Source organism: Pseudoalteromonas sp. SG45-1, from assembly GCF_014164135.1.
Taxonomy (GTDB): domain Bacteria; phylum Pseudomonadota; class Gammaproteobacteria; order Enterobacterales; family Alteromonadaceae; genus Pseudoalteromonas; species Pseudoalteromonas distincta.
In genome coordinates, this window is sequence record NZ_JACJEP010000009.1 from 57,672 (window position 1) to 147,362 (window position 89,691).

The window sequence follows — 89,691 nt, forward strand, 5'->3', positions numbered from 1 at the left end:
CATGCGCATATACCTAGGGGAATGCTAATTCTGGTGGTATTATGCGCACAATTAAAACCAAGCAATATTTCTTTGCATTTATAAGTGCATTTAATTTAATTGCTCTTACATTCCTTGCTAAGTACTAATTTACAATAAACTACTATATTTATTTTTCAATAAAGTTTTAATTTCGCCTATAGTAAGTGGATGTGTGTTGCGACAAGGCATAGAAAAAAGTTATAAACTTTATTTTTCGTTAAGTATTGATTAACAAAGGCTCAGTTAGTCTATATAAAACTGATTGAGCTAGTATCGATTAGCTACAATTTAAAATTGTTCAAATGGGAAGAAAACAATGAAATTAAAATCACTTACAATTGCAATCGCGTTGGCTGCAACTAGCGCATCTACATTCGCTGCTGATAAAGAAGAAGGTTTCTACATTGGCGCATTTGGCGACTACTATGACGCATCTTGGAAAAACATGCGTGACCAAGCCGGTCTTGACGTAAACGAATCAACTGGCTGGGGTGTTGAAGCTGGTTACCGTTTCAGTGATTACTGGAGCGCACGTCTTGAATATGCAGACATGGATTTTAATGCTTTTGATAAAGTTGCTGGCAACCGTAACAATATTGATGGCGAGCGTTACGGTATTGATGCTCTTTACCATTTAGACGGCGGTCCTTTCTATGGTCTTTTCGGTATTAAAGAAATTGACGTAGTTGATGACAACACATTCTTAAATGCAGGTGTTGGTTACCAACATTTCATTACAGATGGCTTATTTGTAAATGCCGAAACAGCTGTATACCAAGGTCTTGACCGTGGTTACACAGATGTTGGTGCTAAAATTGGTATTAACTACTTATTTGGCCAAAACTCTGCTCCTGTAGAGCCAGTAAAACCAGCTCCAGAGCCTAAAGTAGTTGAAGTAGCTGTAGCTCCTGTAGACAGCGATAACGATAACATTCCTGATGCAGATGATAAGTGTGCTAACACACCTATGACTGATGCTGTAGATGGTACTGGTTGTACTTTATATGAAGATAAAGAAGTAACAGTAAGCTTATTAGTGACTTTCCCTAACAATGCTTCAGCAGTATCTACTCAATACTTAAATGATATTGAAAAAGTATCTGCATTCTTAAAAGAGTACCCAGATACAACAGTACTATTAGAAGGTCACACTTCTGCTGTAGGTAAAGCAACTTACAACAAATGGTTATCTAAAAAACGTGCTGATGCTGTAGCTAAGCAACTTGTTGCTGATGGTATTGCTGAAGACCGTATTACTACAGTTGGTTTAGGTGAAGAGCGTCTTAAAAATGATGCAAACACTAAAGCTGCAAACGCAGAAAACCGTCGTGTAGAAGCGCATATCAAAACTATCAAAAACGTTAAAGTTTTACGTTAATTAAGTAGTTTGTAATAAAAACCCAGCCAAGTGCTGGGTTTTTTTATGCCTGTAATAAATTAATATTAGTTAATGGTAATGATTCTTACTTAATAAGTATTCATGAAAATAGTTTTTACCACAACCACTATTCATAGTATTTATAATCGGTATAATCAGTTGCGCAACTGGATGGATTTTCATCTATCCATAAAAGCTTTATAATTACGCGTTAGAATACTATAAGTATTGGGTAACTTATTTGCGCCCAAAGCGCTACCGGATACTTTCACGTCACCAAGAGGGCAATATTGTGCTACAAGAATATCGTAAACACGTAGAAGAACGTGCCGCGTTAGGTATCGTACCAGCGCCATTAGATGCTCAGCAAACTGCTGATCTTATTGAATTAATAAAAAACCCACCTGCAGGTGAAGAAGAATTCATTTTAGATTTGTTCATTCAGCGTATACCAGCTGGTGTTGATGATGCTGCTTATATTAAAGCGGGATTTTTAGCAGCTGTAGCTAAAGGTGAAGCTAATTCTCCACTTGTTTCTAAAGAAAAAGCGGCAGAATTATTAGGTACAATGCTGGGCGGTTACAATATCGCGCCAATGATTGACCTACTTGATGACGAAACACTTGCACCAATCGTAGTTAAAGGCCTTTCAAATACATTACTTATGTTTGATGCGTTCTACGATGTTGAAGAAAAAGCAAAAGCGGGTAATACATTCGCTAAGCAAATTATTGAGTCTTGGGCAAATGCAGAATGGTTTACTAATAAGCCAGCTGTTGCTGAAAAGATCTCAGTTACTGTATTTAAAGTAACTGGCGAGACAAATACTGATGACTTATCACCAGCACCAGATGCATGGTCTCGTCCAGATATCCCACTTCATGCTTTAGCAATGCTAAAAATTGAACGTGATGGAATTACACCAGACAAGCCAGGCGAAGTAGGTCCAATCTCTCAGCTTGAAGAATTAAAAACTAAAGGCTTACCACTTGCATATGTAGGTGATGTTGTTGGTACTGGTTCTTCTCGTAAGTCTGCAACTAACTCTGTACTTTGGTTCATGGGCGATGATATCCCATTCGTACCAAATAAGCGTGTTGGCGGTGTATGTCTAGGTAATAAAATTGCTCCAATCTTCTTCAATACAATGGAAGATTCAGGTGCATTACCAATCGAATTAAATGTTGATGAGCTTAACATGGGTGAGCAAATCGATATTTACCCGTACGAAGGTGTTGTTAAGAGCCACGGTACTGACAAAGTAATCTCAACTTTTGAACTTAAATCTGATGTAATTTTAGATGAAGTTCGTGCTGGTGGTCGTATACCACTTATCATTGGTCGTGGTTTAACTGATAAAGCACGTACATCACTTGGCCTAGGTCCAACTGATGTATTTAAAGTACCAACAGTGACAGAAGTGTCTGAAAAAGGCTTCACACTAGCGCAAAAAATGGTTGGTAAAGCGTGTAACGTTCCAGGTATTCGCCCAGGCCAATACTGTGAACCTAAAATGACAACTGTTGGCTCGCAAGATACAACAGGTCCTATGACACGTGACGAACTTAAAGACTTAGCATGTTTAGGTTTTTCTGCAGATTTAACAATGCAGTCTTTCTGTCATACGTCGGCTTACCCTAAACCAATCGATGTAAACACTCACCATACGCTTCCTGATTTCATCATGAACCGTGGCGGTGTGTCACTTCGCCCAGGTGATGGTGTAATTCACTCATGGTTAAACCGTATGTTATTACCAGATACTGTAGGTACTGGTGGTGATTCACATACACGTTTCCCATTAGGTATTTCATTCCCAGCAGGTTCGGGTGCAGTAGCATTCGCAGCAGCTACAGGTGTTATGCCTCTTGATATGCCTGAGTCAATTTTGGTTCGCTTTAAAGGTGAAATGCAACCAGGTATCACTTTACGTGACCTTGTACATGCAATCCCTTACTTCGGTATTAAAGAAGGTTTATTAACAGTTGAGAAAAAAGGTAAAATTAACGAATTCTCTGGTCGTGTACTAGAAATTGAAGGCGTTGAACACCTAACTGTTGAGCAAGCGTTCGAACTATCAGATGCATCTGCAGAGCGTTCTGCAGCAGGTTGTGCGGTTAAACTTTCTAAAGAGTCTATCGCAGAATACCTAGAATCAAACATTGTTATGCTTAAATGGATGATCTCTGAAGGTTACGGCGATGTACGTACTATTGAGCGTCGTATTACTGCAATGCAAGATTGGTTAGCTAACCCAGAACTAATGGAAGCTGACGCTGATGCAGAGTACAAACATGTACTTGAAATCGATTTAGCAGATATTAAAGAGCCAATCCTTTGTGCTCCAAATGACCCAGATGATGCACGTTTATTATCTGATGTTACTGGCGAGAAAATCGACGAAGTATTCATCGGTTCTTGTATGACTAACATCGGTCACTTCCGCGCAGCAGGTAAGTTACTAGATGGCTTTAAAGGTCGTATCCCAACTCAGCTTTGGGTTGCCCCGCCAACTAAGATGGATAAAGATCAGCTTACAGACGAAGGTTACTACGGTATCTTTGGTCGTGTAGGTGCACGTATCGAAACTCCAGGTTGTTCACTATGTATGGGTAACCAAGCACGTGTTGCAGACAAAGCAACGGTTGTGTCTACCTCTACACGTAACTTCCCTAACCGTTTAGGTAATGGCGCGAACGTATTCTTAGCTTCAGCAGAACTTGCTGCAGTAGCGGCTATTTTAGGTAAACTACCTACTCCAGCTGAGTACCAAGAATACGCAGCGAAGATTAATGCAACGGCTGCAGATACTTACCGTTACTTAAACTTCCACCGTATGCCTGCTTACACTAAAAAAGCAGACAATGTGATTATTCAACAAGCTGTATAACTTTTAGAGTTTGTTTAAAAACCCGCTTCGGCGGGTTTTTTATTGGCTAAAACAAATATTAGATAGTTCATGCTTCTTTTTTTGTATTATTGTATTAACTCTAGTCTTAAATTGCTTTTAAAGTAATTAATCGCGCAAAAATTCCTATCAAAATGCATTAAAATCCTTATCAATATTCTCATTATTTTAGGCGAGATTTTATGACAGCATTAAACAACCAGAATTTATTGCAACTACGTTTTGTTAACCAAGCAAATATTGATTTGGTTAAACCTTCTTTTGATAACCTTCCTGCAAACCTTTATGCAGATGGTGCCTTTCGTAAACGTCGTTATTCAGTAGTAAAAATGCAAAATGGTGAAATAAAGCTACAGCAAGCCAAAGCATTTGTTCAAGATGATTCAATTAATACTTTTCAAGGCAATGTAGAGCGTACTTACGAAAATTTAGAGCAAAGTTTACTTGAGTCAGAGGGCATGAAAAGCATTGTAAATGAGTTTCGCCAACTTACCGGTATTGATGAGCAGCGTGATATTGAAATTCATCAGTTCCGCATGCTTGCCATTGATAGCGATACACCTGCAGCGCCAGAAGGCGTGCATCAAGATGGTTTTGACCATGTATGTATATGCGGTGTTTCTCACGAGAACTTAGAAGGTGGCGAACTGCTTGTATACGAAAACAAGCAAGCTGAGCCTTGTTTTAAAATGGAAATAAAAGACGGCATGTTTGCATTAATAAACGACCGTCAAGTGTGGCATAACGCAACACCTATGAACAAAATTGATGCTAGCAAACCAGGTTACCTGGATTGTTTTGTATTAACGTCTTAAGGAAGTTAGGCATGAACATAACGCAATTACGTGAGCAGTTTCCAGCATTAATGCAGAACGTTGATGGTAAATCGCCAATATTTTTAGACGGACCAGGTGGCTCGCAGGTACCAACATCGGTGCTTACTGCGATGACAGCTTATTTAGGTCATTATAATTCGAACTTAGGTGGCGCGTTTTTTTCAAGTGATAAAACGGTTGAGTTGATGGCGAATGCGCGCCAAGCCGCCGCTGACTTACTTAATGCACCTAGCTCACAACAAATTGTGTTTGGTCCAAACATGACCAGCCTTACGTTTAGTTTTAGCCGTGCAATTTCACGCGACTGGCAGGCTGGCGATGAAATAGTTGTAACCAATGCCGATCACTTCTCGAATGTATCGTCGTGGCAACAAGCTGCAGAAGATAAAGACGTTAAAGTTAATACGGCTTTAATTAACGAAGCTGATTGCAGCTTAGATATGGCGCAATTTGAAAGCTTATTAAACAGCAACACTAAGCTTGTAGCGGTCACTTACGCTTCAAATACCACAGGTTCAATTAATAATATTAAACGTATTGTTGAGCTTGCTCACGCTGTAGGTGCACTTGTTTATGTTGATGCCGTACATTATGCACCGCACGAACTTGTTGACGTGCAAGCACTTGATTGCGACTTCTTAGCGTGCTCTGCGTATAAGTTTTTTGGCCCGCATTTAGGTATGGTTTACGGTAAAAAAGAACATTTAGACGGGTTTACGCCTTACAAGGTTGAGCCAGCTAAAGACGTAGCACCAGGTCGCTGGGAAACCGGCACGCAAAGCTTTGAAGCAATGGCTGGTTTTATCGCAGCTGTTGATTACATTGCGGCGATTAGCGAACTTGACGATAGCCATTCACGCCGCGAAAAGTTAAGCGTTGCTTTTGCTAAAACTAAGCAGCACGAAATGGCGCTTAGCGAACACTTTTTAACGCGCTTAGTTAATTATCCACGTATTAAGTTATTTGGTATTGATGATTTTGATCGCCTTAATGAGCGTACACCTACTTTTGCTTTAATTTTTGAAGGGCTTGAGCCACGCGCCGTTTCAGAATTTCTAGGTAAGCAGCATATTTGTGTGTGGGATGGTAATTTTTACGCGCAAGGGTTGTGCAAGCAATTAGATGTGCTTGATAAAGGCGGCGTAGTGCGCATTGGTTGTATGCACTACAACACCATTGAAGAGCTAGATCAGTTGTTTAATTTATTTGATGAACTGCTCGGTTAAATAATACTGATTTTGGTGCGCTAACTCTTAGGCGCACCATATATTTGTTCTGCACGGTTAAACAATACCCACGAGGTTAAAATATACTTATCGTTTGATACTGGCTTATTGCCTCTATGAGTATGTGTAAAGTAGCCAGGTGCTATTACCATAGTGCCTTTTTGAGGGGCGATTTTACGGTTTTGATAATAAAACTCTGTTTCACCACCTTCTTCTACATCGTTTAAGTAAAACATAAATAACAACACGCGATGCAAAGCTTCATTGTGCTGTAGCTGCGGATAAACTTCACTGTGCCAGTAAGGGTAGCCACCTTTGTTTACTTCGTATTTTTGCGCTTGAATGTTACCGAGTCTAAAAATTTGCTGAACTAAAACGGGTAATTGCGGTTTACCCACTTCTTCAAAATTCTCTTGGGTTAAATCGACTACTTCGCCTGTTTTTGGATGATAAACCTTTAAGCCAAATGCCCCAATCATCATAAAAATATGCTCTTCAACATACTTAAAAACATGCTGTGCAGTCGTTTGTTGTATATGTTTTAATTGTTGTGCATATTCGGGGTGATTATTTAAGTGCAGGTCGTGGCTGTCTTTTTTCTTTAAGTCGACACCGCCCGATGTTACCCCTTGTCTTACATGCGGGCTTTGCGCGAATGTGGAAATAAATTCATCGCAAAACTCATCGCTTAATGCGTTATTAATAACGCGTATAAAGTCCGTCATGGTTTACCTTTATATAATTATTATTGGATTTTTATGTTTATTGAAAAAGTGATGCCGCGCTTTAGCGAAACAGATGCACTCGGACACATCAACAATACCGTACTCCCTGTATGGTTTGAAGTCGCGCGTGGACCTATTTTTAAGTTTTTTACACCGGACTTAAATCCACATGATTGGAAATTGATTATCGCCAAAGTTGAAGTGTCGTTTGTGGGCGAATTATTTTATGGCCACGAAGTGACCGTAAAAACCTCTGTAGAGCATATAGGCACTAGCTCTTTTACACTTAGGCAAGAAGCATGGCAACACGATAAATGCTGCGCAATAGGAAAAGCTGTGATGGTGAGGTACGATTTTATTGCTAAATCAAAGCAAGCGCTTAGCATTGACGAAAAAGCGGCGCTTAACGAGCATATTTACCAAGGGAGTTAACCTTACAAAGCTTATATTTTATATAAGCTCATGCTGAGCTGGATTAGTGTAAATAAATAATGGCAGCTGTAATACCTATCCTCAATAATACTTAATCAATTTGAGGGATTAAATCTGACGATAACTGCGTTAAAAATTTCTGATATAGAACAACTAAATAACGAAATTTTTGCCTTGTTATCAACACGATTTTCTTTCCTCAAAATAGATCACTTAATTAAGTGAAGAGGTATAAATTTTTGTCGAGAAATTTTAACGCATTTAGATTGAGTTGCAGGCTTCAATTATATACTATTTATATTATATATTGTTGCGCCGTTATAACAGGAAATGTTAATTCGGTAATTTGATTGGAGTATGCGTGTGACATCTATTGCCAGTAACCAGCCTTTACAAGTTATTCAGCTCAGTGATGGTGAGAATTTAACAGCTGAAATTTTACCGTTTGGCGCAATAATAAAAAGCATTAAATTTAAAAAACAAGAAATGACGCTTAGCGTCGATGACCCTAAATACTATCTTGAAAACCCATTTTACTTAGGCGCTACAGTAGGTCGATACGCTAATCGTATTGCAAAGGGGCGTTTTAGCTTATCTGGTACGCAGTATCAATTAGAGGCAAATAACGGTCCTAATAGCCTACATGGCGGTGTTAAAGGTTTTAATAAAGTACTTTGGCAAGTAACCAAACAAACTGAAAGTGAAGTTGAGCTTTATTATTGCTCGCCCGACGGCGAACAAGGTTTCCCCGGTGAGTTGCAGGTTTGGCAAACTATTAGCGCTAAAAACGGCGAGCTTACTCTGCACTTTAAAGCGCTAACCAATAAAGAAACGCTCGTTAACTTTACTAACCATTGCTACTTTAATCTTGATGGCAGCTCATCAATTAATGAGCATCTTGTTCAAATTAATACCGATCGTTACCTTCCTATTGATACAACTAGTATTCCACTTAATGAAGCCGCTTTAGTTTGCGGTACCTGCTTTGACTTTACTAAGCCAGCTCAAGTTGGTGAGGCCTTAAGCGCCGTTCATCCTCAGCTAGAAGCTGGAAATGGCTTTGATCACTGCTATATTTTTAATGATGACAGCAGTTTAAAGACGATGGCTACATTAACTTCGCCACACACGAACGTTAGTTTAACCCTTAAAAGTACGCAGCCAGGCATGCAGCTTTATACCGCAAACTTTGTTGGTTCGCCTTTTAAAGCACGGCAAGCTTTGTGTTTTGAAGCGCAAAATTGGCCAGATGCGCCAAATCGTGAAAATTTTCCAAAGGCTAATTTATTGCCAGCAGAGAAATACGAACAGGTTATTATTTACGCTTTTTCTGAGTGAATACAGTTCTTTAATGTTAATTAAAAGAAAAGCAAAAGAAAATATACGGTAATTGAATGCTATCCATAATTAAGGAAAAGGTTGCACTTTTTGCCGGTTTAAAGTATTTATAATATAAATAGTATTTGAAACTATACGCACTACCACAACGACACAACGACTACACACAATCAGGAGTTTTTAAAAAATGGTAATTAACAATAAGTTATCGTTCAACAAGAAAACCGCGCTCAGTATTGCTATCACTGGTATATTGGCAAGCGGAAGCGTTGCAGCTCAAGGCGCTGAAGGCAATACGCCTACAGTAGTAAATGAAGATGTTGAAGTTATCGCAGTAACGGGTATCCGCAGCAGCTTACGTTCATCAATGTTAGATAAAAAAGCATCTAATGTTGTTACAGACGGGATTAAAGCAGAAGATCTTGGTAAATTTCCTGATTTAAACGTAGCAGAGTCTCTGCAACGTATTACAGGTGTAGCAATTGACCGCAGTGGTGGTGAAGGCCAAGCGGTAACTATTCGTGGTTTTGGTCCACAATTTAATACTGTACTTGTTAATGGTCGTCAAATTGCGACAGACAGTGCAGGTCGTGAATTTAATTTTGATGTATTAGCAGCAGATCAAATCACCGGTGCTGATATTTATAAAAGTAATACTGCAACGCTTCAAGAAGGCGGCATTGGTGGTACGGTTAACGTAACTACAGCACGCCCTTTTGATTTTGGTGGTTTACATATTTTAGGTTCAGTTAAAGGTATGTACGAAAGCCTTTCTGAAGAAGTATCTCCATCAACATCATTTTTAATAAGTAATACGTTTAACGATGACAAGCTAGGTGTGCTTTTTGCCATCACTAATCAGCAACGTAAACTTCAAAACAACCAAATTTTAACGGCAGGTTGGCGCGGTGGCCAAACAATATCTAACCCAACTGATGGTGTATTGTTTGAAAATGCCTACATTCCACGTAACTGGGACCAAGTAGTTGATGAGCAAGACCGTGAACGTACAAACGCAAGTTTAGTACTTCAATATGCACCATCTGACGATGTTACGATTACGGTTGATGGGATGATTTCAAAATTTGAAGTTGATTCGTCAGTGCGTGATTTAGCATCTTGGTTCGAACCAGATCGTGTAGGCAGCGCAACAATTGATGCTGAAACGGGTACGCTTTTAACTTTCTCTCAAGAAGTTGGCTTAGGCGCGCCAAGTGGCGACCCTGCAAGTGACTTTGTATCGCATACACGTAACTCACGTGATGTAACTAATAAAGCATTTGGTATTAATGTTGACTGGCAAGTAAACGAGTCACTAAAAGCAAAATTTGATGTATCTCGCTCAACAGCTGAAAACGACCGTGCAGGTAATGATCGTTTTAACGTAGTGGGTATTATTAACAGCTATACTTTTGACGGTACAGGCAGCATTCCTACCGTACAGCATGATGGCTTTGAAAATGGTTCATTGCCAGATCCAAGCCTAGCGCGTCTTCACTACAACGAAATTGGTAACCAATTTACTGATGAAGATGAAATCACTGAAGTAAAAGCCGATTTTGAATACGTGCCAGATAAAGGCCCAGTAGAGCGTATTAACTTTGGTGCTTATCGCCAAGAGCGTGAAAAATCTAGCTTCCAAATTTTTGGTAGCCAATGTCAATTTTGTGGTTACGGTACACAAGCACCGCTTGATGAAATTGATTTTGAAGCATACACAGCGAGTAATTACTTCCCTGGTTTAATCGATACATTTTATAGCTACGATGGCGATAAAATGCTTGATTACTTAGCCGATCAAGGTTTTCCAGTAGAGCCAACGCTACAAAATAACCGTTACACAATTAACGAAGACATCACTAGTTTATACATGGACTTTACGCTTGGTTTTGACCTAGCTGATATGCCGGTAACCGTTAATATGGGTGCTCGTTACTCTGAAACCGATATTGAAGTTGCGGCAATACAAAGCTTTATTAGCGATGTAGTTCCAACTTCAGATGCGACATTGTTTGCTAACGTATTTGGCCCTGCGACTAATATTGAACAAGGTACTAGCTACTCAAACTTACTGCCGTCTTTCAACGTTAAGCTTGAGCTACAAGATAATATGATTTTACGTTTTGCCGCGTACGATAGTATTACTCGTCCAACTATGTCTCAGTTATCTCCTGCGACAAACTTTAACGAACCACGTCGTCAAAACTTAACGGCAAGTGGTGGCAATCCAGCACTTAAACCATTCCAATCAGAAAACTGGGATATCTCTTACGAGTGGTACTACAACGATGCTAACTTATTTAGCTTTGCAGTATTTAGTAAAGAAGTTGACGACTTTATTGTTACGTTAACGGGTGCAGAAACATACGAAATGTCTGACCGTTCAGGTCCTGATTTTGCGTGTACTACATGTACAGACCAAACAGATGACGAACTTATTGGTAGCTCAGAAGTTTACACTGTAAGCCGTCCTCAAAATGGTGAGTCTGCAACTGTAACCGGCTTCGAAGTGGGTGTTACTCACATGTTTGAAAATGGCTTTGGTTTTATCGCTAATGCGACTGTTGTGAATAGCGACATTAGTGTAGGTGATGATACAACTCAAACATTTGCACTTGAAGGTTTGGGCGATTCACAAAACTTAGTATTGTTTTATGAGCAAGACAACTGGCAAGCACGTGTTGCATTTAACAACCGTGAAGGCTTTTTACGCTTAGTTGATAACGGCTTCAATGGTGAACCAGTGAACGTAGAAACGTACGGCCAGTGGGATATTAGTGCAAGCTACGATATTAACGAAAACTTCACTATTTTTGCAGAAGGCATCAATATCACTGAAGAAGAGTTAGTACAAACAGGTCGTTTTGCTAACCAAATTTATTCAGTGGAAGATAATGGCTCACGTTACGCGTTTGGTATTCGCGGATCGTTTTAATTAATGTTTGAGGCGAACTTCTCGCCTCTTGTTTCATTGCAGCACATTAGTGCTAATACCAATTAGGTTAATTTAACAGTAATGTATATTAGTTAACCTAATTGGCTAAAATGAAGCCACATTAAATCCAAATGCCCTACCGGGCATTTGTTGTATAAAACGTTATCAAAGATACTCAAAGAGTAGTCCATTATGAATAAAACAATAAAAACAATCGCAGTAATTGGTGGCGGCACAGCAGGATGGTTGAGCGCTGCAATTATAGCTTCGTATCACCAAGGTAAAAATGGTGATGGCTTAAAAGTGATGTTGGTTGAATCGTCAGATATTCCAACAATTGGTGTAGGTGAAGGTACCTGGCCCACGATGAAAAACACACTTCAGCAAATAGGTTTGCGTGAAGTTGATGTATTTAAAGCCTGTAACGCTACCTTTAAGCAAGGTGGTAAATTTGTAAATTGGACGCACGGCAACAACGACTTTTACTACCATCCATTTACTGTACCGCTAGGCTACGGCCGCATAGATTTAGCCCCTTATTTAGATAATGTTGAAGACTTTGCACAGCAAACTAATTTTCAACATGATATTTGCGAAGCAAGCTTAGCCCCAAGAGGTATAGCGCAAGGTGAATATCAAGGTAACTGTAATTATGCTTATCACTTAGATGCCGGCGCTTTTGCAGAAATGCTTAAACAACATTGTAAAAGTAAGCTTGGTGTAGAGCATATTATTGGTACTGTTGATCAGGTAAAACTTGATGACGATGGTGCAATAAATGAGCTTACTCTAAAAGATCAAACCCGCATTATAAGCGCCGATTTATTTATAGACTGTACTGGTTTTTCATCATTGTTATTAGGCCAAGCGCTCAACGTACCGTTTAAAAAAATGGACCACGTGCTATTTAACGACAGCGCACTGGCGATGCAAGTCCCTTACGATGAAAACGATGACTCCTTAGCCAGCCATACCATAGCAACAGCGCAAAACGCTGGATGGATTTGGGATATAGGTTTAACGCATCGCCGTGGTGTAGGGCATGTATATTCAAGCAAATTTTTATCAGACGATGAAGCAGAGCAAAACTTACGAAACTATTTAGGCGATGCAGCAAACGGTTTAACTGCCCGTAAAATTAGCTTTGAGTCGGGCTACCGTGAGAAGTTTTGGCATAAAAACTGTGTTGCAGTGGGTATGTCAGCAGGGTTTGTAGAGCCGCTTGAAGCAACCGCTATTATGCTTGTTGAAATTTCAGCACGCTTTGTAGCAGAGCACATGCCAGCAGATACACAAGTAATGCCTATAGTAGCTAAACGCTTTAACGAGCAGATGGATTACCGCTGGCAGCGTATTATCGACTTTTTAAAGCTGCATTACATGCTAACCAAGCGCCCAGAACCTTACTGGCAAGCACATGTACAGCCCAATACTATTCCACAAACCCTGCAAGAAGATTTACTGCTTTGGGGAAGCCGTGGCCCGCTTATTCAAGATTTTCATGGCGCATTAGAGTTATTCCCAGCCGCCAGCTACCAGTACGTTTTATATGGTATGGGCTTCAAACCAGACTTTACTAAACAGGCTTATTTGTATTCACAAGACGCGCAAGCCAAACAAATAATTGAACGTAACAGCCAGCTTACACAGCAGATGTTGCAAACTTTGCCGCCACACCGCGCTTATATTGAGCAGTGGTTAGCGGCTAACCCAGTTTAAGGATGTGTAACTATGGCTATTAGTGAACTAGTAAACACCAAACACCAAACATTAAAAATTAACCCTAATGCAGGTATTGAATATGCAAAAACGCAGCATTTAGTTAATTTAAGAGCTAACGAAGTGGCAAAAGCTGCATGCGACTTGCCTATATTTTTAGCACGAAATGCGCAAAACGGCAGTTATACTGTATCGGGTTTAACAAGCTTTAGTGCTGGGCAAAGTTTATTGGTTAATAACCACCAGTGGCAGGCGCTTTACACACCGGTATGTATACAAACTCACCCTCTTTATTTAATGACCCGTGAAGCAAATAGCAGCGACTACTTTATTGCGATTGATGATCAAAGCTCAGCCGTAAATACGCAGCAAGGCGAGGCACTATTTGATGCTAAAGGTAAGCCAAGCTTATTTTTAAATTCACAGCAAAAGCTACTTGAGAGCGATTTAAAAAATGATTATCAAACGTATCAATTTACCCAAGAAGTAGCGCGCTTAGGGCTTATTAAAAACATAGATATTGTATTGCAGTTTGAACAAGGCGAAACCCAAACTATTCAAGGTTTGAGCACCGTTTATGAAGACAAACTGCAAACTTTAGATAGCGATACCGTTGCAAACTTACACAAGCAAGGTTACCTAAGTGTGCTTAACAGTATGCTTATTTCACTGTTTCAGTTAAATGCATTGGTAAAGCTGCACAACCAACGTCCCGAACTTATGCCTTTAAAGCAAATTAAGTTAGAACTAAGTCGAGATGCGCACGCGCTGTAGCGTGCACTTTTTTATTACACAGACATTGCGCGTAACGCGTAGGAGACACACACATGTCAGATAACATTTTACAGCTGGTGGTTTTTGTTTTTGTCACCGCTTTAATTGGTGGCCTTACTTATTGGAAATGCCGAGGTCAAAATCGTAATAACGGACAAAGCCAAACCAAAGAGTATTTTTTAGCGGGCGGTGGCCTTACTTGGATGTTTGTTGCAGGTTCAATAACACTTACTAACTTAAGTACCGACCAACTAGTGGGTATGAATGGTAACCAAATGGCTTTGCTTGTTTGGTGGGAGCTTGCGGCGATTATTGGCTTAATTATTTTAGCCAAAGTGTTTATTCCTGTTTATTATAAATACAACTGTACAACGACCACAGAGCTTTTAGAAAAGCGCTATAACAACAAACATATTCGCGCTGTTATTGGGGGATTATTCTTTTTAGGTAATGCACTTATTTACATGCCAGCGGTAATTTACTCAGGTGCGCTGTTTATGCAAACCATGTTTAAGGTTGATATTCCGCTAATGTATATTGCCACCGCATTTGCCATTGTAGGTGCTATTTATGCGTTTTTTGGTGGTCTACGTGCAGTTGCAGTGTCTGATACTTATAACGGCTTACTGGTACTGGGTATGGCTGTTTTAGTGGTGTTTTTAGCACTAAATGCGATTGATTATGACTTTACGGGTATTCCTGAGGAGCGCTTAACACTCATCGGCGATGCTGATTCACCTATTCCATGGCCAACACTTTTAACCGGTATGATCTTTATTCAAATGTATTACTGGGGTACTAACCAAACAATTACGCAACGAGCCATGGCTGCTCCTAATGTTAAAGAAGCGCAAAAAGGTATATTTGCCGCAGCGGGAATTCGTTTTTTAATCGTCCCTGCCATTGTGGTATTACCGGGTATCATTTCGTTTAAACTTTACGGCGATATTGGCGACGCTGCTTATGGTCGAATTGTAGGTGATGTAATGCCAGCATGGTTAACCGGTGTGTTTGCAGCGGCAATGGCGGCGGCAGTGCTGTCTACTTACAACAGCTTATTAAATTCAGCTACAGCACTATACGTGTGTGACATTCACGAAGCTTACTTTAATAAAGAGCCAAGTGTTGTAAAGCTAAGCGGTTACGTAACATTGCTACTAACAAGCTTAACACTGGTACTTGTACCAATTTACCAGCAAGCAGACAGTATTATTAACTTGCTACAGCAATTAAACGGCTTATTAAGTATGCCTATATTCTCAATTTTTGTAGTGGGCTTATTATTTAAAAATGTTGATGCACGTGCAGGTATTGCAGCAGTAATTTTAGGTGTTGTAATGTATGGCATGCTTACGTTTGCAAACTCACCACTACATACTGACATTCATTACATTCATTTAATGCCAATTACACTGATTGTATGTGTAGCTTTTGCATTGATAGTAAATAAAGTGGTATTTGGTTTGAATGCGCAGTGGGCAGGTAAAACACCGGCACTTGATGACGCAGGACAAGTACAAGTACAAAAATAGATTGTAAATAGTTTAAGCTGACAAAATCGGTCATGGGGCAACTCTGGCCGATTTTTTATATATATTAAAAGCAATAACAGAATTTTAAAGTAAAGGTTAGTTTAATAACTTTTATTACAGTGGTACTTCCAGTGAGTTTATCTGACTATTTGCGATGTAAAGACTATCAAAACCTAATTTGTATGATATATACTATTATTATTGAGTGTCAGCATCTGATAGATTGTGGCTCAAGCAAAGAGATACATTTAGTAAATAGTGTAGCTTACTAATTTTCGTTATATTTATAACTCACACAATGAACAAGAGGATAGGAAAATCATGGCCGACACTAAATCATTTTATCGATTAGACAGTGTAAACAGCACCGTTATTTTCGACTGCCAGAGCAAAACACCGGCGTTACTGTACTTTGGTAAACGCCTATCTGAGCAAACAACAGAAACAATGCTTACTCAGCTTGCTACCCGTCAAGAGGTAAAATGTGCCGTGGTTGAAGAAGCGCCTATTTCTCTATCTCCTTTATTAGGCGAAGGCTTTACTGGCGCGCCAGGGCTTGAGCTAGTAAATGATTCAATCGCATGGTCAGTTGGGCCAGAGCTTCAAGAAGTGCGTCAGCCTTCAAGTGCGACTGTTGAGTTTGTAAGTGTAGATAAGCTTCGTGGTATTGAAGTCGTGCACAGCATTACGCTTGACAACAACAGTGACGTACTAAGTGCACATACTGTATTAACTAATTTAGGTGACTCACCACTGAGCGTTAATTTTTGCGCCGCGCCAACATTTCAATTGCCAGATAGCGTAAGCAAAATAGTGAGCTTTGAAGGTCGTTGGTCAAACGAATTCCAGCGTCAATCTGTTGATTTAGTGCTTGGGAGTTTTGTACGCGAAAACCGTAAAGGCAAAACATCACACGATGTGTTTCCTGGTTTATTAGTGCATAACGAAAATGCAGGCGAGCAACACGGCGAATGTTACGGCTTTCATTTAGGTTGGAGCGGCAACAATAAACTACGTGCAGAGCTTTTAGCTGAAGGTCGTCGTTATGTACAAATGGGTGAGCTATTACTTCCTGGTGAGCTTACGCTTGCTAAAGGTCAAACGTATCAAAGCCCGAGCATTTATGGCTCGTTTTCAAGTGAAGGTTTTAGTGCGCTTTCTCGTAATTTCCATCGTTTTGTTAAAGCTAATTTACTTAGCCAAGCACAGCGTGAAAAAGCGCGCCCTGTGCATTACAACACGTGGGAAGGTATTTACTTTGATCACGACGTAGACACGCTTAAGCAACTAGCCGACAAAGTAGCGCCGTTAGGTATTGAGCGTTTTGTACTTGATGATGGCTGGTTTAAAGGCCGCCGTGGCGACAATGCAGGCTTAGGTGATTGGACAGTAGATTACAAAATTTACCCTGATGGTTTATCGCCAGTCATTGATCATGTTAATAGCTTAGGTATGGAGTTTGGTATTTGGTTTGAACCAGAAATGGTTAACCCAGATAGTGATTTATACCGCGCGCATCCTGATTGGGTTTTAGGCTCAGAAAATAACGAGCAGTTAAGCTTTAGAAATCAGCTAGTACTTGATTTAACGCGCTCTGAGGTTGTTGAGTACCTATACAAAGCGATTGACGATATTTTAGTTGAATACCCAACTATTAAGTACATTAAATGGGATATGAACCGCGATATTAACCATGCGGGTAATTTTGATGGCAAGCCTGCTGTGCATCAGCAAACATTGGCACTTTATCGTTTAATTGACCGTATTAAAGCGGCGCACCCTGGTCTTGAAATAGAAAGCTGTTCGTCAGGTGGTGCACGTGTAGATTACGGCGTACTTGCACACACAGATCGTGTATGGACGTCAGATTCAAACGATGCGCTAGATCGCCTTGAAATACAGCGTGGATGTTCTTTCTTTTTCCCATCGTCGGTTATGGGGGCACACGTAGGCCCACGCGATTGTCATATCACAGGGCGTAATGTAAGTATTGAAATGCGTGCTGCGGTATCAATGTTTGGCCACATGGGAATCGAAATGGACCCACGTGAACTGACCGATCACGAATACAATGCACTTAAAGCGGCAATAGCACTACACAAAGAGCATCGTGAGTTTATTCATGCTGCCGATTTATACCGCCTAGATAGCGACGATTTATCAATTAACTTTGGTTTAATTGATGCGCAAAAAACAAAAGCGTTATTTGCCTATAACAGCGTTCGCGAAACACCGCGTACAGCGCCTAATAAGCTTCGTTTTGTTGGCCTAGATGCCGATGCGCAGTACACACTTAATTTAGTGTGGCCGGTAAAATTTGAAGAGTATCGCCCATCTTCTATTGCTGCGGTAAATGGTCAAACATTTACAGGTGAAGCGCTAATGCAGTTTGGTTTACAAATGCCAATTTCATTCCCGCAAACATCGCTTATATTTGAGCTTAATAAAGCTTAAATTTAACTAAGAGCAGTAAAGGGCGAAAATCGCTTTTATGCTGCTCTATTGAGATATCAGAAGTCAGCTCTATATTGTTTAGAGCTGACTTTTTTATATCCTTAGTAAGCTAATTTAGTAAATTAACTTAGTAAACTCAAAAATATAGAAAATAGAGTGGTTACGCTTGCGCGTAATTTTGCTTATTACCCAACCAACGTTGAATTAGCGGGTCAACAACCTCTGGGTGTTGCTTAAGCATTTGCTGTGCAATCGGTCTAACTTGGTTGAGGATGTGCTTATCGCGGGTAAGATCGGCAATTTTAAACTCGGCTAACCCTGTTTGTTTTGTACCGAGTACTTCACCAGGGCCACGAATTTCTAAATCGCGCTCTGCTATCACAAAGCCATCGTTACTATCGCGTAGTACACCTAATCGCTTTTGAGCGGTATGAGACAGTGGTGCGTGGTATAAAAGCACGCAATGCGATGCAGTAGCGCCACGGCCAACTCGCCCACGTAACTGATGCAGCTGTGCTAAGCCTAAGCGCTCAGGGTTTTCTATAATGATTAAGCTCGCATTAGGGACATCTACACCAACTTCAATAACCGTCGTGGCAACTAAAACATGTATATTACCTGCCTTAAACTCGCTCATAATGGCTTGTTTTTCAGCTGATTTCATTCGCCCATGTACTAAGCCTACGTTTAGCTCTGGTAATGCTTCTTTTAACTGTAGTGCACTGTCTTCGGCGGCTTGGCATTGCAGTACTTCAGATTCATCAATAAGTGTACACACCCAATAAACTTGGCGGCCTTGCTCGTTACACGCTAATTTAACGCGGGCAATAATATCGTCTCTGCGAGTATCAGGAAGTGCCACTGTTGTGATTGGCGTACGCCCAGGTGGCAGCTCGTCAATCACAGAGGTTTCTAAGTCGGCATAGGCGGTCATGGCGAGTGTACGTGGAATGGGTGTTGCGGTCATGACTAGTTGATGAGGGTAACAATCACCAAACTTACCTTTTTCACGCAGTGATAAACGCTGGTGGACACCAAAGCGGTGTTGTTCATCAATAACGATAAGCACTAAGTTATTAAACTTAACTTCATCTTGAAATAAAGCGTGAGTACCTACAATCATTTGCGCTTCACCAGAGGCTATTTTTTCAAGTGTTGCTACGCGCTCTTTGCCTTTTGTTTTACCGCCAAGCCAAGCAACTGTTATACCTAGTTGATTAAACCACGTTGTAAAATTAACACCATGTTGCTCTGATAAAATTTCAGTAGGAGCCATTAAAGCGACTTGAAAGCCCTGCGCAATGGCTGTTAGTGCACTAAGTGCTGCTACTAGGGTTTTACCAGAGCCTACATCGCCTTGTACTAAACGCATCATGGGATACGCGTGTTGCATGTCACCTTTAATCTCAGCAACTACGCGGCTTTGCGCATTTGTGGGTGCAAAAGGAAGTTGCTCTAAAAATTGGCTTTCTAATATGTTTACCGGATTTAATGCCACGGCTTTAACTTGTTGCCCTTGCTCTCGCACTTTTAATAAGCTGAGGTTTTGAGCAAGTAACTCCTCAAATACAAGGCGCTGTTGAGCAGGGTGAGTACCTTGCTCTAATGCAGCTACATCAACATTATTTGGTGGGCGGTGCAGTAATAATAAGGCGTCACTTAGCGGCATATTTGATGGCTGCCACTGTGAAGGCAGTAGTTCTTCTACTGAGTATTTATTTAGTAAATCAATAGCCTGTTCGCTTAAAGCTCTAATCGATAGTTGCTTTAAGCCTTCGGTTGTTGAATAAACGGGCGTTAATGTTGTCGCTACCGGCTGCTCGTTAGAGGTATCGCTGATGCTGTATTCAGGATGGCTCATTTCAAAGCCAACACGGCCACGGCGCACTTCACCAAAACAACGTATTATTTTACCAGCGCTAAATGCGTTTTTTTGTGCAGCGGTAAAATTAAAAAATCGTAGTGTTAGCCTGCCAGTACCATCATTGATTTGGCAAACAAGCATGCGCCTTTTTCCAAACGTGATTTGGCTTGTTTCAATTGTTGCTTCAACACTCACGTGGCTATGTAGTGACAACTCATTAATCGCGTATAAGCGAGTGCGATCTTCATAGCGAAGTGGCAAATGAAAAAGCATATCTTGCACAGTTAAAATACCTAGCTTTAACAAACGCTCAGCCATTTTTGGGCCGACCCCTTTGAGCTCTGTAATTGGGTATTGATTTAAGCTAGGTTTAGACAAATTATATCAATCTTATTATTTGTGAATAAGTTAAGTGTACTTACAGAGCTTTAGTCCATCAAGTATGTTTTAAAGCTTGCCAAAATTGCTCGTCAGCGACTATTTCGCCGTTTTCATCAAGTGCAGGATAAGGTAATTTTTTTTGTTTACACTGCCTTGCGATAATAGGGTGGCAGCCTTCAAAGTAAAGTGGATGTTTAACTTCGGCGCTCAACATATCTCTATTATATAAACCAGCCAGCTCGCGTTGGCGCTGTGCTTCAAACAATATTAGCGCAGCAGCAACTGAAACATTTAGTGATTGCACCATGCCTTGCATTGGAATAATAATATTTTGATCGGCATATTCTAGGGCTTTTTCTGATATCCCTGTTTTTTCTTGTCCAACAATAATAGCCGTTGGCTTGGTGTAATCTACTTCTCTAAAATCAACGGCATCTTCTGATAAGTGAGTCGCTAATATTTGTATTTCTGGATTGCGTTCACGCATTGCAGTAACTGCATCATCAATATTTCTATGTAAGTGCGTCTCTAGCCAGTTTTTACTGCCACCTGAGGTATTATTTGTTAGCCATTTTTGCTTTTCAGGCCATACAGCATGTACGTGATGACAACCAACCGCATCAGCACTTCGTACTATTGCAGATAAGTTATGGTGTTTGTGCACGTCTTCTAAGCACACGGTTAAGTCTGTTTGACGGCGCGAAAGTACGTCTTCGATTCTTTGATAGCGAGTTTGCTGCATGGTTATCCTCTTTTTTCGGCAATTATACGAGATTTTTGCAGTTAAGGCATTACCGTACGGCTAATTGGATTTTGTAGAGAAATAAGAGTTTCTGTTGACTGAATAGCTTCTATTGCCTGTATTTTATTAATCAGCACATCTTGTAAGTGATCAATGGACTTTGTCATTACCTTTATAAATATACTGTAGTTACCTGTTGTGTAATAAGCCTCTACCACTTCCTCCAATGCTTCTAGCTTTATAAGTGTTTGTGGGTAATCACGTGCGTTATTTAAATTAATACCTATAAAGCAACACACATCGTAGCCTAGCTGTTTAGTATTAATCGTTAATTGGGTGCCTGTAATGATCCCTGCTTGCTTCATTTTTTCAATTCTTACGTGAATTGTCCCAGCGCTTACATTAAATCTTTTTGCTAATTCGGCGTACGCAGTACGGGCATTTTCCATTAATGCATGAAGTATCTGTTTATCGAGATTATCGATTAAATAATTTTCCATTATATTTTTCTCATAAAATTATCGAATATATGATTTTTATACCACTTAATTGATGGTTTTAATATGTTAAAGCTATTTTTATTATGGGATATTGAATTAATTCATCAAATCGTTACATTAACCTCATTAAAGGCGCTCATTAGGGCGCTTTTTATCAATTAAGCAAGTAACAATAACTGGGAATGAGGCCAATTATTATGAGTTCACACTATGTGCAGCAACAGCAGCAAATAAGTAAAGTTAAGCAATTTTTTTCACAGCAACTAGAAACCCAACTTGGGCTGGTTGAGGTTCAAGCCCCTATTTTGGCTAAAGTAGGTGACGGCACGCAAGATAACTTAAGCGGCCATGAAAACGCAGTTGCTGTAAATGTAAAAGCGATTACAGATAGCCGCTACGAAGTGGTGCATTCATTGGCTAAGTGGAAACGTAAAACACTCGCAACTTATGGCTTTGGTGTTGGTGAGGGTATTTACACTCAAATGAAAGCTTTGCGCCCAGATGAAGATTCATTAAGTCCTATTCATTCTGTATATGTAGATCAATGGGATTGGGAAAAAGTAATTAACGAAACCACAGAGCGTTCGCTGGCAACACTAAAGCAAACTGTTCAATCTATTTATAAAGGGATAAAAGAGACGGAAGCTTTTGTAAGAGAGTCTTATGGTTTGACGCCTTTTTTACCGGACGACATTAAGTTTGTGCACAGTGAAGAGTTACGTAAAATGTACCCTGACTTTAGCGCTAAACAACGCGAAAAAGCCATTGCACAAGAATATGGTGCTGTATTTTTAATTGGTATTGGTGGCGCGCTTGGTGATGGCAAAATCCATGATGTAAGAGCCCCAGATTACGATGATTGGTCTACGCCGACATGCGAGCAATACATGGGTTTAAATGGTGATATTTTAGTATGGAACCCAGTACTTGAAGACGCTTTTGAAATTTCATCAATGGGTATACGCGTAAGTCCTGAGGTTTTAAAAGCGCAGTTAAGTACAACTGGAGATGAAGACCGCTTAGAGTTTGATTGGCATAAAGCGCTACTACAAAGTAAATTTCCGCAAACAATTGGCGGTGGAATAGGGCAGTCGCGCTTAGCGATGCTCTTGCTACAAAAGCAGCATATTGGTCAAGTACAAGTGGGTGTATGGCCGCAGCAAACACATGCTGAGGTAAGCGGTTTACTTTAAATGTGAATAAATTTGAGTGCTCAATAGAGCACTCAGTTATTAGCTTGTTTTGAACTCTATTTCAATTTTGTTATTCAAAAGTTTAACGTTGCACGGAGGGTAATTGCGGATTGTTTTGAGTACTTTATCAAAAATATGAATCTCTACACCTGAATGCAAAACAGAATTTACCGCTAAATTAGCGTCGTTAAGTAAATCGTGTAAGTCGTGATCTAAGTTTGAAAGACGTTTTTCTAATTGCTCTGCCTGTTCACAATAATGCTTTTGAGTAGCACCAATTTTAGTAATTAATAGTTTTTTCTTTTCGGCATCCTTCACTAAATCAGTTTTTTCTAGTGCTGCTTGCAACGTGTCTAGCTGTGCATCTGTTTTAGCTAAGTCTTTAAAGCAATTATCAGTATCAGCGGTTATTTCGGCGCCAGAAGCCGCTAGGTTAATAATCATTTTAGCGCCTGATTCATTCCCTATTTCGCCAGCAATGAGGGTCGTTGCATCGAGTATTTCGCCACCAAATATTTTACCCTTAGGTAAGTCGGATTGACCAACTTGCAGTAAGCGTTTAGCTTTCATTACACAGTGGCTTGTTTGGCGATCAATAAAAATATTATTTGCTTCTAGGTAGCAATACTGTGAATGAGAGACGTGAATATCACCTTGCGCAATAAGCTTACAAGACAGTGATTGTTCGTCGGCTTTTTGATGGCCAATAATGCCTTGTTTAACGGTGATGTTTCCGCCTGCGGTAAGCTCTCCTGATTCAACAGTGCCAAATATAGTAATATCGCCTTTGGCTGTTACTTTCATTCCAGGGTCTATATTGCGGGTAACAATAACACTGCCTTGGAAGTCAATGTGGCCGCTTTTTACGTTTACATCTGAAATGGTAAAAATATCGTCGACACGCATACCATTATTAATTTCAACCGGAACACCTGCAATAGTAGAGACTAGTTCAAGCGGATTTAGCTTTGATATTTCGGTGCCTTCGCCTGCTACTAATTGTTTATTTTCTCCGGGTTTTGCGGGCAGTATGTCACCTATTACGGTGAAGCCTTCTTTACCAGGGGTTGCTGGTTGTTGGCGAATAAGCACAGAGCCTGGCTCTACGCTTGCAAGCTTGCCAAAGTCGCGCATATCCACGCTGCCATCTTCTTTGAGCTTGGGGGTTTTTAAACGGTCTTTTAAAGTCTCTACGGTTGTTATTAGTTTAGTGGCCAAACCATCACTTGGTAGCCTACCTTTAGCTAATACTCCCTTAACGACAGAACCCGCTGTATGCTCAAACTGTTTTTGCAGTAGCAACTCTAAAAATGCTTGCTTATAGCCACGCACAATTCCTGCTTTAACGAGTTGTTTTTTTGCATCTTCTAAACTTAATAATTTTCCGCCTTGGGCAAGGGTTAGCTCGCCAATGGCCAGCATTTTATCGTCGCTAATTGTTACATTTAAAGTGGCATTGTGTTTTGTTGCTACAACCAGAGTGTGTTGTGTGTTTTCGTTTTTAAAAAAATCATTAATAGCGTCATGATCTATTTTGCAGTCGCAAAAAGCTGACTTTTCGAGAGCCTCTAAAATAAATGCAGCGCTGGGAGGAATATGTTCTTTTACATCAAGTAAAACATTTCCATTGTTGGCAAGCTTAAACACGAGTTAATCCTTTTTTACTACTTAAGTTAAGTTTGTTTTTTAAAACACAACTACAGATTGCTAGAAATTTACATTTGAGTCAAGAAGTCACAGAGAACGAAGTGCTAAGAGAGAAAGAAAGGCTATAGAGAGGCTCTATAGCCTGTAATACTTAATTGGTAGAAGGAAGTTCCATTATTCCATCTATTTCAATTTGTGCACCTTTTGGAAGTGCACGAACACCTAATGCAGCTCTCGCTGGGTAAGGTTGCTTAAAGTATTGGCTCATAACTTCATTTACAGTCGCGAAGTTAGATAAATCAGTTAGATAAATATTTATTTTCACTAAATCTTGAATTTGCCCGCCAGCTTCTTCACATACCGCAGTGATATTTTTAAATACCTGATGCGTTTGCTCACTAAAGTCTTCTGAAATCATTTCCATCGTTTCTGGCACTAATGGAATTTGACCAGATAAATAAACAGCGGTGCCTACTTTAACTGCTTGGCTGTAAGTGCCAATGGCAGCAGGTGCTTTGTCGGTAGAGATAAATGCTTTATTCATGTGTTTCCTATTTTACTTTTTACGATAGACTTTTTGTACATCAGGCATAACGCGAATGCGGCGCATAATGTTAGCAACGTGGATACGGTTTTTAACGGTAACCCCTAAATCTATCACGTATAAATTACTTTCTTTTTCATCGGTGGTAATTTCTACAATATTGGCTTGAGTTGTAGTAACAACATTGGTTAATTTAGCCAGAGCCCCCTGATGATTAATAATTTCAACTCTCAGAGCTGCAATATATTCTTTCTCTGGGTTATCGTCCCATTTTACAACTAAGTATTTAGAGCGCTCATTTTCCCAGCCACGGATGTTTTTACATTCTTGGCGGTGAACGGTCAGGCCCTTACCTTGGCTTACATGAGCTGTAATAGCATCGCCAGGTACAGGTCGGCAACACTTGGAGTAATTAACTAGCATGCCCTCAGTACCAATAATGGTCGCTTTGGCTTGGCTGGTAATATCAGTTAAGTCGTCACTGTCATTTTGTAATAGGCGTTTGGCAATTAACATGCTCATTAGGTTACCAGAGCCAATTTCTACAAGTAATTCAAGAAGCGTTGTTAGTTCGTGCTCCTCAAGTACTCTCGCTATATTTTCATCAGCAATGCTATCTAGTTTGTTTTCACCTAATGCTGAATCAAGTAAGCGGCGCCCTAAAAGCATAGCTTCTTCATGATGCTGGCTTCTAAGGTAGTTACGAACGCCCAAACGCGCTTTACCAGTAACAATAAAGTTTAGCCATGTTGCATTAGGGTGAGCGCCTGAGCTTGTTATTATTTCTATAGTTTGCCCTGTATCTAAGGGCCTACTTAAAGGGTGCGGCTTGCGATTAACGCGAGCGCCTACGCAGGTGTTGCCTACATCTGTATGCACGGCATAAGCAAAATCGACTGCGGTAGCACCCATTGGTAGCTCAACAATACGCCCATCTGGTGTAAATACGTAAATTTCTTCTGGGAATAGCTCAGTTTTTACATTTTCAATAAATTCAAATGATGAACCCGCACTTTGCTGAAGCTCTAATAAGCTCTGCATCCACTGGCGAGCACGTTGCTGCGAAGTATTACCTGCGCCATCACCTGCTTTTTTATACATCCAATGTGCCGCTACACCTTTGTCGGCCATATGATCCATATCATGAGTACGAATTTGAATTTCAACAGGTATACCGTGAGGACCAACTAATGAAGTATGAAGCGATTGGTAACCATTTGTTTTTGGTACTGCAATATAATCTTTAAAGCGTGTTTCAATAGGTTTATAAAGACTATGAGCTACACCTAATACACGATAACACGTATCCATAGAGTCAACTGCAATTCTAAACGCGTAAATATCCATAACTTCGTTAAATAGCAGTTCTTTATTAAGCATTTTTTTATAAATACTATATAAATGTTTTTCACGGCCTGACACAGTTGCTTTAATGCCTGATTCTTCAAGACGTGCTTCTATTTCATGTTGGATATTAGTAATAACTTCTTTGCGATTACCGCGTGCTTTAGCAACTTCCGATTTAAGTGCGCGATGACGCATAGGATATAAAGCTTGAAAACCTAAGTCTTCAAGTTCATTTTTAATATCGTGAATACCTAAGCGGTTTGCAATTGGTGCGTAAATTTCTAGTGTTTCACGCGCTATTCTGCGGCGCTTATCTGGGCGCAATGCGCCTAAAGTACGCATATTGTGTGTTCTATCAGCAAGCTTGATTAAAATGACTCGAATATCCTGAGTCATTGCCATAATCATTTTGCGGTAGTTTTCAGCTTGGAATTCTTTTTTATCTTTAAAGCTAAGCTTATCGAGCTTACTCACACCTTCAACTAGCTCTGCAACAGTTTCGCCAAATATCTCGGCTAAATCTTGTTGACTAAAATCAGTATCTTCAATTACATCATGCATTAGCGCGGCCATGAGTGTTTCATGGTCAAGATGCATGCCTGCAAGAATTTGGGTTACTTCTACTGGGTGCGTTATGTAAGGTTCGCCACTCGAGCGAGTTTGTCCTTCATGGGCCTCTCGGGCTACCACGTAAGATTTTTGAACCAGCTCTACATCAGCAGCGGGCAAGTATTCTGAGATTTTCTTTTTAAGACCTTCAAAAAGATACATTCACACTCCAATGTTCTAGGGCCTGTTGACCTTTCAGGATTAAAATTTGTTCAATCTAGGGGCGATTTAATTGTGGCGCGAGGTTTTTAGCCTAGCGGGCTAAGTAAAAATCGAGCAACAAAGAGTAAAGTGCCCCTAGGCAGAACCCTTTAGGCAGCGCATGTTTTGCATTTATGCTGCGTTATCGCCTATTTATGGGGAATAACCACACTACATAGGCTCTGCCTTGCCTAAATACCAAACATACTACTGCAAATTTAACCTCGAAAGATAAACAGCCCTAGTGAAGCAAATTAGGTAAGCTACGAATATACGATGAAAAGAGAGGATTGCCAACGGCTATAGTAGAAATACTGCGCCGTTGGCTAAATCAGACCGGGAGGTCGATTATTGGTTGCCACCAACAATAGCAGCAACAGCAGCTAATTCAGCTGCTTCTTGGTGTTGTTGTTCTTCACGGTCAATTAAGTCCATTGAAGAGCTATCAACTAAACCTAGTTCAATTTCACGTAAAGCAACTACCGTTGGCTTATCGTTTTCAGGGTCTACTAGTGGAGTTTTACCACCAACAGCAATTTGGCGGGCACGACGAGCCGCAACTAAAATTAAGTCAAAACGATTACCAACTGCATCTACTGCATCTTCAACTGTTACGCGGGCCATCACAGCACTCCAAAAATAATTTAAATCAAAGACGTAGTTTACTGCAAGCAGCCACTTTCGCCAATAGCCAGTGTTCAATTTTTATCAGTTTTACTTGTCTAAGCCTGATTTAAATAGACTTAAATTATTTAAGCAGGCTATTTAGTAAAACTTGATGGCGTTCTTCTTGCGCTTTTAGGGTTAAGCGCTGAGCCATTACAATCATTTCTATGTCGCCAAGCGCGCTCTCAAAGTCATCATTAACAATTACATAGTCGTATTCGTTATAATGTGATGTTTCAGATTGTGCTTTTGCCATACGAGAGGCAATAACCTCAGCCGAATCTTGGCCACGATTATTTAAGCGTTGCTCTAACTCTTCTTTTGAAGGAGGTAGTATAAAAATAGTTTTCACGCTTGGCATTATTTCGCGCACTTGTTGCGCGCCTTGCCAATCAATATCTAAAAACACATCAATACCCGCATCAAGTTGCGACTCAATAGCTTGCTTTGATGTGCCGTAGTAATTATCGAATACTTGAGCCCATTCAAAAAAGTCATCTTTGGCAATAAGCGCTTTAAATTCGTCTGTAGATACAAAGTGATAATGCACGCCATTTTCTTCACCTGGGCGAGGGGCGCGAGTTGTATGTGATACAGATACTTTCATGTCAGCGTGTTTTTTTAATAACGCATTGATTAAGCTTGATTTACCAGCACCTGAAGGGGCTGATAAAATAAATAAGTTACCGCGAGTTTGTGCCATGCTTTTCTCTACCTAAAAATAAACAGGCTTGGATTACAAGTAAACCAAGCCTTTAATTAACTGCATTATACTTTAATTAGCTCACCTTGCTCAAGTTAGGCGTGCTCAAGTGAGCTATGCCCAAGTTGAAGCGGGAGTGTTAGACTTTAAATAAAATTGCAGTTTAAATTTATCAACAGAACTAGCCGCTAGATATAAGTATTTGATAAGGTGAAGTATCACCTAGTAAAGGAGCCTTTATGCTTAATAAAACCTTATTTACCGCACAACAAGTAAGAGACAATGAAGCTTTAGCAGCTAAAAACAGTCATTGTGATTTATTTACACTAATGCAGCGTGCAGGAGAGGCTGTATATAAGCAATGGCAGTTATTTGATGCGCAGCATACATTAGTCATTGTTGGCCATGGTAACAACGCTGGAGACGGTTACGTTGTAGCTAGGCTTATTATGCAATCAGGTAAAAAGGTAACAGTATGCGCTGCTGAACCCGAAAAAACATTAAAAGGTGATGCTGCAAAAGCGCAGCAGCTATGGATAGAAGCGGGTGGGGTGGTTTCTCATTTTACAAAAGATGCTCTTAATGAGTGCGATATCGTTATTGATGCGCTCCTTGGTACTGGGCTTAATAGCGCCGTGCGCGATAATTTTGCGAATATAATTAACGCTGTAAATAACAGTGGTAAGCCCGTAATAAGCATTGATATTCCATCAGGCATTGAAGCAAATACAGGACAGCCTTTAGGGTGCGCAGTACAAGCTACTTCAACCGTTACTTTTGTAGGTATAAAGCAAGGGCTCACAACGACGGCAGGTAAACAATATAGCGGTAAGTTAGTTTTTGATGATTTAGCAATTGGCGATGCGTTTACTTGTATAGCTCAATCATCAGGAACCTTGATAAATATTAATAGCTTTAAAGGAATTGCCACGCGGGCAATTAATAGTCACAAAGGAAGCCATGGCAAGCTTTTATGTGTTGGTGGCAATCAAGGTACTGCAGGTGCAATTAGGTTAAGTAGTGAAGCAGCTCTTAGAACGGGTGCTGGCATGGTAAGGGTGTATACACACGAAAGCTCAATAACGCCTATTAGTATTGGCAGACCAGAGCTTATGGTAAGCAGTAATAACTTACATCAAGCGCTAGAGTGGGCAAGCTGCGTTGTTATTGGCCCAGGGCTTGGGCAAGACGAGTGGGCACAACAAACATTCGATGAAGTAATGCAATATTGCCAAAACAATAAAATGCCATTGGTTATAGATGCAGACGCCCTTAATTTACTCGCTAAGCAAGCCTCATCGTATGTGTTAGAGCAATGCGTACTTACGCCACATCCAGGCGAAGCTTCGCGACTGCTAAGTGTTAGTACCAGCGATATAGAATCAGACCGCTTTAATTATGTCCGCCTTTGCGCCAAGCGCTATAACGCGACTTGTGTATTAAAAGGCGCTGGAACATTAATAGATAATGCCCAGCACACGTGGGTGTGTGAAGATGGCAACCCAGCACTGGCAGTTGGCGGCAGTGGCGACGTACTCACTGGTATTATTGGGGCATTACTTGCTCAAGGTTTAACTATTGATGAAGCAGCACGCTATGGTGTAACACTGCACGCTAAAGCCGGTGATATCGCAAGTGAGCGAGATGGGCAAAGGGGAATGCTACCCAGTGATTTATTCCCAGTTGTAAGAGAGTTAGTTAATAAAGTGACGTGAGTTTAAGCGTCACTTTATCTCACTGATTATTAAGCTGTAATAAATCCCATTTTGTACCATATAGGTCTTCAAAAACCACTACGGTGCCATAGGGTTCTACTCGAGGTTCTTCGTTAAATGTAACGCCTTTAGAAAGCATTAAATTATAATCTCGCCAGAAATCATTAGTATGCAAAAATAAAAACACGCGACCACCCGTTTGATTACCAATAGCGCTAATTTGTTCGGGCGTTGTGGCTTTAGCAAGCAGTAGATTAGTTCTGCTCGAATTAGCTCCGTTTGAATTTGGAGGTGAAATTAATACCCAACGTTTACTATCACCTAAATCAGTATCCTCTACTAACTCAAAGTTGAGCTTTTGAGTATAAAACTCAATGGCATCGTCGTAGTCCTTAACAACTAATGCAATGCTGCCTATATGCTGTTGAACGTTAGTCATGTTTGGCTTACTCCGTACTATTAAATAAATGTGCTTTTTATCATATTAGTAAACGATTACGCAGGTATTTGCCTGTAGAGTGTAACTTTAACTAACTTGTAAGTTCGTCCTCATCATCATCGAGTGGATCGCCTGAGTCTCCTTTACGTTTACGCTGTTCTTGTTTTGCTTTTTGTACATTTTCGTATGTAGGTGGTGGGATAGGAATAATAGAAATAAGCGGAAAGAATGCTAAAAATAAATAAGCCCCCTTAGACATACTTTTACCCCACGTGACCATTTTGAGCATAGCCCAAACTACGAATGAAAATAACCCAGTCACAAGAGCAACAAAAACAAAGAAGATGAATATTTCGTTATTATTTAATAAATCCATTTAATATAAATCTTAGTTATACGCAACTTAGGTGTGGGTATAAATTAAACAATATCAATGATTTTTATTCTAAAAAGCAAAAAACCAGCCGAAGCTGGTTTTTTATATAAGCGAGGTGCTTAAACGGGGATGTTTATCACATCATTCCGCCCATACCACCCATTCCGCCCATGCCACCCATATCAGGTGCACCAGCAGATTCGTCTTTAGGGATTTCAGCTACCATTGCTTCAGTAGTGATCATTAGACCCGCAATAGACCCTGCAAACTGTAGCGCAGAGCGTGTTACTTTAGTTGGATCTAGGATACCCATTTCAATCATGTCGTTGTATTCGCCAGTTGCTGCGTTGTAACCGTAGTTACCATCGCCGCCTTTAACTGCGTTAATTACAACTGATGCTTCGTCGCCTGCGTTAGTTACGATTTGACGAAGTGGTGCTTCCATCGCACGAAGTGCAACTTTAATACCGTGGTTTTGATCTTCGTTGTCGCCAACTAAATCAACTAGCTTGCTAGCAGCACGTACAAGTGCAACACCGCCGCCAGGTACTACGCCTTCTTCAACCGCTGCACGAGTTGCATTTAATGCATCTTCAACGCGGTCTTTTTTCTCTTTCATTTCGATTTCAGTAGCAGCACCTACTTTGATAACTGCAACACCGCCAGCTAGTTTAGCCATGCGCTCTTGAAGTTTCTCTTTATCGTAGTCTGATGTTGCTTCTTCAATTTGTGCTTTAATTTGAGAAACACGACCAGTAATACCCGCTTCTTCGCCAGCACCATCAATGATAGTTGTATCATCTTTAGTGATAATTACGCGTTTAGCTGTACCTAGGTCTTCAACTGTTGCTTTTTCAAGCTCTAAGCCGATTTCTTCAGAAATAACAGTACCGCCAGTTAATACAGCAATATCTTGTAGCATTGCTTTACGACGATCGCCAAAGCCAGGTGCTTTAACAGCTGATACTTTAACAATACCGCGCATGTTATTAACTACTAATGTAGCTAGTGCTTCGCCTTCAAGGTCTTCTGCAATGATTAGTAGTGGTTTACTTGCTTTAGCAACCGCTTCTAATGTTGGTAATAATTCACGGATGTTAGATATTTTTTTATCTACAAGTAGAATAAATGGGTTATCTAGTTCAACAGTGCCTTTTTCTGGGCTGTTGATAAAGTAAGGAGATAAGTAACCACGGTCAAACTGCATGCCTTCAACAACATCTAGTTCGTTTTCAAGTGATTGACCTTCTTCTACAGTAATAACACCACTGTTGCGGCCTACTTTTTCCATTGCTTGAGCAATGATATTACCAATCTCTTGATCAGAGTTAGCTGAAATAGTACCTACTTGTGCAATTGCTTTAGTATCAGAACAAGGAACAGATAACGCTTTAAGCTCTGCAACAGCAGCAATAACTGCTTTGTCGATGCCGCGCTTAAGATCCATTGGATTCATGCCTGCTGCAACAGCTTTAAGGCCTTCATTAACAATAGACTGTGCAAGTACTGTAGCGGTAGTTGTACCATCGCCGGCTGCATCATTTGCTTTAGATGCAACTTCTTTAACCATTTGTGCGCCCATGTTTTCAAACTTGTCTTCAAGTTCGATTTCTTTTGCTACAGATACACCATCTTTAGTGATAACTGGAGAGCCAAATGATTTGTCTAGTACAACGTTACGGCCTTTAGGACCTAATGTAACTTTTACTGCGTTTGCCAGGATGTTTACGCCAGTTAGCATTTTAGCGCGTGCGTCACCTGCAAAAAGTACTTCTTTTGCTGCCATGTTTTAAATTCCTCTAAATTCTTAAATGTTTATAAACGAAAAGTAGGTTTAGCCTACAATGCCTAAAATATTATCTTCACGCATGATCAGGTACTCTTGACCTTCGATCTTTTCAACTTTTTCAACATATGAGCCAAATAACACAGTGTCACCGGCTTTAACTTCTAACGCTCTCACGTCACCGTTATCTAAAACGCGACCATTACCTACGGCTACAACTTCTCCGCGAGTTGATTTTTCAGCTGCAGAGCCAGTTAATACAATACCGCCAGCAGATTTTGTTTCTTCTTCTAGACGTTTAACGATTACGCGATCTTGTAAAGGACGAATGTTCATGTTTTTTAGTTCTCCTAACAGTTTCTGAACAGTACAGAAAAAAGCTTTTCTAATTTGCATTCATTAATGGGGGTAGAGTGTAAAATTCCAAGAGAAAAAATGATAAATTTTTAATCTTTTCGCTCATATTCGCCATCAATAGTCGTTGGTCGTTCCATTTGCCCTTGCTCTCGTTCAGCATGTTGCTGCCCAGCAAACGGCGATGGCCCTTGTTGCCTACCTGCGCTCATTCTAACAGTTGCTTGGCTAGCAAGACCTGCGGCCAGTTTGTTACGAATTGCAGGCGTTAATAATAGTAACCCAAACACGTCGGTCATAATGCCAGGGGTAAGTAATAATACCCCTGCAATTACAACGCATATTCCGGTAAATAATTCTTTGGCTGGCATTTGCCCTTGCGCCATTTGCGCTTGTACGTTTTGCAGCGCACCCATACCTTGTGTTTTAACCATTTTGGCACCTAAAATCGCGGTAATAACAACAAGTGCAATTGTTGCAAATCCGCCAATCACATCGCTTACTTGAATCAGCAAAGCGATTTCGATAATAGGGATGATGATAAACAACACAAATAAAAATCTAAACATAGCGCTCTCTAAATAATGACACTCAAAAGAGTTGATGAAATATAAATGAGGGTGACTAGGTCTCTTTTCAAGGTTAGGGCATAGGTATAGTCATTTTACTGATATTTAAGCGTCTACACATTGTATCGGCTATCAGATACTATGAAGCTAGACACTGTCCAATAAGAATAGGTTCATAATGACTACGCATTTTAAAATGATTTTTACGACTTGCAAAGACGAAGCAGAAGCACGCAGCCTAGCAAGGGCGTTGGTAGAAAAAAAGCTAGCAGCTTGTGTAAATATTTTACCTAACATGGGCTCTATTTATATGTGGGAGGGCGAAGTAGCAGAAGCAACTGAAGCCAAGCTACTTATAAAAACAAAAGCAGATAAAATGAACGATGTGTTTTTAACAATAAAAGAGCTACATAGCTACGAAGTGCCGGAGATTCAGGTTGTAGAAGTTTCAACCGGTAATTTGGCGTATTTTAATTGGATGGACGAGGTACTGAATTAATGCGTTTTTTCTTTTTATTGTTGGTTACATTATTAACCGTACCCGTAAAGGCTGCGACTAATAATGTGCTTGGTGATCTACTTGGGCCTCCGCAACAGACTTTTTTACCTGTAGACCAAGCGTTTGTTTTTGATTTTGACCAGCAAGGCAGTACCTTGTTTGTAGGTTGGGATATAGCGCCAGACTATTATTTATATAAAAAGAAAATAGAAATTATCGCCAAAGGTGCAAACATTCAAGTAGGCGACTCTGGCCGTGGCGAAATTATTGAAGATGAATTTTTTGGTAAAACAGAGGTTTTTTTTAATTCCGCGAGTGTTATTAGTAAGCTAAGTAATATAACCGAAGGCGCCGTGGTTAAAGTTCGTTACCAAGGCTGTGCAAAAGCAGGGCTTTGCTATCCACCAGAAGTAATTAGCATCCCACTTAGTGTTATTAGTGGCGCACAGGTTAAAAATGTAGATCAAAATAACACTACAGATGAAGCAGCAACTGCGCAAAGTACATTTGCAGCACTCAACGAGCCAACTACTGAACCTACAACAAATTCGGATGATACCGAAAAAGAGCTCACTTTTACTGAGCAATTAGCAAGTCAGGGCTTAATAACTAATTTACTCATATTTTTTGTTGTTGGTGTAGGCCTTGCTTTTACGCCCTGCGTATTCCCTATGTTTCCTATTTTGTCGAGCTTAATTGCGGGTCAGCAAAACCTTTCAACTAAAAAAGCGTTTGCGTTGTCGTTTGTATATATACAAGGCATGGCAGTTACCTATGCAGCGCTTGGTTTAGTTGTTGCGGCGCTTGGTGGGCAAGTTCAGGGGTATTTACAGCATCCATTTGTACTAGTTAGCTTTAGTTTACTATTTGTATTATTGGCTATGTCGATGTTTGGTTGGTACGAAATAAAACTGCCAAGCAGTATGATGAGCAAGCTAACTCAAGTAAGTAACAATCAAAAAGGCGGCAACTACGTTGGCGTATTTTTCATGGGCGTACTGTCGGGGCTAATTGCATCACCGTGTACTACAGCACCACTGTCGGCGGCGCTCTTATTTGTTGCGCAAAGTGGTGATTACTTAGTAGGTGGTTTAACACTATACGTGCTTAGTTTAGGTATGGGGTTACCACTTTTATTACTTGGTACATCTGGCGGTAAATTGCTGCCTAAAGCAGGTGGTTGGATGGAGCAAGTTAAAACCTTGTTTGGTTTTGTGATGCTCGTTGTGCCGCTTATATTACTTGAGCGACTAGTAAGCGCCGACATTATATTATTAATGGCAGGTGTGCTTGCATTAACAACGGCACTTTACCTACATCACTGGCAAAGTAGCCAAACACAAAGCAAGTTAAAAACTGCATTATGGTTTGCTGCAACGCTATTAGCTATGACAGGGTTTACGTTAACTAAAAACTACTTTTGGCCAGTACAAGCTGTGCAAGTAAGCTCACAAAGTAATGAGTTTAAAAAGGTGGCGGATTTAGCTGAGCTAAAAGAGGCCGTAGCGCAAGCGAGTAATGAAGGTCGAATGGTTATGGTCGACTTATATGCTGACTGGTGTGTGGCGTGTAAAGAGTTTGAGCATTACACGTTTCCAGATGCCAAAGTGCAAAGTGAATTTAGCCATTATCAGCTAATTCAAGTTGATTTAACTAACAGTGACAATAAAACAATTGAGTTAATGGAAGAGTACACCGTGTTTGGTTTACCTAGTATTTTGTTTTTTAACACCCAAGGTAAAGAGCTAACTACACAACGTGTAACCGGCTTTTTAAACGCAGAAGATTTTGCTAAACACCTTGCTACAGTGCGCGCCAGCGCACAATAATAGTGCAATAGAGCCACTTGGATATACCAAGTGGCTTACGACTCCCTCCTAGTTCTTCGTTCCCAAAATAGAGATTGGACCAGTATTTTGCTGCTATTTACATCGAAATCACTATAATAGTTGGTTAACGTGAGAATTTGTTGCTACATTACTTTTTTCTGCTTACTTAAAAGCGAAAAACTACTTAGCAACCGCTTAACTCATTACTTATAGGATATATCGCGTATTATGGCTGCAAAATTTAACCTTTTAGTTATAAATGGTCCAAATTTGAACATGCTTGGCAAGCGTGAACCGGATAAATACGGTTTTCAAACGCTAAGTGAAATTATGAGCGAACTAACCAGTGCCGCTGATAGTCTAGATGTTGAGTTAGCACATTTTCAAAGTAATAGTGAGCAAGCCCTCATTGAGCGAATACACAGTGCTTGGCAAGCGGTTGATTACATAATAATTAACCCTGCTGCATTTACGCATACAAGCGTTGCATTACGTGATGCATTGCTAAGTGTTGATATTCCGTTTTTTGAAGTGCACTTAAGTAATGTGCACGCACGTGAAGCCTTTCGTCATCATTCGTATTTTTCTGATGTGGCACAAGGCGTGATATGTGGATTAGGTGCAATGGGTTACCACGCAGCATTAAATGCCGCTGTGAGCCGGTTGAAAAACTCGATTTAATTTTAAATTAACACACAAACAAACAGGCGGGTCGTGTAATGGATATTCGCAAGATAAAGAAGCTTATCGAATTAGTAGAAGAATCAGGTATTGCTGAGCTAGAAATCACTGAAGGTGAAGAATCAGTACGTATTAACCGTAACAACATGAGCGCAGGCCCTGGTTACCCGCAATTTGCTCCACAGCAATATGCACCGGCGCCAGCAGCCCCAGCTCCAGTTGCAGCAGCTCCTGTAGCAGTTGAAGCAGCAGCTCCTGCAGAACCTACTGGCCATCAAGTTAAATCACCAATGGTTGGATCTTTCTATGCAGCAGCGTCTCCTGAAGCTCCAGCGTATGTAGAAGTTGGTCAGCAAGTTAAAGTTGGCGATACGCTTTGTATTATCGAAGCTATGAAAATGATGAACCAAATTGAGTCAGATAAAGCCGGTACAGTAAGAGCTATCTTAGCTGAAAATGGCGAGCCAATAGAATTTGATCAACCTCTATTCATCATTGAATAATAGCGTAACCTAAAAGGCCAACTCTAATGTTAGATAAAGTAGTCATTGCAAACCGAGGTGAAATTGCACTTCGTATATTGCGCGCCTGCAAAGAGCTTGGGATCAAAACGGTTGCTGTGCATTCAACGGCGGATCGCGATCTTAAGCATGTATTGCTTGCAGATGAAACCATCTGTATTGGTAGACCATCAGCAACTGAAAGTTATTTAGATATCCCGCGCATTATTGCTGCGGCTGAAATAACTGACGCTGTAGCGATTCATCCAGGTTACGGTTTCCTTGCAGAAAACGCTGATTTTGCCGACCAAGTTGAGCAAAGTGGTTTTGTATTTATTGGTCCAAAAGGTGACACTATTCGCCTTATGGGTGATAAAGTTTCTGCTATTTCAGCAATGCGTAAAGCAGGCGTTCCATGTGTACCAGGGTCTGATGGTCCGGTATCAGATGATAAAGAACGTAACATGCAAATCGCCAAACGAATCGGTTACCCGGTAATCATCAAAGCCGCTGGTGGCGGTGGTGGTCGTGGTATGCGTGTTGTTCGTAGCGAATCTGAACTTATTGATTCAATTGCATTAACACAGCAAGAAGCTAAGCAGTTCTTTGGTAATAGCATGGTTTACATGGAGAAATTCCTTGAAAACCCACGCCATATCGAAGTTCAAGTATTAGCAGATGGCCAAGGTAATGCAGTACATTTAGGTGAACGTGATTGTTCTATGCAACGTCGTCACCAAAAAGTAGTTGAAGAAGCACCAGCGCCAGGTATTACTGCAGAAACACGTAAATTTATTGGTGAACGCTGTACACGTGCATGTATCGAAATCGGTTACCGCGGTGCAGGTACGTTTGAGTTTTTATACGAAAACGGCGAGTTTTACTTCATCGAAATGAATACACGTATTCAGGTTGAACACCCTGTAACTGAAATGGTTACTGGTATTGATTTAATCAAAGAGCAGTTAAAAATTGCTGCGGGTCAACCATTATCATTCACGCAAGACGACGTTGTTATTCGTGGTCATGCTATTGAGTGTCGTATTAATGCTGAAGACCCTGAAACGTTTATCCCTTCACCGGGTAAAATTACACGTTTCCATCCTGCTGGTGGCTTAGGTATTCGTTGGGACAGCCATATTTACGCTGACTATACGGTTCCACCACATTACGATTCAATGATTGGTAAGTTAATTACTTACGGTGAAAACCGTGACGTAGCTATTGCCCGCGCGCGCAATGCACTTAACGAGCTAGTAATTGACGGAATTAAAACTAATACTCCTTTGCATAAGAGAATTCTTGCAGATGAAAACTTCCAAAATGGTGGTACTAACATCCACTATCTTGAGAAGAAATTAGGATTGTAATTCTAGCCTGTACAAAGGCGTTTTATCTTAGTTAATAACCCGAGTTATTAAGCTGATTTAAATAATTAAAAATCCGATATCAGGAGACTGATATCGGATTTTTTAATGCCTCTAATTTAAGTTTTATAGGCAATAAAAAAGTCCATAAAATATACTGCAAAGAGTAAATTCGATGGACTCAATATTTATATAATATGTTGAACTAACATTACACTAATTTAGATTCAATTAACTGTAGTGCTTCTTCTAAAATTGTTTCTACTGCTTTTTTAGCGCGCTCAGGATCGCGTGACTTTATAGTCTCTAAAATATCAGCGTGCTTAGCAACATCTGCGCCCGGTACACCTTTAATATGGTTTGTATAACGAATACTTACTCTAAGGGCTGTACTAATAAACTCAGTTAACTGCACAAAAAAGCGATTGTTACTGGCCACTAATATGCTGGTATGAAAAGCAATGTCGGCTTCTAATGGGTCGTCTAAGCCTTCGTCTGCTTCAGCCATACGGGCTAAGGCACTATCTATATCAGCGAGTTGTTCAGCAGTTGCATTTAGTGCTGCAAGAGCGGCCGCTTGTGGTTCAAGGGCTACGCGTACTTGAGTAAACTCTTTTAATAACGACAGTGATGGCTTGCTGCTTAAAATCCAACGTAGTACGTCGGTATCAAACATGTTCCAGCTACTTTCAGGTAACACACGAATACCTTGCTTAGGACGCGATGAAATTAACCCTTTAGCAGAGAGCATTTTTACCGCTTCGCGGGTAGCGCTGCGACTTACATCATACTTTATACATAAATCGGCTTCAGAAGGTAGGCCTTCGCTTACAGGGTAAACACCACGCACAATAGCAAAACCCAAATCGTGGGTTAATTGTTGTGTTAAATTTTGACGGGGTTGGCTTTTCATTGCGCAGGATTCCGAGTTGATATATTGCTTTATTATATATCATATATCATATTAATGTACTCAAGGATATGATATAAACTTTTAATTAGCTAAATATTTTAACACAGCAATAACGACTTAGTTTGGCTCTTTATACTGTAAATGTAAGTTTATAAAGAGTTTAAATAAAATTGAAAATGCGCTGTATGGAGAGTTGAATTTGAACACCCTAGCTCAATATCATAGTCTTTCTGGTAAAGTTATTTTTATTACAGGCGGTGCATCAGGCATTGGTAGAGCAATGGTTAAATCCTTTGTAAACCAAAATGCAAAAGTAGCATTTATAGATATTGATGATAAGGCAGCGCAATCGCTTATTCGTGATTTACTCAATGCAAAACTATGGTATAGGCAAGTTGATGTAACTGACTCTCATGCACTTCAGCAATCACTTGTGGATGCATGCGCCGCTTTTGGTGCCATTAATGTACTAGTTAATAATGTAGCGAACGATCGCCGTCAAGCAAGCGAAGACGTTACAGTGCAAGACTGGGATCAGTGCTTACAAATAAACTTAAACCCTGCATTTTTTGCCTCTCAAGTTGCTATGTCTTTTATGAAGGGCGATGGAGCGGGCAGTATCATTAACTTTAGTTCTATTAACGCTATTATGGGGCAACCTCAAATGGCAGGCTATGTAACCGCAAAAGCAGGCCTAATTGGTATGACTAAGGCACTGGCTCGCGATTACGGCGAGTTTGGTATTCGCGTTAACGCTATTTTACCAGGGTGGGTGGCTACCGACCGTCAACTAGCAAGCTGGTTTACCGAAGAAGAGCAAGTTAAGTGGATGGAAGCCATGGCGCTTAAAAAATTAGTAACTCCTGAAGATGTTGCTAATTTGGCACTCTTTTTAGCCGCCGATGAAAGCAGTATGATCACCGGGCAAAGTATTAAAATTGACGGTGGGAGGCTTTAAAGCTTGGCTACTTCATCTCTTTTTATTGCTGTTGACTGGGGCACGAGCCATTTACGCGCTTATTTGTGCGAAGTACGAGCGCAATCAACACTTAAATTATTAGCACAACGTGATGGCCCAGGTGTTGTTAAAGCAAATCAAAATTTTGAGCAAACCCTAATCGAGACCATTGCAGTGTGGAAGCAAGAATATGGCAGCTTACCTATATATATTGCAGGACAAATTACCTCAAGCATCGGCTGGCACGAAACACCTTATTTAGAATGCCCAATTAATCCCGAAGGGTTACTTAATGCTGCTGTTAGCTTTGATTGCGATGGACATATTATTAAAGCGTTACCTGGCACAAAGTGTACGCTGCAAAATGGCTTGTTTGATGTAATGCGCGGCGAAGAGCTGCAAATTTTAGGGTTTTTAAAGCAAAATCCACAGTATCAACAAGGTAAAATATTACTCTGTTTGCCTGGCACACATACCAAATGGGTGCTTATAAACAATGGCGAAATCATTTGCTTTAAAACAGCCATGACCGGTGAGTTATATGATTTGTTATGTCATCAAAGTGTTTTAATTCCTAACGACTGTGCAGAAGGTGAGTTTGACTTTAAAGCATTTGAGCAAGGCTGTGAGCTAACTTTAGGTAGTGATAGCGGTAACTTGGCACATGGTATTTTTAGTGTGCGTACCCGCCAGCTTTCAAAGGAGTTAACGCCAGTACAAGCTAAAGCCTATTTGTCGGGTGTATTAATTGGCAGCGATGTACGAGCAGCTCGCCACGCTAGTGAATGGCAATTATTAAGTGATACACAAGTTGTGGTGATTGGCACAAAGCAGCTGAATAAGTGTTTTACTACGGCGCTTAACCAAATAGGTGTGAAGTGTGTTGAGTTTGATATTAAAACAGCGACGCTTAGTGGCTTTAATTATTTATTTAATTTAGAGTCAAAAAAATAAACCCCTTTATAACGGTTAAATTATAAAGGGGTTAACAGGAAGCTATTATAACTGAATAATTAAGCGCTTTTAGCTGCTTGGTTATGCTCAATATAATCATTAAGCGCAGCAACTTGCGCCTCATTAAAACGTAGTCCTAATTTACTGCGGCGCCATAAAATATTGTATGCGTTTTCTGCCCACTCTTCATTTAGCAAGTAATCTACTTCTGCTGCAAATAAACCATGGCCAAAATCTTGGCCTAAATCACTCAGCCCAGTTGCACTACCTAAAATATGTTTAGCACGAGTACCATAAGTGCGTGCAAAGCGTTTAAGTGTTATTTCAGGTAGCCATTCGTATTTTGCTTTTAGCTCTGATTTAAGTGCTTCTACAGAGCTAAAATCACCACCAGGGAGCGGACTATGTTTGGTCCACGCATTGCTCATTTGCGGATAAAAATCTTCAAGCTTATTAACCGCAGCTTCGGCAAGTTTGCGATAAGTTGTAATTTTTCCGCCAAACACACTCAGTAGAGGTGTTTGCTTAGCATCACTCGAAAGCTCTAATTTATAATCGCGAGTAACGGCTTGTGCATTAACTGATTCGTCATCAAGTAATGGGCGTACACCAGAAAAGGTATGTACTATGTCTTCGCGTTTAATCGGTTGTTTAAAGTAGGTATTAGTAATATCAATTAAGTAATCAATTTCTTCATCACTAATTTTAACGTCTTGTGCTTCACCTTTGTGTTCTACATCGGTTGTGCCAATAAGTGAGAAGTCATCTTCAAACGGAATAACAAACACAATACGCTGATCTTTATTTTGTAAAATATAAGCTTGTTTTTCATCGTGAATACGAGGCACTACAATGTGGCTACCTTTTACAAGGCGAATATTTTGTGGTGATTTTTCTGTTAGTGCTTCGTCAAATAATTTAGCAACCCAAGGACCCGCAGCATTAACAATCCCTTTGGCAGAAATGGTGTATTTAGCTTTACTCTTTTGCTGCTCAAGCGTTACCTGCCATTTACCTTGCTCACGTTTAGCATGTACACACTTAGTTTGCGTGGTAATAACAGCACCTTTTTGCTGCGCTGCTAGGGCGTTTAAAACGACTAGGCGAGAGTCATCAACCCAGCCATCTGAGTATTCAAAACCTTTAGTAATAGAGGGTTCTAAAATGCTATTTTCACCAAATTTAATGCTTCGAGAACCCGCTAGTGTTTCGCGTTTTGCTAGGTTGTCATACATAAACAAGCCAATACGAATCATCCACGCAGGGCGGAGGTGTTTTTGATGCGGCAATCTAAAGGTTAGCGGCCACATAATATGAGGTGCGTTTTTAAGTAGCACTTCACGCTCTGCTAGCGCTTCTTTTACTAATCTAAATTCGTAATGCTCAAGGTAGCGCAGACCGCCGTGGATCAGCTTAGAACTGTTTGAAGATGTTGCACAGGCAAGGTCTGATTGTTCGCACAATAGAACTTTTAACCCTCTGCCAGCTGCATCAGCTGCTATTCCAGTGCCGTTTACACCGCCACCGATGACTAGTAAGTCATATTCGTTATCTGCTAATTCCACCGAGCTAACCTTTTTATTTGTAATATAAATAAGACATAAACATCATAAAGCTGCTGTTTTCATTTGACAATAGAAAACCCAGTTTTTTATTCGTTAATTTTGACGCCAATCCATTTTCAATTTAAAGCAGTAAAACATGCCTTTTAAATCTAGCATTTAGCTAAGTTAAAAAAGCAAAGTGGCTAAAGTACTGGCCTTAACCACTTAGTATTTACTGCGGGCAGTTTTTATTCGTTAAGCACACTTGAGCTACGCAGTGCTGCCATTTTGCGTATAGATCGTTACGCTCGTCGGCACTCATGGTGGGCTCAAAGCGACGGTCGCATGTCCACATTTTAGATAACTGTTCAGTTGACTCGTACACACCTGCTTGCAAGCCTGCTAAATAAGCGACCCCTAAAGAGGTGGTTTCGGTCACTGTTGGTCGCTCAACTGTTGCACCTAAAATATTTGATAAAAAGGTCATAACCCAATTATTTTTTACCATACCGCCATCTACACGAAGCACACTTGGGCGAAGGCCATCACGCTCCATCGCTTTTTGTAAATCTTTGGTCTGGTAGCCAACTGATTGCAGCGCTGCAGCAACAATAGTGCTAATACCAGAGTCGCGTGTTAGCCCTAAAATAGCGCCACGTGCATTAGGGTCCCAATAAGGAGCGCCTAAACCAGTAAACGAAGGCACTAAAAATACACCATGATCGAGCGGTACATCTTTAACTATCGACTCACTTTCGCCAGCATGGCTAAGTAGTTTTAAGCCTTCAACAATCCACTGCATAGTTGCGCCAGCCATAAATATACTGCCTTCAATGGCGTAAGTTGGCTTGCCGTTTAATCTATAAGCAACAGTGGTCAGTAAGCGGTTTTCTGAGGTCAGTGCTTTTTCGCCAGTGTTAAGCATTAAAAAACAGCCAGTACCGTAAGTACTTTTAGCCATGCCTTGTTCAAAACATGCGTGTCCTACAAGCGCAGCTTGTTGATCGCCTGCAATACCATAAACACGAATTGGCGCGCCAAAAATGTCAGCGCTGGTTGAACCAAACTCGTCAGCTGAATCCATTACTTCTGGCAGCATAGATTCTGGAATATCGAATAACTCTAAAAGCTCTTGATCCCACTGCTGGGTATGAATATTAAATAACATGGTGCGCGATGCATTGGTTGCATCGGTTCGGTGCTCTTTACCGCCAGTTAGCTGCCAAAGTAGGTAAGTGTCAACCGTACCGAAGGCGAGTTCGCCTGCAAGGGCTTGTTCGCGTGCGCCTTCAACGTTATCTAAAATCCAACGAACTTTAGTGGCCGAAAAATAAGGGTCGAGCAGTAAGCCTGTTTTATCGCTTATTGTTTGGCAAAGCTCATCAGTTGTTAGGCTTTCGCAATAGTCACTGGTGCGACGGTCTTGCCATACAATAGCGTTATAAATTGTTTTGCCTGTTTTTTTGTTCCATACCAAAGTGGTTTCGCGCTGATTGGTGATACCAATGGCAATAATTTCTTCAGGCTTTACATCGTTTTTAGTTAACACTTCGCGACTAGTGCTAAGCACTGTTTGCCAAATATCGTTAGGGTCGTGTTCTACCCAACCATTTTGTGGAAAATGCTGCGAAAATTCTTGTTGTGCTGTACCAAAAACGTCTGCATCTTTTGTAAACAAGATGGCCCGAGAGCTTGTGGTTCCTTGATCAATTGAGAGTATGTATTTGGACATGATATTTGTGTTATTTATCTTATCTTATATATGACTAGATTGCCTTTAACCGAAGTTAATGGCAATGGTTTTTTCTTAAAATAGCAGATTAAAAAATAAACACGCCAATATTTGCTGGTAACTCTTTTATATAAAAGGCGTTTTATTTTTGCATTATTTTAAGGGCGTATGCGGCTATTGATTAAAACAACCGCTTAAAGCTTATTATTACTTGGTGTGAGGTTTAGCTTGTTGCCAATCCATACCGGTAGAAAAGCGATTATCAAACCCGCGCCACTGTGGCAGCGGCTTACCATCAACAACAGCTTGGTCGCCGTTTTGTGGTAAATCTAAGTATTTACACTCGCTGGCTATGCCTTTTACGTGGCAATCCATCATGGCAAGTACAAAGTGTTTGTTGGTCTCGTTTAGTGTGCGCATAGACCACGAAGGCTCATAGTAATGGCCTATATCTAGCTCACTGCTGCTTTGTGCAATAGCAGGGGCTGGGTGTGGTGCTATATTATGGCGTGCATTTTTGTAAGTAAGCATGTACTTATCTTTGCTGCCTGTTTGTTCATAAAGACTTTTAATGCCTTCATAGCCTGAAATGTCATCTAAGTCACCAGCTACATAAAGCGAAGGTACTTTAATATTTTCCATTGCTTTGGCATCAAATATAGCGTGCTGTCCGCCCCATGGTGCAAAGGCCACCATCGCTTTTATGCGAGGGTCTATTTTTGGGTTTTGGTATTGTCCACCAGCGCAGCTGTTTAGTAATTGCTGTACTTTTTTAATTTGAGCTGGGTCTTTCATACCCGTAAACATAGCCGTAGTTTGCTCATTAAAAGCGTAACAACCACCTATCGTATTTACCGCGCCATAGCCACCCATTGAGTAACCAATTACACCTGCGCTTTTGTTATCTACCTGCTTGCTGGCAAAGTTGTTTTGCTCATTAAAGTAATTAATTACAAACTGCTGATCGCGTGAGCGATTTATAAGCGTGCTAAAAAAGCCAGAAAACGGTGCGTTTTCAAAATCAACATCGGCATTGGTTGAGTCAGTATGGTCAATAGCTACAACAATGTAACCGTGCGACGCTAAATGCTCGCCAAGGTAGTACATAATTGTACGGTAACCGGTATAACCGTGCGAAAGCACAATGACAGGGTAGTGCTCTTTATTATTAATGACGACATCACGCATTGCATCGGCTTGCAAAGTAAACTCCTTACCTGAGCGAGTTTCATCTGTGTAGCTGGTAAGTAGCGCTTTTGCTGTATTTGCAGCCGGATACCACACCTCTACTTTTAAAGGACGATCTTTTTGACCTTGTGTAGCGGGGTCAAATTGCGCAGGGTTAACTAAATCAAGTGTTTGCACACCTACATTGTAGCTACCTTTAGCTGCAAGCTCTGGCAGTACTTCGCTAGTGATTGGCGGGTATAGCTGCTCTGGTTTATTAGATTCAGCAACAGCTACACTGGCAGATAAACTGCACGTTGCAAGTAATATGGCTTTTGAAAGCGCCTTGAGTGTGTGTGTCATTGTGTGTCCTTGTTGTGTATTTTTATTTTTTAATTAGTCAGTTCAGCCGACTCGACGGCATTGCTGTATTGCAGCTGCCACTGTGCTCGCAAGGTATCCATTATGTTCATAACTCGTAAGCTAGTACTGAGGGGCAACACGCTGCTTTGAGTTTGTTTTTGTAATATACACTGCGTGACATGTGCAATTTCAAACTTAAAGTTTTCATCGTCACTAAAGTTGTATTCAAAGTACTGAGGGTCTTGGTCTTTTATGTGTAGCTTTAGCGTTTGTGCACCTACAAACTGAGGTATTCGAATATAGCCAAGCTCACCATTAATACATGCTTCTGTTGGGCCATTTTGCTGCAGTGCGCTGGCAAGAGATGCAAATTGCCCATTACCGTAATCAACTATAGCAGTGCTTCGCTCATCAACGCCGGTTGTGCTTTTATGTACAAAGGAGTTGATGTGTTCAGGGGCTTTATTAAATACCACATCAGCAATCGAAATAGGATAAATACCTAAATCGAGCAGGGCGCCACCCGCTGTTACAGGGTTCATTAATCGGTGAGTGTCGGCAAAGCTGCCAGGTAAACTAAAGTTGGCATTAACACTGTGCACATTACCAATAACACCTTCACTTAGGAGCTGTTGTAATTTTACTATGGCTGGTAAAAACCGCATCCAAACGCCTTCCATTAAAAAGCAGTTTTGTTGCTTGGCAAGCTCAGTGAGACTTTGCAACTGCTTAGCATTAACGGTGATTGGTTTTTCGCTTAGCACGTGCTTATTGTGTTTTAAGCATTGGGCTATCGTTTTAAAGTGTTGATCGTGGGTATTGGCAATATAAATAGCATCTATATTTGGGCATTGCATAAGAGCTTGATAGCTTTCATAGCCTTGAATATTGTACGGTGTGGCAAATTCTTTAGCGCGCTGTATACTCGTTGATGCCGCGCCAATAAGCTGTGCATCACTGCAATGCGCAATGCTTGTAGCAAAGGTGTGAGCTATATTGCCACACCCAATAATTCCCCAATTAACCTTTGCCATGCTTATTCCTTAAGTTTATTTAAAAAGACGTAATTTGTAATCCTGAACCCGCTGAACATACGTAAATATCAGCATTTAAATTAAAGCGTTCAAAGTAATGCTTTTCTACCGCTGCTTTAATTAGTGGTACTTCCGCATCACGACATAAACATACAATTGCGCCACCAAAACCACCCCCTGTCATACGAACTGCGCCACGCTCGCCCATCGCTTCTTTACAAATTTCTACTAAGCCATCGGTTGCAGGTACGGTTACTTCAAAGTCGTGTTTAAGTGATTGATGCGATGCTGCCATTAGCGTGCGAAGTGCATCCATATCGTTATTTTGTAGTGCAGTAGTTGCTGCAATTACACGGTCGTTTTCGCTAATTACGTGGTGTGCACGTTTATATTCGTTTTCGCTTAATGTCGCTTTTACTGCTTGCAGGCCAGCCATGGTGGCTTGGCGAAGTGTTTCTACACCCATTTTTACAGCAGCTTGTTCGCAGTCAATACGGCGCTGGTTGTATTCGCTATCAACCAACTTACGCGGGTAGTTTGAATTAACAATAACAATATTTAAATCATCAGGAACTTTAACTGATTTGGTTGCGAGGTTTTCACAGTCGATTAATAGTGCATGACCATTCTCGCCTTTAGCTGAAATAAGCTGATCCATAATGCCGCATTGGCAATGCATAAAGTCGTTTTCGGCTTCTTGACCAAATAGCGCAATTTGCTCTGGCGGTAAACCAAGCTGTGCAATATGGTTAAACATACCGCCTACAGCAACTTCTAGTGCGGCCGATGACGACAAGCCACTACCTTGCGGTAAGTTGCTGTCAATAAGTAGGTCGGCGCCACGCAGTGTGTAGCCCGCTCTTTTAAGAACATAAGTAACAGCACGAATGTAGTTACCCCATTGCGACTGGCCTTCAGTGATTTCTTCATCAACACTAAAGCTGTCTTTTTCGCCTGGGTAATTTAAAGAATGCACAGTAATAATATTGTCGTCGCGCTCTTTAAACATCACTTGGGTACGAAACTCTAACGAACACGGTAAAACAAAACCGTCGTTGTAGTCGGTAAATTCGCCAATAAGGTTTACACGCCCCGGTGCTGCTGCAATACCTTGAGCAGGCGCGCCATACAGTGACAAAAATTGTTGTTGGAATTCGTTAAGCTTCATCTGTGTGTCCTGCTGTATCTTTATAGTGTGTTGTACTGGCTGCTTTTAAAATAGAAGCAGCGGTTTCTGCGCTTAAATCGCGCTGGCTTTCGCCTAGCATTTCGTAGCCTACCATGTGTTTTTTAACAGTAGCAGAGCGAAGTAGCGGCGGATAAAAATGGGCATGCAAACGCCAATGTTGCTCATCAGAGCCTCTGTTAGCCGGTGCATTGTGCCACCCCATTGAGTATGGGAAGCTGCAATTAAATACGTTGTCGTACTTAGTGGTTAATACTTTAAGTGCCTGAGCCAAAGAGTCTGTTTGCGCATCGTTTAGCTGGCTAAAGTTTTGAATGTTATCTTTAGTTACTAGCATTGTTTCAAACGGCCATGCTGCCCAAAATGGCACAACAACAAGCCAATGTTCGTTTTCAAATACAACACGTGTTTGATCTGCTTGCTCTTTTTGCGCGTAATCGGCAAGCATAGCTGTGCCATGCTTTTTATAATAGGCGAGCTGCTGGGTATCTTCGGCTTCTATTTCGGTTGATAAATGCGAGTGAGCCCAAACTTGGCCGTGAGGATGAGGTTGCGAACAACCCATGATCTCGCCTTTATTTTCAAAAACTTGTACACATTCGTACTGCTGTGCAAGCTCTGTGTAATTTTCTTTCCAGGTTTTTACTACTTCGTGCAATGCATCGTGCTCAAGCTCTGGAAGTGTTTTATTATGCTCTGGAGAAAAACAAATTACGCGGCATTCGCCACTGGCTTCGTCGGCAATAAATAAATCGCTGTCTGACTCTAAGCTTTGTAATTGCTCGCTGGCATTAGGTGTTAATGCGCCAAAGTCATTTCTAAATACGTGTGTGTATTTATAATCAGGGTTACTGTCGCCATTTGCACGGGTATTACTTGGGCAAAGTGGGCAGTTTTCATCGTGTTTTGGTAATACGTTTTCGTTAACGGCTTCTGTTGCGCCTAACCATGGACGGTTATTACGATGTGGTGACACTAATACCCAACGACCCGTTAGCGGATTTTTACGTCTGTGAGTACTTTCTAATAAAGCCATGTTAACTCTCCAACCCACTTGGGTAATTAGTTTGCCAGCGCCATGTGTCGTTTGTCATGTCGCTAAGTGTTAGTTCTGCGTGCCAGTTAAGTGTGTTTTGCGCTTTTGTGGCATCGGCGTAGTTACAGGCAATATCACCTGCTCGGCGCGGTGCAATCTTATACGGAATATCTTTATTGGCTGATGCGCTAAATGCGTTGATCATATCAAGCACAGAATAACCTTGCCCTGTGCCTAAGTTGTAAGCATGAAATGCGGTATCTGTTTTATGCTGCATAAATGCCGCAACATGACCTTTAGCTAAATCTAAAACATGAATATAGTCGCGCACACCTTTGCCATCTTCGGTGTCGTAGTCGTCACCAAAAATATTAACCACGTCACGTTTACCTACTGCAGTTTGGGCAATAAATGGCATTAAGTTATTAGGAATACCATTAGGACTTTCACCTAATAAACCACTTGGGTGTGCACCTACTGGGTTAAAGTAACGAAGCGCAATACCCATAAATTGACTGTTGGCATTACATACGTCTTGCATGGCTTGTTCAACCATGACTTTAGTCCAACCATAAGGGTTCGTTGCGCGTATAGGGTGCTTTTCGTCAATAGGGAGGTAGTCTGGCTCGCCGTATACTGTAGCCGATGAGCTAAATATAATATGGTTAACGTCTTCATCTTGCATGTTTTGTAGCATGCTTAATGTGCCCGACACGTTATTTTGATAATAACGCAGCGGTTGCTCGGTAGATTCGCCAACGGCTTTTAAAGCTGCAAAGTGAAAGACAGCTTCGGCTTTAGTATTTTTTAGAGCGAGCTTAAACAGTTGCTCGTCTTGTATGTCGCCCAAAATAAACTCAAACCGAGTACCCGTAATCTTTTCGAGTTGGTCAAGTACCCGCGCACTTGCATTAGACAAGTTATCATAAATAACAGGCGTAATACCTGCTTCATGCAATGCAATACATGTGTGGCTACCTATGTAACCCATGCCGCCAGTAACTAAAACTTTCATGTTATTTCTCGAAAAGTGTATTTATATGATAAATACTACTATTAAGGTGGTTTAAAAACAATAGTTATGATTGCTGAGTAATTCAAATAAAAGCATAAAAAATATTCAGCTTAAACACTCATCTGCCTTTTAAAGGAATACTTTTATATTAACTAACATAGGCTTAGCTTTATCAATTAATTCTATAAACTGATTCAACTATTGGCCTAATTATCAGCAGTAAGTCGGGGTGCTAATATAGCGAAAATAAAGTAAGGAGAGATCAACATGAACAAAACAATTTTACTTACCGGCGCAACCGATGGCATTGGGCTAGAAACTGCAAAGATGTTATTAGCACAAGGTCACACCGTATTATTACATGGCCGCAGCCAAGCAAAGCTCAATGCGCTACAAGTAGCTTTAACCGAGCAATACCCAAATGCAAGTACACATACTTATATTGCTGATTTAAGCGATATGAGCCAAGTTCAAACTTTGGCAAAAAATGTATTAGCCGATTTGGCCGAAAATAATAACCAGCTTGACGTACTTATTAATAATGCAGGCGTTTATCAATTAGTTGATGCTACAACAATTGACGGCCTTGATGCCCGCTTTGTTGTAAACACGATTGCGCCATATCTTCTTACAAAACTATTATTACCTGTCCTTGGTCATGATTCGCGAGTGGTTAATGTGTCATCAGCTGCGCAATCAAGCGTTAACTTAAATGCACTTATGGGTAACACTGAACTTTCTGATAGTGCGGCTTATACACAAAGTAAATTGGCTATTACTATGTGGTCGCGTCATTTAGGGCTTGAGCTTAAAGATACTGGGCCATTAGTTGTATCGGTAAACCCTAAATCTTTACTGGGAAGCAAAATGGTAAAAGACGCTTACGGTATAGATGGTGGGGATTTAAAAATTGGCGCAGATATTTTTTGTCGCGCAGCGCTTAGTGATGAATTTAAAGGTGCCGCAGGCCTGTATTTTGATAACGATACAGGACGCTTTGCTCCTCCTCATGTTGATGCACTTAATAATGCTAAAAATCAACAACTAGTAGATACGTTAGACAGTATTTTAGCACAGCTTAAATTAGGTAAAGCATAATGAAAAATCATGTTACCTAGACAGTACAAGGCCAAATTAAAGAAGGTAAATACGATGAGTTTTTACTGGTAATGGCACAATTAGTTACTTTGGCTAAAAGTGAAGCGGGCACTTTAATGTATGAGTGGACAGTAAGTGAAGACAAGCGCAATGTACATATTTACGAGCGTTACCAAGATGAAGATGCTGCTAAAGCGCATCTTGCTGGTTGGGGCGAAAGTGGCCCACTATTTTTAAGCGTAGTTGATATGGATAAAGTAACGGTATTTAGTCAATTATCAGAAGAGTTTGCACAAGCCTTTGCAGGCCTAAGCAGTGTATTTATGAAACCTGTGGGTGGCTTTGTAAAGTTTTAGAGAAAATACCCATTGTTGATCTAAAGAGCTCACCTCATCAGTGAGCTCTTTTTTTAGTGGCATTACTGCTCTTGCTGCAAGCGCTCGTATAACCAATCTTTTAATTCTGTACGTTCGTGTTTTAATAGATGCATTTGTTCATCGCTTATGGGCGCATCTTTGAGCTCTAACACTCTAATCTCTTTATCTAGCTTGTCGTACTTATCTGCTTTTTTTGCAAATTCAGTATCGCTTTCATTTAACTCGGCAATGGTCTTTAAGTACTCTGGAAAGTCATTTGTTAATGAGTGGTCTTCGCCTAACATATTCGCTCCTTAGTAGGATATAAATGAGCTCACAAGTAAGTGAGTTGTATAAGTGAATTACTGCCTTTCATATAATACACTGGGGCTTACATAGATATAATTCAACCATCGAGCCGCTAATTTGATGTAGCACAAGCAATCTGTTTATTTTGCTCAGTAAGGCATTTCACCAAAGTGTTTAATAGTGCGATCAATAAATGCACGTACTTTAGAGGTCAATAATTTATTGTTGGGGTATACAGCCTACGTAGGTGTATTAACTAATCGTAAAAAGCTTAGGGTTCGATATTATTGCTCAAGGTGCAAGGAATCTCTGGCTAGAGAAAATAAATTTAAATATCATCATGATTCAATACGTTAGTAAATCTCTTAACCAGAGTTCAAGTTAGTAAACCAATACCCGCTAAAGGCTTTTAAGCATTTTAGCTAAAAGAGTTAATTTTTAACGCTTTTTGCTAATTTATGTTGGTTAATTAATAGTGGTAGAATGCAGCGCTTAGTACCACTTGTGTAAAGTAGTGGTCAATAATTTATAAGGTCTGTTGTGTAATGCTGTTGATGATCGACAACTACGATTCGTTTACTTACAACTTAGTGCAATATTTTCAGCGTTTAGATCAAGACGTTTTAGTGAAACGTAATGATGAGCTAAGCATTGCACAAATAAAACAGTTAAACCCGCAGCACATCGTGTTATCGCCAGGGCCATGCACCCCTAACGAAGCGGGTATTTCACTAAATGTTGTTGAGCAACTAAAAGGGCAATATCCTATTTTAGGGATTTGCTTGGGGCATCAAACTATCGCACAAGCTTTAGGAGGAGATGTAGTTCGTGCTAAAAAAGTAATGCACGGTAAAACATCACCCATAGTTCATACTAATAAAGGGGTGTTTAAAGGCTTAGCTAATCCGTTAACGGTATGTCGTTATCATTCTTTAGTGGTTAAAGCGCAAACTCTGCCTAAAGAGCTTGAAGTAACCGCATGGACTCAAACTGAGCAAGGCGAGTTTGACGAAATTATGGGGTTGTTACACAATGAACTTGCTATCGAAGGTGTGCAGTTTCATCCCGAAGCTATTTTAACTGCTCAAGGCTTAGAACTGCTTGATAACTTTTTAACTCGCTTCTAATGTTATAATACACATAGCATTTTATACTTTATTAATGGATGTCATGACTGAACTTGTAGCCCAGCAGCGTACTGCCAAAATACTAAGCCAACGAGCTCATGACTTATTGCTTGGGCATAGCTTTGCGCATCAGCAAATTGGTTTCATTCATACATTAGATATAGATTACGGCGAACCCATGAAGCAGCGTACCTTGCTGCAGGTTGAAGTGGCCGCACAGAATAAACGCCAGCAAAGCAGTACTGCACATCATAAGTACCGCGCTCAAGCCAGTGAGCAACTGCACAAAACAATTGAAACAGCTATATATAAGCAGCTCGAAGATATAGATGGCGTAATTCATAGCACCATAGGTATTGAAGATGGTATTGCCAATATACTCGATATATTAGCGGTAAAGTCAGCGTCGGTAGGGCGTTTAGAGCCATTGGTTAATGATATAAGCTGGTTGGGTAGGGAGTTAGTAACGCTCGTTAATTTACCTTACTATCGTAATCAACGTAGTAAAAACACGTCTGTAAAAGTAGATAAACCATCGCTTGCCCTTCGTTATATTGGCCTTGATAACTTACAGCTAGTTATTCCTACATTTGCTGCCCGCCATTGGATGCCACATAGCACCGAACCATTTTCGTTATTAAAGCGTCGTTTACGTGACAGTGCCATGGCAAACGCGATTGCAGCGCAAAAAATTGCACAAATTAATAATGTAAATGACGTTCATGCATTTACCCTTGGTATGCTTTTAGATGTAGGGCGAATTGCATTAGTGCGCTTGTACTTAAAAACGTTTGAGCAAATATGGCAACGTAAAGTACAGCTAGCCCGAAATGAAAACCAAAAAGATTTACACACCGCATTATTAGAGCTTCAGCCCGACCCGCTATTTTTAACTACTCTACTTAGCAATAAATCGATAGAAGTAAGCGCTAAGGTAATAGACAAAATGGCTTTTAAATATTTACCGTTTAAAGGGGTAATGCAGCAGCTAGTAAATGGGGTAGATAAGGTCGATACATTACTGCCATTAACAGAAGTAATGCTAAAGGCACGGTGCTATTCTCAATATCTTAATTTAAAAGAACATCAACTTATTGAACCTGATGAAGCTCTAAGCTGGTTTTCGCACTTTAAGTTCACTAAAACGGAACTAAAAACCCTCCAATCGAGTAATTTTACCAATTTAGCTATTCAAATTGACTAAAAATCTGAATTTTTTGTTAATTTTTTTGCGACTAACCATTCATTCTCATCTTATTGTTATATTACATATTTGCCGATTAAAGCGTGTGCGCCTCTGTACTCATGCGGTTAGTTGCCTAAAAATAAGCATAAATAGCTATGCAAATAGTTATTCACTATCTATGAAATAATATCTTTAGCCCTTTATTTTCAAGGGATACATGAAAGTTTTTAACGAGACAGATATAAGTAATTCTGAAATAATGTGCGTCTGAAAATTGAACCACAAAGCAATTTTGCGCAATTATCAGGTTACTGATCTTGCCTATAAAGTTGGTTACAAATATTAACCAAACACCTATTTTGATGTTTTGTGTTGCTCACAATTAAGAGGAAATAAAATGACAGTCAATCGCGAATTATTTGATCACGTAATGGTTCCTAACTACGCACCTTCAAGCGTAATTCCTGTTCGAGGCGAAGGCTCTCGCGTATGGGATCAACAAGGTCGAGAGTTTATCGACTTTGCTGGTGGTATTGCAGTTAACTGTCTTGGCCATTGCCACCCTGCATTAGTAGGCGCATTAAAAGAGCAAGGCGAAAAAATCTGGCATCTATCTAACGTAATGACCAATGAGCCGGCACTTCGCCTAGCTAAAAAAATGGTTGATGCGACATTTGCTGAAAAAGTTTACTTTGCCAACTCTGGCGCAGAAGCAAACGAAGCCGCGCTTAAATTAGCGCGTCGTTTTGCACTTGATAAGTTTGGCGCAGAAAAATCACAAATCATCGCGTTCAACAAAGGTTTCCACGGTCGTACATTCTTTACCGTAACTGTTGGCGGCCAAGCTGCATATTCAGATGGTTTTGGTCCTAAGCCTGGCGACATTGTACATTGTGATTACAATGACCTTGCTGCATTTGAAGCACTTATCAGCGATAAAACATGTGCCGTAATGATGGAACCTCTACAAGGTGAAGGCGGTATTGTTTCACCAACTGATGAGTTTGCTCAAGGCGTTCGCGATTTATGTACTAAACATAACGCACTGCTTATTTTTGATGAAGTTCAAACAGGTGTTGGTCGTACTGGCGATTTATATGCATACCAAGGCTTAAACGTAGTACCTGATATTTTAACTTCGGCTAAAGCACTTGGCGGCGGTTTTCCTATTGGCGCTATGATCACAACAACTGAAATTGCACAGCACCTTAAAGTAGGCACACATGGTTCTACTTATGGCGGTAACCCGCTTGCCTGTGCTGTTGCAGAAGCGGCATTTGATACAGTAAATACCCCAGACGTACTGGCTGGCGTAAAAGAAAAAGCAGCATTATTTAATGAACTACTGAGCGCGGTTAACGAAAAATACAACGTATTTAGCGAAATCCGTGGCCAAGGTTTATTAATTGGTGCAGTAGTGAACGAGCAATACAAAGGTCGTGCAAAAGAGTTTTTAGTGGCAGGTACTGAGCAAGGCCTTATGTCACTAGTTGCCGGTGCAGACGTAATACGTTTCACTCCATCTTTAGTAATTCCTGAAGCGGACATTCGCGAAGGTATGGCACGCTTTGAAAAAGCAGTAGCAAGCGTAGTAAACGCATAAGCGACTTAAGCCAACCAATTAAGGGCAAGCACCGCTTGCCCTGCAATTCCTATTTACCGTTATTTATAAGGGAGCAAGCGGACTCATGATGATCCTTCGCCCAATCCAGCAAAATGATTACTCAGCATTACTGAAAATTGCCCACGAATCTGGGCATGGTTTTACGTCTTTGCCATTAAACGAAGAACTATTGCAAAAGAAAATAGACCATTCTGTAAGTTCATTTGCTAAGCAAACGTCACAACCCGGTGACGAAGGCTACCTGTTTGTTCTTGAAGATAGCGAAACCGGTGATGTTGTAGGTACGTCTGCAATTGAAGCTGCGGTAGGGCTTGATGATGCATTTTATCATTATCACTTAAGTAAAGTGATTCACTCTTCGCGCACATTAAACGTATATAAAGCGGTTGATATTTTAACGCTATGTAACGACTACACAGGCGCTACAGAGCTTTGCACATTGTTTTTAAAAGATGGCTATCGTAAAAATTGTAACGGTAAGCTACTTTCAAAAGCGCGCTTTATGTTTATAAAGCAGCATCAAGAGCGTTTTGCACAAACAGTGATTGCAGAAATGCGCGGTGTGTCTGACGAAAACGGCAGTAGCCCTTTTTGGCAGTGGCTTGAAGAGCACTTTTTCTCAATGGATTTTCCAACAGCCGACTACCTAACAGGTATTGGCCAAAAGGTTTTCATTGCTGAACTAATGCCTAAATACCCAATTTATGTAAATTTGCTAAGTAAAGATGCGCAAGCCGTAATAGGTAAAGTACACGACAACACACGCCCAGCAATCGAGTTATTAAAAAGCGAAGGCTTTACGTTTAATGGCTATGTAGACATTTTTGACGGCGGCCCAACGGTTGAAGCAAAAGTAGATAACATTGCGACGATTCGTAATGCAAATAACTTTAACGTTGAAATTGGCGAAATGACTGGCGACACCATGGTGTTACTAGCTAACGAAAAGCTTGAAGATTTTAGAGCAACCGTTGCACCAATGACATTTGACGAGCGCGCAAAAAGCCTTATTTTATCGCAAGAAGTAGCAGATGCATTGCAATTGCAAACTGGCGATATTGTTAGTGCAACCACGATTTAATTTAGGAGAAAGTATATGACTCATCCTGCACAATTTATTAATGGTCAATGGTCACAAGGCCAAGGCACAGAATTTAATTCAGTAAACCCTGCAAATAACGACGTTATTTGGCAGGCATCATCAGCAACTGCGGCGCAAGTAGACACCGCAGTAAATGCAGCGCGCGAAGCGTTTTATGCATGGGCTGATAAAAGCTTTACTGAGCGTTTAGAAATAATTAAAGCATTCGCAGCGCAATTAAAAGAAAACAGCGAAGAACTCGCTATTACTATCGCACAAGAAACAGGTAAGCCACTGTGGGAAACGCGCACAGAAGCGGGTGCTATGGTTGGTAAAATTGCCATTTCTGAAAAAGCATTTTTAGAGCGCACTGGCGACGTAGAAAACGCAATGCCACTTGGCCGCGCGATGATTCGTCATAAGCCACATGGGGTTGTAGCCGTATTTGGTCCGTATAACTTTCCGGGTCACTTACCTAATGGCCACATTGTGCCAGCGCTTTTAGCAGGTAACACGGTTGTATTTAAACCGTCTGAACTGACTCCTAAAGTTGCCGAGCTTACGCTTAAACTGTGGGAAAAAGCAGGCTTACCAGCCGGTGTAATCAACCTCGTTCAAGGTGAAGTAGAAACGGGTAAAGCCCTTGCTGCTCACAAAGGGATTGATGGCTTGTTCTTTACGGGTTCTTCGCGTACTGGTCATATTTTACATGAACAGTTTGCGGGTCAACCGGGTAAAATTTTAGCGCTAGAAATGGGTGGTAATAATCCACTTATTATTACTGACGTTGAAGACACTAAAGCGGTTGTTCACGATATTATTCAATCAGCGTTTATCTCAAGCGGCCAGCGTTGTACATGTGCACGTAAACTGTTTTTACCTAAAGGTAGCAAAGGCGATGTAATTTTAGAGCGCCTTATCACTGCAACTAAAGCGATTAAAGTAGGTAACTACGATGATGCAGACCAGCCATTTATGGGCTCTATGATCTCATCAGCGGCAGCAGCGGGCATGGTTAAAGCGCAAAACGAGCTTGTTGAGCTTGGCGCTCAAGTATTAGTAGAGCTTGAGCACACAGCTAATACTGGCTTTGTAACACCAGGTATTATTGAGTGTACAAATATTAGTGACTTCCCAGATGAAGAGCATTTTGGACCACTTTTAAAAGTATTCCGCTTTGACGACTTTGACCAAGCCATTGATAAAGCAAACGATACAACCTTTGGTTTATCGGCTGGTTTATTAAGTGATAGTGCAGCAGATTACGACCATTTTTTACGTCGTATTCGCGCTGGTATTGTTAACTGGAACCGCCCAATTACTGGCGCGTCAAGCGCAGCACCATTTGGTGGTATTGGCGCATCGGGCAATCACAGAGCAAGCGCGTATTACGCAGCTGATTACTGTGCATACCCAGTTGCTTCAGTAGAGCTTGAAAAAGTAGCGATGCCAGCAACACTAAGCCCAGGTTTAAAAATAGATTAAGTAGTAATACTACTTAATCATTATAAAAGCAGCTTCGGCTGCTTTTTTTGTATTGCTATCGTACAAGGCTAGTAATTACCGACTCTTTCTGCTTAAATCAGCATAATTAAATATATTTAGGTGGTTCGCATAATGGTTTTAGATAGGCAAGGGTACGATGATTTGATCATGTATCTAACTCAAAATTTAGCATTGTTTGAGAAGCCAGGCGAAATAAAACCAGGCGCTCCAACAGTAATGGAATTAATCGAAGACGTTATTGCACAAAATGTGATGCTTATTTGCGAGCAGCACACAGACCTCAACACAGAGCAGCGTAGTCAAATTGTACGTGAAGTTGATGGCATAGTTTACGATTTAGAAGAAGTCCTCAGCAGCATCACCTCACAGCCTGTCACGGTTGAACAGCATGCCTTTATAGATGAATTTGCAGGTTTAGTAAAAAACCTCTTTGATAGCGCATTAGCACAACAATCTTAGCCATTTTATAGCCCTGCGTTGCATTTTCATTTGCAACTACGGCTAAGTTGCTTACAATCAAGAAAATATTTTTTTGAGATATAACAATGCAAGCAAATGTAAAATGGGTTGAAGGCGATACGTTTATTGGCCGTTCTAATTCTAACCACAATGTTGTGTTTGATGGCGGCAGCGATAGCGCAGCACCAAGCCCAATGGAAATGGTTTTAATGTCAGTTGGCTGTTGCTCTTCAGTTGATGTGGTTAGTATTTTAAAAAAAGCTAAACAAGATTTTTCAGACGTACAAGTGCAACTTAGTGCAGAACGCGCCGAAACAGCACCGCGCGTGTTTACCAAAATCAACTTACACTTTGTTGTTAAAGGCAATAATGTGTCTGAAAAGCACCTTGCACGTGCAGTTTCACTCTCTGCTGAAAAGTATTGCTCGGTTGCATTAATGCTTGATAAAACAGTAGAAATTACGCATAGCCACGAAGTTGTGCAAGATCAAGCAAAATAACGCTTTTTCCACGAGGAAAATTCGTATAAAATCCGCGAACTTTTCATTCTGCAGGTGCAGAACCCACTAATTTATAGGTTGGTTTATTATGAACAAACCCTTCGATAAACTTAAACTTCATGGCTTTAACAATTTAACCAAAAGTTTAAGCTTTAGTATTTATGATATTTGTTACGCAAAGACCGAGCAACAACGTAAAGAATATATTGAATATATCGATGAGCAGTACAGTGCAGATAGACTAACCGATATTTTAGGTGAAGTTGTTGATATTATTGGTGCTAACATTTTAAATGTAGCGCGCCAAGATTATGAACCGCAAGGCGCAAGTGTAACTATTTTGGTTTCAGAAGAACCAGTAGAAGAGCAGCAAAATTACGATGCTGACGAAGCACCGGGCCCATTACCTGATTCAGTTGTTGCACACCTAGATAAAAGCCATATTTGTGTACACACATACCCAGAAGCTCACCCTGATGATGGTATTTGTACATTCCGTGCTGATATTGAAGTATCTACCTGTGGCATTATTTCGCCACTTAAAGCGTTAAACTTCTTAATTCATAGCCTTGAGTCAGACGTAGTAACAATAGACTACCGCGTACGTGGTTTTACCCGCGACATAAACGGTGTTAAGCACTACATTGATCATGCTATTAGCTCGATTCAAAACTTCATGACAGAAGATACAAAAGAAGCGTACCAGATGATGGACGTGAACGTGTATCAAGAAAACCTGTTCCATACTAAAATGATGTTAAAAGAAACCGACTTAAATACCTATTTATTCGGCCTTTCTACTGATGAGTTATCGGACGAAGAAGAAGACGAAATTCGCTCTAAGCTGACTCGCGAAATGCAAGAAATATTCTATGGCCGTAACCTGCCAGATACAGAATAATAGCAACGAATTAAATTAAAAATGGCGCTCAGTGAGCGCCATTTTTTTTGCTTTATTTTATAAGCAATAATTGTGTTTGTCGGCCATTTAAATACCAGACACCGCTTTTATCAAAAATAGCATCTTCCTCTAGCATTATTCTTATTTCTTTATTCCACTGCTTTATAAACACCGCATTGTTAAGCTCAATTGAGTAAGCCGTATTTAAATGTAGCGGATAGTCCCCATCTCCCGGTACACCTTGCTGAGAATCCCACATACCTAATGTAGTACCAGCAGCATGACCATGATAGCCAAGAGGATGAGTATAAATAGTGGGTTTTAATCCCTGAGCAATAGCGGCTTTTCGTGCTGCAGCTAAAACTTCATTACCGGTTTTTCCTACCGCAAATTGATTGGTAAATATATCTTGGAGTTTATTACCGCTTTTTAGTGCTTCAACTAAGTAACTAGGCGCACTCGTTTCGTTTTCTTTGAGCACATACGCATGCTGCTGCGTGTCGGTATTTAAGCGTAAATAAGTAATCCCAAAATCGACATGAAGTAAATCACCGGCTTGTATAACGTTATCATCGTAGCCATTGGTAAAGCTTTCTTCATGATTAAACGACTTCGCATCGGCGCGTTGAATAGCAACGCTTGGATGAAACCATGTTTGTAGTTTTAGCTCTTTTACGCGCTCTCTAAACCACCATACCAAGTCATCGCTAGTTGTTTTACCCACCGTAATTGTTTTACCCGAAAACCCCTCTGCAATAATATGATGAGCAATAGCCACAATATGTTTATACATTTCAACTTCTTCAGGAATGCGTTGTTCTAACCACGCAACAGCAAGCGGCTCTGCAGAAATTATTTTATTGTGATAAGTGGCGGGTAAGTTAGCCATTAAGGTTTTGTAATCACCTAGCACAAGGCCATCGGCATGTGCCCAGTCGGTAGAAGTATTAAGCGCAATGTTGCGAGGTTTGTATTGCTCAATAAGTGTATTGAGTGCTTCCCACTGGCTTGGTTGTGTTTGTTTATCCCACCCTTTTTTAAATACGTTACCTATTTTATAAGGCGCAATAGCGTAAGCATCAACACCACCTTGTTTATTAAGTGCAAATAGCAAAATAGTGGTGCGTCTGGCTGAAAGCCATGTTGCAGGCAGCATTGTTTTTAATATTGGATCTTCGTTATATTCACGACTTATAAGTAGCCACATATCAGTGTTGTGCTGCTTCATTAATGAGGGCATTAAGGTATTAACTCTAAGCTCAGTTATTTTATCTATAAACGCAGCGCGCTCTTTCATCGATAAAATAGTGGGAGCGTCATCGGCTTTAACAAAGAGGCTTAAAACAAGCGTAGTTAGCAAGCTTACGTAAAGTAGGAGTTGTTTAGTAAAGTGCATAATTGTTTTATTTTTAGGCTAGTTAATTTATAACATGCCTGAAGAGCGACTATAAAAAAACAATTTGAGATAAACAGCACACAAAAAAGCCCGGCTAAAAAGTAGCCGGGCTTTTGTATAAACAGTTTTATTACTTAAGCATGCTGTATAAAAGTGCAAATACAGCAAGTGAGCCAACCGCTAATATAAATAGCGTGCTTAAACGGTTGCGGTATTTATGAAGTGCAGGCACTTTATAAACTGCGATCATTGGCATGATGAATAAAATCATCGCGATGATAGGGCCCGATAACTGATCCATCATGTCTAAAATACTTGGGTTTTTAACAGCGCAAAACCAAATAGCTAAAAACATAATTAATACACCAATTTTATCAGCCGCTTTTGCGCTTAAGCTTGTTTGTTTAGTTACTAAACCCGTAAAGCTCTCACGTGCCCCTAAAAAGTGACCCAAAAACGACGATGTAATAGCAATAAAGGCAACAAGCGGCCCAAGTGTGGCAATAAACGAGTTATCAGTAATATTAGCAAGGTAGGATAAAACCGATACGTTAGCGGCTTTAGCAGCGGCCATTTGCTCGCCTGTAAGCGACAACACGCAAGAGAACACAAATAACAGTACAAAGGTAATAAGTAGTAAGCTAGTGCGCTTTAAAATCGCCTCAGACTTATGTGTAGCTTGTTCACCGTAGTGACCGCGTTGCACGTTTACAAAGCTTGAGATAGCCGCTGCGTGGCTAAACGAAAACACAATAATAGGAATCGATAACCACAACGTTTTACCAAAGCTGCCCATTTCAGGCAGTGTCATATCTGGCATTTGCCAGCTTGGGATTAAATAAAGTGATAAAAAGAACAATATACCCACAAGCGGATAAACTAAAATAGCAAAGGCACGCAGCATTAAGCGCTCTCCGCCCATCATTAAGCTAATCATACCTGCAACTAATACACCCGAAAGCAACACGCGAGAAGGTGATTCCATCCCCATTTGATTAACCATAAAGCTATCAACGGTATTGGTTAAGCCCACACCGTAAATAAGCAAAATTGGGAATATAGATAAAAAGTACAATAAAGAAATTAACCGCCCCGCAGTCACACCAAAGTGTTCTTCAACTACATCGGTAAAATCGGCATCTTTATTTTTTGATGAAAGTACAAAACGCGCTAATCCACGGTGTGCACAAAAGGTCATTGGAAATGCTAAGCATGCCAAAATAATTAACGGCCAAAAACCGCCAATGCCAATATTAATAGGTAAAAATAAAATACCCGCACCAACGGCGGTACCAAAAAGGCTTAAAGTCCACTGCGTATCGTGCAGATTCCATTTAGAAGTGGGTGTGTTTGAAGGTGTGTGTGCACCTGTTGTTGATGCATTTGAAAGCGTTGCATCTTGAGATGTTGTCATGTGTGTGTTTATCCATTATTTAAATAATAATCGCACGCAAGAATATAGTTTTTAGCTAAAAATTTCATGTTTTGAGAGGATTTGTAGACTAATTAATTAGACCAAATTGAAGGGTAAGTGTCATGAATACGAAACAGCGGTGTAAAAGTGAGCAAACCCTTAAGCGGCAGCACCACATTATAATTTTAAAGTAGGTTGGTTTGAGCGCAGCGAAACCCAACACGCTATAGTGTCACGCGAGCAACAAAGGCGAGGTAGGCGGTTTTCATAACGTAAAAATAGAGGAAGGTCATTTTATTGGCTTTCATTTAAAAATCAGAATCTGCAGCGAAAAGCTGTTAAGTAGAAGCCATTGATCTGAACTTCATAAGAGATTTTTATTAAACTCCGTTATACTTCCTGTAATTGAATATGCCAAACGAAGTAAATAGGCCACTAACTGCAATGAGCAAAGAGATTCTCTTCCATACTACTTTTGCGCACGAAACCAGTAAAACATGGGTTGTATTTGTCCATGGAGCAGGTGGTAGCTCGGCAATTTGGTTTCGTCAGCTTAAAGCCTATAAAAAAGAATATAATGTGTTGTTGCTAGATCTTCGTGGTCACGGTAAATCGAATAACTTAGTACAAAACTTTGTTGATAATAATTATTCATTTAATAATGTCTCTAAAGACATCATTGATGTGTTAGATCATAACAATATCACCAGCGCACACTTTGTTGGTATTTCATTGGGCACAATACTCATTCGAAATATTGCTGAAATTGCGCCGCAATATGTTTCTAGCATGGTGCTAGGTGGAGCGGTTACTCGTTTTAATACGCGCAGTAATACATTGGTTTATTTAGGTAATACTTTTAAACACTTCTTGCCTTATATGTGGCTGTATCGTTTATTTGCTTTTATTATGATGCCGAAAAAGCGTCATAAAGAATCTCGACTTTTGTTTGTTCGTGAAGCAAAACGCTTGTGCCAAAAAGAGTTTATAAAATGGTTTAAATTAGCCATGGACGTAAATCCTTTAATGCAATACTTCAAAGAAAAAGACATTGATATTCCCATTCTTTATATTATGGGTAAGGAAGATCATATGTTCCTTGGCCCTGTTAAAGAAATGGTTAAGCGTCATAAAAATAGCGTACTGCAAACTATTCACCATTGTGGCCATGTTTGTAATGTGGAACGTCCTGACTTATTCAATCAGCACTCGCTTGCTTTTATCGCCCAGCAAAATCTTTAAGGGTTGTAGATAAAATAGGGATAGGCCTTTCTTTTTTGACTTACAAAACTTAAAAAAGATCTAAATGGGTTAACTTAAAAGGAATTTAAATTGGAAGCGTTAAGTACTGCTAGGCAAGTTATTGATACCTTTTCGGCTTTATTAAGCCCTGTAATTGCCATCTCAGTAGGCTTTATTGCATACCAGCAGTGGAAGCTTAATGTTGATAAAGAGAAGCGTGAAAGTAACTCAAATAAATTGCATATTTATATAGTTGTAAAAAGGTTTTTGCGTAGTGTTGATATAAATCATGTGGTCGATGATAAGTTGTACGAAGAGCTTCAAGAGGCACTCGCCCTAGCTGATTTTTATTTTGACGGTATTGTGACCGATTGGTTATTTCAAGTAGACTCTGATGCATCAGCCTGGCTAAACTTAATGCAAATTAATTCATTACCTGGTACGCAAGAATCAAATCCCGAGTTTACTCGTAATCTAAGGGAAATTGAGGAGCTAATTGATAGTCTTCAAAAGTTTCATTGTGAGTTATTTGATGTATTTAAAGGTAGTATGATGTACTTAAAACCTAGCAAGTAATAAATTAGGCATGTTTTTTCACCGTTTGCTAGACATCAACTGGTAACATCAAAGAGTTAAAGCTATCACTTGTCTTTTTAACAACCGATAGCTAACCACTAAAAACTACCTTACTCTTCTATCGCACTTACAATAAAATACGGATTTAAGTACTCATCTTTAGTGTTATAAATAAGCGGGCTGCCATCAAGCTTAGTGACTTTAGCACCGGCTATTTCGGCGATTGCATGGCCTGCACCTGTATCCCATTCGCAAGTTGGACCTAAGCGCGGGTAAATATCGGCGCTGCCTTCGGCGACTAAACACAGCTTTAGTGAGCTGCCTTTAGACACCATTTCAACATCATCAAAGCGTTTTACAAACTCGGCTAAATCGGGTGATGGGTGCGAGCGGCTGCCTACAACTCGAATTAACCCTTTGTTAGGTTTGGTAGTTACCTTAAGCTCAATTCGCTCATCGCCTTTATCTTTAAATGCGCCAATTGCTTCGGCAGCTAAGTAGGATACGCCAAGGGCAGGTGCATCTACTACGGCTAAAATAGGAATGCCGTTTTTAATTAGGGCGATGTTTACGGTAAATTCACCGTTCTTTTTGATAAATTCTTTAGTGCCGTCGATTGGGTCAACTAACCAGTAGCTTTTCCACGTTTGGCGTACATCCCAGCTTATGTCGGCGTTTTCTTCACTGAGTATTGGAATATCAGGTGTGAGCTGTTGAAGCCCTGCCACAATCAGTTTATGAGCTGCTAAATCGGCGTCGGTTACGGGGCTTTCATCGGCTTTGTACTCAACGTTAAAATCCTTTTCGTAAATTCCCATTATCGCTTGGCCTGCTTTGCGGGCAAGGATGAGGGTTTCTTCTAGCAGTTCGGTTTGATTCATGGGGTTAACCTATATTATGTGCTTTTGTTTTAGATACGTTATCAGTTGTGTAACCGATTGGTCTAGGGTGTTTTTACTTGTATCTAAAATTATTTCTGGATTGTTTGGCACTTCGTAGCTTGAATCGATACCAGTGAAGTGTTTTATCTCTCCAGCGCGGGCTTTTTTGTATAAGCCTTTTGGATCGCGGCTTTCGCATACATCCAGTGGGGTATCGATAAATACTTCGATAAATTCGCCTTCGTCTACTAAGCTGCGCACCATGTCGCGTTCTGCTCTAAAAGGCGATATAAACGCAGTAAGTACTAACAAGCCAGCATCGGTCATTAGTTTTGCGGTTTCGCCTACGCGGCGTATGTTTTCAATACGGTCTTCGTCGCTAAAGCCTAGATCTTTACACAAACCGTGGCGTACGTTGTCGCCATCGAGCAGGTAAGTGTGCGTACCTTGCTGATTAAGCGCCGCTTCTAGTGCGTTTGCTACGGTGCTTTTGCCAGAGCCTGAAAAGCCGGTAAACCATAAAATAGCGGGCTTATGTTTTTTTTGCTCACTACGCTGTGCTTTTGTCGTTGCGTAGTTATGCCAAACTATATTTTCATCCATAGTGAGAGTCTCTTATGCTGTGAGCGCAGGTATTAAAACGGAAATACCAGCGGGATCAGGGTTAATACCGTGATTGAATAAATAATAGAAAGGGGTAAGCCCATCACTATGTAATCTTTTAAGCGATAGTTACCCGCGCTATAAACCATTAGATTAGTTTGATACCCAAATGGCGATATAAAGCTGGCTGATGCGCCAAAGGCAACCGCCATAATAAACGGTAGCGGGTCTACATTAAAACCAACCGCGAGCGAGTAAGCAACAGGGAACGACAAGGCAGCAGCTGCGTTGTTAGTTATAAGCTCGGTAAATAATACGGTCATTAAAAATATAGCTATAAACGCGCCGTACGGGCCAAAATCCCCAAGTACCATAAACATGGCGTCGGATATTTGCCCGGCAAGTCCGGTGCCTATCATTAATTTAGCAAGGCCAATGGCGCTACCTACAACCACCAATAACTCGATAGGAAAACGGCGTTTTACTTCGTTAAGTTTTATGGTGCCGCTGAGCATTAAGCCAATCAGTAATACTAATAAGCCTTTAACCAGCGGCACTATGCCAATAATGCTTAAACCCAGTACTGCGGCAAAGCTTAGTAGCACAATATTTGATTGCTTAGGTGCAAGGTGGGCTTGTAAGTCAAACCCTGAAATATACACAAATTCGCGCTTTAAATTAGGCAAGGTGTAAAAGTTTTTGCCTGGTGCGAGTATAAGTGAGTCGCCAGCTTGTAATTGCACTTGCCCAAGGCCGCCTTGTAAGCGATCGTGTCCACGGCGAATGGCAATAACAGCAGCATGAAACTGCTCTCTAAAGCGGGCTTCTTTTACGGTTTTGCCAATAAATTTTGAAGATTGACTTACGACTACTTCTACTAAGTGTTCTATGTCTTTTTGATGATTCTCGTGCACTACTTTTAAACCGTCGAAACGGGTAAGTAATGGCACCGATTTTATGTCACCTACAAACAGCAGCACGTCGTCTTTTTGAATAATTTGCTGCGGAGTGACTGCGCAAATTCGGCTGCCATCGCGAATAATTTCAGCAAGGAATAAGTCTTTTAAATCACGCAGGCCGTTTTCTTCTACGGTTTGGCCTATTAATTTTGAGCTTGCTTGTACTTTACCTTCTAGGTAAAAAGGCACGACTTCTTGGTCGCTTTTACCGTTGTCGGGTAAGTATTTAAGCATTACTAAAATGGTAATTAGGCCTACGCTTAGCGCGCCTAAACCCACTAATGTAAAGTCAAAAAAGCCCAGCGGTTCCATTCCCGCATCTACTGCAAAGCCATTAACGATTAAGTTGGTTGATGTACCAATAAGCGTAATGGTGCCGCCCAAAATAGCAGTGTACGACAGCGGTAATAATAGCTTTGAAGGGGAGTGATTAGGGTTGTCTTTTATCGCGGTAATAAGCGATGCAACAACGGCAGTATTGTTAGTAAACGACGATAAAAAGGCGGTTGATAACCCTAATTTTGTTACCGATTTTACTAAACTACCTTTAGATAGCGATTGCGCTAACTTTTGAATTAGGGTGGTTTTTTCTATTGCGGTCGACACTAACACCAATAGTACTAAAGTGATAAGCGACGGGTTAGCGTAGTTAACTAACATACTTTCAAGATCGATTAGCCCTGCTAAGTAGCTGGTACCAATAGCGCTTACAAATAACCATGCTGGATTAATACGGGTGCCAAAAAGGCACCCGACTAAGGTAAGCATAATGCCTGTTAAAACGAGCTGTTCTACCATGCTTTTAAATTCCTAACAGGCTAAAGTTAACTTATAACTTAGAAATATCAAGCGCTTGCCAATGCGGGAAGTGCTTGCGTACTAAGCTGTTAAATTCAACTTCAAATTCGCTAAAGTTACTTTGCTTTGTTTGGCTTTGCAGTACTTGCTCAATCATACCGGCAGCAACAGTTAGGTTTGATAAGCGATCGATTAGGATAAACGAGCCTGTTTCGTGATTGCTGTGGTACTCGTCTGCCAAAATAGTTTCGGTTAGTTCAAGCGTTACAATCGCAATTTCGTTTAGCTGTAATGAGTCGCTAGTGCCGTGCTCAAGCGTGTTTACATCAATTGTGTAGTCAATCTTTTTAACAATAGCTGAGGTGTTTTTGCTACCTAGTTTTAGGTTATAGCTTTTACCTAACACTAATGGCGATTCATGCATCCACACAATTTTAGCTTGCAACTGGTTAGTTACAGCGGCCGTTGAATTTGCAGGTACGATTACATCCCCTCGGCTAATATCAATTTCGTTATTTAGGGTAACGGTAATTGCTTGGCCTGCTTCGGCGCTGTCCAGATTACCATCAAAGGTAACAATTTCTTTAATGCTTGATGTTTTACCCGACGGTAATACTTTTATAGCATCGCCTACGTGCATCTTGCCCGATGTAAGTGTGCCCTGAAAACCACGGAAGTTTAAGTTAGGACGCACGACATATTGCACCGGTAGGCGCGCTTCAAAGCCTGTATCTGTTTCGGCTGCTGGCGAATCTTCTAATAACTCTAGTAGCGGCTTGTCGGTGTAATACGGTGTATGTGCAGAGCGTGTTACTACGTTGTCGCCTTTAAGCGCCGACATAGGCACAAACTTAATGTTTGATACGTTAAGTTGCTCAGCAAATTTAAGGTAATCGGCCTTAATTTTTTCATACACGGTTTCGTCAAAATCAACGATATCCATTTTATTAACGGCAACAACAAACTGTTTAATGCCCAGCGAGTCACAAATAAAGCTATGGCGCTTAGTTTGTACTTGTACGCCGTAACGCGCATCAACCAAAATAATGGCGACATCGCTTGTTGATGCACCAGTTACCATGTTGCGCGTGTATTGCTCGTGCCCAGGCGTGTCGGCAATAATAAATTTACGCTTAGCCGTTGAAAAGTAACGGTACGCTACGTCAATCGTAATGCCTTGTTCACGCTCAGCTTGTAGGCCATCAACTAATAAAGCAAGGTCAAGATCTTCACCTGCATTACCTACTTTTTCGTTATCTTTATGAAGGGCTGCTAGCTGATCTTCATAAATTTGGTGGCTGTCGTGCAGTAGGCGGCCAATCAGTGTTGATTTACCGTCATCTACGCTGCCACAAGTAAGCATGCGTAATAAGCTTTTGTCTTGTTGGCGTGCTAGGTAGGCGTCTATGCCTATTTCTTTTACTTCGTTAAATGTATCGTTATTTTGGCTAGACATTAAAAATACCCCTCACGTTTTTTCTTCTCCATTGAGCCGGCTGAATCATGGTCAATAACACGACCTTCACGTTCAGATGACGTAGATAGCAGCATTTCTTCGATGATTTCGGTTAAAGTACTGGCTGTTGATTCAACTGCACCGGTAAGTGGGTAGCAGCCTAATGTACGAAAACGTACAGATTTCATTTGCGGTACTTCACCTTCATTAAGAGGCATACGCTCATCGTCAACCATAATCAAAGTACCGTCGCGCTCAACTACTGGGCGATCTTTAGCTAGGTACAATGGCACCATTTCGATGTTTTCTTGATAAATGTATTGCCAAATATCAAGCTCAGTCCAGTTAGATAATGGGAAAACACGAATGCTCTCACCCGGATTAACTTGGCTGTTGTAGGTATTCCAAAGCTCTGGGCGTTGGTTTTTAGGGTCCCAACGGTGGTGTTTGTCGCGGAACGAATAAACACGCTCTTTTGCGCGTGACTTTTCTTCGTCGCGGCGTGCGCCACCAAATGCAGCATCAAAGCCGTATTTATCTAGCGCTTGTTTTAAGCCTTGGGTTTTCATTATGTCGGTATGTTTACCCGAGCCATGCGTAAACGGGCCTACACCCATTTCAATGCCTTCTGGATTTTTGTGTACCAGAAGATCAAAGCCATATTCTTTAGCTATACGGTCGCGAAACTCGATCATTTCACGAAACTTCCAGTTGGTGTCTACGTGTAATAACGGAAACGGAATTTTTGCAGGGTAAAATGCTTTACGCGCTAAGTGCAAAAGTACCGACGAATCTTTACCAATAGAGTAAAGCATTACTGGGTTCTCAAACTCAGCGGCGACTTCGCGCATGATTTTGATACTTTCAGCTTCAAGTTGCTGAAGGTGAGTTAAAGCCATTGTTAGTCGTCCTACTAAAATGATTAAAAGTTACAAATTTAAAATTCGGTTATGTATTTGATACATCTGTTAGCGGCTGTGCAAAGCTGCTTGTTTGCTCGTTTTTCCCAAACCACGCTAGTTGCGAGTGCAGGGCGGCTACTTCGCCAATAATGAGTAGTGCAGGCGATATAATGCTGTTGCGTTCAATTAAGTCGGCAAGTTCGCCTAATTGGCCTGTTACTACACGCTGATTTTTACGTGTACCGTTTTCGATAATGGCAACAGGGGTGTCGGCTTTGCGGCCATGTTTTAAAAGCTCGCTTTGTATGTGCGGCGATTTAATTACGCCCATGTAAATAGCCAGCGTTTGATTTGCTTTTGCCAGCGATTGCCAATCAAGTTCTTGACCGTCTTTTTTACAGTGGCCAGTTACAAATTGAATGGCTTGTGCATGGTCACGATGCGTTAGCGGAATACCCGCGTAAGCACTACAACCTGCAGCGGCTGTAATACCCGGTACAATTTGATAATTTACGTTGTTAGCAGCCAGTACTTGTACTTCTTCGCCACCACGGCCATAAATAAACGGGTCACCACCTTTAATGCGGCATACTTTTTTGCCTTGTTTAGCAAGGTCGACCAGCATTTGGTTGGTATCTTCTTGAACAACACTATGATCGCCCAAACGTTTACCTACACAAATAAGGTCAGCATCGCGGCGCACTAGTTCCATAATTTCGTCAGAGACTAAAAAGTCATAAACGACGACGTCGGCTTGTTGCATAAGTTGCAGTGCTTTAAGTGTTAAAAGCTCTGGATCGCCAGGGCCTGCACCTACTACATATACTTCGCCTTCAGGTTCTGCTTTTGCATCTAGCATTTGCTCTAGTTGCTGCTGTGCGGCTTGGGTATCGCCGGTTTGTACTTTACTCACAACAGATGAGTCGAACACGCCTTCCCAAAATTGGCGGCGGTCTGAAAAATGCTTAAAGCGTTTTTTTACTTTGTCTCTAAAGCCACCGACAAGTGTTGCAAGTGGGCCAATATGATGTGGAATAAGAGTTTCGAGCTTTTCGCGTAAGCGACGTGCAAGTACGGGCGCTGTGCCAGCACTTGATATAGCAATCGTAATTGGGTCACGGTCAACAATGGATGGGAATATAAACGTACATTTAGGTTGGTCATCAACCACGTTTACAAACACATTGCGGGCATTGGCAAGTTCAAATACGTTGTTGTTTACTTCATCGCGGTCGGTTGCTGCAATAACAAGCATTTTGCCATCAAGGTGCGATTCATCAAAATAAGCATCAATAAGCGTTACTTCATTATTATGTGCATGCTCTTTTAGTTCGTCGCAAAACCAAGGTGCTACTAAAGTAACGCTTGCTCTCGCTTTTAAAAACGCGCGACATTTGCGTAAAGCGACCTCTCCACCGCCAACAACCAATACTGGTTTGTTGTCGAGTTTGGTAAAGATAGGTAAATACTGCACGTTAATAAGACCCCTAAACAAATTCAAATATAAGAAAACGCTTTATTCTGATATGCAGAATATAGCGGCTATCAATAAGTAAAAAATAATTAAAACCAAGTTGATATAACCAAAAGTTATAATAGGTGGGCTTTTTAGGCCTAAGAGCTAGTTAATAAGGGATTGCGCCGAGTTACAAGTAAAATAACCAGCTTATAGTGTTTGGTTATGAGCTATAGCGAGTTTGGTTTAATTTGTTAATATGGAGGCATATCAAATTTTGTACTTATACCATTTGCATTAAATTAGTGATCTATTTATAGCGACGAGAAAATAGCTCAATAACAAGGCTAAAATTATGATACATAGTTGTTCTAAATAAATAGTTTTTAACGTAGTTAGTGCGTTATTTAATACGCTAAAATGATCATGTTCTTAATAAAATTGGTATTACATAAGCAACGGAGCTCTAATGACACAACACCAAAAAGATGCCGCATTAGCAGTCGCACTGATGGATTTAACAAGCTTAAACACCAGCGATACCACCAAAAGCATTCAAGCACTTGTTGATAGCATAAATCCTACCTTAGGTACGCCTGCCGCCGTATGTGTTTATAGCGACTTTGTTGATGATGCAAAAATAGCACTCGCAGCGCGTGAGCTTAACCATGTTAAAGTCGCAACAGTCACTAACTTTCCAACGGGTGATGCACCACTGAGTGATGTAATTAACGAAACACTTATTGCTATAGAGCGCGGCGCAGACGAAATTGATTTGGTTATTCCTTATAAAAAGTTAATCGCGGGCGATGCTCAAACTGTAGTTAACTATGTAAGCGAAAGTAAAAAAGCATGTGGGTCGCGCGCGCAACTTAAAGTAATAATAGAAAGCGGCGAGCTAAAAACCGACGCGCTTATTACTCAAGCCACGGAGCTTGCAATTGAAGGCGGTGCTGATTTTGTAAAAACCAGTACGGGTAAAGTAGCTGTAAATGCCACGCTTGAATCAACAAAAACTATGCTAACAGCCATTAAAAACTCAAATAAACGTGTGGGCTTTAAAGCGGCCGGCGGTGTTAAAACAGTGGCCGATGCTAGTGATTATTTAGCGCTAGCACGCGCAATAATGGGTGATGATTATTTGCAAGCAAATACATTTAGGTTTGGCGCTTCAAGCTTGTTAAGTGACGTTTATAAAACCATAGGGAAATAATCAATATCTTTGGATTGTAGGTTTATCTAACCGATTAAATTATTAGCAGTTTAAACAATAATGTAATTAATTAATTAGATTTTCCAATGTGGGTATCTTTTAGGCTTGTGTTAATGAACTGCGTAAGTATAATAGGCATCCACTTTGCAGGGGCGTAGTTCCAATTGGTAGAACAGCGGTCTCCAAAACCGATGGTTGGGAGTTCGAATCTCTCCGCCCCTGCCAGTTTTACTTGTTATTTGAGTAGTCTGAGATTAAAAACCGGTTTAAATTAAGTCTGTTTTTAAGTTTAGATTTTAATGGATTAACCCTGCCGTAGTGTAGGGTTGTTGTGTCTGTAGTTAAGGTAATAATATTATGAGCACGAATGTAGAAACACCATCAAGTGCGATGGAGTCAGTAAAGTGGTTAGTAGCAATCGCGCTACTTGCAGGCGCAGTTGTTGGTAATCACATGTATGCAGATCAATCTGTATTACTACGTGCTATTGGCGTTGTTGTTGCAATAGCGGCCGGATTAGCAATTGCCTCGCAAACATTTAAGGGACGTAACTTTCTTGCTTTCGCTAAAGAAGCTCGAATTGAAGTACGCAAAGTTATTTGGCCAACGCGCCAAGAAACTACCCACACGACATTAATTGTAATGGTTGCAACAGTGATTATGGCACTTATCCTTTGGGGATTAGATGGCATTTTATTCCGCGCTGTAGGCTTTTTAACTGGATTGGAGATCTGATCCCATGTCGGATGAGAACGAGAACAAAGAAATTAAGTTACGTTGGTATGTAGTACAGGCCTTTTCTGGTTACGAAAAGCGTGTAGCTCAAACGTTAATTGAACATATTAAAATCGAAGGTCTAGAATCGAGCTTTGGTGAGATATTGGTACCAACTGAAGAAGTTGTTGAGATGCGCGCTGGCCAAAAGCGTAAATCTGAGCGTAAATTCTTCCCAGGTTATGTATTAGTACAAATGGATATGAATGACGCAAGCTGGCACTTAGTGAACAGCACAGAACGCGTTATGGGCTTTATTGGTGGTACGTCTGATCGTCCTGCTCCTATCAGCCCTAAAGAAGCTGAGCGCATTCTTAATCGCCTACAAGAAAATGCTGAAGCACCTAAACCTGCTACATTATTTGAACCAGGTGAAGTTGTACGCGTTACAGATGGTCCATTTGCAGATTTCAGTGGTGTAGTTGAAGAAGTTGACTACGAAAAGAGCCGCGTAAAAGTATCTGTACTTATTTTTGGTCGTTCTACGCCAGTTGAGCTTGAATTCGGTCAAGTTGAGCAAGATAAGTAATTGATTAAAAAAGCTTCGCTAATTTTTATTTAAATTTTGGCATGAAGCTTGAAAAAGGCCGCTGATTAACTTATAATCAGCGGCCTTTTTGTATTAAGGTAAAATTTATTTTTTTACTGTGCAAAAAGTACGAAACCAATTTTTAAACTGGGAAGCCGTTAGAGTACGCGTCCTCGCGCGCACAAGGCTGAGACCCACCAAATGAGGTATTTATAATGGCTAAAAAAGTTGAAGCTCTAATCAAGCTACAAGTTGCCGCTGGTATGGCTAATCCTAGTCCTCCAGTAGGTCCTGCACTAGGTCAACACGGTGTAAACATCATGGAATTCTGTAAAGCGTTTAACGCACGTACAGAGTCTATCGAAAAAGGCGCTCCAGTTCCTGTAGTGATCTCTGTTTACGGTGACCGTTCATTTACGTTCGACATGAAAACGCCACCTGCTGCTTACTTACTTAAGAAAGCTGCTGGTATCAAGTCAGGCTCAGGCCGTCCTAACACTGATAAAGTAGGCACAGTAACTCGTGCTCAACTTGAAGAAATTGTTGAGACAAAACGAACTGACCTTACAGCTGCCGATATGGACGCAGCGGTTCGCACTATCGCAGGTTCTGCGCGTGCGATGGGCTTGAACGTAGAGGACTAAGAAATGGCTAAATTAACTAAACGTATGCGTACTATCCGCGAAAAAGTGGAAGTAACTAAAGATTACGAAATCAATGAAGCAGTTGCTCTTTTAAAAGAGTTAGCGACAGCTAAATTCGTAGAAAGTGTTGACGTTGCCGTTAACCTTGGTATCGATGCTCGTAAATCTGATCAAAACGTTCGTGGTGCTACTGTACTACCTAACGGTACTGGTCGTGACGTTCGTGTTGCTGTATTCACACAAGGCGCTAATGCAGAAGCTGCAAAAGAAGCCGGTGCTGAATTAGTAGGTATGGAAGATCTTGCTGAACTAGTTAAAAAAGGCGAGATGAACTTTGACGTTGTTGTTGCATCACCAGACGCTATGCGTGTTGTTGGTCAACTAGGTCAAATCTTAGGCCCACGTGGTCTAATGCCAAACCCTAAAACTGGTACTGTAACGCCTAACGTTGCAGAAGCAGTTAAAAATGCTAAAGCAGGTCAAGTACGTTACCGTAATGACAAAAATGGCATCATCCATACTACTATTGGTAAGGTTGATTTCACTGCAGAGCAGTTACAACAAAACCTTGAAGCTCTAATTGTTGCGCTTAAGAAGGCTAAACCTTCTCAAGCTAAAGGTGTTTACTTGAAGAAAGTAACTATCTCTACAACAATGGGCGCAGGTGTTTCTGTTGACCAAAACACTTTAAGCACTATTGTTGCTTAATTGAGTGTTTACATGGCGTGAAATTTGTACTATAATTTCGCGCCATTTTGTTGATTAATTTATTAATTTGCAAAGTAAAGAATTCGGGTTGAAGTCCATAATTTCGTTAAGCCTTTGGGGTTAACGATAAATTGGGCTTCCGTCCAAGACCGTAGGTGGCTTCGGCCTTAATATTCACCTACGTAGACGGTGTAGACCCCAGATAGATTTTTCCTAATCCTTCTGGCTCTCGCCGTAAAAAGCATCTCTACCTTGTTTGGTAGGGAAGAGTAGAACAGGGGAATCCGATAATCGGTACCCCCATTAAACCAGGAGTAACACCCATGGCTTTAAATCTTCAAGGCAAAAAAGCAATAGTTGCTGAAGTCAACGAAGCAGCCAATGGTGCTCTATCTGCAGTTGTTGCAGATTCTCGTGGTGTAACAGTTGGCGCAATCACTGCCCTTCGTAAAGAAGCTCGTGCAAATGGTGTTTGGATGAAAGTTGTCCGTAACACTTTAGCAAAACGTGCTCTTGAAGGAACAGATTTTGAGTGTCTTTCTGATTCATTTGTTGGTCCAAGCTTAATCGCTTTCTCATCAGAGCACCCAGGTGCTGCTGCGCGTATCTTTTCAGATTTCGCGAAAAAGAATGAGAAATTCGAGCTTAAAACGGCCGCTTTTGAAGGAAATGTTGTTGATGCAGCAATGCTTGCTACATTACCTACATACGATGAAGCTGTTGCACGCTTAATGAGTGCTATGAAAGAAGCGTCTGCTGGCAAATTGTGTAAAACAATTGAAGCAGTACGTGTACAGAAAGAAGAGCAAGCTGCTTAATTTTAAGCTGTTTAATCTCACTTTCGGTGTAAAATTTATTTGGACTTAATGTCCGTTAATTATTAGGAAATTTGTAATGTCTGTATCTAAAGACCAAATCCTTGACGCAATTGCTGAAATGTCAGTAATGGACGTTGTTGCTCTTATCGAAGCAATGGAAGAAAAATTCGGCGTAACTGCTGCAGCTGCAATGGTAGCTGGTCCAGCTGCTGAAGCTGCTGAAGAGAAAACAGAATTTGACGTAATCCTTACTGGCGCTGGCGCTAACAAGGTTTCTGCAATCAAAGCTGTTCGTAGCGCAACTGGCCTTGGCCTTAAAGAAGCGAAAGCTCTTGTTGAAGCTGCTCCTACACCTGTTAAAGAAGGTGTATCTAAAGAAGAAGCTGAAGCACTTGCAAAAGATCTTACTGAAGCTGGTGCTGAAGTTGAGGTTAAGTAATTTAGCTTTTGCTAAGTTCGCTGCCTGAGAAATCAGGCAAGGGCTGGTGATTATTTAATCACCGGCCTTTTTGCGCTATAGAGTGATGCACTCTTTTAGTTCAAATAAAATCTGATTTTTTCTTTACTTTCAACGCTTTATAGTTTGCTAGTGTTAAAGTGGGATCTAATTAGAACAACAGTTAAATGTTGTAAAATCTTGGCATAGCTGCCAGTTAAGTCTGTTCTTACAAGAACAGGTCGGGTCAAAGATCAGCAAGCTGAGGAACCCCATGGCTTACTCTTATTCTGAAAAGAAACGTATCCGTAAGGATTTTGGTAAACGTCCACAAGTTTTGGATATACCTTTTTTACTGTCTACACAGTTAGAATCGTTTAAAAAATTCTTAGTGCCGGACGCTGATGGCGATCATGGTTTGGAAGCTGCCTTCCGTTCTGTGTTCCCTATTAAAAGCTACTCGGGAAATTCTGAGCTTCAATACGTAAGTTACCGTATTGGTGAGCCAGTTTTCGATGTAAAAGAATGTCAAATTCGCGGTGTGACTTATTCTGCTCCACTTCGCGTGAAACTGCGTCTTGTTGTTATGGACAAAGAAGCACCAGGCACAGTTAAAGACATTAAAGAGCAAGAAGTTTACATGGGCGAAATTCCGCTCATGACAGATACCGGTACTTTTGTAATCAATGGTACAGAGCGTGTTATCGTTTCTCAGCTACACCGTAGCCCTGGTGTATTCTTTGATAACGACCGCGGTAAAACCCATTCATCGGGTAAAGTATTATATAACGCACGCGTTATACCTTACCGTGGTTCATGGTTAGACTTCGAATTTGATGCAAAAGATAACTTATATGTACGTATTGACCGCCGTCGTAAATTACCGGCGTCTATCATCCTACGTGCACTAGAGTATTCTAGCGAAGAAATCCTAGATATGTTCTTCGATAACACTACGTTTGAAGTAACGAATGGTAAAGTTCTTATGGAACTTGTACCTTCGCGTTTACGTGGTGAAACTGCCGCTTTTGATATCAAGAGCGAAGACGGTGAAGTATTTGTTGAAAGCGGTCGTCGTGTTACGGCTCGCCACATCAAGAGCATCGAGAAGAAAGGCATTAAGCAATTAGAAGTACCACATGAGTACATCATTGGCCGTATTGTAGCTAAAAACTATGTTGATGAGTCAACTGGTGAAGTTATTGCAAATGCAAATGACGAGCTAACTCTAGAGCTAATGGCTGAATTGGTTAAAGCCGGTCACACTAAAATTGATACGTTATATATCAATGAAGTGGACAGCGGTGCTTACATGTCAAATACATTGAACATTGACTCTTCAAGCAGCCGTTTAGAAGCACTAGTAGAAATTTACCGCATGATGCGCCCAGGCGAGCCACCGACGAAAGACGCGGCTGAAGCCTTATTCCAGAACTTGTTCTTCTCTGAAGAGCGTTATGACTTATCTACTGTAGGTCGTATGAAGTTCAATAGCCGTGTTGGTTACGATACAGACACAGGCCCAGGCACATTAAGCAAAGAAGACATCGTGTCTGTTATGAAAGTATTAATTGCTATTCGTAACGGTCAAGGCGATGTTGATGATATCGATCACTTAGGCAACCGTCGTATACGTAGTGTTGGCGAAATGGCTGAGAACCAATTCCGTGTTGGTCTAGTACGTGTTGAACGTGCTGTACGTGAGCGTTTAAGCTTAGGTGACCTTGACGCGATAATGCCACAAGATCTTATTAACGCTAAGCCTATTTCGGCAGCGGTTAAAGAGTTCTTCGGCTCGTCTCAGTTATCACAGTTTATGGACCAAAATAACCCACTATCAGAAGTTACGCATAAACGTCGTATCTCTGCATTAGGTCCGGGCGGTCTAACTCGTGAACGCGCAGGCTTTGAAGTACGTGACGTTCACGTAACTCACTATGGTCGCGTATGTCCAATCGAGACTCCTGAGGGTCCAAACATCGGTCTAATTAACTCGTTGTCTACGTACGCACGTACAAATGACTACGGTTTCTTAGAAACACCTTACCGCAAAGTGGTAGATGGTGTTGTAACTGATGAAGTTGATTACTTATCAGCTATTGAAGAAGGTCAGTTTGTTATCGCACAGGCGAACTCAAACTTAACTGAAACCAATGAGTTTGTTGATGAACTTATTCCATGTCGTCACAAAGGTGAATCTACCTTTATGGGTCGCATGGACCAGCAGTATATGGATGTATCACCACAACAGGTGATCTCTGTAGCGGCAGCACTTATCCCGTTCCTAGAACACGATGATGCTAACCGTGCATTGATGGGTTCAAACATGCAACGTCAAGCAGTACCAACATTGAAAGCGGATAAACCGTTAGTAGGTACTGGTATTGAGTTAACACTAGCGAAAGACTCTGGTGTAACTATCGTTGCTAAACGTGGTGGTGAAGTAATGTATGCTGACGCAAGTCGCATCGTTGTAAATGTACATGAAGAAGAACGCATCCCTGGTGAAGCGGGCATCGACATCTACAACTTAACCAAATACACACGTTCTAACCAAAATACATGTATTAACCAAAAACCAACTTGTATGGTTGGCGAACCGGTTACTCGTGGTGACGTGTTAGCAGATGGTCCTTCGACTGACTTAGGTGACTTAGCCCTTGGTCAAAACCTTCGCGTGGCATTCATGCCATGGAACGGTTACAACTTCGAAGATTCAATCTTGTTATCAGAGCGCGTAGTTGAAGAAGATCGTCTAACGACTATCCATATTCAAGAACTACAGTGTGTTGCCCGTGATACTAAATTAGGTCCTGAAGAGATCACTGCAGATATCCCGAATGTGGGTGAATCTGCGCTAGGCAAGCTTGATGAATCAGGCGTTGTATATATTGGTGCTGAAGTTAAAGGCGGCGATATCCTAGTTGGTAAAGTGACTCCTAAAGGCGAGACACAGCTTACACCTGAAGAGAAGCTACTACGTGCTATCTTCGGCGAAAAAGCGTCTGACGTTAAAGACAGCTCTTTACGTGTACCAAACTCTGTAACTGGTACTGTAATTGACGTGCAAGTTTTCACCCGTGATGGTGTTGAAAAAGATAAACGTGCGTTAGAAGTTGAAGATATGCAGCTTCGCGAAGCGAAGAAAGACTTCAACGAAGAGTTCCGTATTTTAGAAGCAGGCGTTTTAGACCGTGCACGCAAGCTACTTATAGCTGCTGGTTTTGATGAAGAAAAACTTGCATCTCTTAATGCTGAAAAAGTACTTACGCAAAGCCTTGCTGAAGAAGACAAGCAAGCTGAGCTTGAGCAACTAGCTGCGCAGTACGATGAGCTTAAAGCTGAATACGATAAAAAGTTTGAAAACAAACGTCGTAAAATTACCCAAGGTGATGATTTAGCACCGGGCGTACTTAAGATTGTTAAAGTATACCTAGCTGTTAAACGTCGTATCCAACCGGGTGATAAAATGGCGGGTCGTCACGGTAACAAAGGTGTTATCTCGACTATCGTACCAGTAGAAGATATGCCTTACGATGACAAAGGTCGTACGGTAGATATCGTATTGAATCCACTAGGTGTACCATCGCGTATGAACATCGGTCAGATCCTTGAAACACATATGGGTCTTGCTGCACGTGGTATCGGTGAACGTATTGAAGAGATGATGAAAGAACAACGTGAGCTTCATGAGCTACGTGAATTCATCAAGCAAGCTTACGAAATTGGTGAATCTCGCCAAGTTGTAGACATTGCTAGCTTCACTGATGACGAAATTCGTCGTCTAGCTGAAAACTTAAAAGGTGGTTTACCAATAGCTACTCCTGCATTTGATGGCGCGAAAGAAAGCGAAATCAAAGACATGCTTGAGCTTGGTGGATATCCTAGAAGTGGTCAGGTTACACTTTATGATGGCCGTACTGGCGATCAGTTTGAACGTCAAGTAACTGTTGGTTACATGTACATGCTTAAACTTAACCACTTGGTTGACGATAAGATGCACGCACGTTCTACTGGTTCTTACAGCCTTGTTACTCAGCAGCCGCTGGGTGGTAAAGCACAGTTCGGTGGCCAGCGTTTTGGTGAGATGGAAGTATGGGCACTTGAAGCTTACGGTGCTGCTTACACTCTACAAGAAATGCTAACAGTGAAATCGGATGACGTGAACGGTCGTACTAAGATGTATAAAAACATCGTTGATGGTAACCATAAAATGGAACCAGGTATGCCAGAATCGTTCAACGTATTGTTGAAAGAAATCCGCTCACTGGGTATCAACATCGAGTTGGAAGAAAATTAAGCCAATTAGATGCTGCAGTTAACGCTGCAGCATCTGTTACGGCTGAATAGAATGTAGGGACGAGACTATCCGTCCTCAAGATTAACTCCGACAGGAGAGCTAAGGTGAAAGACTTACTTAAGTTTCTGAAGCAACAAAATAAGACCGAAGAATTCGATGCAATTCGCATTGGTCTTGCTTCACCAGACATGGTTCGTTCATGGTCATACGGTGAAGTAAAGAAACCTGAGACTATTAACTACCGTACTTTCAAGCCTGAGCGCGACGGCTTATTCTGTGCCCGTATTTTCGGCCCAGTGAAAGATTATGAGTGTTTATGTGGTAAATATAAACGCCTTAAACACCGTGGTGTGATCTGTGAAAAGTGTGGCGTTGAAGTAACACTCACTAAAGTGCGACGCGATCGTATGGGTCATATCGACCTTGCGAGCCCAGTTGCACATATATGGTTTTTAAAATCATTACCGTCACGTATTGGCTTAATGCTAGATATGACGCTTCGTGATATTGAACGTGTTCTTTACTTCGAATCGTTCGTAGTAACTGAACCTGGTATGACAACGCTTGAGCGTGGTCAACTATTAGGTGAAGAAGAATACTTAGATTCACTAGAAGAGCACGGTGATGAATTTGAAGCGAAGATGGGTGCTGAAGCAGTTTTAGACTTGCTTCGTGAACTTGATCTTGCTCAATTAATTGCTGAGATGCGTGAAGAGTTACCAACAATTAACTCTGAAACTAAGCGTAAAAAAATCACTAAACGTCTTAAGTTAATGGAATCGTTCCACCAATCAGGTAATAACCCTGAGTGGATGATCATGACAGTACTTCCAGTATTGCCACCTGATCTTCGCCCATTAGTACCATTAGACGGTGGTCGTTTTGCGACATCTGATCTAAACGACCTTTACCGTCGTGTTATTAACCGTAATAACCGTCTTAAGCGTCTACTAGATTTAGCAGCACCAGACATTATTGTACGCAACGAAAAACGTATGTTACAAGAAGCGGTAGATGCGCTACTTGATAACGGTCGTCGTGGTCGTGCAATTACAGGTTCTAACAAACGTCCTCTTAAATCTCTTGCTGATATGATCAAGGGTAAGCAAGGTCGTTTCCGTCAGAACTTACTTGGTAAGCGTGTAGATTATTCAGGCCGTTCTGTAATCACAGTAGGTCCTACTCTTAAGCTTCACCAATGTGGTCTTCCTAAGAAGATGGCACTAGAGTTATTCAAACCATTCATCTATGGCAAATTAGAGCGTCGCGGCATGGCTACGACAATCAAAGCAGCTAAGAAGATGGTTGAACGTGAAGTTCCGGAAGTATGGGATGTACTTGACGAAGTAATTCGTGAACATCCAGTATTACTTAACCGTGCACCAACACTTCACCGTTTGGGTATCCAAGCGTTTGAACCTGTGCTTATCGAAGGTAAAGCGATTCATTTGCATCCATTAGTATGTGCGGCCTACAACGCCGATTTCGATGGTGACCAAATGGCGGTACACGTACCGTTAACAATCGAAGCACAGCTTGAAGCTCGTGCCTTAATGATGTCAACAAACAACATTCTATCTCCTGCGAATGGTGAACCAATCATCGTTCCTTCACAGGATGTTGTATTGGGTCTTTATTACATGACTCGTGACCGCATTAACGCTAAAGGCGAAGGCGCGATATTTAAAGATCCAAAAGAAGCAGAAAAAGCATACCGCAGCGGCAATGCAGACCTTCACGCAATCGTGAAAGTACGTATTAGCCAATCAGTTAAAAACGAAGACGGCATAGTAGAAGACACTGTGACTGTTATCGATACAACTGTTGGTCGTGCAATTCTGTCTCTAATTTTACCTAAAGGCATGCCGTTTGCGTCAATCAACCAGCCGCTAGGTAAAAAGCAGATTTCTGGCTTATTGAATGAGTGTTACCGTCGTCTAGGTCTTAAAGATACAGTTATCTTTGCTGACCAAGTTATGTACACCGGTTTCCATTATGCAATGAAGTCAGGTGTTTCTATCGGTATTGATGACTTAGTTATCCCACCGATTAAAGCACAGATAATTGAATCAGCTGAAGCTGAAGTGACTGAAATCAACCAACAATTCCAATCAGGTCTTGTAACGGCTGGTGAAAAGTACAATAAAGTTATCGATATCTGGTCACGTGTAAACGAAAACTTATCACGTGAGATGATGGCTAACTTGTCAAAAGATACAGTTATCAATGCAAAAGGTGAAGAAGTAGAGCAACCGTCATTTAACTCAGTGTTTATGATGGCCGACTCAGGTGCTCGTGGTAGTGCTGCACAGATTCGTCAGTTGGCGGGTATGCGTGGTCTAATGGCACGTCCAGATGGTTCAATCATCGAGACGCCAATCACAGCTAACTTCCGTGAAGGTCTAAACGTACTTCAGTACTTCATCTCAACGCATGGTGCGCGTAAAGGTCTTGCCGATACAGCACTTAAAACAGCAAACTCGGGTTACCTAACGCGTCGTCTAGTAGACGTTGCACAAGATTTGGTAATCAATGAAGATGACTGTGGCACAGAAGATGGCTTAACAATGAAACCGCTTATTGAAGGTGGTGATGTTGTAGAAGCACTTCGCGAACGTGTTCTAGGTCGTGTTGTTGCAGAAGATATTGTAATTCCAGGTACTAATACTGTACTTGTTGAACGTAATGTTATGCTTGACGAAAAACTGTGTGATCTTTTAGAAGAGCACTCAGTAGATGAAGTTCGCGTACGTTCTGTTATCACATGTGATAATGACTTTGGTGTTTGTGCTAACTGTTACGGTCGTGACCTAGCACGTGGTCACATCATCAACGCTGGTGAATCAGTGGGTGTTATCGCGGCTCAATCAATCGGTGAGCCGGGTACACAGTTAACAATGCGTACCTTCCACATCGGTGGTGCGGCATCTAGAGCATCTGCAGAAAATAATGTACAAGTTAAAACTAACGGTACATTAAAACTTCATAACTCTAAGTACGTATTAAACACAGACGGTAAGATTGTTATTACCTCTCGTTCTACGGAAATTACTATCATCGATAGTCATGGTCGTGAGAAAGAGCGTTATAAAGTACCTTACGGTGCGGTACTAACAGTGCAAGACAATGCAGAAGTTCAAGGTAATGACATCGTCGCTACTTGGGACCCGCATAGTCACCCAATCGTTCTTGAGCATAAGTCAAAAGTATCGTTCAGCGATATCGATGATTCAAATACTGAAGCACAGACTGATGAACTAACCGGTTTAACCCGTGTAGTTGTAAAAGATCTTGCTAAAGTAAATACGAAAGAACCAAAGCTTATCATTGAAAGTGAAGAGCGCGGTCTGCAAGAAACACGTCTTCCTTCATTCACTACGATTGAAGTTATTGACGGCGTTACAGCAAACCCAGGTGACGTGTTAGCACGTATTCCGCAAGAAGGTTCGAAAACTCGTGATATCACGGGTGGTCTACCACGCGTAGCCGACTTATTTGAAGCTCGTAAGCCAAAAGATCCAGCTATATTAGCTGAAGTAACTGGTACAATTAGCTTCGGTAAAGAGACTAAAGGTAAGAAGCGTTTAGTTATTACTCCAGCTGAAGGTGATCATTACGAAGAGATGATTCCTAAGTGGCGTCAACTTAACGTGTTTGAAGGTGAGCAAGTGTCTAAAGGTGAAGTTATTGCCGATGGTCCTGAATCACCGCATGACATCTTACGCCTACGTGGTGTAACTCATGTTGCTAACTATATCGTTAACGAAGTGCAAGAGGTTTACCGTTTGCAAGGCGTTAAGATCAATGACAAGCACATTGAAACAATTATCCGTCAAATGTTACGTAAATGTACCATTATGCACGGCGGTGATACTGACTTCTTAGCCGGTGAACAAATCGAAGTGGCGCGCGTTAATATCGCAAACCGTGACCTTGAAAAACAAGGTAAGATACCAGCTAAGTTTGAAATCCAGTTAATGGGTATCACAAAAGCATCACTAGCAACAGAATCTTTCATCTCTGCAGCGTCTTTCCAAGAGACAACACGTGTTCTTACAGATGCGGCAGTGAATGGTAAGAGCGATGAGCTTCGCGGTCTTAAAGAAAACGTAATTGTGGGTCGTTTGATCCCAGCCGGTACCGGTTTTGCGTATCATCAAGAACGTATGGCTCGCCGTAAACAAAGCAAAGTAGTAGTAGAAGAGCAAACAGTAAGTGCAGAAGAGGCGACTCAAGCACTTACAGACGCTCTAAATGCTGATTTGTCTGGAAATCAATAAACTGTTCTTAATCAATAGATTAAGTGATCGTAAGGCAGTTATATGCTGTCTTACGATTAGTTTAGGTTGACAGGTTAAACTTTGCTCATTAAAATTCCGCCACCCATTTACTTGTGTGCTTAATGCAGGCTCGTAAATAAAGGGCGGATTTTTTTATTTTTTTCAGTAGTAATTTTAATTTCAGGAGCTATTTAAATGGCAACTATTAACCAGCTAGTGCGTAAGCCACGCCGTAGCAAGGTTACGAAAAGTAACTCAGCTGCACTAAAAGCGTGTCCGCAAAAGCGCGGTGTATGTACTCGCGTATATACAACTACACCTAAGAAACCAAACTCGGCGTTACGTAAAGTAGCACGTGTACGTTTAACTAACGGTTTCGAAGTAACTTCATACATTGGCGGTGAAGGTCATAACCTTCAAGAGCATAGTGTAATCCTAATCCGTGGTGGTCGTGTTAAAGATTTACCAGGTGTGCGTTTTCACACTGTTCGTGGTGCACTTGACTGTGCAGGCGTTAGCGATCGTCGTCAAGCTCGTTCTAAATACGGTGCAAAACGCCCTAAAGGGTAATTGTATTCCGTTAGTAAGGCCAAGCACTAAATATTTATAATTATTGTTTTGGGTGATTGACTCGAAAGAGCAAACCTGAATAAACCGGAGATACAAAATGCCTAGAAGACGCGTAATCGGTCAACGTAAAATTCTTCCAGATCCTAAGTTCGGATCGGAACTTCTTGCTAAATTCGTTAACATCGTGATGTTAGACGGCAAGAAATCTACTGCTGAAAAAATTGTTTATGGTGCGCTAGACGTGGCTGCTGAGAAATCAGGCAAGTCGCACCTAGAAATCTTTGAAACTGCACTTGATAACATCCGTCCACAGGTAGAGGTTAAATCTCGCCGTGTTGGTGGTTCAACTTATCAAGTACCAGTTGAAGTACGTCCAGTTCGTCGTAACGCATTAGGTATGCGTTGGTTAGTAGACGCTGCACGTAAGCGTGGCGAAAAATCTATGGGCTTACGTTTAGCTCAAGAAATCGTTGACGCTTCTGATAATAAAGGCACTGCGGTTAAGAAACGTGAAGACGTTCACCGTATGGCTGAAGCGAATAAAGCATTCGCTCATTACCGTTGGTAATCTGTCTTTAACCTTTAAGAGGATCATATGGCACGTACAACTCCACTTGAGCGCTATCGTAATATAGGTATTGTTGCTCACGTAGATGCAGGCAAAACCACCACAACAGAACGTGTTCTGTTCTACACAGGTCTTTCTCATAAGATCGGTGAAGTACATGATGGCGCTGCAACTATGGATTGGATGGAGCAGGAACAAGAGCGTGGTATCACAATCACTTCTGCTGCAACAACGTGTTTTTGGAAAGGGATGGATGCTCAATTTGACGCCCATCGTATCAATATTATTGATACTCCAGGACACGTAGATTTCACTATCGAAGTAGAGCGTTCTTTACGCGTACTAGATGGTGCGGTAGTTGTTCTTTGTGCTTCATCTGGTGTACAGCCGCAAACTGAGACAGTTTGGCGTCAAGCGAACAAATACGAAGTTCCGAGAATGATCTTCGTAAATAAAATGGATCGCACGGGCGCAGACTTCTTAGCAGTGGTCAGCCAGGTGAAATCTCGTCTTGGAGCAACGCCTGTTCCAATTCAGTTGCCTGTAGGCGCTGAGGACGACTTTAAAGGTGTTATTGACCTTATAAAAATGAAAGTGATTAACTGGAACGAAGCGGACCAGGGTATGACTTTCTCTTATGAGGCAATACCGGCAGAACTTCTGGAATTAGCTGAAGAATGGCGCGCTCATTTAGTTGAAAGCGCTGCTGAAGCAACAGAAGAACTAATGGATAAATACTTAGAAGGTGAAGAGTTAAGTGAAGCAGAAATTAAAAATGCTTTACGCCAACGAACATTAGCAAATGAGATTGTTCCAGTTACTTGTGGTAGCGCATTTAAAAACAAAGGCGTTCAAGCTGTGCTTGATGGCGTTGTTGAATATATGCCGTCACCAGAGCAAGTGAAACAAATCCAAGGTATCTTAGAAAATGGTACTGAGGAAGAACGTCCAGCTAATGATAAAGCGCCGTTTGCTGCACTCGCATTTAAGATTGCAACAGACCCGTTTGTTGGAACCTTGACCTTTTTCCGTGTTTACTCTGGTACTGTTAAACAGGGTGACACGGTATATAATCCAGTAAAAAGTAAGCGTGAGCGACTTGGCCGTATCGTACAGATGCATTCAAACTCTCGTGAAGAGATCAAAGAAGTTTTCGCAGGCGACATCGCGGCAGCTATTGGTCTTAAAGACGTAACAACAGGTGAAACACTGTGTGATCCGAATTCTATTATTACGCTTGAGCGTATGGAATTCCCAGAACCAGTAATCTCTATTGCGGTTGAGCCCCGCACTATAGCTGACCAAGATAAGATGGGTATCGCACTAGGTAAACTAGCTGCTGAAGATCCTTCTTTTCGCGTACAAACTGACGAAGAATCAGGCCAGGTTATAATCTCTGGCATGGGTGAACTTCACCTAGATATCATCGTCGACCGTATGAAACGTGAATTCAGTGTTGAATGTAACGTTGGTAAGCCGCAGGTCTCATACCGAGAAGCTATTCGTTCAACTGTTAAAGTTGAAGGGAAGTTTATACGTCAGTCAGGTGGTCGTGGCCAATATGGACACGTTTGGATTAAACTTGAACCGATGGATATTACGGATGATGAGTCACCAATTTACGAGTTCGTTAACGAAACCGTAGGTGGTTCAGTTCCTAAAGAATTCGTTCCTGCGGTAGACAAAGGTATCCAAGAGCAAATGTCTCAAGGTGTACTGGCAGGCTACCCATTACTTGGCGTTAAAGCGACTTTATATGATGGTTCATTCCATGATGTAGATTCGAATGAAATGGCATTTAAAATAGCAGGTTCACTGGCAATGAAAAACGGGGCGCTTGAAGCTAACCCTGTACTTTTAGAGCCAGTAATGAAGGTTGAAGTACTCACTCCTGATTCAAATATGGGTGATGTAGTTGGCGACTTAAACCGTCGCCGCGGCATAATCGAAGGCATGGAAGATGCATTAGGTGGACTTAAGCAAATTAATGCGCAAGTTCCTCTTTCTGAAATGTTTGGTTATGCAACTGCTTTACGATCTGCAACACAGGGCCGTGCCTCATACTCTATGGAGTTTGTGAAGTACGCTGAAGCCTCTAAAAATGTCGCAGATACAATAATTTCAGCTCGCGCTGTTATATAATTTTAGCTTGTCTGGCTCAATAGTGAGTCAGGCTTTAATTTCTTTATTAGGAATTTTTTAAGATGGCAAAAGAAAAGTTTGAACGCGTAAAACCGCACGTAAACGTTGGTACAATCGGCCACGTTGACCACGGTAAAACTACACTAACTGCAGCAATCACTAACGTACTTGCAAAAGTATACGGCGG

76 protein-coding genes and 1 tRNA gene are annotated in these 89,691 nt (G+C 41.0%); 46 read left to right on the forward strand and 31 right to left on the reverse strand.

Translation table 11 applies throughout. The annotated features are described in order from the left end of the window. Positions 1 to 337 precede the first annotated feature (337 nt). The 4 genes from H5117_RS09875 to H5117_RS09890 all read left to right on the forward strand — a co-directional run bounded on the left by H5117_RS09875 (position 338) and on the right by H5117_RS09890 (position 6,369). Positions 338 to 1,399 (forward strand): OmpA family protein, encoded by a 1,062-nt coding sequence (locus H5117_RS09875; protein ID WP_154903746.1) that lies wholly within the window; start codon positions 338 to 340, stop codon positions 1,397 to 1,399. A 292-nt stretch (positions 1,400 to 1,691) separates the two neighbouring features. Next, complete coding sequence (gene acnB, locus H5117_RS09880; protein WP_039488618.1) at positions 1,692 to 4,289, forward strand: bifunctional aconitate hydratase 2/2-methylisocitrate dehydratase; 2,598 nt, start codon at positions 1,692 to 1,694, stop codon at positions 4,287 to 4,289. A gap of 200 nt (positions 4,290 to 4,489) precedes the next feature. Further along, positions 4,490 to 5,122: a 2OG-Fe dioxygenase family protein gene (locus tag H5117_RS09885; protein WP_002958808.1), complete on the forward strand. Its 633-nt coding sequence runs from the start codon at positions 4,490 to 4,492 to the stop codon at positions 5,120 to 5,122. A gap of 11 nt (positions 5,123 to 5,133) precedes the next feature. Continuing rightward, complete coding sequence (locus tag H5117_RS09890) at positions 5,134 to 6,369, forward strand: cysteine desulfurase-like protein (RefSeq protein ID WP_154903747.1); 1,236 nt, start codon at positions 5,134 to 5,136, stop codon at positions 6,367 to 6,369. A gap of 20 nt (positions 6,370 to 6,389) precedes the next feature. On the opposite strand, the gene H5117_RS09895 is transcribed toward H5117_RS09890, so the two are convergent. Further along, the gene (locus H5117_RS09895; protein ID WP_182720176.1) at positions 6,390 to 7,094 is read right to left on the reverse strand and encodes a 2OG-Fe(II) oxygenase; all 705 of its coding nucleotides are present in this window, start codon (positions 7,092 to 7,094) and stop codon (positions 6,390 to 6,392) included. 33 nt (positions 7,095 to 7,127) lie between these two features. Here H5117_RS09895 and H5117_RS09900 point away from each other — a divergent pair, with 33 nt between their 5' ends. From H5117_RS09900 to H5117_RS09930, 7 genes are all read left to right on the forward strand, one after another. After that, positions 7,128 to 7,526 carry a thioesterase family protein gene (locus H5117_RS09900; RefSeq protein ID WP_002958811.1) on the forward strand — a complete coding sequence of 133 codons (399 nt, stop codon included), beginning with the start codon at positions 7,128 to 7,130 and terminating at the stop codon, positions 7,524 to 7,526. A gap of 363 nt (positions 7,527 to 7,889) precedes the next feature. Continuing rightward, on the forward strand, positions 7,890 to 8,864 hold the full coding sequence (locus H5117_RS09905) for an aldose epimerase family protein (protein ID WP_182712471.1): 975 nt from the start codon (positions 7,890 to 7,892) through the stop codon (positions 8,862 to 8,864). A gap of 187 nt (positions 8,865 to 9,051) precedes the next feature. Further along, entirely contained in the window at positions 9,052 to 11,799 is a 2,748-nt protein-coding gene (locus tag H5117_RS09910) for a TonB-dependent receptor (protein WP_182692448.1), read from the forward strand. A 192-nt stretch (positions 11,800 to 11,991) separates the two neighbouring features. Next, positions 11,992 to 13,518: a tryptophan halogenase family protein gene (locus H5117_RS09915; protein WP_154903749.1), complete on the forward strand. Its 1,527-nt coding sequence runs from the start codon at positions 11,992 to 11,994 to the stop codon at positions 13,516 to 13,518. A 12-nt stretch (positions 13,519 to 13,530) separates the two neighbouring features. Further along, positions 13,531 to 14,292: a SapC family protein gene (locus H5117_RS09920; protein ID WP_182737547.1), complete on the forward strand. Its 762-nt coding sequence runs from the start codon at positions 13,531 to 13,533 to the stop codon at positions 14,290 to 14,292. Between the two features lie 53 nt (positions 14,293 to 14,345). Continuing rightward, positions 14,346 to 15,824 (forward strand): SLC5 family protein, encoded by a 1,479-nt coding sequence (locus H5117_RS09925; RefSeq protein ID WP_002958818.1) that lies wholly within the window; start codon positions 14,346 to 14,348, stop codon positions 15,822 to 15,824. Between the two features lie 321 nt (positions 15,825 to 16,145). Beyond that, a complete protein-coding gene (locus H5117_RS09930; RefSeq protein ID WP_024595829.1) occupies positions 16,146 to 18,278 on the forward strand; it encodes an alpha-galactosidase in 2,133 nt (710 codons plus the stop codon). 160 nt (positions 18,279 to 18,438) lie between these two features. Here H5117_RS09930 and recG read toward each other — a convergent pair whose 3' ends face one another. From recG to asnC, 3 genes are read right to left on the reverse strand one after another with little or no spacing between them, the layout of a single operon-like run. Further along, complete coding sequence (gene recG / locus H5117_RS09935) at positions 18,439 to 20,520, reverse strand: ATP-dependent DNA helicase RecG (protein WP_182737549.1); 2,082 nt, start codon at positions 20,518 to 20,520, stop codon at positions 18,439 to 18,441. A gap of 58 nt (positions 20,521 to 20,578) precedes the next feature. Next, positions 20,579 to 21,265 carry a tRNA (guanosine(18)-2'-O)-methyltransferase TrmH gene (trmH, locus tag H5117_RS09940; protein ID WP_007580009.1) on the reverse strand — a complete coding sequence of 229 codons (687 nt, stop codon included), beginning with the start codon at positions 21,263 to 21,265 and terminating at the stop codon, positions 20,579 to 20,581. 41 nt (positions 21,266 to 21,306) lie between these two features. Continuing rightward, positions 21,307 to 21,765, reverse strand: a complete 459-nt coding sequence (asnC, locus tag H5117_RS09945) for a transcriptional regulator AsnC (protein ID WP_024595831.1) — start codon at positions 21,763 to 21,765, stop codon at positions 21,307 to 21,309. A 197-nt stretch (positions 21,766 to 21,962) separates the two neighbouring features. Here asnC and asnA point away from each other — a divergent pair, with 197 nt between their 5' ends. Then, on the forward strand, positions 21,963 to 22,958 hold the full coding sequence (gene asnA, locus H5117_RS09950; protein WP_182737551.1) for an aspartate--ammonia ligase: 996 nt from the start codon (positions 21,963 to 21,965) through the stop codon (positions 22,956 to 22,958). A 39-nt stretch (positions 22,959 to 22,997) separates the two neighbouring features. Here the strand turns inward: asnA and H5117_RS09955 are convergent, their stop codons facing one another. From H5117_RS09955 to gmk, 5 genes are all read right to left on the reverse strand, one after another. Beyond that, positions 22,998 to 24,605, reverse strand: a complete 1,608-nt coding sequence (locus tag H5117_RS09955) for a DUF342 domain-containing protein (RefSeq protein ID WP_024595833.1) — start codon at positions 24,603 to 24,605, stop codon at positions 22,998 to 23,000. Positions 24,606 to 24,756: 151 nt separating this feature from the next. Continuing rightward, complete coding sequence (locus H5117_RS09960) at positions 24,757 to 25,149, reverse strand: RidA family protein (protein WP_182737554.1); 393 nt, start codon at positions 25,147 to 25,149, stop codon at positions 24,757 to 24,759. Positions 25,150 to 25,161: 12 nt separating this feature from the next. Next, positions 25,162 to 27,267, reverse strand: a complete 2,106-nt coding sequence (gene spoT / locus H5117_RS09965; protein WP_002958827.1) for a bifunctional GTP diphosphokinase/guanosine-3',5'-bis pyrophosphate 3'-pyrophosphohydrolase — start codon at positions 27,265 to 27,267, stop codon at positions 25,162 to 25,164. Positions 27,268 to 27,654: 387 nt separating this feature from the next. Continuing rightward, on the reverse strand, positions 27,655 to 27,930 hold the full coding sequence (gene rpoZ, locus H5117_RS09970; protein ID WP_002958829.1) for a DNA-directed RNA polymerase subunit omega: 276 nt from the start codon (positions 27,928 to 27,930) through the stop codon (positions 27,655 to 27,657). A 124-nt stretch (positions 27,931 to 28,054) separates the two neighbouring features. Then, the gene (gene gmk / locus H5117_RS09975) at positions 28,055 to 28,675 is read right to left on the reverse strand and encodes a guanylate kinase (protein WP_182693853.1); all 621 of its coding nucleotides are present in this window, start codon (positions 28,673 to 28,675) and stop codon (positions 28,055 to 28,057) included. Between the two features lie 239 nt (positions 28,676 to 28,914). Here gmk and H5117_RS09980 point away from each other — a divergent pair, with 239 nt between their 5' ends. Further along, a complete protein-coding gene (locus H5117_RS09980; RefSeq protein WP_182737557.1) occupies positions 28,915 to 30,390 on the forward strand; it encodes an NAD(P)H-hydrate dehydratase in 1,476 nt (491 codons plus the stop codon). 19 nt (positions 30,391 to 30,409) lie between these two features. Here the strand turns inward: H5117_RS09980 and H5117_RS09985 are convergent, their stop codons facing one another. The 5 genes from H5117_RS09985 to H5117_RS10005 form a co-directional block, all read right to left on the reverse strand. Beyond that, positions 30,410 to 30,829, reverse strand: a complete 420-nt coding sequence (locus H5117_RS09985) for a VOC family protein (protein ID WP_182733773.1) — start codon at positions 30,827 to 30,829, stop codon at positions 30,410 to 30,412. A gap of 91 nt (positions 30,830 to 30,920) precedes the next feature. Then, the gene (locus tag H5117_RS09990) at positions 30,921 to 31,205 is read right to left on the reverse strand and encodes a hypothetical protein (protein WP_182737592.1); all 285 of its coding nucleotides are present in this window, start codon (positions 31,203 to 31,205) and stop codon (positions 30,921 to 30,923) included. Between the two features lie 136 nt (positions 31,206 to 31,341). Further along, positions 31,342 to 32,991 (reverse strand): chaperonin GroEL, encoded by a 1,650-nt coding sequence (gene groL / locus H5117_RS09995; protein WP_002958835.1) that lies wholly within the window; start codon positions 32,989 to 32,991, stop codon positions 31,342 to 31,344. Between the two features lie 48 nt (positions 32,992 to 33,039). Next, positions 33,040 to 33,327 carry a co-chaperone GroES gene (locus tag H5117_RS10000; protein ID WP_002958836.1) on the reverse strand — a complete coding sequence of 96 codons (288 nt, stop codon included), beginning with the start codon at positions 33,325 to 33,327 and terminating at the stop codon, positions 33,040 to 33,042. Between the two features lie 110 nt (positions 33,328 to 33,437). Continuing rightward, the gene (locus H5117_RS10005; protein ID WP_002958838.1) at positions 33,438 to 33,914 is read right to left on the reverse strand and encodes an FxsA family protein; all 477 of its coding nucleotides are present in this window, start codon (positions 33,912 to 33,914) and stop codon (positions 33,438 to 33,440) included. A 178-nt stretch (positions 33,915 to 34,092) separates the two neighbouring features. Between H5117_RS10005 and cutA the strand changes: the two genes are divergently transcribed. From cutA to accC, 5 genes are all read left to right on the forward strand, one after another. Beyond that, positions 34,093 to 34,413, forward strand: coding sequence for a divalent-cation tolerance protein CutA (gene cutA, locus H5117_RS10010; RefSeq protein ID WP_002958839.1), 321 nt, complete (start codon positions 34,093 to 34,095; stop codon positions 34,411 to 34,413). After that, a complete protein-coding gene (locus H5117_RS10015; protein ID WP_182737559.1) occupies positions 34,413 to 36,242 on the forward strand; it encodes a protein-disulfide reductase DsbD in 1,830 nt (609 codons plus the stop codon). Before cutA ends, H5117_RS10015 begins: the two co-directional genes overlap by 1 nt. Positions 36,243 to 36,470: 228 nt before the next feature. Then, positions 36,471 to 36,923, forward strand: coding sequence for a type II 3-dehydroquinate dehydratase (gene aroQ, locus H5117_RS10020; protein ID WP_002958841.1), 453 nt, complete (start codon positions 36,471 to 36,473; stop codon positions 36,921 to 36,923). A gap of 38 nt (positions 36,924 to 36,961) precedes the next feature. Then, positions 36,962 to 37,426: an acetyl-CoA carboxylase biotin carboxyl carrier protein gene (accB, locus tag H5117_RS10025; protein WP_002958842.1), complete on the forward strand. Its 465-nt coding sequence runs from the start codon at positions 36,962 to 36,964 to the stop codon at positions 37,424 to 37,426. A 26-nt stretch (positions 37,427 to 37,452) separates the two neighbouring features. Then, positions 37,453 to 38,793 (forward strand): acetyl-CoA carboxylase biotin carboxylase subunit, encoded by a 1,341-nt coding sequence (gene accC / locus H5117_RS10030; protein ID WP_002958843.1) that lies wholly within the window; start codon positions 37,453 to 37,455, stop codon positions 38,791 to 38,793. A gap of 208 nt (positions 38,794 to 39,001) precedes the next feature. Here accC and H5117_RS10035 read toward each other — a convergent pair whose 3' ends face one another. Next, complete coding sequence (locus H5117_RS10035) at positions 39,002 to 39,703, reverse strand: FadR/GntR family transcriptional regulator (RefSeq protein ID WP_024596672.1); 702 nt, start codon at positions 39,701 to 39,703, stop codon at positions 39,002 to 39,004. A gap of 199 nt (positions 39,704 to 39,902) precedes the next feature. On the opposite strand from H5117_RS10035, the gene H5117_RS10040 reads away from it, so the two are divergent. Both H5117_RS10040 and H5117_RS10045 read left to right on the forward strand, forming a co-directional pair. Next, positions 39,903 to 40,661: an SDR family NAD(P)-dependent oxidoreductase gene (locus H5117_RS10040; RefSeq protein ID WP_182737561.1), complete on the forward strand. Its 759-nt coding sequence runs from the start codon at positions 39,903 to 39,905 to the stop codon at positions 40,659 to 40,661. A 3-nt stretch (positions 40,662 to 40,664) separates the two neighbouring features. Beyond that, on the forward strand, positions 40,665 to 41,615 hold the full coding sequence (locus H5117_RS10045) for a 2-dehydro-3-deoxygalactonokinase (RefSeq protein WP_182737563.1): 951 nt from the start codon (positions 40,665 to 40,667) through the stop codon (positions 41,613 to 41,615). A 59-nt stretch (positions 41,616 to 41,674) separates the two neighbouring features. Here H5117_RS10045 and glpD read toward each other — a convergent pair whose 3' ends face one another. The 7 genes from glpD to galE all read right to left on the reverse strand — a co-directional run bounded on the left by glpD (position 41,675) and on the right by galE (position 50,692). After that, entirely contained in the window at positions 41,675 to 43,180 is a 1,506-nt protein-coding gene (gene glpD, locus H5117_RS10050; RefSeq protein ID WP_182737565.1) for a glycerol-3-phosphate dehydrogenase, read from the reverse strand. A gap of 211 nt (positions 43,181 to 43,391) precedes the next feature. Further along, complete coding sequence (gene glpK, locus H5117_RS10055; RefSeq protein WP_182737568.1) at positions 43,392 to 44,891, reverse strand: glycerol kinase GlpK; 1,500 nt, start codon at positions 44,889 to 44,891, stop codon at positions 43,392 to 43,394. A 207-nt stretch (positions 44,892 to 45,098) separates the two neighbouring features. Then, on the reverse strand, positions 45,099 to 46,421 hold the full coding sequence (locus H5117_RS10060) for a dienelactone hydrolase family protein (protein WP_182737570.1): 1,323 nt from the start codon (positions 46,419 to 46,421) through the stop codon (positions 45,099 to 45,101). A gap of 29 nt (positions 46,422 to 46,450) precedes the next feature. Continuing rightward, positions 46,451 to 47,455, reverse strand: a complete 1,005-nt coding sequence (locus H5117_RS10065; protein WP_182737572.1) for a Gfo/Idh/MocA family protein — start codon at positions 47,453 to 47,455, stop codon at positions 46,451 to 46,453. Between the two features lie 19 nt (positions 47,456 to 47,474). Beyond that, complete coding sequence (gene galK, locus H5117_RS10070) at positions 47,475 to 48,623, reverse strand: galactokinase (RefSeq protein WP_024606495.1); 1,149 nt, start codon at positions 48,621 to 48,623, stop codon at positions 47,475 to 47,477. Then, a complete protein-coding gene (locus H5117_RS10075) occupies positions 48,613 to 49,677 on the reverse strand; it encodes a UDP-glucose--hexose-1-phosphate uridylyltransferase (protein WP_182737573.1) in 1,065 nt (354 codons plus the stop codon). The genes galK and H5117_RS10075 overlap by 11 nt, the downstream gene beginning before the upstream one ends. 1 nt (position 49,678) lies before the next feature. Next, positions 49,679 to 50,692, reverse strand: a complete 1,014-nt coding sequence (gene galE / locus H5117_RS10080) for a UDP-glucose 4-epimerase GalE (RefSeq protein WP_182737576.1) — start codon at positions 50,690 to 50,692, stop codon at positions 49,679 to 49,681. 267 nt (positions 50,693 to 50,959) lie between these two features. Here galE and H5117_RS10085 point away from each other — a divergent pair, with 267 nt between their 5' ends. After that, positions 50,960 to 51,790 carry an SDR family NAD(P)-dependent oxidoreductase gene (locus H5117_RS10085; RefSeq protein ID WP_182737586.1) on the forward strand — a complete coding sequence of 277 codons (831 nt, stop codon included), beginning with the start codon at positions 50,960 to 50,962 and terminating at the stop codon, positions 51,788 to 51,790. A 35-nt stretch (positions 51,791 to 51,825) separates the two neighbouring features. Next, a complete protein-coding gene (locus tag H5117_RS10090; protein ID WP_310737167.1) occupies positions 51,826 to 52,146 on the forward strand; it encodes an antibiotic biosynthesis monooxygenase in 321 nt (106 codons plus the stop codon). A 62-nt stretch (positions 52,147 to 52,208) separates the two neighbouring features. Here the strand turns inward: H5117_RS10090 and H5117_RS10095 are convergent, their stop codons facing one another. Beyond that, on the reverse strand, positions 52,209 to 52,451 hold the full coding sequence (locus tag H5117_RS10095; protein ID WP_002958856.1) for a YdcH family protein: 243 nt from the start codon (positions 52,449 to 52,451) through the stop codon (positions 52,209 to 52,211). A gap of 549 nt (positions 52,452 to 53,000) precedes the next feature. On the opposite strand from H5117_RS10095, the gene H5117_RS10100 reads away from it, so the two are divergent. The 8 genes from H5117_RS10100 (at position 53,001) to speD (ending at position 60,839) form a co-directional block, all read left to right on the forward strand. Continuing rightward, the gene (locus H5117_RS10100) at positions 53,001 to 53,582 is read left to right on the forward strand and encodes an aminodeoxychorismate/anthranilate synthase component II (RefSeq protein WP_182737587.1); all 582 of its coding nucleotides are present in this window, start codon (positions 53,001 to 53,003) and stop codon (positions 53,580 to 53,582) included. A 43-nt stretch (positions 53,583 to 53,625) separates the two neighbouring features. After that, positions 53,626 to 54,786: an HDOD domain-containing protein gene (locus H5117_RS10105; protein ID WP_024596661.1), complete on the forward strand. Its 1,161-nt coding sequence runs from the start codon at positions 53,626 to 53,628 to the stop codon at positions 54,784 to 54,786. Between the two features lie 379 nt (positions 54,787 to 55,165). Then, the gene (locus H5117_RS10110) at positions 55,166 to 56,371 is read left to right on the forward strand and encodes an aspartate aminotransferase family protein (protein WP_182737588.1); all 1,206 of its coding nucleotides are present in this window, start codon (positions 55,166 to 55,168) and stop codon (positions 56,369 to 56,371) included. 85 nt (positions 56,372 to 56,456) lie between these two features. Continuing rightward, positions 56,457 to 57,473, forward strand: coding sequence for an arginine N-succinyltransferase (astA, locus tag H5117_RS10115; protein WP_182737589.1), 1,017 nt, complete (start codon positions 56,457 to 56,459; stop codon positions 57,471 to 57,473). Between the two features lie 15 nt (positions 57,474 to 57,488). Then, positions 57,489 to 58,958, forward strand: a complete 1,470-nt coding sequence (gene astD, locus H5117_RS10120; protein ID WP_182693187.1) for a succinylglutamate-semialdehyde dehydrogenase — start codon at positions 57,489 to 57,491, stop codon at positions 58,956 to 58,958. Positions 58,959 to 59,090: 132 nt separating this feature from the next. Beyond that, positions 59,091 to 59,438 carry a DUF3802 family protein gene (locus H5117_RS10125; RefSeq protein ID WP_002958862.1) on the forward strand — a complete coding sequence of 116 codons (348 nt, stop codon included), beginning with the start codon at positions 59,091 to 59,093 and terminating at the stop codon, positions 59,436 to 59,438. Between the two features lie 86 nt (positions 59,439 to 59,524). Further along, complete coding sequence (locus H5117_RS10130; RefSeq protein WP_002958863.1) at positions 59,525 to 59,938, forward strand: OsmC family protein; 414 nt, start codon at positions 59,525 to 59,527, stop codon at positions 59,936 to 59,938. Positions 59,939 to 60,026: 88 nt separating this feature from the next. Beyond that, on the forward strand, positions 60,027 to 60,839 hold the full coding sequence (gene speD, locus H5117_RS10135) for an adenosylmethionine decarboxylase (protein WP_024597058.1): 813 nt from the start codon (positions 60,027 to 60,029) through the stop codon (positions 60,837 to 60,839). A 52-nt stretch (positions 60,840 to 60,891) separates the two neighbouring features. Here the strand turns inward: speD and H5117_RS10140 are convergent, their stop codons facing one another. Together H5117_RS10140 and H5117_RS10145 are read right to left on the reverse strand one after the other, a co-directional pair. Beyond that, positions 60,892 to 62,235: a M24 family metallopeptidase gene (locus H5117_RS10140; protein WP_182737590.1), complete on the reverse strand. Its 1,344-nt coding sequence runs from the start codon at positions 62,233 to 62,235 to the stop codon at positions 60,892 to 60,894. A gap of 130 nt (positions 62,236 to 62,365) precedes the next feature. Continuing rightward, positions 62,366 to 63,649 carry an aromatic amino acid transport family protein gene (locus H5117_RS10145; RefSeq protein ID WP_002958865.1) on the reverse strand — a complete coding sequence of 428 codons (1,284 nt, stop codon included), beginning with the start codon at positions 63,647 to 63,649 and terminating at the stop codon, positions 62,366 to 62,368. A gap of 444 nt (positions 63,650 to 64,093) precedes the next feature. Between H5117_RS10145 and H5117_RS10150 the strand changes: the two genes are divergently transcribed. Together H5117_RS10150 and H5117_RS10155 are read left to right on the forward strand one after the other, a co-directional pair. After that, complete coding sequence (locus H5117_RS10150) at positions 64,094 to 64,891, forward strand: alpha/beta fold hydrolase (RefSeq protein ID WP_182733788.1); 798 nt, start codon at positions 64,094 to 64,096, stop codon at positions 64,889 to 64,891. A 90-nt stretch (positions 64,892 to 64,981) separates the two neighbouring features. Then, positions 64,982 to 65,467 carry a hypothetical protein gene (locus tag H5117_RS10155; protein WP_182733789.1) on the forward strand — a complete coding sequence of 162 codons (486 nt, stop codon included), beginning with the start codon at positions 64,982 to 64,984 and terminating at the stop codon, positions 65,465 to 65,467. A 110-nt stretch (positions 65,468 to 65,577) separates the two neighbouring features. Here the strand turns inward: H5117_RS10155 and cysQ are convergent, their stop codons facing one another. From cysQ to cysG, 6 genes are read right to left on the reverse strand one after another with little or no spacing between them, the layout of a single operon-like run. Next, complete coding sequence (gene cysQ / locus H5117_RS10160; RefSeq protein ID WP_182737591.1) at positions 65,578 to 66,348, reverse strand: 3'(2'),5'-bisphosphate nucleotidase CysQ; 771 nt, start codon at positions 66,346 to 66,348, stop codon at positions 65,578 to 65,580. 9 nt (positions 66,349 to 66,357) lie between these two features. Continuing rightward, positions 66,358 to 66,951 carry an adenylyl-sulfate kinase gene (cysC, locus tag H5117_RS10165; RefSeq protein WP_007378439.1) on the reverse strand — a complete coding sequence of 198 codons (594 nt, stop codon included), beginning with the start codon at positions 66,949 to 66,951 and terminating at the stop codon, positions 66,358 to 66,360. 32 nt (positions 66,952 to 66,983) lie between these two features. Continuing rightward, on the reverse strand, positions 66,984 to 68,708 hold the full coding sequence (locus H5117_RS10170; protein ID WP_002958871.1) for an SLC13 family permease: 1,725 nt from the start codon (positions 68,706 to 68,708) through the stop codon (positions 66,984 to 66,986). 31 nt (positions 68,709 to 68,739) lie between these two features. Then, entirely contained in the window at positions 68,740 to 70,164 is a 1,425-nt protein-coding gene (cysN, locus tag H5117_RS10175) for a sulfate adenylyltransferase subunit CysN (RefSeq protein WP_024603862.1), read from the reverse strand. After that, complete coding sequence (cysD, locus tag H5117_RS10180) at positions 70,164 to 71,063, reverse strand: sulfate adenylyltransferase subunit CysD (RefSeq protein ID WP_002958873.1); 900 nt, start codon at positions 71,061 to 71,063, stop codon at positions 70,164 to 70,166. The genes cysN and cysD overlap by 1 nt, the downstream gene beginning before the upstream one ends. Positions 71,064 to 71,112: 49 nt before the next feature. Next, positions 71,113 to 72,540, reverse strand: coding sequence for a siroheme synthase CysG (gene cysG / locus H5117_RS10185; protein WP_024603341.1), 1,428 nt, complete (start codon positions 72,538 to 72,540; stop codon positions 71,113 to 71,115). 451 nt (positions 72,541 to 72,991) lie between these two features. On the opposite strand from cysG, the gene deoC reads away from it, so the two are divergent. The 14 genes from deoC to H5117_RS10255 form a co-directional block, all read left to right on the forward strand. Continuing rightward, complete coding sequence (gene deoC, locus H5117_RS10190) at positions 72,992 to 73,735, forward strand: deoxyribose-phosphate aldolase (RefSeq protein ID WP_154903753.1); 744 nt, start codon at positions 72,992 to 72,994, stop codon at positions 73,733 to 73,735. 148 nt (positions 73,736 to 73,883) lie between these two features. Continuing rightward, positions 73,884 to 73,960: transfer RNA gene (locus tag H5117_RS10195), tRNA-Trp, on the forward strand. Positions 73,961 to 74,092: 132 nt separating this feature from the next. After that, positions 74,093 to 74,470, forward strand: a complete 378-nt coding sequence (gene secE / locus H5117_RS10200) for a preprotein translocase subunit SecE (RefSeq protein ID WP_002958877.1) — start codon at positions 74,093 to 74,095, stop codon at positions 74,468 to 74,470. A gap of 4 nt (positions 74,471 to 74,474) precedes the next feature. Then, entirely contained in the window at positions 74,475 to 75,038 is a 564-nt protein-coding gene (gene nusG, locus H5117_RS10205; protein ID WP_002958878.1) for a transcription termination/antitermination protein NusG, read from the forward strand. 215 nt (positions 75,039 to 75,253) lie between these two features. Further along, positions 75,254 to 75,682, forward strand: coding sequence for a 50S ribosomal protein L11 (rplK, locus tag H5117_RS10210; RefSeq protein ID WP_002958879.1), 429 nt, complete (start codon positions 75,254 to 75,256; stop codon positions 75,680 to 75,682). Between the two features lie 3 nt (positions 75,683 to 75,685). Then, entirely contained in the window at positions 75,686 to 76,390 is a 705-nt protein-coding gene (gene rplA / locus H5117_RS10215; RefSeq protein WP_002958880.1) for a 50S ribosomal protein L1, read from the forward strand. A 323-nt stretch (positions 76,391 to 76,713) separates the two neighbouring features. After that, entirely contained in the window at positions 76,714 to 77,208 is a 495-nt protein-coding gene (gene rplJ, locus H5117_RS10220) for a 50S ribosomal protein L10 (RefSeq protein ID WP_002958881.1), read from the forward strand. Positions 77,209 to 77,284: 76 nt separating this feature from the next. Then, a complete protein-coding gene (rplL, locus tag H5117_RS10225) occupies positions 77,285 to 77,647 on the forward strand; it encodes a 50S ribosomal protein L7/L12 (protein ID WP_002958882.1) in 363 nt (120 codons plus the stop codon). Between the two features lie 271 nt (positions 77,648 to 77,918). Continuing rightward, positions 77,919 to 81,944, forward strand: a complete 4,026-nt coding sequence (gene rpoB / locus H5117_RS10230) for a DNA-directed RNA polymerase subunit beta (RefSeq protein WP_024597281.1) — start codon at positions 77,919 to 77,921, stop codon at positions 81,942 to 81,944. Positions 81,945 to 82,048: 104 nt separating this feature from the next. Continuing rightward, positions 82,049 to 86,224 carry a DNA-directed RNA polymerase subunit beta' gene (rpoC, locus tag H5117_RS10235; RefSeq protein WP_002958884.1) on the forward strand — a complete coding sequence of 1,392 codons (4,176 nt, stop codon included), beginning with the start codon at positions 82,049 to 82,051 and terminating at the stop codon, positions 86,222 to 86,224. A gap of 195 nt (positions 86,225 to 86,419) precedes the next feature. Further along, a complete protein-coding gene (rpsL, locus tag H5117_RS10240; protein WP_002958885.1) occupies positions 86,420 to 86,794 on the forward strand; it encodes a 30S ribosomal protein S12 in 375 nt (124 codons plus the stop codon). Between the two features lie 97 nt (positions 86,795 to 86,891). Continuing rightward, a complete protein-coding gene (gene rpsG, locus H5117_RS10245) occupies positions 86,892 to 87,362 on the forward strand; it encodes a 30S ribosomal protein S7 (protein ID WP_010555004.1) in 471 nt (156 codons plus the stop codon). Between the two features lie 27 nt (positions 87,363 to 87,389). Beyond that, positions 87,390 to 89,504, forward strand: a complete 2,115-nt coding sequence (fusA, locus tag H5117_RS10250; RefSeq protein WP_002958887.1) for an elongation factor G — start codon at positions 87,390 to 87,392, stop codon at positions 89,502 to 89,504. Between the two features lie 62 nt (positions 89,505 to 89,566). Next, a partial coding sequence (locus H5117_RS10255; RefSeq protein WP_033023824.1) for a GTP-binding protein occupies positions 89,567 to 89,691 on the forward strand: 125 nt, incomplete at its 3' end.

Excerpts from the sequence above, each read along its gene's own strand:
- H5117_RS09875 (WP_154903746.1), top strand. The coding sequence starts at position 338 with ATGAAATTAAAATCACTTACAATTGCAATCGCGTTGGCTGCAACTAGC.
- H5117_RS09885 (WP_002958808.1), top strand. The coding sequence starts at position 4,490 with ATGACAGCATTAAACAACCAGAATTTATTGCAACTACGTTTTGTTAAC.
- H5117_RS09890 (WP_154903747.1), top strand. The coding sequence starts at position 5,134 with ATGAACATAACGCAATTACGTGAGCAGTTTCCAGCATTAATGCAGAAC.
- H5117_RS09895 (WP_182720176.1), bottom strand. The coding sequence starts at position 7,094 with ATGACGGACTTTATACGCGTTATTAATAACGCATTAAGCGATGAGTTT.
- H5117_RS09900 (WP_002958811.1), top strand. The coding sequence starts at position 7,128 with ATGTTTATTGAAAAAGTGATGCCGCGCTTTAGCGAAACAGATGCACTC.
- H5117_RS09910 (WP_182692448.1), top strand. The coding sequence starts at position 9,052 with ATGGTAATTAACAATAAGTTATCGTTCAACAAGAAAACCGCGCTCAGT.
- H5117_RS09915 (WP_154903749.1), top strand. The coding sequence starts at position 11,992 with ATGAATAAAACAATAAAAACAATCGCAGTAATTGGTGGCGGCACAGCA.
- H5117_RS09920 (WP_182737547.1), top strand. The coding sequence starts at position 13,531 with ATGGCTATTAGTGAACTAGTAAACACCAAACACCAAACATTAAAAATT.
- H5117_RS09925 (WP_002958818.1), top strand. The coding sequence starts at position 14,346 with ATGTCAGATAACATTTTACAGCTGGTGGTTTTTGTTTTTGTCACCGCT.
- H5117_RS09930 (WP_024595829.1), top strand. The coding sequence starts at position 16,146 with ATGGCCGACACTAAATCATTTTATCGATTAGACAGTGTAAACAGCACC.
- trmH (WP_007580009.1), bottom strand. The coding sequence starts at position 21,265 with ATGCAGCAAACTCGCTATCAAAGAATCGAAGACGTACTTTCGCGCCGT.
- asnC (WP_024595831.1), bottom strand. The coding sequence starts at position 21,765 with ATGGAAAATTATTTAATCGATAATCTCGATAAACAGATACTTCATGCA.
- asnA (WP_182737551.1), top strand. The coding sequence starts at position 21,963 with ATGAGTTCACACTATGTGCAGCAACAGCAGCAAATAAGTAAAGTTAAG.
- H5117_RS09960 (WP_182737554.1), bottom strand. The coding sequence starts at position 25,149 with ATGAATAAAGCATTTATCTCTACCGACAAAGCACCTGCTGCCATTGGC.
- spoT (WP_002958827.1), bottom strand. The coding sequence starts at position 27,267 with ATGTATCTTTTTGAAGGTCTTAAAAAGAAAATCTCAGAATACTTGCCC.
- rpoZ (WP_002958829.1), bottom strand. The coding sequence starts at position 27,930 with ATGGCCCGCGTAACAGTTGAAGATGCAGTAGATGCAGTTGGTAATCGT.
- gmk (WP_182693853.1), bottom strand. The coding sequence starts at position 28,675 with ATGGCACAAACTCGCGGTAACTTATTTATTTTATCAGCCCCTTCAGGT.
- H5117_RS09980 (WP_182737557.1), top strand. The coding sequence starts at position 28,915 with ATGCTTAATAAAACCTTATTTACCGCACAACAAGTAAGAGACAATGAA.
- H5117_RS09985 (WP_182733773.1), bottom strand. The coding sequence starts at position 30,829 with ATGACTAACGTTCAACAGCATATAGGCAGCATTGCATTAGTTGTTAAG.
- H5117_RS09990 (WP_182737592.1), bottom strand. The coding sequence starts at position 31,205 with ATGGATTTATTAAATAATAACGAAATATTCATCTTCTTTGTTTTTGTT.
- groL (WP_002958835.1), bottom strand. The coding sequence starts at position 32,991 with ATGGCAGCAAAAGAAGTACTTTTTGCAGGTGACGCACGCGCTAAAATG.
- H5117_RS10000 (WP_002958836.1), bottom strand. The coding sequence starts at position 33,327 with ATGAACATTCGTCCTTTACAAGATCGCGTAATCGTTAAACGTCTAGAA.
- H5117_RS10005 (WP_002958838.1), bottom strand. The coding sequence starts at position 33,914 with ATGTTTAGATTTTTATTTGTGTTGTTTATCATCATCCCTATTATCGAA.
- cutA (WP_002958839.1), top strand. The coding sequence starts at position 34,093 with ATGACTACGCATTTTAAAATGATTTTTACGACTTGCAAAGACGAAGCA.
- H5117_RS10015 (WP_182737559.1), top strand. The coding sequence starts at position 34,413 with ATGCGTTTTTTCTTTTTATTGTTGGTTACATTATTAACCGTACCCGTA.
- aroQ (WP_002958841.1), top strand. The coding sequence starts at position 36,471 with ATGGCTGCAAAATTTAACCTTTTAGTTATAAATGGTCCAAATTTGAAC.
- accB (WP_002958842.1), top strand. The coding sequence starts at position 36,962 with ATGGATATTCGCAAGATAAAGAAGCTTATCGAATTAGTAGAAGAATCA.
- accC (WP_002958843.1), top strand. The coding sequence starts at position 37,453 with ATGTTAGATAAAGTAGTCATTGCAAACCGAGGTGAAATTGCACTTCGT.
- H5117_RS10035 (WP_024596672.1), bottom strand. The coding sequence starts at position 39,703 with ATGAAAAGCCAACCCCGTCAAAATTTAACACAACAATTAACCCACGAT.
- glpK (WP_182737568.1), bottom strand. The coding sequence starts at position 44,891 with ATGTCCAAATACATACTCTCAATTGATCAAGGAACCACAAGCTCTCGG.
- H5117_RS10060 (WP_182737570.1), bottom strand. The coding sequence starts at position 46,421 with ATGACACACACACTCAAGGCGCTTTCAAAAGCCATATTACTTGCAACG.
- H5117_RS10065 (WP_182737572.1), bottom strand. The coding sequence starts at position 47,455 with ATGGCAAAGGTTAATTGGGGAATTATTGGGTGTGGCAATATAGCTCAC.
- galK (WP_024606495.1), bottom strand. The coding sequence starts at position 48,623 with ATGAAGCTTAACGAATTCCAACAACAATTTTTGTCACTGTATGGCGCG.
- H5117_RS10075 (WP_182737573.1), bottom strand. The coding sequence starts at position 49,677 with ATGGCTTTATTAGAAAGTACTCACAGACGTAAAAATCCGCTAACGGGT.
- galE (WP_182737576.1), bottom strand. The coding sequence starts at position 50,692 with ATGAAAGTTTTAGTTACTGGCGGCATGGGTTACATAGGTAGCCACACA.
- H5117_RS10085 (WP_182737586.1), top strand. The coding sequence starts at position 50,960 with ATGAACAAAACAATTTTACTTACCGGCGCAACCGATGGCATTGGGCTA.
- H5117_RS10095 (WP_002958856.1), bottom strand. The coding sequence starts at position 52,451 with ATGTTAGGCGAAGACCACTCATTAACAAATGACTTTCCAGAGTACTTA.
- H5117_RS10100 (WP_182737587.1), top strand. The coding sequence starts at position 53,001 with ATGCTGTTGATGATCGACAACTACGATTCGTTTACTTACAACTTAGTG.
- H5117_RS10105 (WP_024596661.1), top strand. The coding sequence starts at position 53,626 with ATGACTGAACTTGTAGCCCAGCAGCGTACTGCCAAAATACTAAGCCAA.
- H5117_RS10110 (WP_182737588.1), top strand. The coding sequence starts at position 55,166 with ATGACAGTCAATCGCGAATTATTTGATCACGTAATGGTTCCTAACTAC.
- astA (WP_182737589.1), top strand. The coding sequence starts at position 56,457 with ATGATGATCCTTCGCCCAATCCAGCAAAATGATTACTCAGCATTACTG.
- astD (WP_182693187.1), top strand. The coding sequence starts at position 57,489 with ATGACTCATCCTGCACAATTTATTAATGGTCAATGGTCACAAGGCCAA.
- H5117_RS10125 (WP_002958862.1), top strand. The coding sequence starts at position 59,091 with ATGGTTTTAGATAGGCAAGGGTACGATGATTTGATCATGTATCTAACT.
- H5117_RS10130 (WP_002958863.1), top strand. The coding sequence starts at position 59,525 with ATGCAAGCAAATGTAAAATGGGTTGAAGGCGATACGTTTATTGGCCGT.
- speD (WP_024597058.1), top strand. The coding sequence starts at position 60,027 with ATGAACAAACCCTTCGATAAACTTAAACTTCATGGCTTTAACAATTTA.
- H5117_RS10140 (WP_182737590.1), bottom strand. The coding sequence starts at position 62,235 with ATGCACTTTACTAAACAACTCCTACTTTACGTAAGCTTGCTAACTACG.
- H5117_RS10145 (WP_002958865.1), bottom strand. The coding sequence starts at position 63,649 with ATGACAACATCTCAAGATGCAACGCTTTCAAATGCATCAACAACAGGT.
- H5117_RS10150 (WP_182733788.1), top strand. The coding sequence starts at position 64,094 with ATGAGCAAAGAGATTCTCTTCCATACTACTTTTGCGCACGAAACCAGT.
- cysQ (WP_182737591.1), bottom strand. The coding sequence starts at position 66,348 with ATGAATCAAACCGAACTGCTAGAAGAAACCCTCATCCTTGCCCGCAAA.
- cysC (WP_007378439.1), bottom strand. The coding sequence starts at position 66,951 with ATGGATGAAAATATAGTTTGGCATAACTACGCAACGACAAAAGCACAG.
- H5117_RS10170 (WP_002958871.1), bottom strand. The coding sequence starts at position 68,708 with ATGGTAGAACAGCTCGTTTTAACAGGCATTATGCTTACCTTAGTCGGG.
- cysN (WP_024603862.1), bottom strand. The coding sequence starts at position 70,164 with ATGTCTAGCCAAAATAACGATACATTTAACGAAGTAAAAGAAATAGGC.
- cysD (WP_002958873.1), bottom strand. The coding sequence starts at position 71,063 with ATGGCTTTAACTCACCTTCAGCAACTTGAAGCTGAAAGTATCAAAATC.
- deoC (WP_154903753.1), top strand. The coding sequence starts at position 72,992 with ATGACACAACACCAAAAAGATGCCGCATTAGCAGTCGCACTGATGGAT.
- secE (WP_002958877.1), top strand. The coding sequence starts at position 74,093 with ATGAGCACGAATGTAGAAACACCATCAAGTGCGATGGAGTCAGTAAAG.
- nusG (WP_002958878.1), top strand. The coding sequence starts at position 74,475 with ATGTCGGATGAGAACGAGAACAAAGAAATTAAGTTACGTTGGTATGTA.
- rplK (WP_002958879.1), top strand. The coding sequence starts at position 75,254 with ATGGCTAAAAAAGTTGAAGCTCTAATCAAGCTACAAGTTGCCGCTGGT.
- rplA (WP_002958880.1), top strand. The coding sequence starts at position 75,686 with ATGGCTAAATTAACTAAACGTATGCGTACTATCCGCGAAAAAGTGGAA.
- rplJ (WP_002958881.1), top strand. The coding sequence starts at position 76,714 with ATGGCTTTAAATCTTCAAGGCAAAAAAGCAATAGTTGCTGAAGTCAAC.
- rplL (WP_002958882.1), top strand. The coding sequence starts at position 77,285 with ATGTCTGTATCTAAAGACCAAATCCTTGACGCAATTGCTGAAATGTCA.
- rpoB (WP_024597281.1), top strand. The coding sequence starts at position 77,919 with ATGGCTTACTCTTATTCTGAAAAGAAACGTATCCGTAAGGATTTTGGT.
- rpsL (WP_002958885.1), top strand. The coding sequence starts at position 86,420 with ATGGCAACTATTAACCAGCTAGTGCGTAAGCCACGCCGTAGCAAGGTT.
- rpsG (WP_010555004.1), top strand. The coding sequence starts at position 86,892 with ATGCCTAGAAGACGCGTAATCGGTCAACGTAAAATTCTTCCAGATCCT.
- fusA (WP_002958887.1), top strand. The coding sequence starts at position 87,390 with ATGGCACGTACAACTCCACTTGAGCGCTATCGTAATATAGGTATTGTT.